The sequence below is a fragment of the Streptomyces sp. MUM 203J genome, from assembly GCF_022414595.1.
Classification (GTDB): Bacteria; Actinomycetota; Actinomycetes; order Streptomycetales; family Streptomycetaceae; genus Streptomyces.
Genome location: NZ_JADWYO010000002.1, coordinates 1 through 115343 on the forward strand (window position 1 = coordinate 1; position 115343 = coordinate 115343).

A 115343-nucleotide genomic window follows, 5' to 3' on the forward strand; every position below is an offset into this window, starting at 1 on the left:
CGCAGCCCCCGGCCCCAGGCCACCCGCAGGCCCCGGGCCAGCCGCCCGCCGCGCCCGCGCCCGGCTACGGCTACCCCGGCGCCCCCGCCCAGCAGCCCGGGCCCTACGGGCATCCGGGCGCCCAGCACGGACAGCCGGGGCAGCCCAACCCGTACGCCCAGCACGGGGAGCAGCCCAACCCGTACTCCCAGCAGCCCGGGCCCTACGGCGGGTACCCCACGCAGCCGCAGTACCCCGGGGCTCCCGTACCGCCCCCGCCCGGCCAGCCGGGCACCGGCTCCGGCGGCAAGAACGTCTTCAAGGGCAGGACCGGCATCGTCATCGCCGCGGCCACCGCGGGCCTGCTCGCGGTCGGCGGCGTCACCTACTGGGCCGTCAGCGGCGGCGACGACGAGGGCAAGCCCGTCGCCGAGCCCACCAGCTCCACGTCCGAGTCCACGCAGGACTCCGGCACCTCCGACGAGGTCGACAAGGGCGACGGCAGCGGCGGCGGCGACCGCGCCGGGAACGACGACATCAACGCGGGCGTCCAGCCGGGCGAGGCCAAGGTGCAGTGGCTGGTCAAGAACGACGTGGACCTGCCCCGCAACGGCTCCACGGTGCACGGCCCGTGGGTCGTGGGCGACACCGTCGTCAAGGCCATGTACCGGAGCGTCGAAGGCTTCTCCGTCGCCGACGGCAAGAAGAAGTGGAGCGTGGCCTTCGACACCGACATCTGCGACACCACTCCCGCCCCGAGCGCGAACGGCGACCTCGTCCTCACCGTCAAGGACGGCACCGGCGAGCGGGCGAAATGCGACGTCCTGCAGCACGTCGACGCCAAGACCGGCAAGAAGGGCTGGAAGCGGGAGATCCCGAAGGCCGGTCTCTTCGGCAACATCTGGGACGTGACGCTCGCGACGGCCGACAACACCGTCACGGTCACCAACGGAAACAGGATCTTCGGATTCTCGCTTGCCGACGGCAAGGAACTCTGGGGCGCGCCGGACGGGAACTGCAAGCCCAAGGCGTTCGCCGGTGCGGGCAAGCGGCTGCTGGCCGCGGCCAACTGCCGGGTCGAGGACCTCGACAACCCGCAGCACGAGCTGTGGGGCGTCGACCCGGCGACCGGCAAGGCCAAGTGGAAGTACCGGATCAAGCGCGGCTGGGAGGTGAGCAAGGTGTACTCGGTCGACCCCCTGGTCATCAACATCATCAACGAGAAGGAGAAGTCGCGGGCCATCCTCGCCCTGAAGGACGACGGCAGCCTTCGCTCCCAGCTCTCCAGCGACAAGGAGAAGGAGGGCTTCCAGACGAAATGCGGAGGCCGTCTCTTCTCCAGGGACAGCCTCCAGAACTGCACCGGCGTCGTCGCGGCCGGTGACACCTTCTACATGGCGACCGAGCCCGAGAGCACGAGCCTGGACGCCACCAACGAACTGGTGGCCTTCGACCTGAACTCCGGCAAGCCGAAGTGGCGCAGCCCGGCGGGTGACGGCAAGAGGCTGACCCCCGTGCAGATGGAGGGCGGCGACGTGCTCGTCTACATCGAGCCCGGGTACCAGCAGGGCGGCGCCGTCGCCAAGGTCTCCGCGAGCGGCGGCGCGCCGAAGGTGCTCCTCCAGCACCCGGCGTCGGTGGCGGCCGTCGAGAAGAGCTTCTTCACACCGAAGTTCGCCTACACCGGCGGCCGGTTCGTCATCGTCGACGGCAGTGTCCGCGGCATGAGGAACGACAAGGAGGAGCTGGAGACGAAGACGATGATCGCGTACGGCAAGTAGCGCCCCGCAGGCGCCGCACCGGCACGGGTGCGGCGCCTCACCGCGCCCGCCCCGCTCCGGCTCCTCCGCCCCTCCCGACTCCCGTCCCACGAGGTACGACGACACCATGACGCAACCGCCTCCGCCCCCGCCGAACGAGCCCCCGAACCAGCCCCCCGCGGGGCAGCCGCAGCAGCCCCCGCAGCCGCCGGCTCCGGCGGGCCCGCCCGTCGCACCGCCGCCGGCCGGTGGTTTCGGCGCGCCGACCCCGCCCCCCGCCGGTGGTTTCGGCGCCCCCACCCCGCCGCCCGAGGGCACCCCCGGCTACGGCTACCCGCAGGCCCCGGGCCAGCCTCCCGCTGCCCCGGCGGCCCAGCCCCAGCCCCCGGCCGCGCAGCCGCCCACCGCTCCCGGCTACGGCTATCCGCAGGCCCCCGGGGCCCCGGGCCAGCCGGGTGCCCCCGGCCCGTACGGCTACCCGACGGCGCCCATGCACCAGGCCGCGCCCGGCGGGCCCGGCGTCCCGGGCGCCGCGCCGTCCACCGGCGGGGGCAAGAAGCTCTCCACCAACCTGAAGATCATCATTGGCGCCGCCACCGCCTGCGCCGTCATCATCGGCGCCGGCGTCGTCTACTCCGCCACCAAGGGCGGAGGCGAGGGCAGGCCCGTCGCCCAGGACGGCACCAGCTCCACCGAGGGCGGCAAGGGCGGCGGCAACGGCCCGGCCGGCGGCGGGGGCAAGGAGAAGCCGGCCGCGAACGTCAACTCCCGGGTGGCCTTCCAGATCGTCGAGCCCGATGTCGAGGACCAGCAGATCGTCGGAGGCCACTGGGTCACCGACAAGCACTACGTCCAGCCGCACCTCAGCTCCGTCATCGGATACGACCTCGACAAGGGCGAGCAGCGCTGGAAGCTCGACCTGCCCGGCCAGGTCTGCGGAGCGTCCCAGAAGGCCAAGGACGGCAAGTCCGTGATCCTGTACGAGGCGGCCGAGCCGACCAAGGCGAAGAAGTACCTGCCCTGCACCGAGGTCGGTCTCTTCGACCTCGACACGGGCAAACTGCTCTGGTCCAGGTCCATCGAAGGCGGTGGCCCGCTCGGTGACGGCAAGTTCTCGTTCGACGAGGTCACGATCGGCGGTGACGCGGTCGCCGCGGGCGGTGTCCACGGCGGCGCGGCCTGGGACCTGGCCACCGGCAAGGAGCGCTGGCGGCACCACGACAACACCGAACGCTGCCGTGACCTCGGCTACGGCGGCGGCGAGGGGCTGGTGGCGGTCCGTGCCTGCGGCGACCTCGACAACCCCACCGTCATGATCCAGAACCTCAAGCCGGGCGACGGTACCCCGCTGTCGTCGTACAAGATGCCGTCCGGTGTCGACGACGCGACCGTCGTGTCCACCAAACCCCTGGTCGTCGCGGCCGATGTCGCCGATTCCGCGGGTGACGGCAGCCGCGTCTCGGACTACTTCTCCATCGACGAGACGAACGGCAAGCTCAAGGCGAAGATCACGGCGGAGGGCGACAAGTACGACGGCCGCTGCCGCGAGGTGGACGGCTGCGAGAAGGTGGTCGTGGGCAACGGCCGCCTGTACCTGGCGACGGAGGAGCGCAGGGACGGCGACGTGGGCCGGACGAACGAGATCGTCTCGTTCGACCTGGAGACCGGCAAGCAGACCGGTGACAAGGCGGAGGCGGGCGAGAACCGGGCCCTGTTCCCGGTGCGGATGGACGGCGGCAACCTCATCGCGTACCGGTCGGGCAAGTACAACACCGGCGGTGAGATCGTCAGCGTCGACGGCGGTTCCTTCGAGCAGACCGTCCTGATGAAGAACCCGGACGACCGGAGCATCACGGAGGTTGAGTTCTCGCTCTGGGACGCGGTGCCGCTGATCTACCAGGACGGGAAGCTGTTCCTCTCGGCCAAGTACATCTCCAAGCCCTTGAGTTCCGAGGTCGGCAAGGCCCGTTACATGGCGCTGGCCTTCACCACGAAGTAGCCCCCGGCGTCTCCACCGGCGGCCCGGTGCGTCCATCGCGACGCGCCGGGCCGTCATCCTGTGTTGACGTCCCGCGTCACCCTGTGTCCTCTCAAGTAGCCCTGATTGGCGAAGATTTCGACATTGTGGGGGGCTTCTCGCCAGTAGGGGGCGCAGAGCGTCGAACAAGCGTGTAGCTTGCCGGGGCATGGAGGGCCGGGGGGCCGTCTCCAGTGGGGAGGGGGTTCTCGATGGGCGTGCGGCTGATGGTCGTCGACGACCACCGTCTGCTCGCGGAGGCGCTCGCCTCGGCTCTGAAGCTGCGCGGGCACCGGGTGCTCGCCGCCGCCGCACCGGCCGCCGGTGCCGCCGAACTGGTGGTGAACCGCGCCCCCGAGGTCTGCCTGCTGGGCACCGCCACCCCGGCCGAGCCGGGCGCCTTCGACCCGGTCGTACGGATCAAACGGGACCGTCCACAGGTGGCCGTCGTGGTCCTCGGGCCCGTGCCGAGCCCGCACGGCATCGCCGCCGCCTTCGCCGCCGGGGCCTCCGGGTACGTACGCCACGACGAGCGCATCGAGGGCGTCGAACGGGCCATGCTGAAGGCCCGCGCGGGAGAGGCCGCGGTGGCCCCGCAGCTGCTCCAGGGCGCCTTCACCGAGCTGCTCAACCCGGTCGCCCCGCCGGACGACGAGGGCAAGCGGCTGCTGCGGATGCTGACACCGCGTGAGGTGGAGGTCCTGGTGCGGGTCGCGGAGGGCGAGGACACCCGGCTGATCGCCGCCGGGATGGGCATCGCCACCAGCACCGCCCGCACCCATGTGCAGCGCGTCCTCATGAAACTGGGCGTCGGTTCCCGCCTGGAGGCCGCCGCGCTGGCCGCCCGCACCGGCCTTCTCGACCGCGCGGCGGAGGGCCTCCCGGGCATCCCGCGCCGGTTCTGACCGCCGCGCCCCCGCTCCTGCCCGGTGCCGTCGCGGGTGTTCCGGGGCGCAGGCACCTCCCGCACCCGGCGCGGGGGGCCGTACGGGGTCCGCCCCGCCCCTGAGGTCCTCGGCAGGCGCCCGCACAGGGTTCCCACAGGTCCGTCCGGAAGTCTTGAGGCGGCCCGACCGGGTCTTCGGGAAGGACCAGCCGTCCGCGCCGCCCGGCGCTTTTCGCCATTCGCCGGACATCCGGCAAGCTGAAGCACCTCGCCGGCTCCGCGTCCGGCATGAGTGTGTTCATCAACGACGTGCCGCCGGCTGATCGCGGCCCGGCGACTGAGAGAGGTGGCGACGACGTCATGAAGTATCTGGTGACCGGCGGGGCGGGCTATGTCGGCAGCGTGGTCGCCGCGCATCTGCTGGAGGCCGGGCACGAGGTCACCGTGCTCGACGACCTGTCGACCGGCTTCCGCGCGGCCGTCCCGGACGGCGCCGCCTTCGTCGAGGGCCGGGTCCAGGACGCCGCCCGCCACCTGGACCCGTCCTTCGCCGGGGTGCTGCACTTCGCGGCGTACTCGCAGGTCGGGGAGTCCGTGGCGAAGCCGGAGAAGTACTGGGACAACAACGTCGGCGGCACGATGGCGCTGCTGGCCGCGATGCGGGAGCACGGGGTGCGGCGGCTCGTCTTCTCGTCCACGGCCGCCACGTACGGGGAGCCGGTGTCGACGCCGGTCACGGAGACCGACCCGACCGCCCCCACCAGTCCGTACGGCGCCTCCAAGCTCGCCGTGGACCACATGATCGGCGGCGAGGTCACCGCCCACGGGCTGGCCGCCGCCTCCCTGCGGTACTTCAACGTGGCGGGCGCGTACGGCGTGTACGGCGAGCGGCACGACCCCGAGTCGCACCTCATCCCGCTGGTGCTCCAGGTGGCGCTGGGCGAGCGGGAGGCGATCTCCGTGTACGGGGACGACTACCCGACCCCGGACGGCACCTGCGTCCGCGACTACATCCACGTGGCGGACCTGGCCGAGGCGCATCTGCTCGCCATGGACGCCGTCACCCCGGGGGAGCACCTGATCTGCAACCTCGGCAACGGCAGCGGCTTCTCCGTGCGGGAGGTCGTCGAGACCGTCCGCGAGGTGACCGGCCACCCGGTCCCCGAGGTCATGGCGGCCCGGCGGCCCGGTGATCCGGCCGTCCTCGTCGCCTCGGCCGCCGCCGCCCACGAGCGGCTCGGCTGGAAGCCCTCCCGCCCGGATCTCGCCGGGATCGTGGCCGACGCCTGGGCCTTCGCGAAGGCGAGGTGACGGTGCGTCGGATACGGCGATCTCCGGATCTTGTGCGGTCGGTTTCCGCCGTGGAACGACACAGAAAGACACACGCGTACCACGGGAAACACCCTGGTCGGTCAGTTCTGCAAATCGCCTTCCTGTGCGCGCGTACGGCCGTACGCTGAGGAGCGGCACCGGTGGGGGCCGGTGCTGATCAGGGGGCGAGACAGTCGGGTACGGCGCCCGGGGTGGGGTGGCAGTCACTGCACGGCGGCGGTCGTGCGCGCATGTGAACGCCTCACACCGGGCGCCGTATCCGCGGCTGCCGGTCGCTCCTCGACACTTTGGGGGTGTCAGTGGTCCGTATCCGGGTTCTCGTGGTCGACGATCACCGGATTTTCGCCGAGTCGCTCGCCGCCGCGCTGGCGGCCGAGCCCGATGTGGACGTCTCCGCGGCGGGCAGCGGCCCGGCCGCGCTGCGCTGTGCGGACCGTGCGGCCACCGAGGGCCGCAGGTTCGACGTGCTGCTCGTCGACGCCGACCTGGGCGCGGCATCCGCGGGTCCCGGGGGCGTCGCCGTGCCCGGTGTGCCGCAGCCGGTCCCCCGGGTCGTCCCGGACGGCGGCGGGGCGGACGGTGTCGTGGACGGGATCTCGCTGGTGGCGGCCGTGCGCAGGGCCCAGCCGCACACGAGGGTCGTGGTGCTGGCCGAGCGGGACGACCCGCGGCGCGCCGCGCTGGCGCTCCAGGCGGGGGCGTCGGGCTGGGTGGCCAAGGACTGTTCGCTGCAGCGCCTGCTGGGCGTGATCCGGGGCGTCCTGCGGGACGAGACGCATCTGGCGCCCGCGCTGCTGACGGGGGTGCTGCGCGAGCTGACGGCCGCGCGCAGGCACCGTACGGAGAGCGAGCGGCTGGTGGAGTCGCTGACGCCGCGCGAGCAGGAGGTGCTGCGCTGCATGGTCGCCGGGCTGGGCCGGAAGGCGGTCGCGGAGCGGCTGTTCCTGTCGCCGCACACGGTCCGTACGCACATGCAGAACGTGCTGGGGAAGCTGGGTGTGCACTCCACGCTGGCCGCGGTCGCGCTGGCCCGGCGGGCGGGGGTGGGCCCGGCCGAGTCAGCCGGGAGTGTTGTCGAACGGGGCAGTCAGCTGGCGTAGCAGGGCCGCGAGGTCGGCGCGCCGCTCACGGGACAGCCGGGCCAGGATCGCCCGCTCCTGGTCCAGCAGCCCGGCCAGGGCCTGGTCGGCGCGGTCGCGCCCCTCGGTGGTGAGGCGGACGAGGACGCCTCGCCGGTCGGTCGGGTCGGGCAGCCGCTCGACCAGGCCCTTCTTGGCGAGCCGGTCGATGCGGTTGGTCATGGTGCCGGACGTGACGAGCGTCTGGGTGAGCAGCTGGCCGGGGGAGAGCTGGTACGGGGCTCCGGCCCGGCGCAGCGATGTCAGGACATCGAACTCCCAGGGCTCCAGCTGGTGCTCGGAGAAGGCGATACGGCGGGCCCGGTCGAGGTGGCGGGCCAGGCGGGAGACGCGGCTGAGGACCTCAAGCGGTTCCACGTCGAGGTCCGGGCGCTCTCGGCGCCATGCAGCGACCAACCGGTCGACCTCGTCCTCCATGACTGATCAGTGTAGGCGATCTGTCGACATGAAGTCTCTCGTTGTCAACTATCTTCACATCAAGTCTCTTGACATGGAGAAATCGCATGCCGGACGATTGAGTGTGCCCCAAGTGGAGCAGCGTTCCGTCTGAGAGATGGAAGGCCCACGTTCCGGCAAGGGGGAAGCATGCACACCGCCCGATCCGTACCCGTCGCACCCGTCTGGGATCCCCAGCAGTACCTGCGGCACTCCGGCCACCGCACCCGCCCGTTCCACGACCTGCTCGCCCGCATCCCCGAACCGCCCGCCACCCGCGAGGGCCGGCCCGCCCGCATCGCGGACCTCGGCTGCGGCCCGGGCAATGTCACCGCGCTGCTCGCGGACCGCTGGCCCGAGGCCCACATCACCGGATTCGACCTGTCGCCGGAGATGCTGGAGCAGGCCGAGAAGGAGTACTCCGGCACCACCGCGCGCGGCGGCTGGCTCGACTTCCGGGAGGCCGACGTCGCGCACTGGGTGCCCGACGAGCCGTACGACCTGATCGTCTCCAACGCGGCGCTCCAGTGGGTCCCCAACCACCCCGAGTCGTTCCCCGTCTGGCTGGACGGCCTCGCGCCCGGCGGCACCCTCGCCTTCCAGGTGCCCGCCAACTTCACCTCACCCAGCCACGCCCTGCTCGGGGAGCTGTGCGAGACCCCCCGCTGGCGGGACCGGCTCGGGGACCGGGGCCGCCGCTTCGTGCACATCCTGGACGCCGCCGCCTATCTGGACCGGCTCACCGATCTGGGCTGTGCGGCGGACGTCTGGGAGACGGTGTACCACCAGCTCCTCGCCGGCGAGGACCCGGTCCTCGACTGGGTGAAGGGCACCGCCCTGCGGCCCGTCCTCACCGCTCTGGACGGCGACCCCGAGGCCACCGCCGAGTTCCTCGCCGAGTACCGCGACCTGCTGCGCCGGGCCTACCCTCCGGGTCCGCACGGCACGGCCTTCCCGTTCCGGCGGCTGTTCGCCGTCGCCCGGAAGACGGGGTCCGCCGGCTGACCCGGCCGCCTGGGCACGGGCCGCCGCGACGAACCGCCCGGGCATGAGCCCGGCCCCGTCGCCGTCCAGGGGTCAGTTCTTGCGGTGGCCTATCAGGCGGGGCTTCGGCTCCAGCCCGTCCAGGCCGTGCCAGGCCAGGTTGACCAGGTGCGCGGCCACCTCCGCCTTCTTCGGCTTGCGCACGTCCAGCCACCACTGCCCGGTCAGCGCGACCATCCCCACCAGCGCCTGCGCGTACAGCGGCGCCAGCTTCGGGTCGAAGCCCCGGGCCTTGAACTCCAGGCCCAGGATGTCCTCGACCTGCGTGGCGATGTCCGAGATCAGCGAGGCGAACGTACCCGTCGACTGGGCCACCGGGGAGTCCCGTACCAGGATCCGGAAGCCGTCCGTGTACGTCTCGATGTAGTCCAGCAGAGCGAACGCCGCCTGCTCCAGCAGCTCCCTCGGGTGCCCGGCCGTCAGCGCGCCCGTCACCATGTCCAGGAGCTGCCGCATCTCGCGGTCCACCACGACCGCGTACAGGCCCTCCTTGCCGCCGAAGTGCTCGTACACCACCGGCTTGGACACCCCGGCCTTCGCCGCGATCTCCTCCACCGACGTGCCCTCGAAGCCCTTCGCCGCGAAGAGCGTCCGGCCGATGTCGAGCAGTTGCTGGCGGCGTTCCGCGCCCGTCATCCGGACCCGGCGTCCCCGCCGGGGCTTGTCACTGCTGCTGATACTGCCACTGCCGTCGATCGCCACGCCGTCCATCATGCCGCGTTCGCGGACGACTCCCGCCGCCGGGCCGCGATCCGGGCCTCGGTCGGCCAGCGCACGTCGTACGCCCAGCCCAGCTTCTCGAACCAGCGGATCAGCCGGGCGCTGGAGTCCAGCTGTCCCCGCAGCACGCCGTGGCGGGCGCTCGTCTGGTCCGCGTGGTGCAGGTTGTGCCAGGACTCGCCGCAGGACAGGATCGCCAGCCACCACACGTTGCCCGACCGGTCACGCGACCGGAAGGGCTGCTTGCCGACCGCGTGGCAGATCGAGTTGATCGACCAGGTGACGTGGTGCAGCAGCGCCACCCGCACCAGGGAACCCCAGAAGAACGCCGTGAAGGCGCCCCACCACGACATCGTGACCAGCCCGCCGATCAGCGGCGGAAGCAGCAGCGACACCGCCGTCCACAGCACGAACTGGCGCGAGATCCGGCGGATCGCCGGGTCCTTGATCAGGTCCGGCGCGTACTTCTGCTGCGGCGTCTGTTCCTCGTCGAACATCCAGCCGACGTGTGCCCACCACAGGCCCTTCAGCAGGGCCGGCACGGTCTCGCCGTACCGCCAGGGCGAGTGCGGGTCGCCCTCCGCGTCGGAGAACTTGTGGTGCTTGCGGTGGTCCGCCACCCAGCGCACCAGCGGCCCCTCGACCGCGAGCGAGCCCATGATCGCCAATGCGATCCGCAGCGGGCGCTTCGCCTTGAAGGAGCCGTGCGTGAAGTAGCGGTGGAAGCCGATCGTGATGCCGTGGCAGCCGATGAAGTACATCGCCGTCATCAGGCCCAGATCCAGCCAGCTCACCCCCCAGCCCCAGGCCAGCGGCACCGCCGCCACCAGCGCGAGGAACGGGACCGCGATGAACAGCCCCAGGGTGATCTGCTCGACCGACCCCTTGCTGTCGCCGCCCAGCGTCGCGGACGGTGCCCCGGCGCGCGCCGGGGCGGTCTCGGTTTCGGTCTCGGTTTCGGTGGCGGAGTCCTGAGCGGTGCGCCGGAGCACCTCGGGGCTCGTGGTCATGAAAATCCCTGGGGGGTGAGGAAACGACGGGGAGAAGGGACTGAAGGAACGCGGCAAGGGCATGCGCGGAAAGGGCATGCGCGTGAACACACGCGTGAACACATGCGTACGGACACATGCGCGTGGAACACGGGGAGCGCATCCCTACGGTCCCGTAACCTACGGCATCGTAAGTATGGCAGCGCGCGGCCCGGCGGCAAGAGGGCTGTTGACGGCGTGGCCCGACCGGACACCTATCCTGGGTGTCGTCGGACAGCGCGGTCCGCAGGTCCCCGCAGGGAACTTCCCAGCGAAACCGGCCACGAGTTCGAAGGGGCATCCCCGGGGACACCACAGCAGTACCCCTCCAGACGTGCTCATCACTGCAAGGAGCCGCACCTGTGAGCAGTGCCGACCAGACCCCCACCGCCCGCACCGACGCCGCCCGCACCGAGCTGCGTGCCGACATCCGCCGACTGGGTGACCTGCTGGGCGAGACCCTCGTACGGCAGGAGGGGCCCGAGCTCCTCGAACTCGTCGAGAAGGTCCGCCGCCTCACCCGCGAGGACGGAGACGCCGCGGCCGAGCTGCTGCGCGGGACCGAGCTGGAGACCGCCGCCAAGCTCGTACGGGCGTTCTCGACGTACTTCCATCTCGCGAACGTCACCGAGCAGGTCCACCGCGGCCGGGAGCTGCGCGCCAAGCGCGCCGCCGAGGGCGGGCTGCTCGCCCGCACGGCGGACATGCTCAAGGACGGCGACCCCCAGCACGTACGGGACAGCGTCAGGCATCTGAACGTGCGGCCGGTGTTCACCGCCCACCCCACCGAGGCGGCCCGCCGCTCGGTCCTCAACAAGCTCCGCCGCATCGGCGCCCTCCTCGACGAGCCCGTCACGGCCGCCGACCGGCGCCGCCACGACCTGCGGCTCGCGGAGAACATCGACCTCATCTGGCAGACCGACGAACTGCGGGTCGTCCGCCCCGAGCCCGCCGACGAGGCCCGAAACGCCATCTACTACCTCGACGAACTGCACCTCGGGGCCGTCGGGGACGTCCTCGAGGACCTCGCCGCCGAGCTGGACCGGGTCGGCGTCGAGCTGCCGCCCGGCACCCGCCCCCTCACCTTCGGCACCTGGATCGGCGGCGACCGCGACGGCAACCCGAACGTCACCCCCGCCGTCACCTGGGAAGTGCTGATCCTCCAGCACGAGCACGGCCTCAACGACGCCCTCGCCATGATCGACGAGCTGCGCGGCCTGCTCTCCAACTCCATCCGCTACACCGGGGCCCGCCAGGAACTCCTCGACTCCCTCCAGCACGACCTCGACCGGCTCCCCGAGATCAGCCCCCGCTACAAGCGGCTGAACGCCGAGGAGCCGTACCGCCTCAAGGCCACCTGCATCCGGCAGAAGCTGGAGAACACCCGCGACCGCCTCGCCAAGGGCACGCCCCACCAGGAGGGGCGCGACTACCTCGGCACCGCCGAGCTGCTCCACGACCTCAGCCTGATCCAGAACTCCCTGCGGCAGCACCGCGGCGGGCTCTTCGCGGAGGGCGCGCTCGACCGCACCATCCGCACTCTCGCCGCCTTCGGCCTCCAGCTCGCCACCATGGACGTCCGCGAGCACGCCGACGCCCACCACCACGCCCTCGGCCAGCTCTTCGACCGGCTCGGCGAGGAGTCCTGGCGCTACGCCGACATGCCGCGCGACTACCGGCAGAAGCTCCTCGCCAAGGAGCTGCGCTCCCGCAGGCCCCTCGCCCCGACCCCCGCGCCCCTGGACGCCGCCGGGCAGAAGACCCTCGGCGTCTTCCACACGATCAAGGCAGCCTTCGAGCGCTTCGGTCCCGAGGTCATCGAGTCCTACATCATCTCGATGTGCCAGGGCGCGGACGACGTCTTCGCCGCCGCGGTCCTCGCCCGCGAGGCCGGTCTCGTGGACCTCCACGCCGGCTGGGCCAGGATCGGCATCGTGCCGCTCCTGGAGACCACCGACGAGCTGCGCGCCGCCGACGTCATCCTCAACGACATGCTGGCCGACCCCTCCTACCGCCGGCTCGTCTCGCTGCGCGGCGACGTCCAGGAGGTCATGCTCGGCTACTCCGACTCCTCGAAGTTCGGCGGCATCACCACCAGCCAGTGGGAGATCCACCGCGCCCAGCGCCGGCTGCGCGACGTCGCCCACCGCTACGGCGTACGGCTCCGCCTCTTCCACGGCCGCGGCGGCACCGTCGGCCGCGGCGGCGGCCCCTCCCACGACGCGATCCTCGCCCAGCCCTGGGGCACCCTGGAGGGCGAGATCAAGGTCACCGAGCAGGGCGAGGTCATCTCCGACAAGTACCTCATCCCGGCCCTGGCCCGGGAGAACCTGGAGCTGACGGTCGCCGCCACCCTGCAGGCCTCCGCCCTGCACACCGCGCCCCGCCAGACGCATGAGGCCCTGGCCCGCTGGGACGCCGCCATGGACACCGTCTCCGAGGCCGCCCACACCGCCTACCGGCAGCTCGTCGAGGACCCGGACCTCCCCGCGTACTTCTTCGCCTCCACCCCCGTGGACCAGCTCGCGGACCTCCACCTCGGCTCCCGTCCGTCGCGACGGCCCGACTCCGGCGCCGGACTCGACGGACTGCGCGCCATCCCGTGGGTGTTCGGCTGGACCCAGTCCCGCCAGATCGTCCCCGGCTGGTACGGGGTCGGTTCGGGCCTCAAGGCCCTGCGGGAGGCCGGGCTCGACGACGTGCTCACCGAGATGTACGAGAACTGGCACTTCTTCCGCAACTTCCTGTCGAACGTCGAGATGACGCTCGCCAAGACCGACCTGCGGATCGCCCGCCACTACGTCGAGACCCTCGTCCCGGACGACCTCCGGCACGTCTTCGACCGCATCGAGACCGAGCACGCCCTGACGGTCGAACAGGTCCTGCACATCACCGGCGAGCGTGAACTGCTGGACGCCCAGCCCGTCCTGAAGCAGACCTTCGCCATCCGCGACGCCTACCTGGACCCGATCTCCTACCTCCAGGTGGCCCTGCTGAAGCGCCAGCGCGACGCCGCCGCCGCCGAGGCCCCGGCCGACCCGCTGCTCGCCCGGGCCCTCCTCCTCACGGTCAACGGCGTCGCCGCGGGCCTGCGCAACACCGGCTGACGCCCGAGCGCGCAGCAGAAGAGGGCCCCCGCCCGAGCCGGACGCTCGGGCGGGGGCCCTCCCTCTGACAGCGGTACGTCAGTGCTGCTGGGCGCTCTTGCGGCGGCGCAGCACCAGGAACGCGCCACCCGCGACCAGCGCGGCGGCGACACCGGCGAGGGCGCCGACGGGGGTGCTGCTGCCGGTCTCGGCCAGGTCACCGGTCGAGGCGCCCTCCGACTCCGACGCGGACGGCGCGGCCGAAGGGGTCGTCCCGCCCGGCATCGTCTCCGACGGCGAGGAGGACGGCTCGGTGCTCGGGGTCTCCGAACTCGTGGGCTCCGAGGCCGACGGGGTCGGCTCCGTGCTGGGCGTCTCCGTGCTCGTGGGCTCCGAGGACGAGGGGCTCGGCTCGGTGCTCGGGCTCTCCTCGTCGTCCGGGACGTCGCTCGCCGGGCAGGTGTGCGACAGGTTGAACCAGTCGGTCTTCTTGCCCTTCTTGTTGAGGCCCTTGACCACGGCCTCGGCGGACACCAGCGTGTCACCCGCGGTCGACGCCGCGAAGGCGTGCTTGGCGTCCGGCGGGCCGAAGGACGTGATGACCTTCTCGCCGTCCTTCTCGAACACGACCGTCAGCTCGACGAACTCGTAGCTGCGGCCCTTGAGCACGAAGTGCCAGCCGTCCTGGTCCGCCGGAATGTCCGCGCAGGTCTGCTCCTTGTCACCGGTCCACGAGGTGGCGGTCAGCGGGAGGTCCTTCGCCTGGTGCAGCGGAATGGTGTAGGTGTCCGGGGTTTCCGTGGCGTGCGCGGCAGGGGCGAGCAGCAGCGAGCAGGCCGCAGCCGCCGCCAGCGCGCCGGTGGTCTTGGAAAGGGTGCGCATGGGCAGTCCAACGTGTCAGAAGGGTGGGCCGTGGAGGGTGGCGGCTCAGCTTCCTTACGTCCCGGCCACACCGTCAAGCGAAAAGAACCCCATGCGTCCCTAAAATGCCGGTCTGCCCGGATGATCCCGGATAACAGTTGAGTCAAACCTGAAATGGTTGTACGGAGTTCCGTAGAAGTTCCGTCACAACGCCAGGAACGACGCCACCAGAAGCACCCCGCCCGCGATCCCCGAGGCCCACGCCACCCGGGGCCACCGCAGCCCGCCGCCCACCACCAGCGAGGCCAGCAGCAACGCGCCCCCCAGGGGCAGCCACGCGTACAGGCCGCCCGCCCAGCCCGTGCGGACGACCTCCGTCGTGTCGGGCTTCACCACCACCGCGTACCGCTCGCCCTTCTCCACCGCCACCGATCGCGCGATCGTCATGTCCGTCCGCGACGGTCCCGCCCGGTCGTCCGGCGCGAACCGACCCGTGCACACGTCGGCACCGCACCCGGTGACCGTCATGATGCCGTGCGTCCGCCCCTTGGACAGCAGCACATGCTGTGCCGTGCCCCAGGACGCCCACACACCCGCGACCACCAGCAACAGCGCCACCAGCACCATCGCGGCGTCACGGGCGTACAGGAGGGCGGGGGTCCGCTTCTTGGGGCTCATGGACACGCGATCCTTGGCCATGGCACCGCGCTCCGTCAATTCCCATGGGAGCAGCCGGGCCGGACGCCAGGTGCCGGACCTCAGGAGTTGTAGGCGGACTGCGCCCGCTCCAGCCCCTCCGTCACCAGGCACTCGACCGCGTCCGCCGCCCGGTCCACGAAGTAGTCCAGCTCCTTGCGCTCCGCCGACGAGAAGTCCTTCAGCACGAAGTCCGCCACCGGCATCCGCCCGGGCGGGCGCCCGATGCCGAACCGCACCCGGTGGTACTCCGCGCCCATCGCCTTCGTCATCGACTTCAGCCCGTTGTGCCCGTTGTCCCCGCCGCCGAGCTTCAGCCGCAGCGTCCCGTAGTCGATGTCCAGCTCGTCGTGGACGGCCACGATCCGCGCCACCGGCACCTTGTAGAAGTCCCGCAACGCCACCACCGGCCCGCCGGACAGGTTCATGTACGACATCGGCTTCGCCAGGATCACCCGGCACCCCGCCGGACCCGGAGGACCCACCCGGCCCTCCACGACCTGCGCCTGCGCCTTGCCGTGCCGCTTGAACGAACCGCCCATCCGCTCGGCCAGGAGGTCGGCCACCATGAAGCCGACATTGTGCCGGTTCCCGGCGTAACCGGGGCCCGGGTTGCCGAGCCCCGCGATCAGCCAGGGAGCACCGGCGCCGTCCGTCGTCATCCGCGTAAGCCTCCAGAGGAAAGTGGGGGGTGCTCGGCAGCACCCCCCACATCAGATCAAGAGCAGCTCAGGAGCAGGCTCAGGCCTCGGCGCCCGCCTCGGACTCGCCCTCGGCGGCCGGCTCCTCGGCCTGCGCGGCCAGCACCTGGAGGACCACGGTGTCGCCGTCCACGGCCAGCGAGACGCCGGTCGGCAGCGCGATGTCCTTCGCCTGGACGGAGGCGCCGGCCTCCAGGCCCGCGACGGAGACCGTCAGGGACTCGGGGATGTGCGTGGCCTCGGCCTCGACCGGCAGCGCGTTCAGGACGTGGTCCAGCAGGTTGCCGCCCGGGGCCAGGTCGCCCTCGGTCTGGACCGGGATCTCGACGGCGACGGTCTCGCCGCGCTTCACCAGCAGCAGGTCGACGTGCTCCAGGAAGCCCTTCAGCGGGTCGCGCTGCACGGCCTTCGCGATCGCCAGCTCCTGGCCCTTGCCCGCGATGTCCAGCGTCAGCAGGACGTTCGAGGTCTTGAGGGCCATCATCAGGTCGTGACCCGGAAGGGCCAGGTGGACCGGCTCGGTGCCGTGGCCGTACAGCACACCCGGGACCTTGCCCTCGCGGCGGGTACGGCGGGCGGCACCCTTGCCGAACTCGGTACGGGCCTCGGCGGAGATCTTCACCTCGGACATAGCACACTCCTCGTAACGCGTCAGACGGACATCACACTCGTGGTCACTCGGCCACGACTGGACGGCACGGGCCTGCTACGAAGAGCGCGTCGATAACGGACCGCCGCCACCACCGGATCCCTCCGGCGGCACGGCCTCCCTCGCCGAGCAACCCGACCAGTCTACGCGGCGCCCCGAGCTCACCCAACTCGATCACCCGCACACGACGAGGGCCGCCCCCTCGGCAGGGGACGGCCCTCGCGAACGCCTCAGGTCAGGAACGTTACGCCTGCTCCTCGAAGAGGCTCGTCACCGAGCCGTCCTCGAACACCTCACGCACCGCACGCGCGATCGTCGGCGCGATCGACAGCACCGTGATCTTGTCCAGGTCCAGCTCGCCCGGCGTCGGCAGGGTGTTCGTCAGCACGAACTCGCTCACCTTCGAGTTCTTCAGCCGGTCGGCGGCCGGACCCGACAGGATGCCGTGCGTCGCCGTCACGATCACGTCCTCGGCGCCGTGCGCGAACAGCGCGTCGGCGGCGGCGCAGATCGTGCCGCCCGTGTCGATCATGTCGTCGACCAGGACGCACACCCGGCCCTCGACCTCGCCGACGACCTCGTGGACGGTCACCTGGTTCGCCACGTCCTTGTCGCGCCGCTTGTGCACGATCGCCAGCGGCGCGTCCAGCCGGTCGCACCAGCGGTCCGCGACCCGCACCCGGCCCGCGTCCGGGGACACGACGGTCAGCTTCGACCGGTCCACCTTCCGGCCCACGTAGTCCGTCAGCACCGGCAGCGCCGTCAGGTGGTCCACCGGACCGTCGAAGAAGCCCTGGATCTGGTCCGTGTGCAGATCCACGGTCAGGATCCGGTCCGCGCCGGCCGTCTTCAGCAGATCGGCCACGAGGCGGGCCGAGATCGGCTCACGGCCCTTGTGCTTCTTGTCCTGCCGGGCGTAGCCGTACGACGGGATGATCACGGTGATGCTCGCGGCCGAGGCACGCTTCAGCGCATCGATCATGATCAGCTGTTCCATGATCCACTTGTTGATCGGTGCCGTGTGGCTCTGGATCAGGAAGCAGTCCGCGCCGCGCGCCGACTCCTGGTACCGGACGTAGATCTCGCCGTTGGCGAAATCGAACACCTTCGTCGGCACCACACCGACACCCAGCTGCTGTGCGACCTCCTCCGCCAGCTCGGGGTGGGCGCGGCCGGAGAACAGCATCAACTTCTTCTCGCCGGACGTCTTGATCCCGGTCACAGCACTTGTCTCCTCAGACGTGTTCCCTGGCCGCGTGTCCCGATCCGCGAACCAGCCGAATTTGTGTGCACGTATCACGTTACGCCGAGTCCGGCGTACGCGTTTTCGGTCAGCCTTCGCCGCCCGCCTCCCCGGAGGCCGCTCCCGCGGCCCGCGCGGCGGCGCTCCCCGGGCGCTTGCGAGCCACCCAGCCCTCGATATTCCGCTGCTGACCACGGGCGACGGCCAGCGCACCGGCCGGCACGTCCTTGGTGATCACCGAGCCCGCAGCGGTGTAGGCCCCGTCCCCGACCGTGACAGGAGCCACAAACATGTTGTCCGACCCGGTCTTGCAGTGGGACCCGATCGTCGTGTGGTGCTTCTTCTCCCCGTCGTAGTTCACGAAGACCGAGGCGGCGCCGATGTTGGTGTGGTCACCGATGGTCGCGTCACCGACGTAGGACAGGTGGGGCACCTTCGTCCCCTCTCCGACGTTCGCGTTCTTCGTCTCGACGTACGTCCCGATCTTGGCCTTGGCCCCGAGCCGGGTCCCCGGCCGCAGGTAGGCGTACGGCCCCACGGAGGCGCCCGCGCCGACGACGGCGGAGTCGGCGACGGTGTTGTCCACCCGGGCACCCGCGTGCACATGGGTGTCCCTGAGCCGCGTGTTGGGCCCCACCTCGGCGTCCTCGCCGACATGCGTGTCCCCGAGAAGCTGCGTGCCGGGGTGGATCACCGCGTCGGGCTCGAAGGTGACCGTGACATCCACCTGCACGGACGCCGGATCGACGACGGTGACCCCCGCCGTCATGGCTGCCTCCAGGAGCCGCCGGTTGAGCAGCGCCCGGGCCTCGGCGAGCTGGACGCGATTGTTGATCCCGAGGATCTCCCGGTGGTCGGCCGCGACGGAGGCCCCCACCCGGTGCCCGGCCTCGCGCAGGATGGACAGCACGTCCGTGAGGTACTCCTCGCCCTGGCTGTTGTCCGTCCGCACCCGGGTCAGCGCGTCCGCCAGCAGCCGCCCGTCGAAGGCGAACACCCCGGAGTTGATCTCCCGGATGGCCCGCTGCGCGTCGGAGGCGTCCTTGTGCTCGACGATCGCGGTGACGGCGCCGGTCTGCGCGTCCCGCACGATCCGCCCGTATCCGGTGGAGTCCGGCACCTCGGCGGTCAGCACGGTGACGGCGTTCCCGTCGGCGGAGTGGGTGGCGGCGAGGGCGCTCAGGGTCTCGCCGGACAGCAGCGGGGTGTCCCCGCACACCACGACGACGGTCCCGTCGACGTCCCCCAGCTCCTCCAGCGCCATGCGCACGGCATGCCCGGTGCCGTTCTGCTCGTACTGCACGGCGGTCCGGGTCCCGGGGAACCGCTCCTCCAGATGTGCGGTGACCCGCTCGCGGGCGTGCCCCACGACCACGCACAGATGCGTGGGGTCCAGTTCCCGTGCGGCGGACACCACATGCCCGACGAGGGAACGCCCGCAGATCTCGTGCAGGACCTTCGGGGTCTTGGACTTCATGCGGGTGCCCTCACCCGCGGCGAGGACGACGACGGCAGCCGGGCGGATGGCGCTCACGGATGGGCCCTTCGGCAGTCAGGTGACGGACACCTGGAGGATACCGGGGGGATGCGCAGTGACCTGCGGGGCTTCGCCCACACGCGAACGGGCCCCGACCCTCGGGGTCAGGACCCGGACCTGAGGAGGTGCTCCCGGGGGAGGACTCGAACCCCCATGATCAGAACCAAAATCTGACGTCTTGCCCTTAGACGACCCGGGATAGCCGCTTATGTCCGATTTCTGTGATCGGCAGCGGGTGCAGCCCCTACTATGCCGCACCATCAGCCCTCGGTGCGACGGTACGGCCAGGCGCCCTGGCGGACTTTGCTCACAGGACAACCTCGGTGTGTCCCGCCGACGTTCTCGCGGACCGTTCCCGGGTCGTGCTTCGTGAGCGTCGTCTCGCCCGATCCGCCGGGACCGCACCGGCGAGGTCACCTCCCACAGGCCCCCTCGCCGCTCGCCCGTAGGCTGGGAGGCATGACCGCAACGGGGGCAGATCAGGACGCCACGGGCGCCCGCGGCGCGCCGGGCGCGCGGCGGGGGCCGTGGTGGTGGGAGCGGCGGCGGAGCGCCGTGCTGGACATCTCGCTCGGCTTCCTCTCGCTGCTGGAGTGCGCGGCGGAGGGCGTCGGGTTCGCGGACCAGGCTTCGGTGCCGGTGCCGCTGGGGGTGCTGTTCGGCGCCCTGGTGGGGGGCGTGCTGGTGCTGCGGCGGCGGTGGCCGGTGGTCGTGGTGCTGGTGTCGATCGCGGTGTCGCCGGCGGAGATGGGCTTCCTGCTCGGCGTGGTGGGGCTGTACACGCTGGCCGCCTCGGACGTGCCGCGGCGGATCACCGTCGTGCTGGCGGGGATGTCGGCGGTGGCGGCGGCGCTCGTGACGCTGGTGCAGGTACGCCAGGAGGCGGAGGCGGCGGAGCTGGGGCCGAACTCGTGGTTCGTGGTGGCGCTGGTGTCGTTCGTGGCGCTGGGCCTGACGGCTCCGCCGGTGCTGCTGGGACTGTACATAGGGGCGCGGCGGCGGCTGATGGAGAGCCTGCGGGAGCGGGCGGACAGCCTGGAGCAGGAGCTGTCGCTGCTCGCGGACCAGGCGGAGCAGCGGGCGCAGCTGGCGCGTACGGAGGAGCGGACCCGGATCGCTCGGGAGATGCACGACGTGGTGGCGCACCGGGTGAGCTTGATGGTGGTGCACGCGGCTGCGTTGCAGGCGGTCGTCGTGAAGGAACCGGACAAGGCGGTGAAGAACGCGGCGCTGGTGGGGGAGATGGGGCGCCAGGCGCTGACGGAGCTGCGGGAGATGCTGGGGGTGCTGCGGTCGGAGACGCCCGCGTCCGCGCCGAGAGCCGTCGCCGCGGCCCCCGCCGCGCCCGCTGCGGCTCCTGTGGACGAGGGGCCCGGACTGGACGGTGTGGCGGATCTGGTGGAGCAGTCGCGGGCCGCGGGGACCGCGGTCGAGCTGGCGGTGATGGGGGAGACGCGGTCGTACGCGCCGGACGTGGAGCAGACGGCGTACCGGGTGGTGCAGGAGGCGCTGACGAACGTCCACAAGCACGCGCCGGGTGCGGAGGTCGTCGTACGGCTGGCGCATCGGGAGGACGAGGTGGCGATGCAGGTGGAGAACGGGCCGTCGGACGCGGGCGCCGCGGACGCGGGGCTGCCGAGCGGGGGGAACGGCCTCGTCGGGATGCGGGAGCGGGTGGCCGGGCTGGGGGGTGTGTTCGTGGCGGGACCGACGGACGCGGGCGGGTTCCGGGTGTCGGCGGTGCTGCCGGCGGAGTAGCGCCGCCTACGGGTTGGTGAGGCGGACGGGGTGGGTGCCGGTGATGAGTGCGGTGAGGGCGTGGTCGATGTCGGGCCCGAGGTACCAGTCGCCGGTGTGGTCGAGGCTGTAGACACGGCCTTCGGCGTCGATGGCGAGGAGGGCCTGCTGGTCGGCCTCGGTGCCGAGCGGGGCCAGCCGGGTCTCCAGGGCACGGCCGAGGTCGCCCAGGCTCCGGGTGAGGTGGAGTCCGGAGAGCGGGTCGATGGCCAGCGGGGTGGGGGCGATGTGGCGGCCGGGCCCGGGGGTGGTGATGTGCAGGCCGCCGAACTCGGCCCAGGCCTCGACGGCCGCGGGGAAGACGCTGTGCCGGTGGCCGGTGGGGGAGGTGTGGGCGCGGAGGGCGTCGGCCCAGTGCTCGGCCTGCTTGATGTCCCAGCGGCCGGGCTGCCAGCCGGCTTCCCTGAGGGCGGCGTCGACGGAGACGGGGAAGCGGGTGGTGTTCAGGTCGGGCATGGTGGGGTGGTTCAGCCGTTCGGGTGTGCGAGGTCGACGGGGCGTACACCGAAGTGGGCGAGGAGCGCGGTGCACGTGCGGCAGGGCGGGGCGTAGCTGCCGTGGAGGGGGTCGCCGTCCTCACGGATGCGGCGAGCGGTGATCTTGGCGTGCTTGAGGGAGCGGCGGGCCTCGCCGGGGGTGAGGGGCTTGCGGCGGGCGCGCTTGGAGCGGTTGTCCTCGGCGGTGGTGAGGTGCCGGGAGAGCAGGATGGCCTCGGGGCAGCGCCCGGTGAAGCGTTCTCGCTGGTTGGTGGTGAGCGTGTCCAGGAAGTCCTGGACGAGCGGGTGCAGCGCGGGCGGGTGGTTGCCGCGGGCGGCGGTGCAGGTCAGGGTCTCGCCGCGGACGGAGAGGGCGGCGCCGACGGTGGGGAGTATGCCGTCGCGGCGGTGGCTGAGGGCGGGCGCCTGGTCGGGGGCCGTGGCGCTCCAGGTCAGCCGGGGGTCGTTCGTCGTGGTGACCTGCCGGGCGGGAGCCGGTGCGGGTACGGCGGATGCCGCGGCGGCGCCCGACGGCGCGGGTACGGGCGGTGTGCCGGAGGCAGGGTGCGCGGTGCCTGGGTGCGCGGTGTGCATGGTGCGTGGTGTTTCCCCTCTGTGCAATCCCCCGAGTTGCGTGAACAGCCTGCCAAATGCCATGTGGAGTTGGGAAACGTGGTGACGAATTCGTGGCAGGGGTGTGTCGGAGGATCGTCTGTGGGTCACCCGAGGGTGACGGTTGGTCACGGTCCCGGAGGCGGGGTTGGCTGTCACGGCGCACCGCATAGGCTGTGCGGAACCAGCCAGAGCAGCAGGGGGCTACCGCCATGACGACAGGTCGGCTCGGGAATCAGGCCGCGCCGCCGAACGCGGCCTATGCCGGGCAGGTCGTGCACTTCCCGGATCCGGTGCGGGCCGCTCGCCACCCGAGAGGGGTACGGGTGGACGCGAACGGCTACCCGGACTTCTCCTCGTACGCGCGCGCGGCGGCGGAGATCGCGGAGCCGCCGGAGGGCTTCGGCGTGGACGAGCTGCGGCTGACGGACTACGTGTCCGCGAACGCGGCGCTGCACGCCTCGGGCCACGAGCTGTGGGACACCGTCCCGGCGGTGGCGACGCCGCACGGCTGGACGTGGCATCACGTCGCGGGCACGCGGCGGATGGAGCTGGTCCCGGTCGAGGTGAAGGCTCTGCTGCGGCACCACGGCGGGCTGGCGACGGCCCGGGTGGACCACGCCAAGCGGGGCACGCGCCCGCTCGAGGAGACCCGGCCCGCGCACATCGCGCTGCCGAAGAGCGGACTCGCGGTGTCGGAGGCGCAGCTGCAGGGAGTCGAGGAGGACCTGGGCTACCGGCTGCCGGGCGCCTACCGCTCGTTCCTGAAGGCGGGCGGCGGCTGCGCCCCGGCGGGTGTGGCGCTGGACGCGGAGCTGGGGCTGCTGGTGGACCAGCCGTTCTTCACGGTCCGGGACGAGGCGGCGGTCAACGACCTGCTGTACGCGAACAAGTGCCTGCGCGACCATCTGACGAAGGACTACCTGGGGGTGGCGTTCGTGCAGGGAGGCCTGCTGGCCGTGAAGGTCCGGGGCGAGGGGGCGGGGTCGGTGTGGTTCTGTCCGTTCGACGACGCCCGGGACGGCGACGGTTCGGCGGTGCAGGAGCGGATGGAGCGGCTGCTGCTTCCGTGCGGTGCGGACTTCGACGCGTTCCTGGAGCGCTTGGCGGGAAGCCCGCCGGAGCTGGAGACGGTGGCGAACCTGATGGTGGACGGCGGTTTCGCGCGGATGGTGCCGATCGCGTCAGCCGCAGCGGGCTCCGCGGGTTCTGCGGGCGAGGGGTGACGGGCTGATGGTGACGTTCGCGCAGGCGCAGGAGCGCGCCGAGGAGTGGATCAACGGCGATGTGCCGGCGTACCAGCACCGCGAGGTGCGGGTGCGGGAGTTCGGCCTGGGCTTCGTGGTGTGGGCGGAGGACCGCCCGGAGGGCCCGGTGTCGGACGGCGGCCGTCAGCGGCTGGTCATCGCCCGGGACAGCGGCGAGGTGACGCTGTGGCCGGGGCTGCCGGTGGGCGAGGTGATCCGCCGGTACGAGGAGGAGTACGGCTCCGCCGTGACCGAGGACCCGGCGGACGCGGGGGCGGCACGGCCGCCGGAGCGGATCGACCTGAACCAGACGTCGTTCCTGCTGACCCCGCCGGAGTGGTTGCAGGACGCGGCGGACCAGATGGGCATCCCGGACCGGCGGAGCGGGGAGCCGGAGCCCGCGCGGCCGACGGCCTCCGGCGGGGCGGCCGCGGAGCCCATGGCTTCCGATGCCGCGGGTGCCGGGGCGTCGCCGGGGCCGGAGCAGGAGCTCGCGCCGGAGCCGCGGCCGGAGTTCACGCCGGCGCCGGGGCAGGTGGAGTCGGCTGCCGACGTGCCGGTCCCCGCGCCCGCGCCGGACGACGAGGACGGAGCCGTACGCGAGGAACCCCCGGCGGCACCCGCCGTCGCCGTCGCGGACACCGCGGGCCCGGGCGCGGACTCGGGTGCGGTGTCGCCGTGGAGTGACGCGAACGCGCAGGCCCCCGCCGACGTCGAGGACGACGGCTCGGTCCCCCTCCCCGCGACGGTGTTCGCGCCCGCTCTGGCGGGTTCGGACGAGGACGACACCCCGCCGCCCTCGGTACCGGCGGACGCGCCGACGGCGCTGATGAAGGGCGGCAGCCAGCTGCCGCCCACAGCGGTGACCCCGGCAATGGACGTGGAGGAGGCGGTACGGACCGCGAACGCGACGCCGCCGCCGGGGGCCACGCCCCCGCCCGCGTCGGGCCCGGGCGCTCCCGGTGCCCCGGCCGGGGGATACGTGCCCACGCAGTTGGTGGCGGCGCTGGGCCCGGACGGACCGAAGCCGCCGGGTACGCCCGCGCCTGGGACTCCCGCCGCTGGTAGCCGCGCGCCGGGAACTCCCGTGCCTGGAACTCCCGCGCCCCCTGGGCCTCCTGGCCCGCCTCCGCCGCCGGGGCCGACACCCCCGCCCGGGTCGACGCCCCCGCCGGGTGCGGGCGTGCACCAGGCGGCGACGATGCTGGCACAGCCTCCGGCCGGTGGCCCGCCCGCGCCTCCCGGCCCCGCGCCGGCCGCCCCCGGAGCCGTACCGCCGCCGGGGGCACCCGCGTACGGCTATCCGCAGCAGCCCGGCGGGCTGCCGACGGTCGGTCCGGGCTATCAGGTGGTGGTCCGCTACCGGGCCCCCGACGGTTCGGAGGCACAGATCATCCGCAGGTCGGCGCCGGGTGTGCCGCACCCGGAGTGGCAGATCCTGCATGAGCTGCGGGCGATGAACGTGCCGCCGCAGCAGGTGCTGGAGCTGCACACGGAGCTGGCGTCCTGCGAGCTGCCGGGCGGTTACTGCGCGCGCATGATCCGCGAGACGTGGCCGCAGGCCCGGATCACGTCGATCGCCCCGTACGGCAGGGACCACGCGAGCCGCCAGCAGGGCATGCAGCAACTGATCGCGCACCAGGGTGAGCTGCACCAGGTGGCGGACGGTCCCGCGCGCCCGGCGCCGGTACGCGCTCCGCTGCCCCCGGTGCAGCCCGCGCCTCCGCTGCCCCCCGAGGGCGTGGCGCAGGAGCTGGCCGTCGCGTTCGGACCGCACGCGATCTGCCGGTTCGACCAGCGGGCGGTGTCGCGCCAGGGCGTGCCGGACCTGGTGGCGCGCACGCTGGTGTGGTCGGGCCTGCCCGCGGACTTCGGCCCCTTCTTCTGGGCGCAGCCCGCACAGCCGGTCGTGCCGACGCTGGCCGAACTGGCGGCCCAGCGCCAGGTGCAGCCCGCCTCGGACGCGGGGTCGTACCTGGTGGTCGGCTCGGACTTCGGCCGCGCGATCTGCGTGCAGTACGGGACGGCGCACATCGTGGCGGTCCCGGTGGAGGCGGGCCCGGGCGGCCAGCCGGTGGCCCCGCAGTTCGTGAACACCGGCCTCCCGGAGTTCACCCGCTGCCTGGCCCTCCTGGGCCGCATGTGGCACTTCCGCTACGGCCTGACTCCCGAACAGGCCGGCCGCTGGACCGTCGACTTCCAGGCCCAGCTCGCGATGCTGGACCCGGCGGCGCTGTCCTCCCCGGAGAGCTGGTGGTCGGTGCTGCTGGAACAGATGTGGGACGGCCTGCTGTAGGACGCGGCCCGGGCCGGTCCGACGCATGTGCGTCGGACCGGCCCGGGAACCGGGTCACTCCACCCATGAGTTGCTGACGAGCCCCCGCGTGTGTGCGGGGAGCACACTTCCTGACCTGCGACTCCACCCACGCCAAGCTCTGTTTCTCATGACTCTCACCGAAACCGGCAGAGCACCTGGAAGGCGCGAATGGCCTGAACGGTGTCGCATGCTGTGTCGGTTCACAGACCTGCTGCGGTGCCGGCCGGGACGGTGGCCATGTCGTGGTGGGCCAGGAACGGAGTCCCTGCGTGATCTGATGGGCGGACAGGAGCCGCTGAGCGGCGTCGACAGTGCTGGCGCTCTGTCCGCTGCCGTATGTCTGAGCGCGGGGCTATGGTCGTGAGTTCTGGTTGGTTCGTGGTGAGGACACGGGGTGGCGTATGCGGGGGACGGTCGGCTGGTGGCGGCGCCGGAGGTGCGCGCCTATCTCGACGCGGTGTTCACGCCGGGCAGTCGGCTGGGGGTGCGGTCTGATGATCCGCTGACGTTCGTCGAGGTGGTCGAGGCGGCCCGGGTGGCGTCGGTCCGTGTGCCCAGCGGCCGACTCGTGGTGGACACCCCATGGCCGGGGGACGAAGGCGCGGAGCCGCGCGAGCTGATGGTTCGGATACCTGCTGGTTCGTACGGGGTGGACGCAGCGTGGACCGAGGCCCCGTACGAGTTCAGGGGCGAGCAGTTCTCCGGGCGCGAGGTGGCCGCGACGCGCCTTTGCGTGCGGGAGGGCGCGGTGGCCGTCTGGGAGATGGGCCTGGCCCGCGGCGATGATCCCGATCGGCTTCGTCAGGGCGACGAGCTCGGCTTCAACACGGACACCTCAACGGGCAGCTTCGGCGACGCGACAGCCTGGCCCGCGCTCACAGCGCCGTTCCGCAGGTTCTGGGAGCAGCGCAGGACGCTGCCGGGCACGCTTGTGTCCCGTGACACCGAGAGCGTGGGAGGCGGCGAGTTCGAGGTAGTCCGTGATGAGGCCCAGGGCGCAGACCTCATCAGTTTCCCCGCCACCGAAGGACTGTCCGTGGCCTGGCTCGGCCGTACACAAGACGGCGAGCTCAGCTCCATCGTCGTCATGGGCCACACCGGCATGGAAGCGCTGGCCTGAGGGGCATTCAGCGCGAAGTGGGGAACACCCCCGCCTGCGCGGGTACCGCCCCGGGCTCAGGCGCCCGGGGCGGCTCGTCCTGGGATTCAGGTTGCTCAGGCCGAGTCGGTGGCCGTCCGGACCGGGAACCTTCTCGGCGCCACCACCAGCAGCGCCACCAGCGCCAGCGCCGCCGCCCCCGCCGCGCCCAGGTACACGTGGTCCACCGCCGCGTCCACCGCCCGTCGGAGGTGGTCGGCCTCGGCCGCCGGGAGTGCGGCGGGGTCGTCCAGGGCCCGCGCCACCGTGTCCAGGTCGCCGCCCGACGGGCCGAGGCGGGAGGTGAGCGTCGTGTTGGCGACCGCGCCGAACAGCGCCGCACCCACGGACTGCCCGATCTGGCGGCAGAAGAGGACCGAGGCGGTCGTCGTGCCACGTTCGGGCCAGCCGACCGTCGACTGCACGCCCACGATCAGGGGCAGTTGGAACAGGCCCAGCGCCGCGCCCAGCGCCAGCATCAGCAGCGCCGGGTGCCACGCCGAGCCCGGGTACGGGAGCAGGGGGAACGCCAGCAGCACAAGCAGCGCCCCGCCCATGCCCAGCAGCGCCGACTGGCGGAAGCCCACTTTCCGGTACACGTGGTGCGACAGCGACGCGCTGATCGGCCAGCTCAGGGTCATGACCGACAGGACGAAGCCCGCCGCCACGGGCCCCAGGCCCAGTACCGCCTGCGCGTACGTGGGCAGGAACACCACCGGTGCCACCATCAGCAGGCCCAGCGCCCCCAGCGCCAGGTTCACCGCCGCGATGGTGCGGCGGCGCCACACCCAGCCCGGCACGATCGGGGCCGGCGCGCGGCGCTCCACCACGACGGTCAGCCCCACCAGCGCGAGACCGCCCGCCAGCAGGGCCAGCGACGGGGCCGACAGCCACGGCCACGCCACCCCGCCCTGCACCAGCACGGTCAGCAGCAGCGCCCCCGACGCGAAGACCAGCAGCGCGCCCCGCCAGTCCACCGGCGGGCGGTCGCCGCCCCTCGCCTGCGGTTCCCGCAGGTACCTGGCGGTCAGCCACAGTGCCAGACCACCGAGCGGCAGGTTCACCAGGAAGATCAGGCGCCAGTCCGCGTACGCCGTGATCAGCCCGCCCACCGCCGGGCCGGTCACCGCCGCCACCGCCCACACCGTCGACAGCCGTGCCTGGATCCTCGGGCGCTCCTCCAGCGGATACAGGTCGGCCGCGATCGTCTGCACCGTGCCCTGGAGGGCGCCGCCGCCCAGGCCCTGCAGCACCCGGAACGCGATCAGAGAGGCCATGCTCCAGGCCGCGCCGCAGAGCAGGGAGCCGAGGACGAAGAGGGCGATGCCGGTCAGGAGGACCGGTTTCCGGCCGTAGGTGTCGGACAGGCGGCCGTAGACCGGGATCGTGACCGTGACGGCGAGGAGATAGCCGGCGAACAGCCATGAGAAGACCGAGAAGCCGCCCAGGTCGCCCACGATCTGGGGCACGGCGGTCGCGATCACCGTGCCGTCCAGTGCGGCCAGGGCCATCGCCAGCATGAGCGCCGCGACGACGGGGCCCCGGCGGGAGCCGGTGCCCGGGGGCGTCGGGTGGACCGCCTCGTCCGGCGGGGACTGGCCTGTTCCCGCCGGTCGGGAACCGTCCTCGTCGGCCCCGCCCTGTATGCCTTCCCCTGCCGTCACGCGGCTCGCCCCTCCCGTGCCGTGGCCTGCTCGTCCGTGCCCGTGTCGCCTCGCACAGCCTCTCACCCGGCGTGTCGTGGCTGTGGGCCGTGCCGGCGGGTCCTCCGCCCGTCCCTTCCCGAGACCCGTGCACGGCCCCGGACCCCGTGATCGCGCCTGACCGGCGCCCGGCCCTGAACGCCGGACGGGCTGAAGCACCCGTCTCCCGGCGCACTCCGGGAACCACCACCCGCGTCGCCCCTCAGGGGCTGCCACCCGCCCCACCCCTAGGGGCTGTGCCCCGGGCCGAACCCGGGCGAGGTCGTTCCCCCGGAGGACGAGGCCGGGAATGGCCGGTCCTTATCTTGTCCATACGGAGCCGGGCCGCTCGCAGCGGTCCACGGCCCCGAGGGCTCACGTCCGACGCACGTTCCCCTTCCCTTTCTCGCCACCAGGAGGCGCACCGTGACCACGGCTGTCACCACTCCCCAGCACGGGGGTACCGGAGGGCGTACGGCCGTCGCCGCGCGGGCACGACAGGTCGTCAAGGCGTACGGGGCGGGAGAGACCCGGGTCGTCGCCCTCGACCACGTCGACGTGGACATAGCCCGCGGGCGGTTCACGGCGATCATGGGGCCGTCCGGTTCCGGCAAGTCCACGCTCATGCACTGCCTCGCCGGGCTCGACACCGTCACCGGTGGGGAGATCCGGCTCGGTGACGTCGACATCACCCGGCTCAACGACAGGAAGCTGACCCGACTGCGGCGGGACCGCATCGGTTTCGTCTTCCAGGCGTTCAATCTGCTCCCCACCCTCACCGCGGTCGAGAACATCACCCTGCCGATGGACATCGCGGGGCGGAAGCCCGACCAGGAGTGGCTGGAACGGGTCGTGGAGACCGTGGGGCTGGGCGAGCGGCTGCATCACCGGCCCGCCCAGTTGTCCGGTGGGCAGCAGCAGCGGGTCGCCGTCGCCCGGGCCCTCGCCGCCCAGCCGGAGATCATCTTCGGGGACGAGCCGACCGGCAACCTCGACTCGCGGGCCGGGGCCGAGGTGCTCGGTTTCCTGCGGACGTCCGTCGACGAGCTGGGGCAGACCATCGTCATGGTCACCCACGACCCCGTCGCCGCCTCCTACGCCGACCGGGTCCTGTACCTGGCGGACGGGCGGATCGTCGACGAGATGGCCGACCCGACCGCCGACGCCGTCCTCGACCGTATGAAGGCCTTCGACGGGCGGGGGCGGACGTCGTGACGGTGCTGAAGACCTCCCTGCGGAACTTCCTCGCGCACAAGGGGCGGATGGCGCTCTCGGCCGTCGCCGTCCTTCTGTCCGTCGCGTTCGTCAGCGGCACGCTGGTGTTCACCGACACCATGAACACCACGTTCGACAAGCTGTTCTCCGTCGCCGCGGCCGATGTCACCGTCAGTCCGGCGGACTCGGAGACCGACGACGCGATGCCGGCGACCGGGCGGCCCGAGACGCTGCCCGCCTCCCTCGTGGAGCGGGTCGCGGCGGCGGACGGGGCCGCGGACGCCGAAGGCGCCGTCGTCTCCACCGCCGTGACCGTCGTCGACGGCGAGAACAAGAACCTCGGTCCCACCAGCGGTGCTCCCACCATCGCCGCCAACTGGACCCGGAACGACCTCCGTTCCATGGAGATCAGCTCCGGTCACGAGCCGCGCGGGCCCACCGAGGTCATGGTGGACTCCGGTACCGCCGGCAAGCACGGGATCGAGCTCGGTGACCGGGTCCGGACGATCTCCGTCAACGGTGACTTCACCGGCACCGTGTCCGGGATCGCCACCTTCAGGATCACCAACCCGGGTGCCGCCGTCTTCTATTACGACACCGCCACCGTGCAGCGTGAACTCCTCGGCGGTGAAGGGCTGTTCACGAACATCAACGTGGCTGCCGGAGACGGGGTCAGCGATGAGCGGCTGAAGCGGAACGTCGCCGCCGAGCTGGGCGGAGACTCCGGGGCGTACCGGCTCCAGACGCAGGAGGAGGCGGCGGACTCCATGAGCGAGGACGTCGGCGGCTTCCTCGACGTCATGAAGTACGCCATGCTCGGGTTCGCCGGGATCGCCCTGCTGGTGGGGGTGTTCCTGATCGTCAACACCTTCTCCATGCTCGTCGCGCAGCGCACCCGCGAGATCGGGCTGATGCGGGCCATCGGGTCGAGCCGCGGGCAGGTCAACCGGTCCGTTCTCGTCGAGGCGCTGCTGCTCGGGCTGGTCGGCTCGGTGCTGGGGGTGGGCGCCGGGGTCGGGCTGGCCGTCGGGCTCATGGAGCTGATGGGCGCCATGGGCATGGAGCTGTCCACCGGCGACCTGACCGTGAGGTGGACGACGCCGGTGGTCGGTGTCGCGCTCGGGGTCCTCGTCACCCTTGTCGCCGCGTACGTCCCGGCGCGCCGCGCGGGGAAGGTGTCGCCCATGGCGGCGCTGCGTGACGCGGGCACGCCCGCCGACGGCAAGGCGGCCGGGCGGGTGCGTGCGGTCGCCGGGGTGCTGCTGACGGCGGTCGGCGCGGGTGCCCTGCTGCTGGCCACGCGGGCCGGCGAGGCGGCCGAGGGGTCGGTGTACCTCGGGCTGGGCGTGGTCCTGACCCTCGTCGGGTTCGTCGTGACCGGGCCGCTGCTGGTCGGCGGGGTCGTGCGGGCCCTGGGCGCGGTCGTCCTGCGGGTGTTCGGCCCGGTCGGGCGGATGGCCGAGCGCAATGCGCTGCGCAATCCGCGCCGTACGGGGGCGACCGGCGCCGCGCTGATGATCGGGCTTGCGCTGGTGGCGGGCATGTCGGTGGTGGGCTCGTCGATGGTGGCCTCGGCCACCGACGAGCTGGACCGGTCGGTCGGCGCGGACTTCCTGGTCCAGGCCGCGAACCCGGGTCAGCCCACGCCGATCGTGCCGCAGGCGCGCGCCGCCGTGGAGAAGGCGCCGGGCCTGACCCACGTCACCCGGTACCGTCTGACGGAGGGCACGGTGAAGGCGCCGGGCGGGGCGGAGGAGGACGCCCGGTTCGCGGTGACCGACCCCACGTACGTGGACGACATCCGGCGCGAGACCCTCGCGGGCGAGCTGTCGGCCGCGTACGGGAAGGACGCGGTGTCGGTCGGCAGCGAGTACGCCGAGAAGCACGGTGTCGAGGTCGGTGACCGGGTCGTCGTCGCCTTCGCCGGCGGCAGCGAGGCGACGCTCACCGTCCGGGCCGTGACCTCGGACGACACCGGCATCGACAAGGGCATGATGTACACGTCCCTCGCCACGCTGGAGCGGTACGTCCCCGCCGACCGGCTGCCGCAGCCCTGGCTGCTGCTCGCCCAGGCCGAGGAGGGCCGGGAGACGGCGGCGTACGCGGCGCTGAAGGAGGCGCTGGCGGAGTACCCGCAGTACGCGGTCCGGGACCAGACCGACTACAAGGAGCAGATCCAGAGCCAGGTCGGGCAGCTGCTCAACATCGTGTACGGGCTGCTCGCCCTGGCGATCATCGTGGCCGTCCTGGGGGTGGTGAACACTCTGGCGCTGTCCGTGGTCGAGCGGACCCGGGAGATCGGGCTGCTGCGGGCGGTCGGGCTGTCCCGCCGCCAGCTGCGTCGCATGATCCGCCTGGAGTCGGTGGTGATCGCCCTGTTCGGCGCCCTGCTGGGGCTCGGCCTCGGCATGGGCTGGGGTGCGGCGGCCCAGAAGCTGCTGGCCCTCGAGGGGCTCGGGGTGCTGGACATCCCGTGGCCCACGATCCTCACGGTGTTCGTCGGCTCGGCCTTCGTGGGTCTCTTCGCGGCGCTGGTCCCGGCGTTCCGCGCGGGGCGGATGAACGTGCTGAACGCGATCGCGGCGGAGTAGCCCGGCGGGGCGGGATCGTCGCGGGGCCCGGAGTGCGCATGTGCCGACGCAGTTGGCATGTGCCTTCCGGGCCCCGCTCGTTCGGCCCGGCCCGGCCCGGTCAGGCTCGCAGGACCTGGACGTCGTACTTCGGGATCCAGCTGTCGCGGGTGATGAGCGTCAGCCCTTCGAGCTGGGCCTGGGCGACGAGCATGCGGTCGAAGGGGTCGCGGTGATGCGGGGGCAGCCGCCCCGCCCGCATGGCGTGCTCAGCTGTGATCGGCAGAAGCTTCAACTGGCAGTCCGCCGTGCGCTCGGGCAGGTCGGCGGGGGCGTCCAGCTTGCCGAGCGCCTGCTTGACGCAGAGCTCCCACGGGGTGACGGCACTGACGTAGGCGTGCTGTTCCGTGTCGAGCAGCCCCTTGACCTCGTCGGAGAGTTCCGGAGAGTCGAGCAGCCACCAGACGACGATGTGGGTGTCGGCCAGGAGCTTCACGCGGGCTCCTCGTGCCGCAGCCCGAATGCTTCAGAGAAGCCTTCGTCGTCGGACAGGTCGTCGAAGTCGGCGTGGAAGACCACCGGCTCCTGCAGAGAACCCCGCGCCGTCCGCTGTGCCCGCAGCGGCACCACCTTCGCCACCGGTTCGCCCGCCCGGCTGATGATCACCTCTTCCCCGGTCTCCACGAGCTGCAGTATCCGGGAGAAATTGGTCTTGGCGTCGTGGACGTTGTACTGCCGCTGGGGGTGAGTCGTGCTCATGAGGCCCTCCCGGGCTGATGGAAGGAACGGACCAGGTGGACTAATGCCAGGGCTAGCCTCGATCCAGCCTAGCGCCCGATCGCCCTCCCGGCCCATCACGTTCACTCCGCCGGGTGGGACGGGCCCGGGCGTCGTACGCTGGGAGCCCCCGGCCCGTGAGACGTGTCGGGTCGTTTGCGTTGCCGACACCCGGGATGGACACCCCCCATGAGCCTGCACGGTCTGCTCGACGCCGTCGTCAAGGATCACGCCCTCGCTGAGGCCGTCAAGGCGGCGGCCGACGGCCGCCGGGCGCAGGTCGACCTGGTCGGGCCGCCCGCCGCCCGCCCCCTCGCGGTGGCCGCCCTGGCGCGGGACGCCGGGCGGCCGGTACTGGCCGTGACGGCGACCGGGCGGGAGGCGGAGGACCTGGCTGCCGCGCTGCGGTCGCTGCTGGACCCGGACACCGTGGCGGAGTACCCCGCGTGGGAGACGCTGCCGCACGAGCGGCTGTCGCCGCGCAGTGACACCGTCGGGCGGCGGCTCGCGGTGCTGCGGCGGCTGGCCCACCCGTCGGCGGACGACCCCGCCGCCGGGCCCGTCAAGGTGGTCGTCGCGCCCATCCGCTCCGTACTCCAGCCGCAGGTCAAGGGGCTGGGGGATCTTGAGCCGGTCAGTCTGCGGACCGGGCAGAGCGCTGATCTCGACGAGGTCGTCGCCGGGCTGGCGGCCGCCGCGTACCAGCGGGTCGAGCTGGTCGAGAAGCGGGGCGAGTTCGCCGTGCGCGGCGGGATTCTCGATGTGTTCCCGCCCACCGAGGAGCACCCTCTCCGGGTCGAGTTCTGGGGGGACGACGTCGAGGAGATCCGGTACTTCAAGGTCGCGGACCAGCGGTCCCTGGAGGTAGCCGAGCACGGACTGTGGGCGGCCCCCTGCCGGGAGCTGCTGCTGACCGACGAGGTACGGCGCCGGGCCGCCGGCCTCGCGGAGGCGCACCCCGAGCTGGGCGAGCTGCTGGGCAAGATCGCGGAGGGGATCGCCGTCGAGGGGATGGAGTCGCTCGCGCCCGTTCTCGTCGACGACATGGAGCTGCTGCTGGACGTGCTCCCCGAGGGCGCCATGGCCGTCGTCTGCGACCCCGAGCGGGTACGGACCCGGGCCGCCGACCTGGTCGCCACCAGCCAGGAGTTCCTCCAGGCGAGCTGGGCGGCCACCGCCGGGGGCGGCGAGGCCCCCATCGACGTGGGCGCGGCCTCCCTGTGGAGGATCGCGGACGTACGGGACCGGGCGCGGGAGCTGGGGATGCTCTGGTGGTCGGTGTCGCCCTTCGCCGCCGCGTCTTCATCAGCCGGCGAGCCGGCGGGCTCACTGGGCGAGGACACCCTGCAGCTGGGCATGCACGCCCCGGAGGCGTACCGCGGCGACACCGCCCGCGCGCTGGCCGACACCAAGGGCTGGCTCGCGGACGGCTGGCGCACCGTCTTCGTCACCGAGGCCTACGGCCCCGCGACCCGTACGGTCGAGGTGCTCGGCGGTGAGGGCGTGCCCGCCCGCCTGGAGGCGGACCTCGGCGCTGTCGCCCCGTCCGTCGTCCACGTGGCCTGCGGGTCCATCGAGTACGGGTTCGTCGACCCGGCGCTGAAGCTGGCGGTCCTGACGGAGACCGACCTGTCCGGGCAGAAGGCCGCAGGCAAGGACGGCCGCCGCATGCCCACCCGGCGCCGCAAGACCATCGACCCGCTCACCCTGGAGCCGGGCGACCACATCGTCCACGAGCAGCACGGCGTCGGCCGCTACATCGAGATGGTGCAGCGCACCGTCCAGGGCGCCACCCGTGAGTACCTGCTCGTCGAGTACGCCCCCGCCAAGCGCGGCCAGCCCGGTGACCGCCTCTACATCCCCACCGACCAGCTCGAACAGGTCACCAAGTACGTGGGCGGTGAGGCGCCCACCCTGCACCGGCTCGGCGGCGCCGACTGGACCAAGACCAAGCAGCGCGCCAAGAAGGCCGTCAAGGAGATCGCCGCCGACCTGATCAGGCTGTACTCCGCCCGCATGGCGGCGCCCGGCCACACCTTCGGCCCCGACACGCCCTGGCAGCGGGAGCTGGAGGACGCCTTTCCGTACGCGGAGACGCCCGACCAGCTCTCCACGATCGCGGAGGTCAAGGAGGACATGGAGAAGTCGGTTCCCATGGACCGGCTGATCTGCGGCGACGTCGGCTACGGCAAGACCGAGATCGCGGTGCGCGCCGCGTTCAAGGCCGTCCAGGACGGGAAGCAGGTCGCCGTCCTCGTCCCGACGACCCTGCTCGTGCAGCAGCACTTCGGCACGTTCAGCGAGCGGTACGCGCAGTTCCCGGTCGTGGTGAAGGCGCTCTCCCGGTTCCAGTCCGACGCGGAGGCGAAGGCCACGCTGGAGGGGCTGCGGGAGGGGTCCGTCGACGTCGTCATCGGTACGCACCGGCTGTTCTCGTCCGAGACGAAGTTCAAGGACCTCGGACTGGTCATCGTCGACGAGGAGCAGCGCTTCGGCGTCGAGCACAAGGAGCAGCTGAAGAAGCTGCGGGCGAACGTGGACGTGCTGACCATGTCGGCCACGCCCATCCCCCGTACGCTCGAAATGGCCGTCACCGGCATCCGCGAGATGTCGACGATCACCACCCCGCCGGAGGAGCGTCACCCGGTCCTCACCTTCGTCGGCCCGTACGAGGAGAAGCAGATCGGCGCCGCCGTCCGTCGTGAACTGCTGCGCGAGGGCCAGGTCTTCTACATCCACAACCGTGTCGAGTCCATCGACCGGGCGGCGGCGCGCCTGCGCGAGACCGTGCCCGAGGCGCGGATCGCCACCGCCCACGGCCAGATGTCGGAGCAGGCTCTGGAGCAGGTCGTGGTCGACTTCTGGGAGAAGAAGTTCGACGTGCTGGTGTCGACGACGATCGTCGAGTCCGGCATCGACATCTCCAACGCCAACACGCTCATCGTCGAGCGCGGCGACAACTTCGGCCTGTCGCAGCTCCACCAGCTGCGAGGCCGGGTCGGCCGGGGCCGCGAGCGCGGATACGCGTACTTCCTCTACCCGCCGGAGAAGCCGCTGACGGAGACGGCTCACGAACGGCTCGCGACCATCGCCCAGCACACCGAGATGGGCGCCGGGATGTACGTCGCCATGAAGGACCTGGAGATCCGCGGCGCGGGCAACCTGCTGGGCGGTGAGCAGTCCGGACACATCGCGGGGGTCGGCTTCGACCTGTACGTGCGGATGGTGGGCGAGGCCGTCGCGGACTACCGGGCCTCGCTGGAGGGCGGCGCGGAGGAGGAGCCGCCGCTGGAGGTCAAGATCGAGCTGCCGGTCGACGCGCACGTCCCGCACGACTACGCACCCGGCGAGCGGCTGCGCCTCCAGGCGTACCGCGCGATCGCCTCCGCGAACACGGAGGAGGACATCAGGGCCGTACGCGAGGAGCTGACCGACCGCTACGGCAAGCTGCCGGAGCCGGTCGAGAACCTCCTCCTCGTCGCGGGACTGCGGATGCTGGCGCGGGCCTGCGGGGTGGGCGAGATCGTCCTGCAGGGCAACAACATCCGCTTCGCTCCGGTGGAGTTGCGCGAGTCCCAGGAGCTGCGGCTGAAGCGGCTGTACCCGGGGACGGTCCTGAAGCCCGCCGTCCACCAGGTGCTCGTGCCGCGCCCCAAGACCGGCAGGATCGGCGGCAAGCCGCTGGTCGGGCGGGAACTGCTGGCGTGGACTGGGGAGTTCCTGACGACGATCCTGGGGTCGTAGGAGCCGGTCGCGGGAGCCGACCGGTACGGGGGCGGCGGCCGGGCCCGTGGCTCAGTCGTCGAACACGGGGCGCCGGCCCGCGCGGCGGCGTGTGAAGCCGCGCAGGCCGGCCAGCAGGGTGAGGGCGGTCCAGCCGGTGCCGCCCAGGAGGAGGCCGGTGAGCCGGCCGCCCGGGTCGACGTCGGTGGCCGCCTCCAGAGGGACGACGCCCTCCGGGTCGCGGACGATCTCGATCCGGTCCCCGACCCGCCAGTCGGGGAATGACCCGTTCCAGTCCAGGGTCTCGTCGAGTTCGCCCGCCTCCCCGACGAGGGTGAAGCGGTGGTTCCCGCCGCCGTGGTCCTCGGCACTGTCGGCCGTGATCCGGACGGTCTCCCGAACGCCCCGGCTGTCGAGTGCGGCCTCGGGGGCGTACTGCACCGAGCCGACGAGGACGAAGAGCGCGGGCGCGGCGGAGAGCACGGCGAGCCACCACGCGCAGTGGAGGAGCCGGAGCAGGGTCACGACGGCCAGGCATCCGATGAGACCCGTGACGATCGGGATCGCCACCAGGCCCAACGCCAGGTAGGAGATGCCGGTGTTGACCGCGGCGATGATCCAGCCGGCCGCCACGACGGCGAGCGTGTACAGCGCGTACGTCCTGCGGTCCGGGGTGTCGGCGCCCTGCGGCGCTCTGGTGCCTGTTTCCGCCATCGGGGCAGCATAGGCCCCGTGGAAAACCGGTTGGGCGGCCGGAGTGACGCTCGTTAGCCTGCGCTCATGGACGAGTCGCCCCGCCCCCAGCTGTCCCTGACCGTCACCAGCCTCGCCGAGCGCCCCGGGCTGGAGGAGGCGATGTGGCAGATGGCCGGACTCTGGCCGCAGTTCATGCTTCAGGACCCGGTCTCCGCTGTGACGTACGAGTGGATGGCCCGTGAACTGCCCGAGTTCGTGCTGGTCGCCACCGACGACGCCGACGGGCGGCTCGTGGCACGCGCCTTCAGCGTGCCGTTCCTGCTGCACTCGGAGCGGCGCGGGGGCCGGCTGCCCGCGCGGGGCTGGGACGAGGTCATGCTCTGGGCGTTCGCGGACAAGAGGGACGGGCGGGAGCCGGACACGGTCAGCGCCGTCGAGATCGCCGTCCTGCCGGAGCTGCGGGGGGCCGGCCTGTCGGGGCGGATGGTCGCGGCGCTGCGGGACAACGCCGGGAAGCTCGGCTTCGCCGAGGTCGTGGCGCCGGTGCGGCCGAACGCCAAGCACCTGGAGCCGCGTACGCCCATGGAGGAGTACGCCTTCCGGACCCGGCCCGAGGACGGGCTGCCGCACGACCCGTGGCTGCGGGTGCACGTCCGGGCGGGCGGGGTGGTCGACTCGGTCGCCCCGGTCTCGATGACGATCGCCGGGTCCCTGGAGGAGTGGCGCTCCTGGACGGGGCTGCCGTTCGACGAGGACGGTCCGGTGGAGGTGCCGGGCGCGCTGGCGCCGGTGCGGTGCGATGTGCCGGGCGGGCACGCGGTGTACGTCGAGCCGAACGTCTGGGTGCGGCACAGGCTCTGACGTCCGGCTGGTGAGGCGTGGGAACGGGCCTGGGCGGCCTCCCGAGATCGGGAGGCCGCCCAGGCCCGTTCCGTGTGCCGGTCGCCCCGGTCGCCCCGGTCGCGTCAGAGGTCCAGCTCCCACTGCTTGGAGCCGTGCTCGAAGTCCAGCATCGACACCTCCACCGTGAGCGTCTTCGCGTCCGCCGGGGCGTCGAAGGCGTACACCGCAGTGGCCTTCTTGCCGGGCAGGACCGTGCCGTCCAGCCCGTCCAGCCCCTCGTCGTAGATCTGCGGGGCCTCCACGCCGTTTGCCCCGGCGCGGCCCTCCAGGGTCACGCTGTCGGCCAGGAACTCCGCCGAGCCGCCGTTCTCGACGGTGACCGTGACCTTGTAGGCCTTGTTTCCCTCGGTGTGGTCGAGTGCGTCGGCGCCGGGCGTGTACGCCGTGGGCGCGGAGACGGTGACCTTCAGGCCGTCCGAGTAGGCGTGGGTGGCGCCGGGCTTCAGGGCGCCCGCGTCCTTCTCGGGCTCCGAGGGGGTGCCCTCGTCCGTGCCTTCGCCCTTGCCCTCGGGGGCCGTCGAGACCGTCGGCGCCGCGCTGTTCAGCGCCTTGTCGATCTCGTCCACCGCGTCGCTCACCGCCGTGAAGGTGATGTACGCGCCCCAGCAGGCCAGCACCAGGGACAGCAGGCCCAGTGCCGCGCCCACGGTGGTCGCGCCCTTGTTGGTCGCCTCCCCGCGCTTGACGCGGCCCCGCCCGGACAGGCCCAGGACCAGGGCGATGAGGCCGAGGACGCCGGCCAGCCAGAACAGCAGTGGGATGAGGCCGGAGACGGCGCCGATGATGCCGAGCACCAGGGCGGCGATCCCCAGGCCGTTGCGGGCGACCCGTGCCGACGGGGCGCCGTGCTGGTGCTGCTGGTGCGTGGAACGGGACATGAATGCCCTCCCGGACACAGAGAGATGACGGGTGGTCGGGGCTTGCCGCCGCCCCGGGTGACGATGCGTCAATCAGAGCATGAGGCTGTGAACCGAGTCAACCGCGTTCACATCTTTCGGGTTCGCTCACGCTGTGAAACGCTTCCGGTGGATGTCCCCGTAGGATCGACGACACGCTGGATGTGAACCGTGTGGAGGGAGTCGGGCCAGTGCCAGAGAAGCCGTCGGTGGAGGCCGCCGCCGAAGTGACCGCCGCCGGGATCGCGCGGCTCGCCGGGGTCGGCCGGGCCGCCGTCAGCAACTGGCGGCGCCGCCATGCCGACTTCCCCAAGCCGGTCGGCGGGACGGAGACCAGCCCCTCCTTCGCCCTCGCGGACGTCGAGCGCTGGCTGCGCGCCCAGGGCAAGCTCGCGGAGGTGCCCCTGCGGGAGCGCGTCTGGCAGTACGTCGCGGGGCACCCCGCGGGCCCCACGACCGCGCTCGTGCACGCCGGATGCGTGCTGCTCCTCGTACGGGACCGGTCGCCCCGCTGGCCGGAGCTGGCCGCCCGGCCGGACGCCCTGCTGGCCGAGGAGCTGCCCGGCGCGCTGGACGAGGTGCTCACCGCCCGGCTCGGCGCGCCCCGCCGCGTCACCGCGCCGTCGCCCGAGGCGCTCACGCCCTCCCTCCCGCTGCTGCGGGCCGCCGCCGCACTGGCCGCCGAGCCGGGGGGTGCCCGGCAGGCCTTCGAGTTCCTGCTCGGGCGGCATCTGGACGCCAACCCGCGCCAGTACACGCTCACCCCGGGCGGGCCCGCCGGGCTGATGGCCGAACTGGCCGTGCCGGCCGGGGCCGACGGGGCCTCCGCTCGGGCGTGTACCGTGCTCGACCCGGCGTCAGGAACCGGCGCCCTGCTGCGGGCCGTCCCCGGCGCGGCCGTCCTGTACGCCCAGGAGGCCGACCCGGACCTGGCCGCCCTCACCGCCCTGCGGCTCGCCCTGCACAGCGGCGCCGAGGTGCACGCCCAGGCCGGGGACTCCCTGCGCGCCGACGCGTACCCGGGGCTCACCGCCGACGCGGTGCTGTGCCACCCGCCGTTCAACGAGCGCAACTGGGGACACGAGGAACTGGCGTACGACCCGCGCTGGGAGTACGGGTTCCCCGCACGCACCGAGTCGGAGCTGGCCTGGGTGCAGCACGCGCTGGCGCGGCTGCGGCCCGGGGGCACCGCCGTGCTGCTCATGCCGCCTGCCGCCGCGTCCCGCCGGTCCGGCCGCCGGATCCGGGCCGACCTGCTGCGGCGGGGAGCGCTGCGCGCGGTCGTCGCGCTGCCCGCGGGCGCGGCGCCCCCGTACCACCTGGCGCTGCACCTGTGGGTGCTGCGGAAGCCCGCGCCGGGCGCCGCCGCCGCCTCGCCCGCGCTACTGGTCGTCGACACGTCCGGGTACGCCGCGGGCGGGCGCACCGGGCTGGACTGGCAGGCGGTGCGGGGGGCCGTGCTGGACGCCTGGGTGCCGTTCGGCCGGGACGGGACGGTGGCGGCGCGGCCCGGGGTCAGCCGTGCCGTGCCCGTCATCGAGCTGCTGGACGACGACGTGGACCTGGCGCCCGCCCGGCATCTGCCGCCGGTGGCGGCGGGCGGCGGGGCCGCAGAACTGGCCGATGTCCGCGACCGGCTGGCGGCGGAGCTTCGGCGGACGGGAGAACTGGCGCCGCCGGTGGCCGAGCCGGACGGGCCCGCGGGGCCCGCGGGGCGCCCGCCGGGTGTGACGGTCGGGGAGCTGGCGCGGGGCGGGGCGCTGACGCTGCACGCCGGTACGGCGACGCACACGGGCGATGCCGCGGGGCGGGTGCTCACCGAGCAGGACGTCCTGGCCGGGCAGGCACCCGGCGGCCGACTGCCGGACGGCGCCGCCGAGGAGCATGTGCTGGTCCGGGCGGGAGACGTCGTCGTGCCGGTCCTCGGCGGCGGGGCGGTCGCGCGCGTGGTCGACGCGACCGCCGAGGGTGCCGCGCTCGGCCGGAACCTGCATCTGCTGCGCCCCGACCCGGCGGCCCTCGACTCCTGGTTCCTCGCCGGTTTCCTGCGGGGCACGGCCAACCAGCGGCAGGCCAGCAGTTACGCCTCCACGGCCACCCGGCTCGACGTGCGCCGCCTCCAGCTGCCCAGACTGCCGCTGGCCGAACAGCAGCGGTACGGCGAACGCTTCCGCGCGCTCGCGGAGTTCGAGCAGGCCCTGCGGGAGGCCGGGCGGCTCGGTGAGCGGCTGGTGCAGGGCATGTACGACGGGCTCACCGACGGGACGCTGCGTGCCTGAGATCACAGGGCCTGAGATCACAGGTTGATATCTCAGGAGCTGTTGTCGGTATCGCTGTATACGCTCTGTCTTGAAACCAGCACATCATCGGGAGAGTTCGCATGTACGGCTATGGCCCCGGCGCCGGGCCCGGACCCGGTACAGGTCCTGGCCCGGGTGTTCCGCCGCCGAGGCGTACGCCCGCGCGCATCGTCGTGGTGCGGGTGCTGTTCGCCGTGCTGCCGCTGCTGAGCCTGGGTTTCCTGACCGGCGCGAGCATGCTGCGGCTGGCCGTGGTGACCCGGCGGACGCTCGACTGGTGGCTGTTCGGCGTGTCCGTGGCGGCCACCCTCGGCTTCCTGCTGCTCACGGGACCCGACCCGGAGGCCCTCCGCTCCAGCCTGGGGGCGGGCGGGGTGCTGCTGAACGCGGCGCTCTTCACGGGGTACTTCCTGTACGCGGACATCCGGCACCACGAGCGCGCCGCCCGGTCCGCGGTGCCGACGCCCGCTCCCTACCACCAGCCGCGGCCTCAAAGCGGGTACGGCTACCCGCAGCCCAACCCGTACCAGCAGCAGCCGCAGCAGGCCGCCCGCCAGCCCACGCCCCCACCGGCGTCCCCGCCCGCATCACCGTTCCCCGCCCCGCGCATCGACCAGGTCCGAGCCGAGCTGGACGAACTCAGCGACCTGCTGCGCAAGGACGAGGGCGGCACGAGGTGAACGGCAGAGTCATCGCGGACCGCTACGAGCTGTCGACCCTGATCGGCCAGGGCGGCATGGGCCAGGTCTGGACGGCGTACGACCGGCGGCTCGACCGCCGTGTGGCGGTGAAGCTGCTGCGCCTGGACCACATGGCGGAGGCGAGCGCCGTCGAGGAGATGCGCCGCCGGTTCGTCCGCGAGTGCCGGGTCACCGCGCAGGTGACCCACCCCGGCCTGGTCACGGTCCACGACGCGGGCAGCGACGGCGACGACCTCTACCTGGTCATGCAGTACGTCGAAGGTGCCGACCTGGCCGACCACCTGGCCGAGCACGAGCCCTACCCGTGGCGCTGGGCGGTGGCGGTGGCCGCGCAGGTGTGCGCGGTGCTGGCGGCCGTGCACGCCGTGCCGATCGTCCACCGGGACCTCAAGCCACGGAACCTGATGGTGAAGCCGGACGGCACGGTGACCGTGCTCGACCTGGGCGTCGCCTCCGTCCTGGACACCGACACGACGCGCCTCACCCACACCGGATCACCCATCGGCAGCCCCGCCTACATGGCGCCTGAACAGGCCATGGGCGGGGCGGTGGGACCGTACACGGACCTCTACGCGCTGGGGGTCCTGCTTCACGAACTGCTCAGCGGCGACGTGCCGTTCGCCGCCTCCACCGCGCTCGGCGTGCTGCACCGGCACCTGTACGAGGCGCCGCCGCCGGTCCGGCAGCTACGCCCCGAGGTGCCCGAGCCGCTGGAGGCGCTGGTGCTGCGGCTGCTGGCGAAGGACCCGCGGCACCGCCCGTCCGGGGCACACGAGGTGTACGAGGCGCTGGCCCCGCTCCTGCCGGGCCCGGGCACCGGCATGCCGCCGGGGCCCATGGACCCGACGCGCCCGCTGCTGCGCCCGCTGGCGCCGTGGCCGGACAGACCCGCCTCGCAGACCTCCGCGCAGCCGGTCACCACCACACCTCCGGCCGCCGTCCCGGCGCAGCGCCCCGATGTGGCCTCGGCGGTCGACGAGGTGAAGCGCCTGCTGGGGGAGGGGCGGATCACGCAGGCCGTGGACATGCTGGGCGCGATCCTCCCGGCCGCCGCCGCAGAGCACGGCGAACGCTCCACGGTGGTACGGATCCTGCGCCGGCAGTACGCCACGACCCTGATGGACGACGGCCAGTACCGGCGGGCCCTGCCCGAGCTGCGCCACCTGGCCGACGACCGCGCCGCCGAGGCGGGCCCGGGGGACCCGCAGGCCCTGCAGTACCGCCACGACGCGGCGCTGTGCCTGGAGCAGCTGGGCGAGGCGGCTGCGGCGCTCGCGGAGTACCGCGCGATCCTCCCGTACTACGAGAACGCCCCGCACCAGCCGGGCTCGGCCCCCACCCCGGCCTTCGACATCCGCCGCCGCATCGCCCACCTGCTTCTCACCACGGGCGACCACACCGCGGCCCATCAGCAGCTCCAGAACCTTCTGTACGACACGGAGCGCAGGTACGGCCCGTACCACCCGCTCGCGGCGGAACTGCGCCGCGCGCTGCAGCACCAACACAATCTCCGCTCAGTCTGAGTCAGCTGAGCACCTACACCACGAGACAGGAATCATGAGTCACCTTCAGACGCCCCCGCCCCCGCCTGCGCCCGAGCCGGTTCAGCCCAAGGGCAACGGCCTCGCTGTCGCCGGTCTGGTCCTGGGCATCCTCGCCCTGGTCTTCAGCTTCATACCGATCGTCAACGTGATCGTGTGGCCGCTGGCGATCCTGGGCGTGATCTTCGGCGCCATCGGCCTGGCCAAGTCCGGCAAGGCGGGCAAGGGCAAGGGCGCTTCGATCACGGCCCTGATCACCTCGGCCCTCGCGGTCGTGCTGTTCTTCGTCATGAACGCGCTGCTGTTCGCGGCGGTCGACGAGGCGGTCAAGGAGACCCAGAAGGAGCTGGACAAGTCCTACGACTCCGCCGAGATCGACAAGGACGGCAAGGCGAAGGGCTCCGGCGACAACGCGGTCCTGAAGGACTTCACCGTCGCCAAGTGCGAGGTCATGAAGGACGAGTTCGACCTCAAGGAACTCGCCCTGCACGTCGATTACACCAACAACGGCGACCGCCGGTACTCCTACCTCCTGGAGGGTGAGGTCCTGGTCGACGGCAAGAAGGTCAGCGACTTCCTGTCCACCGCCGAGAACCTGGAACCGAAGCAGAAGTACACCGACGAGGACGCCGGTGTCCTGGTGGACGCGGACAAGATCGCGGACGGCAAGACGCCGGAGTGCAAGGTCGTGAAGGCCAGCCGCAACGACTTCTGACCGGCTCCCTCATCTGAGGCCCCCCGCCCGCGCACCCCGCGGGCGGGGGCTTCCCCTTTCCCGCTCCGGCCCGGACCCCGCGCGCACGGCCGGCCGGACACCGCGGCACCCCCGGCAGCCTGCGCGAACGGCCTCGTACACCCGGTGATCGCGCGGCGGCGGGCTGCGCGATCGGGTGGACCGGCCGGACGCACCGAGTGACGAGGCCACGCCCCCGGGCTGGGACCTCGTCGCCTCGTGCGTGTCGCCGCTCCTAGCCGGCCTCGGCCCGCTTGTAGAGCGCGGACGGGTCCGCTGCCTCGTCGGCCTCCGAGGGCAGGAGGTTCTCCTGTGCCTCGGGGTTCCTGACGGCGGACTCCCAGCGGCTGACGACGCCGTCGCCGGCCGCCGCGGAGGCCTGTGCCCTGCCCCCGGTCCCCGGTATCTCGACCGGGGTGAAGTTCGACGGCGAGAGGTGCCACCCGTCGGAGGACACCCGGGTGGCCAGCACGTAGGTCTTGCCGGGTTCCAGCGGGGGAGCGTCCCCGACGACGGTCCTCTCCCGGGTGAGCGGGTCGTCCCCGCCCTCCTGCGCGACCCTGACGGTGCCGCTGACCTGGCCCTTGAGTGTGCTCTCGACCTCGACGTCGAAGGTGGTCCAGAGCAGCTCGTCCTCGGTGCGCTCGGTCGAGGACTGCTTCTTCACGGTGGCGACGAAGACGTCGTCCGCCCAGGCCGAAGCCTTCCCGGCCGTCTCCAGGGTGACGGCGTACGTCGGGTGGACGTGCGTCGTCCCGTACGGGACGGTGAACCAGGCCGCCGCACCGGCGAGCAGCGCCCCCGCTGCCGCGACGGCCACTGCGGCCCTACGGTTGATCACTGCCATGTCCGGCTCACCGCCAGATCTCCTTGTACTTCTTCTTGTCCTTCGACTGCGGCGTGTGGACGGTGCGGTTGTCGCTGCAGTGCATCAGCGCGCGGCGGTCGTCGAAGTGCCCCATCTTCAGGGCATGGCCGATCTCGTCCCGCGCCGCGCCGAACTGGGTCCCGCAGGACGTGCTGGAGTCGTAGACCAGCTCCCTGCCGTCCACTGAACCGGATGTCTTCTTCTCGTTCTTGCAGCCGTCGGCGGCCAAGGCGACGCCGGGCGCGCCCACCACGGAGCCGCCGAGCAGCGCCAGGATCACGACTGCGGAACGCATGGAGCCCCGTGGGGCTCCGATCACCTTGCCCGCGGAAGTGGTTCCCTCTCAACTGGATCGCGCACAGGGGGACTTGGTCGGACCTCCCCCCGGCGTGCGCCACACAGTGAACAAGGGAAGCGCAGGCACCACAGACACTTTCTCGAACATGTGCTTGATATCCGGAATGGCGCCCACCTCTTGTTCTCCTCCCGTCAGGGCGCACCTTTGACGTGGGGAGGCGCGGAGGGGTTCCCGGCGGCGGGGCGGATGACCGGTCCGGCTGGAACCGTCTGCCGCGGGAGCGGAGCGGTGGCCGGCCCGTGGCCGCCGGAGCGGCGGGCGAGGCCCAGCAGCCCCCAGGCCAGCAGCGCCACCGCCCCGGCCGCCAGCCCCGCCCGCAGGCCCGGCGGGCGGAACACGCAGGTCACCGTGGACCCACCGGACACCTCCGCCGCCACCAGGCCCAGGTAGTCCTCCGCCGGGGCGTCCCCGCAGCTCCAGCCCGGAACGCGGGGAGTGGACAGGACCGCCAGGCCCCGGGTGCCGGGCGGGAGCCCGGCCCGCACCTCCGTGCCGCTGACATGAACCTCCCTCGCGGCGGTGGCCCGCAGCGCTGCGACGGCCGCCGCCAGCCGCGTCCGGTCCAGGCAGCCCACGCTGCCCTGCGGGACCGGACCCCTGCCGGTCCAGGTCACCTTGGTGCCCGCCTCCCGCTGGGTGCCCAGGAGCGTCATGGCCGCGCGGCGTCTGGGCGCGCCGCCGCGCAGCTCGGCCTCGCGGCCCTCCGCGCCCAGGCGGGCCGTGCCCAGAAAGTCCGGCGCCCAGGCGTACACCTCGGTGCCGACGCGGCACGTGCCGTTCGCCGGGATGTCGTACACCCGTGCGCCCAGAAGGAGTTCCTGGTTGCGGAAGGCCGACCGGCCCCACTGCGGAGAGCGCTCCGGGCGCACCGTCACCAGGGGGAGCGCCTCCCGGTTCCGCACGATCCGGTCGTCACGCCAGCGTGCGCCGATGCCGAACAGCGCGTCCGTCACCGGGTTGTCCAGGCTCTGGAGGTTGCGGCCCCGGGAGGTCCAGCCGCCGCCGAGCGCGGTCAGGGTGCGCGTCCAGACCGCCGGAGTGTGACTGCTGTAGTACGAGGCGCCCTGGCCGCCCACCAGCAGCGGATCGTTGCCGGTCAGCTCCGGCCGCCCGGGGTCGGTCCGGTGGCGCGGCCACCCGTCGGCCGCCGCCACGGCCGCCGCGCGTGCCGAGTGCGCCGCACCCCACGCGGGGTAGTCGTCCAGCGCGCCCAGCCGCTTCCGGTCCGCGTACGCCGTCGTCCCCGCGGCCTGCACCACGAGGGCCCCCGCCAGCAGCGCCAGACCCAGCACCCGCGCCCGTCGCCCGCCCGCCGGTTCCGGGGGGCCCGTGCCCGCCGCCCCGGCCGGTGCGTCGGCCTCGGCCGCAGGGCCGCCCCCCGGGGCCCGTGCCGCCTCGCGTCCCGCGGTTCCCGCCCCGCGCTCGGGCCCCCCGCCCGTCCGGTCCGGGGCGCCTCCGCCCGCCGGTTCCGGGGCGCCCGCGCCTCCGCCGCGCCTCAGCAGCGTCAGCCCGCCCGCCGTGACAGCGGCCCCCGCCCCGTACAGAGCGAAGCTCGCCCCGGTCGGATAGCGGCTGAAGGCCGCGCCCAGGGCCAGGGCCGCCAGCAGTCCCGAGGCGCCGAGCAGGGCCCGACGTCCCGGCCAGCCGTATGCCACCGCACGCCAGGCCGCCAGCACCGCCAGGCCGGCCAGGACGAACGTCTGGCGGTACGGGCTGCCGTTCGGCGTCGCGAAGACGTGCCACACCAGGTGTGTCGGCTCCCACTGCAGCGACACGAGCACCGCCGCCACCAGGCCGCCCCACAGCCACCGTTCCCGCACCGGCACCGCCCGGTGGAACGGCAGCGCCGCCAGCAGCAGCAGCGCGCCCGCGCCCAGGAACAGAGCCGGGGTGTAGAAGCTGTACGTCGCCGGCATCACCCGCGCCGCGAGGTCCGTCCAGTCGGCCGCCGCGAACGGGCGCGCCCAGCCCGGGTGGGCGTGCCGCGACCCCAGGAACACCGGCACCAGCACCGGCGCGGCCAGCCCCACGCCCACCAGCACCGTCCCGGCGGCCCGGCCCCAGAGCCGTATCCGCAGACCGCCCCGCGCCAGCAGCACCAGCGCCGCGCCGAGCGTCGCCATGTAGGCCGTGTAGAAGTTGGCCGTCCACACCAGTGCCACCAGCAGTGGCCCCAGCGCCGGCCGCCGTCCCTCCCGTACCCACTCCACGACCAGGCACAGCAGCGGGAAACCGATCAGGCCGTCCAGCCACATCGGGTTGTACGTGGCCTCCATGGCCGACCAGCCGCACAGCCCGTACGACGCACCCAGCACCGCCGCCGCCCACCGGCCGCCCGGCGCCTTCCCGTCCGCGTGCCGCAGCAGGAGCAGTGTCATCAGCGCGGCGGCCGTTCCCGTCTTGAGCACGGTGATCACGTACACGGCCAGGTCGATCCGGTCTCTGGGGAAGAGCCCGACCAGCAGCGCGAACGGGCTCGTCAGGTACGTTCCCAGGTCCGGCAGCAGGCTCGTGCCGAACCCTGACCGCCAGTTCAGCAGCAGCCCGTCCCCGGCCCGGCCGTGCAGCAGGTCCCAGAGGTAGGCGTGGTACGGGACGAACTGGTTGCCCAGGTCGTTGACGGCCCGGTTGCGCGGGCCGAACGGGAACACCCGGGCGATCGCGTCACCGGCACACAACGCGAAGACGTTGAGAAGCCCGGCCAGGCCGCAGACCCGCCCACGAGTGGGAGAAGAGAACACGGGCCCGAATATGCCATTCGATCACCGCAAAACGGATATGAAGGAGGGGAGTTCATGTGGCGGTCACCCTTCCGTCATGCAAGGGGCCGGCGGGCGGTGTCATAAGTGCAGGTTTCTCTGGTCATAGGCCTGCCTTATGGTCGAGCAGGTTTTTCGCGCGCGTGAGATAGCCCGCCTGGAACCGGCTCTCCGCGCCGAGCAGTTCGAAGAGGTCCGCGATGTACTTGCGACAGGTGCGCAGGGATACGCCGAGCCGGCGGGCGATGGTCTCGTCCCGCATGCCCTCGCTGAGCATGGCCAGGATGGCCAGTTTGATGTCCTCGCGCACCTCGCCGTCGGGGAGTGCCGGGCTGTACGGGGTGCCCGACTGCCAGCTCCGGTCGAAGGCGGTGCAGAGGAAGGCCACGGTGGATGGGTCGCGGATCACCGCCGCACCGCCCTTGGCCTGTGTGTGCGGCAGAAAGACCAGGCGGCGGTCGAAGGCGATCATCCGGCCGAACAGCTCTGCCAGTGTGCGGACCTGGGCGCCCGCGGCGGTGGCCCGCTCGACATAGACCTGGGTGGGGGCGTGGTGGCGGGCCGTGTGCTGGTAGAGCGTGCGCATCTGGATGCCCCGCTCGATCATTGCCAGGTCCCGGACGATGGACTGCTCCAGCTCGGCGGCGGGGCGGCCGCCGCCGGGCTGGGAGGTCATCACCTCCAGTCGGCAGGCGTTGCTGGCCTCCTCCAGCATCCCGACCACGTCGTCCAGGGACTCGACGAGTTCCAGCGGCACTGTCCTGGCGTGGTCCTGGGCGGAGTCCCCGTACAGGGCGCTGAGTGTCTCCACGGTGTCCCAGATCGAGAAGATGCCGGACAGGCGTCTTCGGAGACGGGACTCGGCCGCCGCGACCTCGGCCCCGGCCGGCTGGGGGTCGAGCGGCTTCCAGGCCCCCGGCAGTCCGGCGTCCGTGGACCTGCCGGCGGGGCCGACGGGCTGGATCAGCGGAACGGCGGCCAGCAGCTCCACGGCGCGGTCGACCCGGGCCGGAGGGAGTCCGAGGCCCAGCGCGGCCTCCTCGGCCACGAGCGTGCCGTGAGTGACGGCCCACCCGTAAACCTGGATGTCATCGGCCTGAAGGTTTTCCAGCCGAGCCATGATGTCCATTTTGTGGATTTTGTACACCTTTGCCTTCCCTGCATCTTCCTGTAGAGCACCATCATGCGGGCTTGCGGGCTGGACCGCGACCCTTTCAATTCGCAATGCTTGAGGCGTGACCGAGCGGGGGAGGCGGACGTCACCCCCCGGGTCTCTTTAAGTAAGTTCATTGGATTTCGCAGAAATTCATGGAATCACGGGGGGAAACATGCGCGGTATGCGCAAGAGAATCGCGGCAATCGTCTCCGGGGCTGTGGCGGCGCTCGCCTTCACCATGGTCGCCGTCACTGTCGAGCAGAACCTGGACGCCACGGTGACCAGTGCCTCGGCCGACCTGGTGGTCAGAGACACCGGCTGGAGCTAGGCCTTCTCCATTCCTGCGGAGGGTATCCCGCGGTAGTCGCGACATACGCGCGACAAGAGGATTCACGGCGGCGTCCGCCGTCCGCACGCCGAGAATTCGCACGGCCCCGGTGGCCGCTTCACGCCGATGACATGCCTGTCGTCAGGACAGGCATGCCATCGGTGTGCCTTCATCACCTTCACCAAAACCCCAGGAGTTGATCAGGTGTCAGTGCTGGACGCATTCACGGAAAAGGTCGGTGTGGCTGAAATCCGCGCCCTGGTGTCGGAGGCCCTCGGCGCAGACGTCCCGGGCGACGGCTCGTTCCTCGGCCACGGAGGCGACTCCTTCCACGCGGTCCTGGTCGTCTCCCGCATCGAGGAGCGGTGGGGCGTCGAGGTCGACTTCCTCGACGTGCTCGAGTCCACGCCCGACACGCTCACCGAGACGGTGAACGCCGCACGCGCCGACCGGGAGCAGGGCTAGGCACCGGCTGCCCGCCGCCGACATCATGGACAGATCACTCTCGTACGGGCCGAGCACGCCCGTCCCGGACGATGCCACCGCCCATCACACCCTGCTGGCAGTGGCCGCGCGCACGCCGGACGCGCCCGCCCTGGGGGTCGGCGGCCGGACCGTCAGCTACCGCGAACTGGTTGCCCGAGCAAGGGCGGTGCAGGTACTGCTCCAGCGGCAGGGCGTGCGGCCCGGCACCTTCGTCCCGGTGCTGGCTCGGCCCGGCGCGGCGTTCACCGTGGCCGCACTGGGTGTGCTGCTGGCCGGTGCGGCGTACGCCGCCGTGGACCCCCGCTGGCCGGCCGAGCGGCTCGGCGGAGTGCTCGGGGACCTGCGCGCGGAACTGGTGCTCGACGCGGCCGGGGTGGGGGCGGCCTCGTACGCCGTGCCCGGCGGGGCGCGGGCCGGGGCGGGTCCGTCCGCTGTGCCGGTCGTTCGGCCGACCGACGGCGCGGTGGAACCCGACGCCCTCGGCGCGGCCACACCGCCGGGACCGGCCACGCCCTCGGGACCGGCCGGCGCGGACGAGGTCCCGGTCCCTGTCGAGGTCGGGGCCGACTCGCCTGCCTGCGTCTTCTTCACCTCTGGTTCGACCGGTCGCCCCAAGGGCGTGGCCATCCCGCACCGCGCGATGATCCGTACCTTCCTGGACTGCGGATACGCCGAGTTCGGCCCGGACACCGTGATGCCCATGGTGGCCGCGCCCTACTGGGACGCCGGGACGCTGGAGGTCTTCGGGCCGCTGCTCAACGGCGGCTGCGCCGTCGAGGTGCCGGACGGTCTGCTCACCCCCGCGGCGCTGCGCCGGCTCATCCGGGAGGACGGGGTGAACACCATGTTCCTGACCAGCTCGCTGGTCAACCTGTTCCTGGATGAGGAGCCCGAGGCCTTCACCGGCATCCGCCTGCTGATGACCGGCGGCGAGCGCGTCTCGCCCGCGCACGCGGCCAAGTTCCTGGCCGCGCACCCCGACGCTCGGCTCGTCAACGGCTACGGCCCGGTCGAGTCCATGGTCTTCGTCTCCTCTCACGAGGTGTCCGCGGTCGACCTCGACGCGGCCGACGGCATCCCGGTCGGCACCGCGATCCGCAACACCGTGCTGGCCGTGGCCGACCGCGAGGGCACCCTCGTTCCGGCCGGGGAGACCGGTGAACTGCTCGTCGGGGGAGACGGGCTGGCGCTCGGCTACGTCAACCGCCCCGAGGAGGACGCCAAGCGGTTCGGCACGCTGGAACTGCCGGGCCGAGGCCGCGTCCGGACGTACCGGACGGGCGACCTGGTCCGCATGACATCCGAGGGCCGTGTCTCGTACATCGGACGCGCCGACCGCCAGTTCAAGGTGCGGGGTTTCCGGATCGAGCCGGGCGAGGTCGAGCGTGTGCTGGGCCGCGTCGAGGGAGTCAAGGAGTGCTTCCTGATCCCGCTGCGCACGGAGGGCGGCACCGTGACCGGTACGGTCTGCGCCTACACCGCCGAGGCGGGGCACGCCCTTCCCGCCTGCGAGCTGCGACATGTCAGCGAGGGGCTGCTGCCCTCCCACCTGCGGCCCGACCGGTTCGTCCGCCTGGACGCGCTGCCGCTCGGGCCGACCGGCAAGGCCGATCTGCGGGCCGTCGAACGGCTCGTCCGCCCGGCCGCCGAGCGGAATCCGTCGGTCGGCGACGACGGAAGCCCGGTGCTGCGGGCGGTACGGGCGATCCTCGGCGTGCCCGCACTGAGCGAGGACGACGATCTGCTCGCCCACGGCGCCAACTCGCTCCAGGTGCTGCGGATCGCGGCCCGGCTCTCCGCCCTGCTGGACGTCGAGTTCTCGGCGCGTGACGTGTACCGGCACAGCAGTGTCCGGGGCCTGGAGCGTCTCGCCCGGACCCGTCCTGGGCGCACGGCCCCGGCGGCCCCGGCGGACAGCGGGCAGCTCTCCCCGGGCGAGCGCAGGTTCTGGATCGCTGAGCGGCTCGCTCCCGGCGCGCCCGGCCATGTGGCGATGAGCCGCGTCGAGATCTCCGGGAGGGTCGACCCGGAACGGCTTCACCGGGCGCTGTCGGCGGTCGTCGCCGCACACCCGGCGCTGCGCACGACCTTTCCCCTCCACCGGGGGCGACCGCGCCGCGCCGAGTCCGCCGACGCCACCCTGCCGCTCCTCGTCCGCCGCTCGGCCGCGGGCTGGAGCGGCTGCGCCGAACTGACGGACGAGCTGGCGGCGGTCGTACACGATCTGGAGGGCGGGCCACTGCTCGCGGCGGGTCTGCTCTCGGAGTCCGACGACCGGCACACCCTGCTGATCGCCGCCCACCACGCGGTGTACGACGCGCATTCGGAGCGGGTGCTGCTCACCGACCTGGCGGCGGCCTGGGCGGGTGAGGCGCTCGCGCCCGCCCCCGCACCACCGGCCGCCCCGCCCGCGAGCGCCGCGCGCGACCGGGCGTTCTGGCAGGCCGAACTCGCCGGCGTCGAACCGCTGGCGTTGCCCGCACCCGCCCCGTCCATGCGCGCGCTGTGGACCAGTCCCGTGGACGAGCGGCCGTTCCCGCTGCCCGCCGACACGGGTGTACGACTCCGAGCGGCGGCCCTGCACCATCGCACTCCCGCACTGACGCTGCTGGTCGCCGCCTGGTGGCGGGCGCTGTCCGCCTGGACCGGGCAACTCGACGTCACCATAGGCACGGTGGTCGCGGGCCGCGACCCCGCGTACGAACGGACGATCGGCTATCTGGCCAACGGTGTCCCGGTACGGGTCTCGGGACACCCCGGAGCCGAAGGCACCGAACTGGTCGGCCTGGTCGGGGAGCGGCTGCTGCGGGCCTTCGACCATGCCGCGCTGCCCACGGACGAGATCGCCGCCCTGGCGCCCCGCCCGAAGGACGGCCGGATGCCGCTCTACCAGACCGTGCTCGCCCTCCAGCGAGTCGGCGCGCCGGTACGTCTCGGGGAGGCCGTCCTGCGGCCCCGGCCCGCGCCGCCGCTCGGCCCGCAGGCGGAACTCGTCTGCGAGCTGTGGGAGGACGGCGACGAGCTGACAGGGGCCCTGCACACGCCCGCCGGGCTGCTGCCGCCCGGGACCGGCGCCCTGCTCACCGAACTCTTCACATCCGAGCTGCACACCCTGCTCACCAAGGACCAGACATGACCGAGACGTTCGTCGACGGCGCCACCGCCACAGGTGACGCTGAGACCTTCCCGCTCTCCTTCACCCAGGAGCGGATGTGGGTCGAGGAACAGCTGCGGCCGGGCGGCACGGCGTACCACATGCCGGTGATCTCCCGGGTCGCAGGACCACTCGACCCGGACGCCCTGCGGCGCGCGGTCGGCATCCTGGCCGGCCGGCACTCCGCTCTGCGCACGGTGTTCAGCGACGTGGACGGGGCGCCCGTGCAGCGGGTCCTGCCCGCCGTCGAGATCCCGGTGGCCACGCGGGACGTGCGGGCCCTGCCGGATGCCGAGGCGGCCGGGAGGGCCGCCGTACTGGAGGAGGCCCGGCGGCCGTTCGACCTGGGCCGGGGTCCGCTGCTGCGGCTGCTGGCCGTCCGCGTCGGCGACAACGAGCATCTCCTTGTCGTGACGGCCCACCATCTCGTCTTCGACGGGGCCTCCTTCGGGCTGTTCTTCGTCGAGCTGGCAGAGGTCTACGAGGCCGTTCTGTCCGGTGCCGACACCGAACCTGCCCCGGCAGCCAGGCAGTTTCCGGACGCGGTACGCGATGAGGAGGCGCAGCTCACCGACGAGGCGGTGGAGGGGCTGCTCGACTGGTGGCGTACCTACCTGGACGGGGCGCCCCGCACGCTCGACCTGCCGGCCGACCGTCCCCGGAGCACGGACGCCGGGAGCCGGACCGGCGCCCAGCGGCGCCGTCTGCTCGGTGCCGGGATCAGTGCCGGAGTGCGCGCGCTGGGGCGCGAGCACGAGGCCACCCTGTTCATGACCATGCTGACCGCCTTCGGTGTCGTGCTCTCGCGGCAGGCCGGGCAACGGGATCTGCTGATCGGTACGCCGGTCTCCAGCCGCCGGGCCGGGGAGCGGCGGGCCCTCGGCTGCTTCCTCAACTCCCTTCCTGTGCGCCTCGACCTCACGGAGGGGCCGTCCTTCGCGCAGCTCCTCGACCGCGTCAAGCGCAGCGCGCTGGAGGCCTTCGCACACCAGCGGGCGCCCCTCCAGCGGCTGGGCGCCGACCGTGCCCCGGGCTTGGGCGGTGGCGGCCTGGTCCAGGTCTTCTTCAACGTGCTGCCGCCGGTGGCCCCGCTCGACCTTCCGGGCTGCGCGGTCGAACAACTGCCGTTCCCCGAGATCGACAGCAAGTTCGATCTGACGCTGTACGTCTCCGTGGAGGGCGGACGGCTGGGGCTCGAAGCGGTGTACGACGCCGAGCTGTTCCTGCCGGAGCGGATCGACGACCTGCTGGAGCAGATCGAACTGGTGCTGGCCCAGGCGGTCGACGACCCCGGCCGGCCGGTCGGTGAGCTGGCGCTCGCCACCGGGCGGACCGCCGCGCTCATGCCCGGTCTCGGTACCGAACTGCCTGCCGGGTACCCCGGCTCGGTCCTTGAACGCCTGGCCGCGCACGCGCACCTCCGGCCCGAGCGGGCCGCGCTGGTCGGGGCGGGGCGCGTGTGGACGTACGGGGACCTTGTCGCCCGGGCCGAGCTGGTCGCGGAGCGTCTGGTCGCCGAGGGGGTGCGCCCCGGGGACGTGGTGGCGGTGCTGGCCGCACGGCATCCGGCGGCGGTGGTGGCGGTGCTGGCGGCGATGCGGGCGGGGGCGGCGTTCGCGTTGCTGGACGCGGAGTATCCGGCGCCGGAGCTCGCGCGGCGCGCGGCCGAACTGCGGCCCGCCGCGTGGATCGGCGCCGCGCCGGGGCGGGGCGTGGCCCCGTTCATGACAGGTCCGTTCGTCTCCGGCCTGGACGAGGCGGATCCGGCCCCTGGCCCGTCCCTTCCCGCCCGCACCGAAGTGCTCGGGACGCCGGACGGGCTCGGCGCGCGTCCCCGGCCCTCTGCCGACGACCTCGCCTACGTCGCCTTCACCTCCGGCACCACCGGCCGCCCCCAGCGCGTTCTGGGCGGCCACGGGCCGCTCGCCCACTTCCTGCACTGGTACACCGAGACGTTCGGCGTCACTGCCGAGGACCGGTTCTCGGTGCTGTCGGGGATCGGCCACGACCCCTTCCTGCGGGATGTGCTGGCGCCGCTGTGGGCCGGGGCCGCGGCGGTGTTCCCCGACGTGGACCCCCGCGACACCGAAGGGCTCGCGGAGGCGCTGCGGCGGGACGGGATCACCGTCACCCACCTGACCCCGGCTCTCGGCGCGGCGCTGGCCGCCGCCGACGGGGTGGGCTGGCCCTCCCTGCGCCTGGCCGGTTTCGGGGGAGACACGCTCACATACCGCACCGTCCGGGAGTGGGCCGCCCTCGCGCCAGGCGCGGACCTGCTCAACCTGTACGGCGCGACCGAGACGCCCCAGGCGGTCTCGGTCCACGTGGTCAGGCGGGGCGGCGACAGCGCCCCGGACGGCCAGGGGCGGGTGCCGCTCGGGGCCGGGATCGACCAGGTGCAGCTGCTGGTGGCGACCGGTGACCAGCCCGCCGCCATCGGGGAGCCGGGTGAACTCGTCGTCCGGACACCCCACCTCGCGCGCCGCGCCGAGGGGGCTGACCGCAGCGGTTTCGCCACGCTCGGCTTCGCGGCGGGACCCGTCTACCGAACCGGCGATCTCGCGCGGCTGCGCCCGGACGGGCTCTTCGACCTCCTCGGGCGGGCCGACGACCAGGTCAAGGTACGCGGCTTCCGGGTCGAGCCGGCCGAGATCGAGGCGCTGCTGGCTGCCCGGCCCGAGGTGCGCCAGGCCGTCGTGCTCGCCGTGCCAGATCGGCACGGCGGCGCCCGCCTGGTCGGCTACCTCGCCACCGGAGGCGTGCGCCCCGACCTGGCACTGCTGCGCGAGGAGCTGGCCGCGCGGCTGCCGGAGTACAAGGTGCCGTCCTCGTTCGTGGTGGTCGACGAGCTGCCGCTGACCGCGAACCGCAAGCCCGACCGGGCCGCCCTGCGCTCCCTCGGCAGGGAGGAGGAGTCGGCGGTCGGCGGGTACGTCGCCCCGTCCGGCCCGGTGGAGGAGCGGCTGGCCGCGATCTGGCGGGAGGTGCTCGGGCGGGAGCGGATCGGCGCGCTGGACGACTTCTTCGCCCTCGGCGGGCACTCGCTGCTGCTCGGCCAGGTGCTGGTACGCGTCCGCCGCTCCCTGGGCGCCGAACTGGCCCTGCGCGACCTCTTCCAGCACCCCACGGTCGCCGCGCTCGCCGCGCTGATCCAACGGTCGGGACCGGCCGCGGGAGCCGTTGAGGCCGAGGAGCCCGTACCACTGGGTGAGGAAGGAGCTCCGGCGCCGCTGTCCTGGACGCAGGAGCGGCTGTGGCTGGAGGAGCAGCTCCGGCCCGGCGACGCCGCGTACAACATGCCGATGGTGCTCCGGGTGCGCGGGCCTCTGGACCTCGCGGCCCTGCAGGGCGCGGTCGACGCCGTGGTGCAGCGGCATGCCGTCCTTCGTACGGGCTTCGCCCTGGCCGACGGCGGGCCCGTGCAGCGGGTCACCCCCGGAGCCCGGGTCACCGTGCGCGAGGCGGATCTTCGCCGTGCCCAGGACCCGGGTTCGGCCGCGCTGGCCGAGGCGATGGCGGAGACCAAGCGGCCCTTCGACCTCTCCGCCGGTCCGCTGATGCGGGTGCTGGTGGTGCGCGACGGGGAGGGTGAGTGCCTGCTCGTTCTGACGCTGCATCACATCGTTTTCGACGGGTGGTCCTTCGGTGTTCTCCTCGACGATCTCTCGCTGGCATACGCTGCCTGCCGCGCCGCCGCCGGCGACGGCCCCGCCCTGCCCGCCTCCAACCCCGGGCTGCAGTTCTCCGACGTCGCACGCTGGCAGCGGGCCCGGCTCGACGGGGAGCCGCTGGACGAGCTGGTCGCCTGGTGGGTCCGGCAGCTCGCCGGTGTGCCGACCGTGCTCGAACTCCCGACCGACCGGCCCCGCCCGGCCGTCCAGACCCACCGCGGCGCCCGTCACCGGATCGTGATCGAAGCGGACCTGGCGCAGCGGCTGCGCGCACTGTCCCGGCGGCGGGGCGGCACGCTGTACATGACCCTGCTGTCCGCCTTCGGCGTCGTACTCTCGCGCTACACCGGCCAGGAACGGCTGCTGGTCGGCACTCCGGTCGCCAATCGGGAGCGTGCCGAGTTCGAGGACCTGGTGGGCTGCTTCCTCAACACCGTGCCCATCGCCCTCGACCTGCGAGGGGAGCCGGCGTTCGGGGAACTCCTCCAGCGGGTGACCGACAGCTCCCTGGCCGCCTTCGCCCACCAGAACGTGCCGTTCGGCCGGCTGGTGGCCGAACTGGCCCCGGAGCGCGACCTGTCCCGCAGCCCACTCGTCCAGGTGTTGTTCGCCCTGCAGAACGTCCGGCTGGGCGCCTTCGAGGGGCAGGGCGTGTCCAGCGAGCTGGTCGAGGTCTCCGAGGCGAACAGTCAGTTCGACCTGAACCTGCGGATGATGGACACCGGCGACGAGATCCTCGGCTGGCTGGACTACGACACCGATCTCTTCGACGCCGCGACCGTCGCCCGGCTGGCCGGACACCTCACCCATGTGCTCGGCGCCGTGGCCGACGACCCGGCCACGCCGGTGAGCGGGGTCGACCTGCTCGGCCCGGCCGAGCGGCAGCAGGTGGTGCACGCGTGGAACAGCACCGCCGCGGGGTGGGGGCTGGAGCGCACGCTCACCGCTCTGCTGGAGGAGCAGGCCGCGCGCGCCCCGGGGCGGACCGCCGTGAACTGCGGCGGGCGGCAGCTGAGCTACGCCGGGCTGCACCGGCGGGCCAACCGGCTGGCCTGGCGGCTGCGCGAGCTGGGGGTGGGCCCCGACGTGGTCGTCGGCGTGCATCTTGAACGTTCGGTCGAGCTGATGGTGGCCCTGCTCGCCGTACTCAAGGCGGGCGGCGCCTATCTGCCGCTCGATCCCGGTTACCCAGCCGAGCGGCTGAAGTTCATGCTGGCCGACGCCCGGGTGCCGGTGCTGCTTGCCGGGGCGGGGGCGGAGGCATCCTCGCTCGCGAGCGACGGGATGACCGTCCTCGTGGTGGACGCCGACGAGCCCGCGGACGACGAGCGTGCCGCGCACCCGCCGACCCCTTCGGCCGGGCCCGCCCATCTCGCCTACGTGATCTACACCTCGGGCTCCACCGGCCGTCCCAAGGGCGTCCAGGTGCCGCACCGGGGCATCGTCAACCGGCTGCTGTGGATGCAGGACGCCTACCGGCTCGACCGCGGCGACACGGTACTCCAGAAGACGCCGATCAGCTTCGACGTGTCGGTCTGGGAGCTGTTCTGGCCGCTGCTGGCGGGGGCCCGCATGGTTCTCGCGGAGCCTGGCGGGCACCGCGACCCCGGCTACCTCGCAGAGCTGATCCGGGACGAAGGGGTGACCGTCTGCCACTTCGTACCGCCGATGCTGGACACCTTCCTGTCCGCCGCGCCCGCCGAGCGGTGTACGTCGCTGCGGCTGGTGGTGTGCAGCGGCGAGGCCCTGCCGGCCGACCTGGCCCGGCGCTTCCACCGGGTCCTCCCGGCAGCCTCACTGGAGAACCTGTACGGCCCCACCGAGGCGTCCGTCGACGTGACCCGCTGGTCCAGCCGTCCGGACTGGGACCGGCCGAGCGTGCCGATCGGCGGGCCGATCGCCAACACGCGGGTGTATGTGCTGGACCGCCGCATGGCACCCCTGCCCATCGGGGTTCCCGGCGAACTGTATCTGGGAGGCGTCCAGTTGGCCCGCGCCTACGGGGGCAGGGCCGATCTGACCGCCGACCGGTTCGTGCCGGACCCGTTCTCCGCGTCCGGCGCCCGCCTCTACCGCACCGGCGACCTCGCCCGCTGGCGGGCGGACGGCACGGTGGAGTACCTGGGCCGTATCGACCACCAGGTGAAGGTACGCGGCTTCCGCATCGAACTCGGGGAAATCGAGGCGGCGTTGGCGGAGCAGCCAGGCGTCGGTCAGGCCGTGGTGATCGTCCGGGAGGACGAGCCGGGCGAGCGCAGGATCGTCGCCTACCTCACGCCTGAGGGCGGTGCCGCGCCCGGGCCCGCGGCCGACTGCGCTTCCGGTGCCGTGGCCGGTACGGACCCCGCGTGCCGTCCCACCGCCGTACCCGGCCGTGCAGCCCTGCGCGCCGGTCTCGGGCGACTGCTGCCCGAGCACATGGTGCCGAGTGCCTTCGTCACCCTGGAGCGGCTGCCGCTGAGCCCCAACGGCAAGGTGGACCGCCGGGCCCTGCCCGCACCCGAGCGGGAACGCCCTTCGGACACCGACTGGACCCCACCCCGCACCGGAACCGAGCGGCGGCTGGCCGCCATCTGGCAGCGCGTGCTGCGCCTGGACCAGGTCGGCGCCACCGACAACTTCTTCGAGATCGGCGGCGATTCCATGCATGCCGTCCGGGTCGTCGGGCTCGCCCGCGAGGAGGGGCTCGACATCCCGCTGACCGAACTCTTCGCCCACCAGACGGTGGAAGCGGTGGCCGCCTGGCTGGCCTCCCGCACCGAAGCGGTGTGGGAGCGGCGCCGGGTCTCCGCCTTCGGGCTGCTGTCCCCGGAGGACCTGGCCAAGCTCCGCGCCAAGTAAGCACCCGCCCCACCGAACCGTCCCCGAGAGGACCACCATGACCCACGGCGACATCGTCGACGCCTATCCGCTGACCAGGCTCCAGTCCGGCATGCTGTTTCACAGCCTGCTCGACGGGGACACCCCGACGTACCACGACATCTCCACCATCCGGCTGTCCGGCCGCTTCGACGAGGCCCTGCTGCGCGAGGTGCTGGCAGGCGTCATCGCACGCTCCGACATGCTGCGCAGCAGCATCGACCTGACGGGCTTCAGCCGGCCGATGCAGCTGGTGCACGAGGCCGTGCCTACCCCGCTGACCGTCGAGGACCTGCGCGGACTGCCGGACGACGAGCAGCGGCGCCGGGCCACCCGGTGGACTGCAGCCGAGAAGGCCACTCCCTTCGACCTCGCCGTCGCCCCGCTGCTCAAGCTGCACGTCCAGGTCTTCGCGGACGACGACTTCCAGCTGAACCTGAGCTTCCACCACGCGATCCTGGACGGCTGGAGCCTGTCCCTGGTGACCTCGCAGCTTCTCACCGGCTACGACGCGCAGCTGGCCGGCCGTCCGGACCCGGCCGCCGCGCCCGTCACCCGCTTCCGCGACTACCTCGCACTGGAGCAGGAGGCCCTGGACTGCCCGGAGTCCAAGGACTTCTGGGCCCGTACCCTGGCCGGCACCGAGTTCACCGGTCTGCCGCGCTTCGAGGAACCCGGCCTCGCCCCCGAGCGCAGCGCCCGCGTGTACGAGGTGCCGCTGCCCGACGGTCTGACGGACGGGCTGCGCGCGGCAGCCGCCCAGGCGAAGGTGCCGGTCAAGGCGGTGATGTTCGCCGCGCACGCCCGGGTCCTCGCGCTGCTGTCCGGCTCCACGCGCGTGGTGACCGGCCGGGTCAGCAACGGCCGTCCGGAGACCGCCGACGGGGACCAGGTCGTCGGCCTGTTCCTCAACACCCTCCCGCTGACCGCGGATGTGGCCGGGGTGAGCTGGATCGAGCTGGCCCGGCAGATCCACCGCCAGGAGAGCGACGCGCTGGCGCACCGCCGCTACCCGATGGCCCAGCTCCTTCAGGACCTGGAGCGTCCCGAACTCTTCGAGACGGTGGTGGACCACCGCAGCTTCCGCAGCTACGACATGGCGCTCGACGGGATCGCCGTCAGCGGGGGCGAGTTCTTCGAGCAGACCAACTTCCCCTTCACCGCCAATTTCGCCACCGATCCGGCCACCGGAGAGGTGAAGCTTCGCTTCAACTACGACGCGGCGCAGTTCTCCGCCGGGCGGATCACCGAGATCGGCGGCCACTACACGGCCGCGCTGTCGGCCCTGGTGACCGACCCGGCCGCCCCGGCGCAGGCCGCCGGGCTGCTGGGCGAGGACCAGGTCGCCCGGCTGGAGGCCGCGTGGCGGGACAGCTTCGTGGAGCGCGCACCGGGCCGGACGCTGCCCCAACTGCTCGCCCGGCGCGCCGCCGAGACGCCCGAGGCCGTCGCGCTGCGCAGCGGAGACACTGCGCTGACCTTCGCGGAGCTGCACACTCGGTCGAACCGGCTGGCCTGGCACCTGCGCGACCTGGGCGTCGGGCCGGACACCCTCGTCGGGGTGCACCAGGCCCGCTCGTCCGAGCTGATCGTCAGCCTGCTCGCGGTACTCAAGGCCGGTGGCGCGTATGTGCCGCTGGACCCCGGTTACCCCGCCGAGCGGCTGGAGTTCATGCTGGCCGACGCCGAGGTGGCGGTGCTGCTGTGCGACTCGGGGCTCGCCGGGACGCTGGACGCGGCGGGAGCCGTCGTCCTGGCCGTGGACGCGGACACCGCGGCGGACCGCCCGGCGGAGGCGCCGCCGCTGGAGGTGACACCGGACCACCTGGCGTACGTGATCTACACCTCCGGCTCCACCGGCCGTCCAAAGGGCGTGCAGATCCCGCACGGCGCGTTGCTCAACCTGCTGGAGTCCTTCGCGCGCGACCTGGAGATCACCGACCGGGACCGGCTGCTCGCCGTCACCTCGCTGTCCTTCGACATCGCGGGCCTTGAGGTGTACCTGCCGCTGCTGGCCGGGGCCGAGCTGATCCTGGCGCCCGACATCGCCGTCGACGGACCGCGCCTGCGCGCGTACCTGGAGGGCAGCGGCGCCACCCTCATGCAGGCCACGCCGTCGAGCTGGCGGCTGCTCGTGGAGGCCGGACTGAAGGCCGACCCGGAGCTGCGGGTGATCTCCGGCGGCGAGGCGCTGCCGGGCGACCTCGCGGCGGAGCTGACCGCACGCTTCCCGGTGGTGTGGAACGCGTACGGCCCGACCGAGACCACCATCTGGTCCTGCCTCCAGCGCGTGCTGCCCGAAGCGCCCGTCACGCTGGGCGGCCCGATCGACAACACACGGGTGTACGTCCTCGATGAGGGCTACGGACTGGTGCCCGACGGCGTCCCCGGCGACCTCTACATCGCCGGCGACGGACTGGCGCGCGGCTACCTCGGCCGGGCCGACCTGACCGCCGACCGCTTCCTGCCGGACCCGTTCGCCGCCCCGTCCGGCGCGCGCATGTACCGCACCGGTGACGTGGTGCGCCGACTGCCGTCCGGCGAGCTGGAGTTCCTCGGCCGCTCCGACCACCAGGTCAAGGTCCGCGGCTTCCGGATCGAGCTGGGCGAGATCGAGTCCGTGCTGGCCCGGCACCCCGGCGTCGGCCGGGTCGTGGTCGTCGCCCGCGAGGACCGGCCCGGTGACAAGCGGCTGGCCGCCTATCTGACTCCCGAGGGCGAGGCCGCCCCGGACGCGGCCGACCTGCGCGCGGCGGTCGCCGCCGGGCTGCCGGACTACATGGTGCCGAGTGCGTTCGTGGTGCTGGACGCCTTCCCGCTCACGCCGAACGGCAAGGTCGACCGCAACAGGCTGCCCGCGCCGGGCCGTGAGGAGACGAGCGCGCGGGAGTACGTGGAGCCGCGCACCGCGACCGAGCGGGCGCTCGTGGAGATCTACCGGGACGTGCTCGGGGTGGAGCGGGTCGGCGTCACCGACGCGTTCCTGGAGCTCGGCGGTAACTCGATCTCCGCGCTGCGGGTGATCATGCGGCTGCCGGAGATCACCGACACCGAAGTGCCCGTGGCGGCCCTGTTCGAAGGCGGCACTGTCGAGCGGATCGCCCGGATCATCGACGGCGAGCAGCAGATGGACGGCGGTGTGGTGGTGCCGCTGCGCACCTCGGGCAGCAGGCCGCCGGTGTTCTTCGTCCACCCGCTCGGCGGCAGCGTGTTCAGCTATGCCGAGCTGGTCGAGGCGCTCGACCCGGAACAGCCCTTCTACGCGGTCCAGGCTCCCGAGTACGCGGGCCCGGACGTGCCGCGTCCGGGCAGCGTCGAGGAGATCGCCGCGCTGTACCTCGCCGAGATCCGGAAGATCCAGCCCGAGGGGCCGTACTACCTCGGCGGCTGGTGCATGGGCGGCATGGTCTCGTACGAGATGGCCCGCCAGCTCCAGGCCGCGGGCGAGCAGGTCGGGATGCTGACCATCGTCAGCGCGAGCATCGACGACCCGGTGCCGCCCCGGTACGTGACCTCCGAATCCGCCGCGATCCTCGGCGCGTTCGGTCACAAGCTGCCGACCACCGAGGAGGAGCTGGAGGCGCTCGACGAGGAGAGCCGCCTCCGGCACGTCATCCGGCTCACCCGGGGGACCGACGACGAGCGCGCCGACGCCGCAACCGTCGAGGACCTGCGGCGGCTCGTCAGGCTGTACCAGCGGCACGCCCGTGCGCTGATCACCTACCGGGACACTCCGCGCGAGCCGTTCCGCGGTGACGTCCTGCTGATCCGCGCGGAGACCGAGCTGTTCACCGGCTGGGACTTCGGCTGGAAGCAGCGGGTGGACGGCCGCCTGCTGATCGACGAGTCGCCCGGCAACCACTTCTCGATGCTGGAACAGCCGAACGTCCCCAAGGTCGCGTCCCGCATCGAGGCGGCCGCCGCGGGTCGCCCGAGCGGCGTCACCGCCGAGTAGCGGACCCGCCTGGGGCGCCGCCCCGCGGACCGCGGCCCATGCGGTGCGGGCCCGCGGCCCGTGCGAGCCGGACGCGGTGCCCGCACACGGAGTGCGCGCCCGTTCCCCCCCCGCATGTCGCGCCCCGCGTGCAGCGCCCGCGCCCCGGGTTCCGTACCCGTCGGCCGCCGACAGCTCGGTCGGCCGGGCCCGCCCTGTCCTCCCTCTTCCCTCCCAGGAGTTCCCCATGTCCACCGCCACCACCGAGACCCCGCCGGACGAGGCGCCTGCGTCGCGCCCCAGCGTGTGGCGCAACCCCGACTTCACCAAGCTCTGGATCGGTCAGACCGCCTCGCAGTTCGCGGCGCAGATCAGCGAGTTCGCGTTGCCGCTCGCGGCGGTGCTCGCGTTGTCGGCCAGCTCGGAGGAGGTCGGCCTGCTCTCGTCCGTGATCCGGCTGCCGTTCCTGCTGGTGTCGCTGTTCGCCGGTGTGCTCGTCGACCGGATGTGCCGACGCAATCTGATGTCCGCCGCCGACCTCGGGCGGGCGTTGCTGCTCGGTGCGGTTCCGCTGCTGTACTGGATGGACGCGCTCGGCATCAGCTGGCTGTATCTGCTCGGGTTCCTGGCCGGTTGCTGCACCGTGCTCTTCGACGTCGCCGCTCAGGCGTACCTGCCCCGGCTGCTCGACCGTGAGGACCTCGCGGCGGGCAACTCCGCACTCGGCAGCGCCCAGTCCGCCGCGACCATCGGCGGCCCAGCGCTCGGCGGTGTCCTCGTGCAGTGGCTGACGGCGCCGGTCGCCGTGCTGGCCGCCTCCGTCTCGTACCTGGTCTCGGCGGTGAACATCTGGCTGATCCGGCACCGCGAGACCGTCGAGCCCTCAGACGTAGCCGGGGCGCGGGAGACACTGCGTCAGGTCAAGGCCGGGCTCGTGCTGGTGTTCCGGAACGAGCAGCTCCGCACGATGACCGTCATGGCCTCGATCTTCAACGTCTCGTTCACCGCCTTCGAGGTCGCCTTCGTCCAGTACATGCCGCACACGCTGGGCCTGGCGCCCGGCCAGATCGGCCTGGTGATGGCCGCGCTCGGCCCCGGCTTCCTGATCGGCGCTCTGTTCGCCGGCCGACTGCCCAAGCTGTTCGGCTACGGCCGCACCATGATCCTCACCGCCTGCGTGGCCAACCTGGTCATGCCGCTCATCGCCCTCGTCCACGGCAACGGCGCGCTCGCCGTCGGCTCGCTGATGGTGATCAACTTCCTGTTCGCCTCCTTCGGTGTGGCCAACAACGTCACGATGCTGACAATTCGTCAGTCCATCACCCCCGACACCCTCCAGGGCCGCGTCGCCGCCACCAACCGCTTCGTGGCGATGGGCGTCGCCCCGCTGGGTGCCCTCGCGGGCGGTTTCCTCGGCTCCGCCGCCGGGCTGCGGGGCGCCGTGCTGATCACCACTCTCGGCTTCTGCCTCGCCCTGATCCCGCTGGTCACCTCCTCGATGGTGCGCATCAAGCGCACACTCCCCGACCCGATCGCGGAGTGAGCGCCGTACGCGCCCCCTTCGACCCGCGTCATCCCTTCTTCGCACCGCCGACCTGCTGAAAGGCATCACCGAACATGTCCGAGCCCGAGTACCAGCCCGTCCACACCGTCGTCGTCAATGCCGAGGAGCAGTATTCGGTCTGGCCCGCCGCCTCCGCCGTGCCCGCCGGGTGGCGCGAGACCGGGCATCGCGGCACCCGTGGTGAGTGCCTCGCCCACATCGAGAGCGTGTGGACCGACCTGCGTCCGCTCAGCGTCCGCTGACCACCCCGCGACCACGAGGCATTCCCATGGAATTCAGTCTGTTCTACTTCGCCGACGGTGCCGCCCCCGGCGGCCACCGCGGCCGGTACGACCTGCTGCTGGACGGCGCCCGGTTCGCGGACACCCACGGATTCTCCGCGGTGTGGACCCCGGAACGGCACTTTCACGAGTTCGGCGGGCTCTACCCCAACCCTTCGGTGACCGCGGCGGCCCTCGCCGCGGTCACCGAGCGGATCGGGATCCGCGCGGGAAGCGTCGTCGCCCCGCTGCACCACCCCGTACGGATCGCGGAGGAGTGGTCCGTCGTGGACAACCTCTCCCACGGCCGGGCCGGCATCGCGCTGGCCTCCGGCTGGAACGCGGTCGACTTCGCGCTGCGCCCCGAGGGCTACGCGGGCCGCAAGGACGCCGTCGTCGAGACGGTCGAGACTGTCCGCTCGCTGTGGCGCGGCGAGCCGCTCGCCGTCACCGACGGCGCGGGCAGGCCGGCCGAGGTGAAGGTCTTCCCGCCGCCCGTCCAGCCCGAACTGCCGATCTGGGTGACCAGCGCGGGCGGGCCGCAGACCTTCGAGGCGGCCGGCCGGGCCGGTGCGGGCGTCCTGACCCACCTGCTGGGCCAGGACTTCGACGAACTCGCTGAGAAGATCGCGCGCTACCGCAGGGCGCTCGCGGAGCGCCCCGGCCACGACGGCCGCCCGGGCCATGTCGCCCTGATGCTGCACACCTGTCTCGGTGACGACGCCGCCGAGGTGCGCGAGACGGTGCGGGAGCCGTTCACCGCCTACCTGAAGAGTTCGTTCCGGCTGATCGCCCGCTCCGCGACGAGCATTCTCCAGGGCTTCGACGTCGACAAGCTCCGCGAGTCGGACATCGACTTCCTGGTACGCCGCTCCTTCGACACCTACTACCACTCCAGCGGCCTGTTCGGCACAGTCGAGCAGGCGACCGCGGTGGTGGAGCGGGCCAGGGCCGCGGGTGTGGACGAGCTGGCCTGTCTGATCGACTTCGGCATCCCGGACGAACGGGTGCTCAGCGGACTGGAGACGCTGGACGAACTGCGGCAGTCGGTGCGATGACCGGCACCGACTCCGACGCCCGGCTCTTCAGGCGGGTGGCCGGGCGCTTCGCCACCGGCGTCACCGTCGTGACCACCCAGGCGGATGACGGCCCGTTCGGCATGACCGCCAACTCCTTCACCACTGTCTCCCTCGACCCCCGGCTCGTCCTGGTCTGCGTCGGCGAGCGGGCCCGCATCCGCGAGCACCTCGTCACGACCGGCGCCTTCGCCCTTACCGTCCTCGGCGCCGCCCAGCAGGCCACCGCCCGCCGGTTCGCGGACCCCGCCCGGCCCCCGGGTGCCGCAGGCTTCGCCGACGACGCATGGGCCCCGGGTCCTGCGACCGGCAACCCGGTGCTGCTGGACGGCACTGGATGGTTCGACTGCGCCGTCCGCGACATCCACCCCGCCGGCGACCACTCGATCGTCGTGGGCGAGGTCCAGGCCTTCAGCCTGCTCCCGGCCGAGCAGCCGCTCCTCTTCTCCGGCGGCCGGTTCCTCACCGCCGCCGCTCACACCCTGGAGGTATCCGCATGACCGCCCCGCCCGCCGACGACGTGATCGCCCTCGACCCGGCCGTCTCGCGCGGTCCGGCCCCGGCCCAGACCGGTGCCCGCCGGGGCGGCACCCTGCACATCCTGCGCGACGGCGCATACGACCACCTCGACCCCCAGCGCAGCTACACCCTGCAGGCGCTGGCCGTCGGCCACCTGCTGTTCCGCACCCTGACCATGTTCCGCGAGGACGGGAACGGTGGTCGGGTCCTGGTGGGCGACCTCGCGGAAACCCCGGGCCAGGATGTCGACGGCGACGGCCGCACCTGGGAGTTCACCCTCAAGCCGGGCATCCGCTTCGAGGACGGCCGCGAGGTCACCGCCGCCGACGTCGCCTACGGCATCGCCCGCTCCTTCGCCTCCGAGATCTCCGACGGTCCCACACACCTGCGCAACTGGCTGAGCGAGAACGGCGACTACCCCGGCCCGTACGGGAAGGGCGAGGGCGGCCAGGGCCACACACGCGGCCGGGACGACGGCCCGCTCGACGTCCCCGGTCTGGAGGTGCGGGACGCCCGCACCCTTGTCCTGCGCTTCCGCGACCCGCACCCCGATCTGCCGTTCGCGGTCTCCCAGCCGGTCACCGCCCCCGTGCCGAGGGACGCCGACACCCGGGCCGACTACGATCACGCGCCCGTGGCCACCGGGCCGTACCGGATCGAGCGGCACGTCCCCGGCGAGCGGCTCACGCTGGTGCGCAACCCGCACTGGGACGCCGTCACCGACCCCGTACGGCACGACCATCCGGACCGTGTGGAGATCGAGATGGGCGTGGAGGCCGCCGAGCAGGTGCGGCGGGTCAGGGCGGACCAGGGCCCGGACGCCTGCGCCGTGGCCGAGAACCAGCCGCCCGAGTCCCTCGCCGCCGAGCTGGTCGCCGACCCCTCACTGGCCGGTCGGCTGAGCCGGGACCCCACGCCGCTGGTCTGGTACCTGGCGATCAACACCGCCCGGGTCACCGACCTCGACGTCCGCCGGGCCATCGCCCACGCTCTGGACAAGACGGGCTTCCGGGACGCCATGAGCGCCGGCCAGGGCGTACCGGTCCACACCCTGCTGCCCGCCGCCACCATCGGCCACCGCGACTACCCCGACCCGTATCCGTCCGGCGGACACGGGGATCCCCGGGCCGCCGCCGCCCTGCTCGACGGCGCCACGCCCGAACTGCGGCTGGTCAGCCGGGAGGACGCGTACTTCCTCGCCCCGGCCAAGCTGCTGGCCGGAAGCCTGGAGCGGGCCGGTCTGCGCGTCGAACTGGTCGAGATCGACCGTCCCTCGCACAACGCGGTGCTCAAGACCCAGGGCCACCCCTACGACCTCTACCTGATGTGCATGGCCTCCGACTGGCCGGGCGCGTCGAGCCTCCTCGGCATGTTCGACGGCCGCACCATCGCCGCCACCGGGAACGACAACTTCGTCTACCTCGACGACCCCGGGATCAACGCCGAGATCGACCGCCTCAGGCGGCTGCCCGCCGCGGAGGCCGCGGACGGGTGGGCGGCGCTGGACGAGCGCCTGATGCGCGACCACGTGCCGATGGTGCCGCTCTTCTCGTACCTGCACGTCGCGCTCAACGGGTCCCGCGTCCGAGGGGTCTTCACCTCGTCGTTCCTCGGAACGCCGGTGTACTACAACGCCTACGTCGACACCGACGCCCAGGCCGAAGGCGGCGCGTGACATGGTCGACCAGCCCACTCTCTACGAACGCTTCGCCGCCTCCGCCGGACGCCACCCCACGCTGACCGCCCTGGAGATCGGCGGCGACCGGCTCAGCTATGCCGAACTCGCCACACAGGCCGCGCGGATGGCGGGCCGCCTGCTCACCGCGCTCGACGGCCGGCGCCCCCGCCGGGTCGGCGTCCTCGCCAACCGCTCCGTCGCCGCGTACGCCGGATACCTGGCCGCCAACCGCCTGGGCAGCGCCGCCGTCCCCCTGAACCCGGGCTTCTCCCCGGAACGTCTGGCCGCCACGGCCGCCCTGGCCGAACTCGACGTCGTCCTGGCCGACTCCCCGACCGCCGCACTGACCGTCCCGGTGGTACGCGCCGACAGCCCGCCGGCCCCCGCCTGGGCGGACGGCGGACCGGTCCGCCTCCCGGAGCCCGAGGACATCGCGTACATCGTCTTCACCTCCGGCTCCACCGGCACCCCCAAGGGCGTCCCCGTGCTGCACCGCAACGTGGCCGCCCTGCTGGACTACGTCGTGCCGCGCTACGAACTCGGCCCGGGCTGCCGCCTGTCCCAGACCTTCGACCTGACCTTCGACCCGACGGTCTGGGACATGTTCTCGGCCTGGTCCGCGGGCGCGACCCTTGTGGTCCCCACCCGCAGCGAGCTGGTCCGCCCGGCCCGTTTCATCGCGCGAAAGGCCATCACCCACTGGTTCTCGGTGCCCTCGGTCATCTCGTACGCCGACCGGCTGCGCGACCTGTCGGCCCGCTGCATGCCGAGCCTGCGCTGGAGCCTGTTCGGAGGGGAGCAGCTGACGCTGGAGCAGATCCGGCTCTGGCGGGCCGCCGCGCCGCAGAGCGTGCTGGAGAACCTGTACGGGCCCACCGAGGTCACCGTCGCCTGCACCCAGTACCGGCTGCCAACCCGGCCCGAGGACTGGCCGGTCTCCTCGAACGGCACCGTGCCGATCGGCACCCCGTACCCACACCTGGACTTCCTGGTCCTGGACGAGGACGGCCTGCCCGCTCGGGAGGGCGAGCTGTGCGTACGCGGGCCACAGCGCTTCCCCGGCTATCTCAGGCCCGCCGACAATGCCGGGCGTTTTGTCCGGTTCGACGGCGCCAGGGCGGTTCTCCACGACAGCGAGCGAGTGCCGGGCCCCGACCTCTACTACCGCACCGGCGACAGGGTCGCCCGGGACGGCGACACCCTGGTCCACCTCGGCCGACTGGACCAGCAGGTCAAGATCCGCGGCCACCGGATCGAGCTGGGCGAGGTCGAGGCCGCCGTACGCGCCCTTCCCGGCATCTCCGAGGCGGTGGTTCTCGCCCTGCCCGACGGCTTCGGTGAGGTTGGCCTGGAGACCTGTTACACCGGCGAGGACCAGGACCCGGTGGCGATGCGCACCGCGCTCGGCCGCCGCCTGCCCGGCTACATGGTGCCGCGCGGCTTCACCCGCCTGGACACCCTGCCGCTCAATGCCAACGGCAAGACCGACCGCCGGGCCCTCACCGCCCGGCTCACCGAACGGAGGGCACGATGAGCCGCAGCGTCGTACTGATCGGGGCCGCGCCCATGGCCGAGGGCTACCTCCAGGCCGCCGAGCGGCTCGGGCTGCGGGTCGGCCTGGTGGAGACCGCGGAGCGGGCCGGAACGCTCCGCGAGCGCTACGGCTGCGTCGTGGACACTGCCGAGGTCGAGTCGGCCGCCGCCGGGCGGGACGACGGCTGGATCCGCCCGACCGAGGAGCTGGTGCGGCGGATGCAGCCGGACGGCGTGCTCGCCTCCTCGGAGATTCACGTACTCGCCGGGGCCATGGCCCAGGAGAAGCACCGCCTGCCCGGGCCGGGCCTCGACGCCGCGGCGGTCTCCCGGGACAAGGGCCAGCAGCGCTTCCGCTTCGCCGCCGCCGGACTGGCCCAGCCGCAGTACCTGAAGACGTCCCGGTTGTCCGGCGCGGCCGACTGGGCGGCGGCCCGGCTGCCCGTCGTGGTCAAGCCCCTGAACCGCGCGGGCAGCGACGGAGTGGAGCGGATCGGCGGCCCGGCCGAGTGGGCCGACGCGGTACGCCGCCGGGGTGCCGAGGGCCCGTTGCTGGTGGAGGAGTACGTCGAGGGCCAGGAGTTCTCCTGGGAGGGCCTGGTGACCGACGGCAGGGTCTGCTTCGGCAGCCTGACCCGGAAGCTCACCACCGGGGCACCGGACTTCGTCGAACTCGCGCACTTCAGCGGACACGAGCGGATCGACCCCGTGCTCGGCGCGGCAGCCGACACCCTGGGCCAGGCCGTCGCGGACGCGGTCCGGATGCGCACCGGGGTCATGTTCGTGGAGTTCCGCACCCGCGGCGACGAGCTTGTGATCATGGAGATGGCGGTCCGCGCCCCCGGTGACCGCTGCATGGACGCGATGTCGCTCGCGTATGGCCGGGACCTGTTCGCCGAGGTGCTCGAACTCGGGATGGGCAGCGCCTTCCGGGAGGGCGAGGAGCGCGAGCCCCGGTACACGGGGAGCTGCTTCCTGGTCGCGGACCGGGCCGGGGTGCTCAGGTCTGCGGGCGAGGACACGTGGTCGGCCTGGCCCGGCGTGGCCCGGTACGGCGTGGACGCGGCGCCCGGCGCGACGGTCGGTCCGCCGCGCTCGTCGGCGGACCGGCTGGCCTGGGCGCTGCTCGACTGCCCCGGCCCGGAGGACCTGGCGGACCTGGTCGACCGGCTGAGAGCGGTGCGGCCCGTGCTGGCCCCCTGAGCCCGGAGGCACGCGCTCGCCCGGAGGCCTGAATGGTGCCGCCGGGCGGTATCGGCGAGTATGTGGGCCGGATCCACGACCGGGGTCCATGATCAACGGGGAGTTGCACACACATGCGCAGCGGTGGCGGCGTCGGCGGCCAGATCGTCAGATTCGCCCTGGTGGGCGCGGTGAACACCGGCACCTACTACGGCCTGTACCTGCTGTTCCTGACCCTCGGGCTGCCGTACGTCGCCGCGCACGTGGTCGCGTTCCTGCTGTCGATGGTGGGCTCGTTCTTCATGAACAGCTACTTCACCTACCGCACCCGGCCCACGTGGCGGAAGTTCCTGCTGTTCCCGCTCACCAACGCCGCCAACTTCGTGATCACGACCGTCGGTGTGTACGTGCTTGTCGACCTGGCCGGGATGTCCCGCACGTACGCCCCGCTGCTGGCCGCCGCCGCGGCCATCCCGGTGACCTTCCTCGTATCGCGGACGATCATGCTGCGGCCCGAGACCCGGCGGGACCGTGAATCGTTGCCAGAGGAGACGCCAGAAGTGGCGGAAGTGCCGGAAGTCGCTCCGAAGTAGTGGCCTGGGCCACAGCCACTGCTTACCATCGATCACCGCAAGGTCGTTACCGCGTTTCCCCCGGGGGCCCGCCCCCGGACACCCAGCCGACGTACGACCCACGCCGGGAGGCCCCTTTGCACCGCCTGCACCGTCGCCGCCGCACCGCGCTCCTGACCGTGTCCGCCGCGCTCGTCGCCGCCCCCCTCCTCACCGCCTGCGGCGGCGAAGCCCATCCGGGGGCGGCGGCCCTGGTGGGCGGTCAGCGGATCGAGACCACCGCGCTCCAGGCGCAGGTGCGGGACGTCCGCGCCGCCCAGGAGGCCTCGCCGCAGGCAGCGGAGCTGATCAGCGCGACCGGTGACCTCAGCCGGGTGAAGCTCAACGGCATGATCATCGACCGGGTCGTGGAGAAGGCCGCCGCGGACGCCGGGGTCGACGCCACCCGCAAGGAGGTCCAGGAGGCCCGCGCCGCCGCCGCCCAGGCGTACGGGGGAGAGCAGGCATACGCCGCGATGCTGCTCCAGCAGCGGGGCGTCGCGCCCGACGAGATCGACGGGGCCGTCCGGCGGGACATCCTGGTGAACAAGGTGGCGGAGAAGCACGGCTTCCCCAACACCCCCGAGGGCCAGCAGCAGTTCATGGAGCTGCTCTCGGCCGCGTCCGAGGCGCTCGACATCGACGTGAACCCGCGCTACGGGGAGTGGGACGACGAACGGATCCAGCTCGGAACCTACGAGGCCCCCTGGATCCGCCAGCTCAGCCTGGACCCGGTGAACGGGCCGGAGGGCCTGTAGCGGACGGGGAGCGGTAGGTTCGGTGGGGTGAACGCTGAAGCTCCCCAAGCCCCCGGAACCGGCCGCATCGTCCTGCTCACCGCCAGCCACCGCGTGGCGCCCGGGCTGCTGTCCTGGCCCGCGTGGCAGACACTTCGCGCCGCCGACCGGGTGCTCTGCGCCGACCCCGGCCACCCGCAGCTCCCGTACGTGCGGGATGCGGGCGTGGCCGTCGAGACGGCGGCCCCGGCGGCGTCGGAGCTGGTCGACTGGTGCGCCGACGGAGCCCGGACGGCGGTCGTCCTGGCGTCCGGCGAAGGCGACCCGGCCCTGACGGACGGGCTCGCCCGGCTGGCCGGGTCCGGCCGGGTCGCCATGCCCGACCTGGAGCTGCTCCCCGGCTCGTACGACCTGCCGGGGGCAAGGCTGCTGGACCTCGTCGAGGTCATGGACCGGATCCGCCGCGACTGTCCGTGGTCGTCCCGCCAGACGCACGCGGGACTCGCCAAGTACGCCATCGAGGAGGCGTACGAGCTGGTCGAGGCGATCGAGGACGGCGACCGCGAGGAGCTGCGGGAGGAGCTGGGTGACGTCCTCCTCCAGGTGGTCTTCCACGCCCGCATCGCCCAGGAGGACGAGAACGAGCCGTTCTCGGTCGACGACGTGGCGGGCGGCCTCGTCGACAAGCTCATCCACCGCCACCCGCACGTCTTCGGGGACGAGCGGGCGGAGACCCCCGAGGACGTCAAGGAGCACTGGCTCCGCACCAAGGCCGTCGAGAAGCAGCGCGCCTCCGTCACGGACGGCATTCCGGTGGGCCAGCCCGGTCTCGCCCTCGCGGCGAAACTCGCCAGCCGTGTGCGTCACGCGGACCTGGAGGTGCCCCTGCCGACCGGGCAGGGCGTCGGCTACGAGCTGCTGGCGACGGCCGTCGGGGCGGAGGCGGAGGGCGTCGACCCGGAGGCGGCGCTGCGGGCGGCGGCTCGCGCGTACCGCGCGGCGATCCGTGAGGCCGAGGGCTGACCCCGGCCCCCCCCGGGGCTCGGGGAGTCTCCGGCGGACCGCTCCGGCCCGGCGGCCGGATACGGTCGGACGGTGAACGTCCCGCACCACGACTCCGCCACCCCGCCCCCGCTCTTCACCTGGGAGTTCGCCGCCGACCCGTACCCCGCGTACGCCTGGCTCCGCGAGCACGCCCCCGTGCACCGCACGCGCCTCCCCAGCGGCGTCGAGGCCTGGCTCGTCACCCGGTACGCCGACGCCCGCCAGGCCCTGGCCGACGCGCGGCTCAGCAAGAACCCCGCACACCACGCCGAGCCCGCGCATGCGAAGGGCAAGACGGGCATCCCGGGTGAGCGCAAGGCCGAGCTGATGACGCATCTGCTCAACATCGACCCTCCGGACCACACCCGCCTGCGCCGGCTGGTGTCCAAGGCGTTCACCCCTCGCCGGGTCGCCCGCTTCGAGCCCCGTGTGCAGGAACTCACCGACCGGCTGATCGACAACTTCGCAACAAAAGGCGAGGCCGACCTCATCCACGAGTTCGCCTTCCCGCTCCCTATTTACGCCATTTGCGACATGCTCGGCGTGCCCGCCGAGGACCAGGACGACTTCCGGGACTGGGCGGGGCAGATGATCCGGCACGGCAACGCGCCGCGCGGCGGCGTCGCCCGGGCCGTCAAGCGGATGAGGGCGTACCTGGTGGAACTGATCCACCGGAAGCGGAGCGACCTCGGAGACGACCTCATCTCCGGCCTGATCCGCGCCTCCGACCACGGCGAGCACCTCACCGAGAACGAGGCCGCCGCCATGGCCTTCATCCTCCTGTTCGCCGGCTTCGAGACCACGGTCAACCTCATCGGGAACGGGATGTACGCGCTGCTCCGCAACCCCGGGCAGCGCGAGCGTCTCCAGCGGTCGATCGCCGCGGGAGAGACCGGTCTCCTCGCGACCGGAGTCGAGGAACTGCTGCGGTACGACGGGCCGGTCGAACTCGCCACCTGGCGGTTCGCGACCGAGCCGCTCACCCTCGGCGGGCAGCGGATCGCCCCCGGCGACCCCGTGCTCGTCGTGCTCGCCGCCGCTGACCGCGACCCGGAGCGGTTCGCCGACCCCGACACCCTGGATCTCGGACGCCGCGACAACCAGCATCTCGGCTACGGGCACGGCATCCACTACTGTCTCGGCGCGCCCCTCGCCCGGCTGGAAGGGCAGGCCGCCCTGGCGACCCTGCTCACCCGGCTCCCGGACCTCGGCCTCGCCGTCGAGCCCGACGAACTCCGGTGGCGCGGAGGGCTCATCATGCGCGGGCTGCGTACGCTCCCGGTGCGTTTCACACCCGAGCCGCACCCAGTGGAACATGACGCTCCGTCAGGACTGTGATCTTCGCGTGATCTGCTCTGCATCGACTTGTGACGGACGTTCGAATGGCCTACGTTCACCGTCACCCCAGCAGTCACGCGAAAGGCCCAACGCATGCGCTCCGGGAACGGACGTCACCGTCGCCCCCGTCAGGCCCCTGCCCTCGTCGTCGCGGCGGGGGTGACCGGATCCGCGATCGCCCTGCCACTCATGGCCGCGGGCTCCGCGTCGGCGGCGGACGCCGCCACCTGGGACCGGGTCGCGGAATGCGAGACCGGCGGCATGTGGAGCGCGGATCTCGGCAACGGCTACTACGGCGGGCTCCAGTTCTCCCAGGAGACCTGGCAGGCCTACGGCGGGACCGACTTCGCCCCGCGCGCCGACCTCGCGAGCCGTACGGAGCAGATCGCCGTCGCGGAGCGGGCCTTCGCGGCGCAGGGCGCCAAGGCGTGGGAGACCTGTGCGCCGATCGCCGGCCTGACGCCCGGCGGCGGCAACGGGACGACCGGCTCCGGCCCCTCCACCGCCTCGCCCGAGACTCCCGACACCCCCGACGCCCCCTCCGCCGACGCGGGCGACCCGTCCGCCGACGCCTCCGGCTCGAGCCCGGAGAAGGGCGGCAAGGGGAAGGGGAAGAACAAGGACGCCGCGACGGACGGCGCCACCGAGGGCGGTGAGACCCCGACCGTCACCGCCGACACCACCGGTGACGGCCTGGCGGGCGCCGACGGCGCTGCCGACTCCGGTTCCGCCGCCGACGGGACGGACCTTCCGGACGCCTCCTCCTCCCCGGAGGCCGCCGGTGTCCCCGAGTCCCCCGACGCCTCCGCCCTGCCCGGCGGGAGCGGTGTCCCCGTGGACGGAGCCGTCCCCGACTCCGCCCCGGGCACCGGAAAGCACCGAGGCGAGCCGGCCAAGGAGGAGGTGCCGGCCGGCCCGACCGCCCCCGCTGCCGACGGGGTGCATCCGGATGAATCGGGTGATTCGCTCATCGGGCGCGAAATGGGTCGTCACATCTCACGTGGTGACGGAACGGCACGTGAGCTGGGGGGAGCCGACGGCACGTACACCGTCCGCCCCGGCGACAATCTCTGGACCATCGCGGACGCGCACGACGTGCCCGGGGGGTGGGCGGGACTCTATGACGCGAATCGCGAGGTCGTGGGCGAGGACCCGGACCTGATCCTGCCCGGCCAGAGCATCGATCTGGGCCAGCAGTAGGGGCAGTTCGCCACCTAATGTCCGTTTTCGCGGAAGTGAGACATGGATCTCTTCGTCCCGACTGGCGCGGAACCGCCGACGAGACGGCGCAATCCATGTCTCACCTGCGTAAACAGTCCTGAAAAGGGGCCAAGTGAGGGCGGGTTGGCCCCTTTGCGCCCCTTTGAACTCCAGGCCGGTCTGTGTCTACCGTCGTGACCGCTCGCCACCGCGGGCCCCGCCGACCGGTACGCCGAATCCTGCCGACGGCCGACGGGAACAGTCGACGCTTCGCGCGCCGCAGGCAGGAGCGGGGGACCCAAGTTCCGCGCCGGATCCGGCCGTCGGGAGACGGCAGGTGAAGGCTTGGGGTGAAGCCGCGCGCCCGAACAGGGCGCATGAGCGGCCGGGCAGCTCACAGCCCGAACCCGACAGCTCACCTCGCAGGCGTCGGTGAGGAGATTCGCCATGCTGCTTTCCGGTAAGGGCAAGCACCGTCGTCCGTCCAAGGCCGTCCGGTTCGCCGCGTTCGCCGGTATCACCGGCGCCGCCGTGGCCGCGCCGCTGATGGCCGCCACCAACGCCAGTGCCGCGACCGCGGCCGAGTGGGACCGCGTCGCCCAGTGCGAGTCCGGCGGCAACTGGTCCATCAACACCGGCAACGGCTACTTCGGCGGCCTGCAGTTCTCCGCCTCCACCTGGGCCGCGTACGGCGGCACCGCCTACGCCCCGACCGCCAACCTGGCCACCAAGTCCCAGCAGATCGCCGTCGCCGAGAAGGTCCTCAAGGGCCAGGGCAAGGGCGCCTGGCCGCACTGCGGCGTCGGCCTGACCAACACCGCCTACAGCGGCTCCGCCGCCAAGCCGGCCGCCCCGGCGAAGCCGAAGGCCCAGCCGAAGCCGGCCGCGCCCAAGCAGTCGGACGACCGCGCCTCCCGCACGGAGACCCGCAAGGCCGCCCCCGCCGCTCCCAAGGCGGCCCCCAGGGTGAGCGCCGAGCCGAAGCGCGTCACGCCGAAGACCATCAAGAAGGGCGACGGCGAGTACACGGTGGTCGCGGGTGACACCCTCGGCACCATCGCCGCCGAGCAGGGCGTCAAGGGCGGCTGGAAGAAGCTGTTCGACCTGAACAAGGACATAGTCGAGGACGCCGACCTCATCTACCCGGGCCAGAAGCTCCACCTGAGCTGACCCCTCGTCCTCTTCAGGCGCCGGAGGGGCTGACGTCCAGCCCGTCCGGCGCCTGGCTGTGTGCGCGAACCCGCACAAAGCGGCCCGCGCCGGATGAGAAACGCCCCGCTCATCCCGATTACCCGCTGGTAGGCTGCGCTTCCGTTCGCCCCGTATCGCGCGGCTTCGCGCGCTTTTTCGTCCCAGGACGCGGGCGGGTCGCCAGGCGGGGCCGCCCCGCCGGTTAGGCTCTTGCCGCAAGGCCAAACACCCTGCACTCCCAGCGTCACACCCAGAAGGAGATGCTCGTGCCGTCCATCGACGTCGTCGTAGCCCGGGAAATCCTGGACTCCCGAGGCAACCCCACGGTCGAGGTCGAGGTCGGCCTCGACGACGGCAGCACCGGCCGTGCTGCCGTTCCGTCCGGTGCCTCCACCGGTGCGTTCGAGGCCCTTGAGCTGCGTGACGGTGACAAGGGCCGTTACCTCGGCAAGGGCGTCGAGAAGGCCGTGCTCGCCGTCATCGAGCAGATCGGCCCGGAGCTGGTCGGCTACGACGCCACCGAGCAGCGGCTGATCGACCAGGCGATGTTCGACCTGGACGCCACCCCGGACAAGTCCTCGCTCGGCGCCAACGCCATCCTCGGTGTCTCCCTCGCCGTCGCGCACGCCGCCGCCGAGGCGTCCGACCTTCCGCTCTTCCGCTACCTGGGCGGCCCGAACGCGCACCTGCTGCCGGTGCCGATGATGAACATCCTGAACGGCGGCTCGCACGCCGACTCCAACGTGGACATCCAGGAGTTCATGATCGCCCCGATCGGCGCGGAGTCCTTCTCCGAGGCGCTGCGCTGGGGCGCCGAGGTCTACCACACCCTCAAGAAGGTCCTGAAGGACAAGGGCCTGTCCACCGGCCTCGGTGACGAGGGCGGCTTCGCCCCGAACCTGGACTCCAACCGCGCCGCGCTGGACCTCATCCTGGAGGCGATCAAGCAGGCCGGTTACACCCCGGGCCGCGACATCGCGCTCGCCCTGGACGTCGCCGCGTCCGAGTTCTACAAGGACGGCGCCTACCAGTTCGAGGGCAAGTCCCGCTCGGCCGCCGAGATGACCGACTACTACGCCGAGCTGGTCGAGGCGTACCCGCTGGTCTCCATCGAGGACCCGCTGTTCGAGGACGACTGGGACGGCTGGAAGACCATCACCGACAAGCTCGGCACCAAGGTCCAGCTCGTCGGTGACGACCTGTTCGTCACCAACCCGGAGCGTCTGGCCCGCGGCATCGAGGACGGCGCCGCGAACGCCCTCCTGGTGAAGGTCAACCAGATCGGCTCGCTCACCGAGACCCTGGACGCCGTCGAGCTGGCCCAGCGCAACGGCTTCAAGTGCATGATGTCCCACCGCTCCGGCGAGACCGAGGACGTCACCATCGCCGACCTGGCCGTCGCCACCAACTGCGGCCAGATCAAGACCGGCGCCCCGGCCCGCTCCGAGCGCGTGGCCAAGTACAACCAGCTGCTGCGCATCGAGGAGATCCTCGACGACGCCGCGGTCTACGCCGGCCGCAGCGCCTTCCCGCGCTTCCGCTCCGCGAACCAGTAAGCGCGGCAAGGGCTGACGCTTCGGTTACGTACGTCCCCGGCCACGGTCCCGTACCGTGTCCGGGGACGTCGTACGTACGAAGGGCAGGGGGCGAGCCGATGGCGACGCAGAACCGGGACCGGTTCTCGACCGCGACCAGGCTGCGGCTGCTCGGGGAGCAGACCGCCGCGCGCGTCTACCGTTCCCAGAGCCGCCGACAGGCACGCCGTTCCCGGCTCACCGGCCGGGCCGCGTTCCTCGCCCTCGTCGTCTGCTCGATGATCGTCGCGCTCGCCTATCCGATGCGGCAGTACGTCTCCCAGCGCGGCGAGATCGCGGACCAGGAGCGCCGTGCGGAGGAGGCCGCCGCCCGGGTCGAGCGGCTGCGCGACGAGAAGGCCCGCCTCCAGGACGACGCCTACATCAGGCGGCTCGCCCGTGAGCACCTGCACTATGTGATGCCCGGTGAGACCGCCTTCACCATGAACGACCCCGAGACGGCGCGCGAGCGCCGCCGCGACCAGGGCGGCGCCGACCAGCCCTGGTACTCCAACGTCTGGGACGGCGTGGACCGCGCCGACCAGGAGAACCGCTAGTCACACCCCGTACAGGATCAAGGCAGGCACAAGGCAGGCATGGAAACGCCCCCTCCGCAGACCGAACGCACCGAGCCGACCGAGGCCGATGTCGCGGCCTTCAAGGAACAGCTCGGCCGCCCGCCGCGCGGCCTGCGGGCCATCGCGCACCGCTGCCCGTGCGGCGAGCCCGACGTGGTGGAGACCGCGCCCCGGCTCCCCGACGGCACCCCCTTCCCGACGACGTACTACCTGACGTGCCCCCGCGCGAACTCCGCGATCGGCACGCTGGAGGCGAACGGCGTCATGAAGGAGATGACCGAGCGCCTCCAGAGCGACCCGGAGCTGGCCGCCGCCTACCGCGCCGCGCACGAGGACTACATCGCGCGCCGCGACGCCATCGAGGTCCTGGAGGGCTTCCCCAGCGCGGGCGGCATGCCCGACCGGGTGAAGTGCCTGCACGTCCTGGTGGCCCACTCGCTGGTGGCCGGACCGGGCGTCAACCCGCTGGGCGACGAGGCGCTGGCGATGCTGCCGGAGTGGTGGGCGAAGGGCCCGTGCGTCCAGGTGGACCGTACGGAGAAGGAGACGGAGAAGTGACCCGGGTCGCCGCGATCGACTGCGGGACGAACTCCATCCGCCTCCTCGTCGCGGACATCGACCCGGCCACCGGCTCGGTGACCGACCTGGACCGGCGGATGACCATCGTCCGCCTCGGGCAGGGCGTGGACCGCACGGGCCGCCTGGCCCCCGAGGCGCTGGAGCGCACCTTCGCGGCCTGCCGCGAGTACGCCGCCGCCATCAAGGAGCTGGGCGCGGAGCGGCTCCGCTTCGTGGCGACCTCGGCCTCCCGCGACGCCGAGAACCGCGACGACTTCGTACGCGGGGTGCTGGACATCCTCGGTGTGGAGCCGGAGGTCATCACCGGCGACCAGGAGGCCGAGTTCTCGTTCACGGGCGCCACGAGGGAACTCGCGGGCAGAGAAGAGGACGACGCGCAGCGCCGTCCCCGGAAGGGCGAGTACCTGGTCGTGGACATCGGCGGCGGCTCGACGGAGTTCGTCGTCGGCACCGAGCACGTGCTCGCCGCCCGGTCGGTCGACATCGGTTGCGTACGCCTGACGGAGCGCCATGTCCGCCATGATCCGCCCACCGGGGACGAGGTCGCCGCCGTGCGCGCGGACATCCACGCCGCCCTCGACCTGGCCGAGCGGACCGTTCCGATCCGGGAGGGCCGCACGCTCGTCGGGCTGGCGGGTTCGGTCACCACGGTCGCGGCCGTCGCGCTGGGCCTGGAGGCGTACGACTCCGCGGCGATCCACCGTTCCCGCATCGCCTACGAGCAGGTCGTGGAGGTCACCGAACGGCTCATGGCCATGACCCATGACGAGCGCGCGGCGATTCCGGTGATGCACGAGGGCCGGGTGGACGTGATCATCGCCGGGGCGCTGGTCCTGCGGGAGCTGATGGAGCGGATCGGGGCCCGCGAGGTGGTGGTCTCGGAGCACGACATCCTGGACGGAATCGCCTGGTCACTGGTGGCGTGAACCCTCCGCCCGCCGGCCGGTCGACGGTCCGTCGGGAAAAGTTCGTGAAGTTCTTCACAAGGAAAAGGGCCCTGAAGGGGGTCGTCGGGGTCGTTCAGGCCCTTGCGATCACCTGCCAGGGCTCTTTCGTACCCCTGTTCCGTAAGCGGAAGAAGGTTTCCGCCGTGTGAACCAAGGTGGTGCCCCGCGGTTACGCACAGCTCTCCGGGCCAGTTCACAGGGGGTGAGGCGCGGGTGAACAACGTCTTCCGTTACACCGTGGTTCCCGCCCGGCACCATGACATCAGTCACGTGGGCGGCGGAGTGTAGCAGAGGTCTCCCAGAACCTTGTGAAGGGGCGCACGAGCGACCCCCCGGACGGAGGTGGATACTCGATGGCATGAGCACCACGGAGCGTCCCAGGATCCTCGTAGTAGGCGGTGGGTACGTAGGCCTGTACGCAGCTCGACGCATCCTGAAGAAGATGCGCTACGGCGAGGCGACCGTCACGGTCGTCGACCCGCGCTCGTACATGACGTACCAGCCCTTCCTCCCCGAAGCCGCCGCAGGCAGCATCTCGCCCCGGCACGTCGTCGTCCCGCTGCGACGCGTGCTGCCCAAGGCCGAGGTTCTCACCGGCCGGGTCACCACCATCGACCAGGACCGCAAGGTCGCGACGATCTCGCCGCTCGTCGGTGAGGCGTACGAGCTGCCGTTCGACTACCTGGTCATCGCGATGGGCGCGGTCTCCCGCACCTTCCCGATCCCCGGCCTCGCCGAGCAGGGCATCGGCATGAAGGGCATCGAGGAGGCCATCGGCCTGCGCAACCACGTGCTCGAGCAGCTCGACAAGGCCGACTCGACGACTGACGACGAGGTCCGCCGCCGTGCGCTGACCTTCGTCTTCGTCGGCGGGGGCTTCGCCGGTGCGGAGACCATCGGCGAGGTCGAGGACATGGCCCGCGACGCCGCGAAGTACTACAAGAACGTGTCCCGCGAGGACATGCGCTTCGTCCTCGTCGACGCCGCGGACAAGATCCTCCCCGAGGTCGGTCCGAAGCTCGGCAAGTACGGCAAGGAGCACCTCGAGGGCCGCGGCGTCGAGGTCTACCTGTCCACCTCCATGGACTCCTGCGTCGACGGCCACGTGGTGCTGAAGAACGGCCTGGAGGTCGACTCCAACACCATCGTGTGGACCGCCGGTGTGAAGCCGAACCCGGCGCTGTCCCGCTTCGGCCTCCCGCTGGGGCCGCGCGGTCACGTCGACTGCGAGACCACGCTCCAGGTCAAGGGCACCGACTACATCTGGGCCGCGGGCGACAACGCCCAGGTCCCGGACCTGGTCGGCCGCAAGGCGGGCAACGAGAACGCCTGGTGCCCGCCGAACGCGCAGCACGCGCTGCGGCAGGCCCGCGTCCTCGGTGACAACGTCGTGTCCGGCATGCGGGGCTTCCCGCAGAAGAACTACGAGCACGCCAACAAGGGCGCGGTCGCCGGTCTCGGCCTGCACAAGGGCGTGGCCATGATCGTCATGGGCAAGATGAAGATCAAGCTCAAGGGGCGCCTGGCCTGGTACATGCACCGTGGCTACCACGGTCTGGCCATGCCGACCTGGAACCGCAAGATCCGGGTCTTCGCGGACTGGACGCTCGCCATGTTCCTGAAGCGCGAGGTCGTGTCGCTCGGGGCGATCGAGTCCCCGCGCGAGGAGTTCTACGAGGCCGCGAAGCCGGCGCCGGTGGCCGCCGCCCCGAAGCAGGAGAAGGCCAAGGCATCCTGACGCCGTAGCACCCCCTTCGAGGGGCCGCCCGCCATCCGTGGTGCGGGCGGCCCCTCGGGCGTTTCCGGGGGCGGCGCCGGTCCCGCCGCGGGCCGTTGTGCCCTGCTCCGCGGCGGGCGGCCGGTCCCGCGGGGGCGACGGGTTCCCGTGGCCGCGGAACCCGCTCCGGCCCGCCCCCGAGTGCGCGCTCCCCGGCGGACGCACCCGCCCCGTGCTACGGATGCGTAAAGTCGCCCGACACGTCGCGTGGCTTCGGGACTACCGCACGTGCTCGTGGTGTTTACGTGGTGCTGAGCATTTCTGGGATGACGTCACGGAGGTGTGCACCATGTCCGACGCCGCTTCGCGGCTGGCCGCGCTCGCCGAGGACCTGCTGGGCGTTCCGCTCCCTCTGCGGGTCCGCGCCTGGGACGGCAGCGAGGCCGGGCCGCCCGGCGAAGGCCCCGTACTGATCGTCCGTCACCGCCGGGCCCTGCGCCGCATGGTGTGGAAGCCGGGCGAACTGGGCCTCGCCAGGGCCTGGGTCGCCGGAGACCTGGACGTGGAGGGCGACCTGTTCCGGGCGCTCGGCCTGATGGCCGGCCTCGTCTGGGAGCGTGACGCCGACCAGGGCGGGGCCCTGGACGCCGTACGGGATCCTCGCGTCCGCGCCGCCGCACGCGAGCTGCTGCGGCTGGCCGGACCCTGGCTGCCGCCCAGGCCCCCCGCGGAGGAGGTGCGGCGCCGCCGCGGCCCGCTGCACACCAAGGGCCGCGACAGGCAGGCCATCAGCCACCACTACGACGTCGGCAACGACTTCTACGAGCTGGTGCTCGGCCCGTCGATGGTCTACTCGTGTGCGTACTGGACCGACGGCGGCACCCTGGAGGACGCCCAGCACGACAAGCTGGAGCTGATCTGCCGCAAGCTCGGCCTCAGGGAGGGCGACCGGCTGCTCGACGTCGGCTGCGGCTGGGGCTCCATGGCACTGCACGCCGCCCGCCACCACGGCGCAGGCGTCGTCGGCATCACGCTCAGCGCCGAACAGGCCGCCTACGCCCGCAAGCGCGTCGCGGACGAGGGCCTGACCGACCGGGTCGAGATCCGCGTCCAGGACTACCGGGACGTCCGCGACGGGCCGTACGACGCGATCTCCTCCATCGGCATGGCCGAGCACGTCGGCGCCGTGCAGTACCGGCAGTACGCGGACGACCTGTACGCGCTGCTGAAGCCCGGCGGGCGGCTGCTCAACCACCAGATCGCGCGCCGGCCGGAGCGGGACGAGGAGGCGTACCGGGTCGACCCGTTCATCGACGCGTACGTCTTCCCGGACGGGGAGCTGGCGCCGGTCGGCCGGACCGCCGCGATCCTGGAGGAGGCGGGCTTCGAGGTACGGGACGTCGAAGCGCTGCGCGAACACTACGCCCTGACGCTGCGTCGCTGGGTCGCCAACCTGGAGGACCACTGGGACGAGGCCGTGCGCCTCACCTCCGCGGCCCGCGCCCGTGTCTGGCGGCTGTACATGGCGGCGTCGGCGGTGTCGTTCGAGCGCAACAGGATCGGCGTGAACCAGATCCTCGCCGTACGGACCCCGGAGAGCGGCACCGCGGGCGTACCGCTGCGCACCCGCGTCTGGGGCTGACGCGCAGGGGCCGGGCTCCCGTACGGGAACCCGGCCCCTGCTCACCCGCGGGCCGCTACTCGGCCTTGATCGCGTTCAGCATGTTCAGCCTCGCCGCGCTGCGCGCCGGCCACATCGCGGCCAGGACGCCGACCAGACCGGCCAGCAGCAGGAAGATCCCGATCCGGTCCCACGGCAGGACCAGCGAGTAGTCCGGCAGACCGGCCTTGATGGTCTCCCCGATCGCCCAGCCGAGGAACACGCCGAGCACGATGCCGACGATCGCGCCGAACAGCGAGATGACCACGGCCTCCAGACGGATCATCCGCTTCACCCGGCGCCGGTCCAGACCGATCGCCCGCAGCATGCCGATCTCCTGCTGGCGCTCGAACACCGACATGGCCAGGGTGTTGATGACACCGAGGACGGCGATCAGCAGGGCCATGCCGAGCAGGCCGTACATGATGTTCAGCATGATGTTGATCGCGCCGCCGAACTGGTCCTTGATGGCCTGCTTGTCCATCACGACCAGGGCGGGGTTCTCACCGAGGGCGTCGATCAGCGCCTTCTCGTTGGCGGCGCTCTCACCGCCGTCGGTGTTGACGTACACCGCGGTGATGCGCGGGCGCGGGTCGTGCTGCTCCACGACCTTCGTGTCGATCAGCGCGTCACCGAAGAGCATGTCGCTCTCCTTGACTACGGCGCCGACACTCAGCTCGGCCTTCTTCTCGTCCTGGAAGGTGACCGGGAGGGAGTCCCCGACCTTCCAGCCCTTCTTCGCGGCGGTCTTCTCGGTGATCGCGATCTTCCCCTGGGCGAGGGAGCCCAGGTCGCCCTCGACGGTCTCGACCTTCACGAGCTGGTCGATGTCGGCGCCGTTGACCCCCGCGACAGGGACGAAGTCGTCCTTCACCTGGAAGTACGAGTCCTGCTGCGGCGACACGGCCGTGACCCCGGGCACCTTCGCCAGCGCGTCGACGGTGGACCCGTCCAGGGGCCGGCCGCTGGCCGTGACCACCATGTAGTCGGCCCTGATCTGCTCCGTCGTCATCTTCTCCAGGGAGGCGCCCACGGTGACGCCCAGCACCGACAGGCCGGTGACCAGCGTCAGACCGATGGCCAGAGCGGAGGCGGTGGCTCCGGTACGGCGCGGGTTGCGGACCGCGTTGAGTCCGGCGAGCTTCCCGGAGACGCCGAACACGCTCACGAACAGCGGGCGCAGCAGGGCGATGACGGGGCGGGACAGCAGCGGGATGAGCAGGATCACGCCGATGAGGGTGAGGAAGGCGCCGAAGGCGATGAGCGCGCGGCCGAGCGCCTCGCCCTGCACCGCGCCCAGCACGATCACGGCGGCGCCGACACCGGCGAAGACCCCGCCGATGATGTTCCGCACGATCAGCGACTTCTGGGTCGGCGCGGCATGGGCGCTGTTCATCGCGGCGACCGGCGCGATACGGGAGGCACGCAGGCCCGGCAGGAACGCGGCCACCATGGTGATCAGGATGCCGACGGTCAGCGCGGCGATGACCGGGGTGGCGGTGACGACCAGCGGGCCGCCCGGCACCTTCAGCTCGAACGCGTTCATCAGGCTGCGCAGACCGACCGCGAGACCGATCCCCAGCGCCAGGCCCGCGGCGGACGCGATCAGACCGACGAGGAACGCCTCGGCCAGCACCGAGCGCGTGATCTGCCCGCGGGACGCACCTACGGCCCGCATCAGCGCGACCTCCTTGGTGCGCTGCGCGACCAGCATGGTGAAGGTGTTGGCGATGAGGAACACGCCGACGAAGAGCGCGATGCCCGCGAAGCCCAGCAGGATCTGGTTGAAGGCGCCGAGGCCCTTCTCGATGTCCTCGGCCTGCCGGTCGGCCAGCTCCTGGCCGGTCTTCGCCTCGGTGTTGTCCGGCAGCAGCGGCTCGACCGCGTCCAGGATCTTCTTGTCGTCCGCACCGGAGGCGGCGATGACCGTGGCCTCCTGGAAGAAGCCCGGCCGGGTGAACTGCTTCTGGGCGGTGGCGGTGTCGAACAGCACCAGGCTGCCGCCCGCGTTGACGGCGCCGTCGTCCGTGGTGAAGACACCCTGGAGGGTGTACTCCTTCACAGGGCCCTCGGTGGCGACGCGGACGGTGTCACCGACCTTGTACTGCCCCTTGTCGGCGGTGTCCTTGTCGAGCGCGATCTGCCCGGCGGCCGTCGGGCCCTCGCCCTGGACGAAGTCGTACTGCGGGTCCTTGCCGTCCTTCGCCGGGGCGAAGTTGGAACCCTTGTTGGACCAGCCGGCGCCGATCAGCTTGCCGTCCTTGTCGGGCACACCGGCGAACCCGCTGACCCGGCCGGTCACGGAGGCGACGCCGTCGACCGCGGAGATCTTGTCGAGGGTCTTCTCGTCGAGGCCCGACTTCTGCGACGGGTCGCTCGTGTCGACGTACGAGGTGATGCCGACGGCCACGTCGTCGTAGCTCTTGGCCGTCTGGTTGCGGAAGGCCTGGTTGAGGGTGTCGGTGAAGACCAGGGTGCCGCTGACGAAGGCCACGCCGAGCATCACGGCGAGCACGGTCATCAGCAGCCTGGCCTTGTGCGCGAGCACATTGCGCAGGGCGGAACGGAGCATGGGTGTGAGTCCTGGGGTGCGGTGAGGGAGGGAGAACGGGCGCCGACGGCGCTACCCCGACGGGCCGGACCGCGTCGGCGGGTACGGCCGCGTGGGCGGGTACGGCCGCGTCAGCTGGTGCGGCCCTTCGCGTCGAACTCCTTCATGCGGTCGAGCACGCCGTCCGCCGTGGGCTGGAGCATCTGGTCCACGATCCGGCCGTCCGCCAGGAAGATCACCCGGTCCGCGTACGAGGCGGCCACCGGGTCGTGCGTCACCATCACGACCGTCTGCCCCAGCTCCCGCACCGAGTTGCGCAGGAAGCCCAGCACCTCGGCGCCGGACCGCGAGTCGAGGTTTCCGGTCGGCTCGTCACCGAAGATGATCTCGGGCTTGGAGGCCAGCGCCCGCGCCACGGCGACCCGCTGCTGCTGACCGCCGGACAGCTGGGCCGGCCGGTGGCTGAGCCGCCCGGACAGGCCGACCATCTCGATCACCCGGTTCATCCACTCCTGGTCCGGCTTACGGCCCGCGATGTCCATGGGCAGGGTGATGTTCTCCAGCGCGGTGAGCGTCGGCAGCAGGTTGAAGGCCTGGAAGATGAAGCCGATCTTGTCGCGGCGCAGCTGGGTGAGCTGCTTGTCCTTGAGGGTGCCGAGTTCGGTGTCGCCTATCTGCACCGACCCGGCGGTGAAGCTGTCGAGGCCGGCGACGCAGTGCATCAGCGTCGACTTGCCGGAGCCGGACGGGCCCATGATCGCGGTGAACTCGCCCTGCGGGAACTCCACGCTGACCCGGTCGAGGGCGACCACCCGGGTCTCGCCCTCTCCGTAGACCTTGGACAGATCCTGGGCGCGGGCGGCCACCGCGGTGGCGGCGCGGGGGGCGGTCTTGGTGGGGATCACGGGGAAGCTCCTGTCACGCATGGCGTCGTTCTTCGAGGACCGTTCCATCCTCCGTGCCGGAGCGCCCCGGAACGTCCGCCCCCGTGCCCGTTCCCGAGGCCGCCTGGAGTCGGACCGCGCGCCCGCTCCCTCCTCCTGAGGTATGACGGCCACCCTGAGGCCGGCGCCGGGCGGGCAGGTGGTGAGGAGGCGGCGACTTTCCGTCATTCCCCGGGGCCCCGATGTGCGCCCGCGAACCCCCTGCCGCTGCTGCGCAACGCCGCGTACGTCGGCTGATGCACCCTCAGGCCTCAATAAAATAAGACAACATCGAGCTGGAAGTCCGCTGTTCGGGGGATCGTGCACGGATAGGCTCATGTGCTGACGCGGAACGGCGCGTAGCCCGGGTGGTGGAATGCAGACACGGCGAGCTTAAACCTCGCTGGCTTAAGGCCGTGCCGGTTCGAGTCCGGCTCCGGGCACGTCCCGCCGCAATGCGCCTGACCTGCGGGGATGGCGCATTGCGGCTCATCTCTTTGGCTGTTGCGAGAGCAGAACGAGAGCACATCCGCCCTACGGTCCTGCGCATGGCGTACATCACGACGCGCAAGGGCACGAACGGAAACATCACGAGCTACCTGGTGCGGTGGCGGGCCGGCGGCACGAGCAAGGGCAAGCAGGAGACCGAGTCCTTCGAGGAGAAGGGCCCTGCCGAGGTCTTCAAGCAGGCCGTCGAGGCAGCCGGGCAGAACTGGCCGCTGGGCTGGGTGAAGGGGAGGGGCTACATCACCGAGGCCGTGAGGCCGGGAGACCAGCAGTACCGCTTCCGGGAGTTCGCTCTGAAGTCGATCGGCAACCGCACCGGCACTGAGGACCGGTACCGCGACGACTGCCTGCGGGACCTGGAGACGTACATCTTCCCGACCTTCGCGAACTGCGACGTGAGGTCCGCTGAGCACTTCAACCACGACACTGTGCAGGCCTGGGTCAACCTCATGAAGGGGACCACGGTCCGGCGTGGCTCCCAGGACAAGACCATGGCGGCCAAGTCCATCAGGAACCTGCACGGGCTTCTGTCGTCGATCCTGAGGGAGGCCATGCTCGCAGAGCCGCCTCTGCGCGAGCGCAACCCATGTGACCTCTCCAGCCTCCCCCGGAACAACAACGGCGCGGACGACGAGGGCGACGTCGAGGACATCGAGTTCCTTGAGCCCCACGAGGTGGAGGGCATTGTCCAGTGCCTGAGCTCGCCTGAGGACCAGAGGCTGGCCCGCTTCCTGTACGGCACGGGACACCGGTGGGGCGAGGCCACGGCCCTCGCGTTCCGACACGTCAAGGCCAGCGACCCGACCAGGATCAAGGTCAGCGTCGTACGGGCCTGGAAGCGCAACAAGAAGAAGGGCCCCTTCATCGGCACCCCGAAGTCCAAGGCGAGCCGACGAACGATCCGCATCTCGCAGAGCGTCTACCAGGACGTGAAGGACCAGGGCATGCGGCAGCGGGGCGGCAGCGCCCTGATCTTCCACAACGGCAAGGGGGAGCGACTGCCGTACAGCACGTACTACGACCACTGGATCAAGGCCGTGAACAAGGCCAAGGAGTTGGGACTCCTGCCTGAGTACAAGTACCCGACGATCCACGACCTCCGGCACTCGCACGCGGCCCTGCTGATCTCCAAGGGGCACCCGCTGACCTATGTGCAGCGTCGCCTGGGGCACGAGTCCATCAAGACCACGAGCGACGTCTACGGCCATCTCCTTCCCGAGGCCGACGACGACGCCATGGCCACGATCGAGGCAGGCCTCGGCACGGGGGCGGCACCGGCCGCCGAGCGGCAGTCCGGAGGTACCGAGCCGCAGCCCGAGGCGGTCGCGCAGGAAGCCACGGATCAGCGCCGGGTGTTCGTCATCCGTCTCGGCGCCCACCTTGAGGGCTTCTGGAAGATGGCGGATGCCGAGTTCGTCGCTGACTGCTGGGGTGAGGACCATGGCCAGGCCGCGCGGGTGGAGGTCTGGCCGACGGCTTGGTGGACGCGTAGCGTCCCCGGCGGTCTGGACCGCGTCCGTTCCGGGGTGCCGGACAGGGTCCGCGTGTGGGTCCTCGGGCCGGCGGTGTACGCCGGGGACGGCACGGAGCGCGTCACCTCGTCGGACGTACACGAGCCGCGCGGATGCTGGGTGTGGGAGTGGGACGAGTTCTACACGGAGGAGCCCAGCGTCTCGCGTGCGGAGTGGGTGCGCGGTGAGTCCGCCGAGACGGAGGCCATGGCGTGGGGCCTGAGCAAGATAGCGGCGCAGGTCGCCTACGACCAGGCGCGGGCTGACGCGCTGAGGATCTGCGGCCTCAACCCCGCTGCCCGCCAGCAGGTGGGCGAAGCTGAGCCGCAGACCTGAGGCGAAGAGTTACTGGTTGCAGCGGCTTCCCGGCGTACGGCGTGCTGGGAAGCCTGGCCTGCGGAGTGCGGCCAGGTCGGGCTGGGGTTCGGCTGGCCCCTCCGTGGCGGGGCTGGGCGAGGGCTTGTCGAGGACACCTTCGATGCGGGCGATGGCGATCTCCGCGCGCAAGGCTTCGATCTGCGTACGGATGCCGCGCCCTACGAGGCAGAGCGCGATCAGGCCCGCAGCCGTTGTGCCCCACAAGATGACCTGGACGAGATTCGACATGTTCCCTCCCGCTGGTGCTGGGCGCCGCCTGTCCGGGCTGGAGCCGTGTGCGGCCCCGGCGCTGTCCGGCGCGGGTGGGCAGGGTGTTGTCGCCTGCCCGTGGGGGAGAGCGTTCTGCGGGGACGCGTGCTATGAAAGCTAACTCTGTGTCTGAAAGCATGCAAGGGTTGAGGGCGGATTCTCGTCGTCCATGTCACATTGTGTGGGATCTGTGCTCATATGGCGGCTCGATCTGCTCTGTTTTCTAGCCATGATGCACTGGTCTTGCTGGGTGGATGTATGGAAGTGGGGCATGATGTGGCCATGGACTGGAAGCGACTAGGGCAGCTGCTCGCTGAGGAGCGGCAGGCGCTCGGTATGACTCAGCAGCAGATGGCGGCCCGCCTGGGCGTCAGTCGCCAGCCCGTCTACGCCATCGAGCACGGCGGCCCGTTCAAGCGGATCACCAGCACGATGCGCACCTACGCCCAGCTTGTCGGCTGGGAGGACGGTTCCATCGAAGCCGTCCTCGCAGGAGGTCAACCAGTCCGGCGTCAGAGAATCGGGCCAGCGGCTGTGGGGGAGCCGATCGCGGCAGAGGAACGAGCGAAGTCGCGAGCCGTAGCGGAGGACGGCATCAACCTGCCCCCGCGGATCAGGGCAGAGTCGACCGGCGGCGAAGTCCTCGACCACGGGGTCTTCGACCTCACCCCGGAGGACGCTGGCGAAGGCGTGCAACTGCTCGTCGTGGTGAAGAAGGGTGCGTCCCCTCAGGGGATTCTCCGGTATCTGGGGGAGGTGAAGCGCAAGGAGCGGGCGGGTAGCTTGATCGCCTTCCTGCGCGCCCGCCTCGACGACACAGCCGCGCAGGCGGCGAAGTGGCACGATCTTGAGTGCGAGATCCATGTGCGCCCGGACGAGGGGCTCCATGCGGCGATCGCGGCGTCCCGGATGCTGGAAGAGGTGCCCGGCGCCGTCTGTGACTGCGGCGGCCCGGCCCGCATCCTCGCTGAGGCCGACGCCAAGCGGCAGCTCATGGACGCCTACGCCGAGGTGGTGGACATGGATGCGGAGGGCGTCGAGCCCGAGTACGCGCACGGCCGCGCAGCCGGCCTTGGTCTCGCCGTTCGGCTTCTGGCCCTGCCGTACGCCGACCACCCCGACTACCGCGGCGAATGGCGCCCCTAGGCTGGGCCCAGCGAGGCCGGTCCACCCTCGTACGGACCTCCCTCGCTTTTGGGCTCCCCATTCAACTACCGCTGTGGTTGGATGGCGCCACGCCAACGAGGGGGACCAACGCACTCATTGGTATGTGGGGGGACGATGCGCGTCCTTGTCATGTGTGACAGCAGTGTGCCCGCCGGTCGCGTCCGTGTCACGGACGAGTATGACGGCCAGAAGCTCATTCGGATTTTCATCCTGTTCAGCCCGGCCGACGTCGACGAGTCAGCCCTCGACGAGGTGTCCGACGCCTTCACGATCCAGGCGCAGAAGTGGCTGGAACGGGGTGGACGGCCCAACTCGGGAGGACCGTACCGGGTCCTGGTGGAGCGGCGTAGCGATCTGCCAGACGCCCAGATTGTGGTCGACGAGACAGAGGTCGGCCGGACGCTCTACCTCATCGACGAGGACGTCATGACGGAGGCCGGGGCGCGGGCGCTTGAGCGCATGCTGCGAGGGCGCGCTCTCACCTGGGGGCACCTCGACTGAGTGATGGTGCCGCCCCTCCCTTCGCCGGGAGGGGCAGCACCGCGTCGGCGCAGCCAATTGGGGGACCAACCTCGATGGGTGCGCCGACGTGCTTGAGGGCCCGCGAGAGGCCGTTCACCTGAACCTATGAGGTGGATGTATCCCGCACCAGATCCGGAGGATCTCGTTCCGCTTATGGTGCCGCCCTCAGGTTTACCCTCCTCGCCCGCAAGATCGCAAAAATTAGGGTCAACCCTAATCACAACTGATCATGCGGTCGGGAGCGTGGACGGGTGCCGCGCCCCACCCCTCCGACCGACAGGGTCCTCGCCCGCCGTCGAGCGGTCGGGGAGCAGATCCGCCGAGTCCGCGAGCACCACAACCTCACCCAGCACGACGTATGCGGCCGGAGCGGCATCGACATCGCCACCTACAGCCGGATCGAACAGGGCCACGCCTCACCGAAGCTGGACACGCTCATCCGCATCGCGGAGGCCATCGGTGTGGACCTCGCGGAACTCGTGCGATAGCGCCCCGCCCAGCCTCAGGGAAGTCGGCCGGGACGCATCGGGCAAGCTCAGCCGGGCCTGCGGAAGATCTGGGTAGGCCGCCACGGCTCAGGCGCGGGCGGCAGATTGCTGAAGCACGGGAGCGGTACGCGTGCAGCGTCCCCGGCCGTTCCCTGCCCTGTGGTTTCGAGTGCGCTCTCCCGGTCCTCTGTCACGCCGGCCGGTACCCACTGGTGCCCGTCCCACTCGGTCACGCCGCGCGGTGCCTGCGGATTCACGTGCCCGCCGCGGGTCTCGCTGTCGCCCAGCGGGACAGCTCGGCGTTCGCCGGTCCGAGGCCGCCCTGCCTCCCGCCGGGCGGCCCACTCCTCCAGCGGCTCCTCGTCCATCGGACACATCCTTCCTGAGGTGTCGGTCCTGCGTCGTCTGAGGTGCCCGTCTAGGGCCTCACAGGGTGAGTGTCCACCCACCGCGTGACAGCGTCGTCCCACCATCCGGACTGATGGACACGCTGGCCCCGTACACGGGGAGTTCGCCGTGCTCCAGCCACCTCCAGCGGATCTCCTCCAGGGCGTTCCACAGGCGGCGCGGCCCGCCCTGGTGCACAGTGGCGCCCTGCTCGCCGGGCGCGGTGCAGGCGCGGGCCCAGGAGCCGTCGGGGTGGAGCATCCAGGCCGTGCGGCTGCCGTCGTCGTACTGCATGCGGTGTTCGATTCCGGGGACGGTCAGGGACAGCATCGACCACACTTCCCAGGCCTGCATGACGTTGATGACGGGGAAGGGGCTCGTCGTCACCTCGTCGCCGTCGCAGTGTCGTACTGAGGCGAACAGGTCGTCGAGCATTGGCGGGTAGTCGTCGCCGGACCGGGTGGTCATGAACGCGGCCCGGTCCCACTCGATCCGTCCCTCGGCGCCGCCGTCGTCGGTCTTGTCGGCGGTCAGAATCAGCCCCGTGCCCCTGATCGTGGTCACGAGCCGTCCGCCAGCCCGCAGGGCCCGCAGCCAGGAAGCGGGGATGCGGGGCACCGAGACCATGGACATGATCCGGTCGAAGTCGCCGGGCAGGTCCCCGTCGGCGTCAGCGGTGACCACCTGGGGATGGAGGCCGACGCGGTCGAGGCGGGTTGCCGCGGCTTCGCTGAGGTACGGGTCGACGTCCAGGGTTGTGACGTGGTCGTCGCCGAGGCGGCGGCTGGCCAGGGCCGCGCTGTATCCCGATCCGGTCGCGATGTCGAGTACCTCGTCCGTCTCGCTGATCTTGGCGTGCTGGAGCATGGCCACGACCAGGCTCGGCAGAGTGGCCGACGAGGTCGGCGCGCCCGTGACCGGCTTCCCTTCGGTGGCGTGGTCCGCGTGCAGCGGCCCGACCCGGGTCACCACGGTGTGGTCCGAGTACGCGACGCGCGCCCATTCCTCCTTGTCCGACGGGCCGTCGGTGACGGTCCACCCGTCCGGGCCGGGTGTGTACCAGCGGGGTACGAACACGTGGCGGGGGACGGACAGGACCGCTTCCCACCAGCGTGACGTGGGGTGCAGGGCGGTGCGGGCGAGCTGTGCGGCGTGTGGTTTCCAGTCCATCAGGCGGCCCCTCCTTGCAGTTCGTCAGCGATGGCCTGGGCGATAGGCTGTCCAGTCGCGCCCTGGATCCAGTCCCACTGCCCGCACGGGTTGACCTCCAGGAACCACCAGTTGCCGGACGGGTCCACGACGAAGTCCGCTGCTCCGTACCGCAGATTCAGGCGGTCCATCAGCCTGCGCACGGCGGCCGTCACGTCCTCGGGCACGCTGATGTCGGAGTAGGAGAGCGACCCGTAGTCGCTGCGCCAGTCGATGTGCGCCGCGTCGCTTCCGGCGTCGATACGCGCGGCGAACATGCGCTCGCCTACGATCGTCAGCCGCACCTCATGGTCCTTGGCGACCCAGGCCTGGAACAGGTGCGCGGTCACCTTGACGCCGCGCAGATCGTCCAGGTCCTCGGCGGTCAGCAGCCGGGTGTAGACACTCTTGAGCCGGCCGTCCTCGACGAGGGCCGGGGACGATACGGGCTTGAATACGACCGGCCCCGGCGTCTGCCGGACGAACTCGGTCACGGACTCCGGCTGATTGGTGACCAGGGTGGCCGGGATGCGCAGGCCGCTCTCGCGGGCGGCGGCGAGCTGCACGGGCTTGTACTCGGCGCGGGCCATGGCCGTGGGGTGGTTGACCCACCGGCACTCCAGGGAGGACAAGATGCCACCGAGTCCGGCGCGGGCCTGGGCGGCGGCGAACCGCTCTTCTGGCCCGGACATGCCGTGCGGGAACTGGAACGCCCCGGGGGCGCGGTAGTACACCGCGCCGACCCGGGACAGGTCCACCGCGCGGTGCGCGGTGGCCAGTCCGCCCGCCCATCCGTGCCGCTGGTCGATGCGTCCGGTCAGGGTCAGCCGCTGGGGGAAGTCCGCGGTGTCCATGCGGAACACTTCCACTCCACGGCTGGTCAACTCGGTCACGACCCTGTCTGTCGGCCAGTCGTCCGGGGCTGCGACGATCAGGACGGGCGGCGTCATCAGTCCTTCGGCCCCTCGTCCAGGGGCGGCGGGTTCGACGTGGAGCCGTCCGGGACGGTCGGGGAGTGCGTGTTGGCCATGCACGTCAGCAGACCGCCGTCGTACGACACGTTCACCTGGCGGTCCTCGTCATAGAACGACGCGGGCACCTTCACGGCACCGGTGGAGTCCGGGGTCCGCGCGAAGCGCAGCGCCCAGGGCCGCGTGTCCGGCCCGGACGGAACCTCGAAACTCTGCGGCACACGGCCTCCGGCCTGTGCCATGGGGAAAGCCTCCCGCGAGAGGGCTGTGGTGGTCACTCCTGCTCCCTTGTGTGCTGGGTGGTGGAATTGAATGGGTGGTGCCTTCCTCCGGCGCTGGCCCGCATGAGGTCCCTCGGCCGCAGGAATCTGTTTCCTGTCCCCTGCATTCGGCGGCAGCGGACAGAAGATCGGGGGGTATCGCGAGGCCGCTACGGCGGCAGGGCGAGTACAGCGGTGCGCTTGCTCACCGGCCGACGACCGCCTGCGCGGTCAGGCTCTCGTAGTGCCAGCACAGCGTCCGCGCTGCCCTGGCCAGCTCCCGCATCTGCCGACGGTGTGCACGCTCGGTGAACGCACGTCCGATGTTGATCCAGAAGTCGGCCTCGCTCGTACAGCGCCGGACATCGTCCGCAGCTACGCCGCCAACGGTCAGGGCGTCGGCCAGAGCCGCGACCTCGGGCATCAGCACCCGCACGTGGCCACGCAGCCTCTCGGCCAGCTCATCCGCCTCGGCAGGCGAGACGGCGTCGCGACAGAGGATTCTGTCTGCCGTCTCGCGGATCGTGGTGACGTCAACGGGACCGGCGGTGTGGCTCATGGAACTCCCTGGTGAACCAGTGGGCGGCCTGCCCGGGAGCCGACGGTGTGCGTCGGCTCCCGGACAGGTGATTGAGCGGTGCGACCCATGACCCGATGCGGTCGCCATGGGGGTGTGTGGATCAGTACCGGCCAGACGGCACGGTGGCGGCGGCGGTCACGACGCCGAGGACGAGCAGCAGGTACAGGGCGAGCCCGAGCTTCGTCACTGCTCGGCCGCCAGGTGGTCCAGGTGCCGGATCAGGCACAGCACCGCCCGGGCCAGGCGCTGAGCGTGCGCGATCTGCGCGGGCAGAGCGGAGCTGGGCGCGTAGTCGAGCCGGGCCCGCGCCTCACCGACTCCGGCGAGTGCGCGCACCCCCGACGCTGCGCCCTTGGGCAGCCGGACGACGGCCCGCTGAACGGCGGGGATCAGCACCATCAGGTCACCCCGGTACGCCAGGCTCAGCCGCTGCACTTCCTCGGGTGAGGGCACGTCCGTGTCCTCGGAGAGCAGCCCTTTCGCGGCGGACGCCATCCGGGCGAGGTCGAGTACGGGCTCGGCGGAACCTCGCGGCCCCTGACCCGGCCTCGTGCCCACCGTCCGCGACCGGGCGTTGTCGCGCGCCACGCAGAGCCGGAGCCTCTCCTCCTGCGACAGCAGCCGCAGCCTGTCGGGCCTGGCGTCCCATTCCCGGCCACCGCCGAGGGGGCGCAGCTGTACGTACGGGCCGCAGTGCCCCATGACCTCCCCGACCCTGCGCGTCTTCTGGTCCTCGACCAGGTCGCCCACCCTGACCACGCCCGGCGCCCTCACCTGGACCCCCAGCCCAAGGCGCGGCAGCGCTCCGCCGGGGTGAGCATGTAGGGGCGTACGAGGGCGGCAGTCTGGAGCACGAAGGACGTCGAACCCAGGACAGGTCGGCACCGGGCCACCGTGTGCACAACGCGATGGCGACGCTGAGGCGCGCACTCGGGACAGATGACCGTCGCTCTCCGCGCCCGGCTGCGGGCGTGCCGCCCCAGCATGCGGGATCCGGAGAGCAGCACTCCCAACATGCAGAGTGTTCGTGATAGGCAATGCACCGTCGACTCCTTCTCAGTCGGCCGTGCCCCGGGCCGTGACAGCGGCGCCGGGGTCTCGTGCTTGTGGTCGCACGGACAGCATCGACTGGAGCGCTGCAATTGCGGGATGACCAGCGGGGGTTACCGAGGCGGTAATACACTCGTTGAGGCTTCTGTACGCCGCATGAGCGCGCGTAGGATCACTCCCGGAAGTTGGCCCATGGACGCCACCACCCCTGGCCTGCTCGCCCCTGACGTTCTTGACCGAGACGACCTTCAGCGAGCTCTTGGTGAACACGACTTCGCAGCTGTCTTCTCTCTGATCAAGAAGTGGGGCGGTCTCTCCCAGAACCGAATCGCAGCGGCCTGTCAGCTCACGCCTGGCAAGGTTTCCACGATCACGAGCGGTAGCCAGCGAGTCACATCCTTTGACGTGATCTGCCGCATCGCGGACGGCTTACGCATCCCTGGGCAGTTGCTCGGCCTCGCCCCACGCCCGTGGGAGTGCCAGCAGCAGCCACAGCAGGATCCGCCCGAGGCCTCGGAGGAAAAGCCGTCCGACGAGATTCCGTGGCGGCCTGGTGCCACCGTGGACCTTGCCGGGCGCCTTACCAGGAGTGATCTTGTGATGGACCGACGCGCGGCCACCCGCGCTTTGACTGGAACTGCGATATCCGGCGCGGCATTTCTGGACTCTCTGGAAGGCTGGCTCCAGCCCGTTGCGCAGACGCCGAGCGCACGTCGTCGAGGACGCCTCGGGATGCGGGAAGTCGACGAGCTGGAAACCACCGCACGCGCCTTCCGACGGTGGGATCACCGATACGGCGGAGGGCTGCGGCGTAAGGCCGTCCTCGGACAGCTCAATGAAGTAGCTGTCGCACTCGATGATCACCAGGACGCACAGGTCGAACAGCGGCTCTATCGTGTCATGGCCCAGCTCGCAGGAACCGCAGCAACCATGTCCTGGGACTCTGGCCTCCAACGCCATGCACAGGACTACTACCGCTTGGCTCTCAGGGCAGCACACGCAGGTAAGGACCAGGCATTCGGGGCCAACGTCCTTGCCGGCATGGCACGACAGATGCTGTACAACAGCCGCCCGGACGACGCCCTCCAGCTCATCAGCCTCGCCCAGGAAGGCGCTCGCGGCATCGTCGGACCTCGGATGCGGGCGATGCTCCACACCCGGGAAGCATGGGCCTACGCTGCTCAGGGGCGCGCGGCCGGATTCCAGCGGGCAACCGCCCGCGCGGCCGAAGCGCTTGACGAGACCCGGCCGGACGAGGAAGAGCCCTACTGGATCACCTACTTCGACGAGGCGGAGCTGGCTGGCGTCACAGGCGGACGCCTCCTCGACCTGGCCCGCAAGGATCCGAAGCAGCACGCAGAGCAGGCCGCAGCCCAGATCCAGGCAGCGTTGTCTGCTCGTGGCACCGAGGTCAGCCGCTCCCACGCCCTAGACCGGATCGGGCTGGCCGAGTGCTACTTCCTTGTCGGAGACGTCTCGGGCGCCGTGGGCGAAACCCAGCGAGCCGTTGAGGCGGCACGCCTCACCCAGTCGGACCGCGTCCGTACGCAGCTGGGCCAGCTGTACCCCTACACGGTGGGACACAGCGCGTCGCGACCGGTGCGGGAAGCACGAGATAGTATCCGCGACCTGCTGTCGAGCTGAGGAGACACACATGGCGACGCTAGCGGTTACCGGGCACATGGACCTGACGGAGGCAAGTGTCCCACTGGTGCGCACCGCCTTGCGGGAACTCCTTCAGAACCACCTTGACCAACTCGTGGGAGTGTCGTGCATTGCGGCCGGCTCGGACTCGCTGTTCGCGGAGGAGGTCATCGAGGCGGGCGGTCGCCTGGTCGTGGTGCTCCCGTCCCAGGACTACCGAGCGGCCAAGGTGAAGCCCGACCACGCGGCCCTCTTCGACCGGCTCGTTGCCGCAGCCGCCGAGGTCCTGGTCATGCCCCACGAGACGGCGAACCGCCAGGCGTATGAGTCAGCAAATGCCGTACTGCTTGAGCGCGCGGACCGACTGGTTGCGGTATGGAACGGCGAGCCGCCGTCGGGGAAGGGGGGCGGCACTGCGGACGTCGTTCTCGCAGCCCGTGAGAAGGGCCTTCCAGTGGACGTGGTGTGGCCACGGAGCGCTGCGCGTTGTGGGTGACTGCTGAACGAGTCGATGATGCCCGCTGTTCTCGCTCGCGCATGCGGGAAACAGCGGGCGCCGTCGTGAGCGGTGATGAGGTCGCGTCGTGCGGGGTATCCGCCTCGGCCGGTCGTACGACCCGGTCGTGGCAGTAGAGCTCACGGACGAGCTGATCGAGCTCGAATCCGCCGCCTGGGCGGAGATCCAGGCCGGCGCCCTCACTGTAGAGACGGCCGAGGCAGTCCAGGCAGCCATCCGCGCGCACGCGGAGGCCACGGGCCAGTCCCGGCTCGACGTGGAGACAGAACTCAAACGGCGCGTACGGCACCCGGAGATCGATGAAGGGTGAGCGGCCCATGACCGTGCAGCCCTTGTGTCGTGCCGAGGCCGACACGACGGTGCCCTGCCACGTTGTTCCGGCAGGGCACCGTTCCATCCGGGCGGGTGCTCAGCCCCGGCCCTGCGGGCGCGGGCCGGTATGCGGAAGAAGCTGCTGGGCCTTTCGTTGGGCACGGAGACCCAGCCGTGTGCAGCCACGGCCACCCCTTGCCTCGGTCATCCCGGTCGTGGACAGGGCGTCGAGCTTCTTGTCGAGGTTCGCGACTGCCTTCTGTGTCGCGCGGATCCGGGTCGTGTTGTCCTGGATGTGCGTCCTCCACATCCAGGACTTTTTCGTGGCGTGGTCGGCGGCGTCCTTCGGGGAGTCGATGACACCGTCTTTCTGGTCCAGGAGCGCGCGCCGCCGGTCACCGGGCGCGGTTCCACCAGGGGACGGTGTCCAGGGACAGCACCGCTCTCTCCAGGGTCCGTGCGGCTGGACGGTCGTCAGTGACGGACCAGCAGACGTACAGGCCGGCCCGTTCCAGTGCCGTCCTGCCCCAGTCGGTCGCGCGCATCGGGCGGCCTTGTTCCGCTTCCGTGAGGCGGGCACGGAGCCAGTCCGGGTCCGCCAGGGCGCGGTCGAGGACCGTCTCTCCGAGCCCGGAGGCCAGAGCCTTGCCGCTGGTGTAGCGGCGCAGGCGGCCGCGCAGGCCGTCTCCGCTTCGCTCTCCCGCCATCCCTGCCTAGACCAGGGGGCCGCTCGGCCCCCGGCGGACGAGGTACACGCCCGGCGACGTCGGTGGCTCGGCGGTCGTCAGCCGTTCCCGGTCCGACCATGCGGCCAGAGCCGTGTTCCTCGGATCGAGCACGGTCTTCCTCCCTCTGCCGCGCGGTCCGGCGCGGCCGGACTCGAAGCGGTAACGGTGCGGAAAGATCCTCCCCGAGCACTAGGGTGTTTGCTTTGCTTCCCTATTACTCTTGTCCGGAGTGCCGCGCCCGGCGGCCCATGGAGGAGTGAGATGAGGAGCAGCAACCCGGTCTTCTCGCGACGGGGATTCAGCCGCGACAACGGCTACGCGGGCTTCAACGCGCAGCAGCAGGCCGGGGGCCCCGCCGCTGGAACGAACCCGTACGCGACGAACCCGTACGCCACCAACCCCTACGCCCAGCAGGGAACCGTCCTCGGTGACCCGGGGCAGGCTCCGGCGCGGTCCGGCGCCATGACCATCGACGACGTGGTGTCGCGTACCGCCATCACGCTCGGCACGGTCGTCGCCACCGCGGCCCTGGCCTGGTTCCTGCTGCCGGTCGACCCGGCGAACCTGACCAAGTCGTACGGCATCGGCATCGGCGCCGCGCTCATCGCGTTCGTGTTCGCGATGATCCAGTCGTTCAAGAGCAAGCCGAGCCCGGCGATCATCCTGGCGTACGCCGCGTTCGAGGGCGTCTTCCTGGGCGTCATCTCCAGCACCGTCACCACGTACGTGGGTGCCGGCGTGGTGCCGCAGGCGGTGCTGGGCACGATGGCGGTCTTCGCCGGTGTCCTCATCGCGTACAAGATGCGCTGGATCCGCGTGAACCGCCGCTTCGCCGGCTTCGTGACGGCCGCCGCGATCGGCTTCGTGCTGCTGATGGCCGTCAACATGCTGTTCGCCGTCTTCGGCGGCGGTGACGGGCTCGGCTTCCGCAGCGGCCCGCTGGGCATCGTGTTCGGCATCATCGGGATCATCCTCGGTGCCTGCTTCCTGGCGCTGGACTTCAAGCAGGTCGAGGACGGCCTCACCTACGGCGCGCCGCGCGAGGAGTCGTGGCTGGCCGCGTTCGGTCTGACGATGACCCTGGTGTGGATCTACCTGGAGTTCCTGCGGCTGATCCAGATCTTCATGGGCGAGGACTGACCGTCCGGTCCTCATGGCGGAAGGGCCCGTCCGGCACTGTGCCGGACGGGCCCTTCCCGTTGGTCCGTCGTCCCTTCGCTAGAGCAGCTTGCGCGCCGCGCGTCGCAGGTCGTACTCGTGGATGATCGCCTTGGCGTGGCCGTACGCCAGGTCGTGTTCGCTCCGGAGCCAGCTCACCTTCTCCTCGAAGCGGAGGAGGGAAGGGCCTTCCTCGACGGTGCGAAGCCAGTCGGCCACTTCGCGGCCGGTGCAGTGGGGAATGCGGGAGAGCAGATTTCGGTGGGTCTCTTCGGAGAAGACGTGGGACATCGGCGCCTCCGGACGCTGTGCGCATGTGCTCCTTCACGTCACGGTGCCTGAGTGTTCGCCCGTTGGCAACAGTGCCTTTCCGGCGCGTAGGGTCGCGGCGTGCGAGAGACCACGGAACTGACCGAGGCGGCGGGACGGTTCGCGGACCGGCTGCGGGCCGCGCCGCAGAGCCGCCTGCTGCGCGGGGCGGCGGCGGAAGGGCTGTCGCTGGCCCGGGAGCTGGCGCTGCGGGCGCAGCGGCTGGAGGCGCCGGGCGCGGCGCCCCGGACCATGCCGGACGCGGGGCCCTTCGCGGTGGGCGACCAGGTGACGGTCGCCGTGAACGATTTCGCCGAGGCCTGGCGGGCGGCCCTGGCGGGCGCGGGTCCGGAGGCCGGGCGTGCGGCTCTGCAGGCCGAACTGGCCGGGGCGGTGTCGCTGGTGCGGGAGGCAGAGGCGCGGGCGGGTCTGTAGGGCCTGCACGGGGGCTCGGGCCCGTACGGAGACGCTCGGGTGAGGTGCTCGGATCGTACGGGGGGCGACGCTGCCTCAGAGGGACGCGATGACGCGGTCCGCGAGGATGTAGACGTTGTCGTCCGCGCCGGTCGCCGGGCCGCCGCAGGAGAACGTCAGGGCGTACGCTCCGGAGACGCCCGAGCCGCCCAGCAGGACGGGTGTGGCCCCGGAGTCCAGGGCCGCCGCGAGGCGTTCGGCGGTCTCCTTGTGACCGGGCGTCATGCACAGCGTCGTACCGTCCGCGAAGACGTACACGTCGAGTGTGCCGAGCGGTCCGGGGCGTACGTCGGTGAGGGCCGTACGGGCGGAGGCCAGCTCCTCCAGCCGGGCGACCGTGCGCTCGTGATCGGTGACGACCGGCGTCTGGACCGGTACGAAGTCGGGGTGCGAGGGGTGCCGGCGGCGGGCCGCGGCCAGCTCCGGGGAGTCCTCCGGGTGGTCCGTGGTCTCGCCCGCCGCGGCAAGCTCCGGTTCCGGCAGGTCGTCGGCGAGGTCCGGCAGCTCGGCCAGGTCCGCGAGCTCCGCCAGCGGGTCGGTCTCGCTCGCGTAGGGGTCGTCCAGGTCCAGCGCCTCCAGGCCCGCGAAGTCGGCCTGGCGGGGCACGAAGTAGGGGCCCTCGTCCGGGGCGGCGGACGGGCCGCCCAGCAGGGACGCCGGGGAGTCGGCGGCGTCCCGCGCCTCCTGCGCCGCCCAGAACGCCCGGGCCTCGGCCAGCTCCCGCTCCCGCTCCTCGGCCAGTGCCTCCGCGACGGCGGTCCGTATGTCCTCCGCCGTGGCGGCGGGCGCGCCGTCGGCGTCGCCGGGGGTGGCGCGGGCGTGCGGGACGGACGCCACCGGAGCGTCGGCGGCGGCGGTCCGGGCTGCCGCCAGATCGCGGCGCAGGGCGGCCATCTCCCGCCGTAGTCCGCGGGCCGTGTACAGGGCGGCGGCGCCCACAGCCGTGGCGGTGGCCGTCGTCAGCAGCAGGGCGAGAGGCATGGTGCTCACTGACTTACTCCCGGTTTCAATCGATCCCCCGCACTTCCTACATCAGCTTGTCGTGAACGTGGCCCGGCTGTCAGTGCCTTGCGTCACGAATTGTGCAGGTTTCTCCTATCGCCGTTGACCGCTCCCACGGCTGTGACCTGCATAAACGAATCTCCCCCGGGATGTAGGTCACATCCTGGGGGAGATTCGGTCACGGCTGGGACGCGGAGCGGTTGGCGCCGCTTCGAGCCGGGCCCGGCTCAGCCGCTGGTTCCGCTGGTCGCGCCGGGCTTCGCGTCCGCCACGGGCTCAGCTCAGCCGCTCGATGACCATCGCCATGCCCTGGCCGCCGCCCACGCACATCGTCTCCAGGCCGAACTGCTTGTCGTGGAACTGCAGGCTGTTGATCAGCGTGGTCGTGATCCGCGCGCCGGTCATGCCGAACGGGTGGCCCACCGCGATGGCGCCGCCGTTGACGTTCAGCTTGTCGAGGTCGATGCCCAGGTCGCGGTACGAGGGGATGACCTGTGCGGCGAACGCCTCGTTGATCTCGACCAGGTCGATGTCACCGACCGTCAGGCCTGCCCGCTGCAGCGCCTGCTTGGACGCCTCGACCGGGCCGAGGCCCATGATCTCGGGGGACAGCGCGGAGACGCCGGTGGACACGATCCGGGCCAGCGGGGTCAGGCCCAGCTCCCGCGCCTTGGTGTCGGACATGATGACCAGCGCGGCGGCGCCGTCGTTGAGCGGGCAGCAGTTGCCCGCCGTCACCCGGCCGTCGGGGCGGAACACCGGCTTCAGGCCCTGGACGCCCTCCATGGTGACGCCTGCGCGCGGACCGTCGTCCTTGCTGACGACCGTGCCGTCCGGGAGGGTCACCGGGGTGATCTCCCGCTCCCAGAAGCCGTTCTTGACGGCCTGCTCGGCGAGGTTCTGGGACCGTACGCCGAACTCGTCCATGTCCTGGCGCGTCACGCCCTTCAGGCGGGCCAGGTTCTCCGCGGTCTGGCCCATCGCGATGTACGCGTCCGGGGCAAGCCCGTCCTCACGCGGGTCCTGCCAGTCCTCGCCGCCCTGCTCGGCGCGCGCGGCGGTGCGGGCCTCGGCGTCCGCGAACAGCGGGTTGTGGGTGTCGGGCAGGGTGTCGGAGTTTCCCTTGGTGAAGCGGGACACCGTCTCGACGCCCGCGGAGATGAAGACGTCGCCCTCGCCCGCCTTGATGGCGTGCATCGCCATCCGGGACGTCTGGAGGGAGGAGGAGCAGTAGCGGGTGATCGTGCAGCCGGGCAGGTGGTCCATGCCCATCTGCACGGCCACGATGCGGCCCAGGTTGTTGCCCTGTTCGCCGCCGGGCAGGCCGCAGCCGAGCATCAGGTCGTCGATGTCGCGCGGGTCCAGCTCGGGGACCTTGGCGAGGGCCGCCTGGATGATCGTGGCGGTCAGGTCGTCCGGACGCAGGTCCTTGAGCGAGCCCTTGAAGGCGCGGCCGATGGGGGAACGGGCGGCGGAAACGATCACGGCTTCGGGCATCACGGCGCTCCAGGGATACGGGTGCGGGGGTGCGGACTCAGGGGGAAGTTACCCCTGCGTAGGGCTTTGGTCACGGGACTGGGGGTGTGACCCCCACCGCATTTCTAAGCGTACGCTCAGTTGGTCGGCGGGCCCCTGGCGGCGAGCTTCCCGTCGACCGGTGCCGCGGCACCGGTCACCCCTCAGGCGCCGCTGCCACGTCCGGCCCGGGCGCCGGAGTCGTCAGGCGCCGGCGCCTCCGGTGCCTCAGCAGCGCCCAGGGCGCCCGCGCCCCCGTCACCTCGGTCCCCGCTTCCGCCGCCGCCTCCGCCGCCGCGACGGCCACCGGCAGCACGCCCTCCCGCCGGTCCGCCTCCAGCCGCTCCGGCTCGGGCCACACGTCCAGTACCGCGCCCACCGTCGGCAGCATCGCCATCGCCGCCGTCGCGTACCCCTCCGCCGACGGGTGGTAGTTGTCCGCACCGAACATCTCCCGCGGGTTCGCCGCGAACTCCGGACCCAGCAGGTCCCCCAGCGACACCGTCCGGCCCCCCTGTTCCACCACCACGATCGTCTGCGCCGCCGCCAGCTGCCGCGACAGCCTCCGGGCCAGCCACCGCAGCGGCTGGTACACCGGCTCGATCGTGCCCAGGTCCGGACACGTCCCCACCACCACCTCCGTGCCCGCGTCCCGCAGCCGCCGCACCGCCTCGGAGAGGTACCGGCACGACGCCGTGAGCGGCACCCGGTGCGTCACGTCGTTCGCGCCGATCATCAGCACGCACACGTCCGGCACCCGCCCCGGATGCGCCAGCAGCAGCGTCACCTGCCGCTCCAGGTCGTCGGACCGCGCCCCCGGCAGCGCCACGTTCCGCAGCTCCACCGACCGCTCCGCCACCTGGGCGAGCCCCGAGGCCAGCAGCGCGCCCGGCGTCTGTCCCGCCCGTCGCACCCCCTGCCCGGCCGCCGTCGAATCACCCAGAAGGGCGAGCCGCAGCGGTACGCCGTCGAACGCGCGCCCGTACAGGCCGTCCGCGGCCGGGGGCAGCGGGGCCACCCCGCCGCCCACCGACCGCTTCGCCAGTTGCACCTCCGCGAGGACCACCCCGACCGCCGCCACGCCGAGCAGGCCCAGGCCGCCACCCCCGTAGGCCGCGCCCGCGGCGATCCGCCGTGCCACTCTCGCCCTCGACATGGGCGGCCTCCTCCCTGCGCACCGGAGTGCCGACGGTCCGCCTGACGGTGGCCCCGCCGGCATCACGGGCTGTCCGCGTCCGGCTCCGTACTGTCCCTGAACATCGTCTGTGAGCTTCCTGCCCCGGATTCACGTCCGCCTACGCATCCGCTCGGCTTACGCTGGCTTGACCATTACGGAGACCCCGGAGACTTACGGTGCGATACCACGACTCGATGATCAGCCTCGTCGGCAACACCCCGCTGGTGAAGCTCAACAGTGTGACCGAGGGCCTTCAGGCCACGGTCCTGGCCAAGGTCGAGTACTTCAACCCGGGCGGTTCGGTGAAGGACCGCATCGCCCTGCGCATGATCGAGGCGGCCGAGCGGAGCGGCGAGCTCAAGCCGGGCGGCACGATCGTTGAGCCCACTTCCGGCAACACCGGGGTGGGCCTCGCGATCGTGGCCCAGCAGAAGGGCTACAAGTGCGTCTTCGTGTGCCCGGACAAGGTGTCCACGGACAAGATCAACGTACTGCGGGCGTACGGCGCCGAGGTCGTCGTCTGCCCGACGGCCGTCGCACCGGAACACCCCGACTCGTACTACAACGTCTCCGACCGCCTCGTCCGTGAGATCCCGGGCGCCTGGAAGCCGGACCAGTACTCGAACCCGAACAACCCGCGTTCGCACTACGAGACGACCGGTCCCGAGCTGTGGGAGCAGACGGAGGGGAAGATCACCCACTTCGTCGCGGGCGTCGGCACGGGTGGCACGATCTCCGGCACCGGGCGCTATCTCAAGGAGATCAGCGACGGCAAGGTGAAGATCATCGGCGCGGACCCGGAGGGCTCGGTCTACTCGGGCGGCTCGGGCCGCCCGTACCTGGTGGAGGGCGTGGGCGAGGACTTCTGGCCGACGGCGTACGACCGGAACGTCACCGACGAGATCATCGCGGTCTCCGACAAGGACTCCTTCCAGATGACCCGCCGTCTCGCGAAGGAGGAGGGCCTGCTGGTCGGCGGCTCCTGCGGCATGGCGGTCGTCGCCGCGCTGGAGGCCGCGAAGGAGCTGGGTCCGGACGACGTGGTCGTCGTGCTGCTCCCCGACAGCGGCCGCGGCTACCTCTCCAAGATCTTCAACGACGAGTGGATGGCGGACTACGGCTTCCTGGAGGAGTCCGGCCCGTCCGCGAGCGTCGGTGACGTGCTCCGCGACAAGGAGGGCGGCGCGATCCCGACGCTGGTGCACATGCACCCGGAGGAGACCGTCGGCCAGGCCATCGAGGTGCTCCGCGAGTACGGCGTCTCGCAGATGCCGGTCGTCAAGCCGGGCGCCGGCCACCCGGACGTCATGGCCGCCGAGATCGTCGGCTCGGTCGTCGAACGGGAGCTGCTGGAGGGGCTGTTCGCCCAGCGGGCGTCGCTGAACGACCCGCTGGAGAAGCACATGAGCGCGCCGCTGCCGCAGGTCGGCTCCGGTGAGCCGGTCGAGGACCTGATGGCGGTGCTGGGCCGGGCCGACGCGGCGATCGTCCTGGTGGAGGGCAAGCCGACCGGCGTGGTGAGCCGCCAGGACCTGCTGGCGTTCCTGGCGAAGGACGTGAAGGAAGGCAAGTAGGCACGGGGGCGGGCGCGGGGCAGGGCTTCGCGCAATCGGTACGCGCACGTCACGTACCGGCAGCACCCGCTTAACACGCCTCCGGCACCTTTGAGTTGTCGGCGTCACGGACACCCCGGAGCGGCTCCCGGACCTCCGCGACACGCCGCCGGACGCGGAGACCGGCCCTGAACCCGGGCCCGTGTCCCCCGCGGGGACCGCCGTCGTCCCGCCCCCGGGTCACCCGGGGTGCGGCGGTCCCCGCGGCAGCTTCACGTGCTCGACGCCCCCTCTGCCGTAGCGGCCCGCCGGGGCCGCGCCGCCCGCGCGACGGCCTGTCAGCCCCCGTACGCCGGGGGGCCACCTGCGGTCGAGGCTCCGCTCACAGGTCCCGCCCCGGGCCGCGGCCGTGCCGCGCGCACGCCGAAAGGCGGCGGCCCTGACGACGAGCGCCCGGCCACCGGACACCGCGCAGGATCCCGGGCCGTCTGCCGGACCGGAGCTTCGCGATCAGCTGGGCGAGGAGCGACCTGCCGGCCCGGTCAGGGCTCCCCCTGGGGCCGGCGCCGGGCGGACGGCCGGTGCCGGGGACCGGGCCGGGGCGGAGCCGGCCGCTGCGTGGAGATCCCTGCCGAAGCGCGCACCGACGGCGCCCCCGCGGGTGAGGACCCGCCGGTCGGCACCGGCGAAGAGCACGGCCGGTGCGATATCGGCCGGGAGTGCGCGGCCGCGCACGGTCACGGACAGCCGACGGCCCCCGGGCCGGACGGTTTCACGGTGACGACGACGCCCGGATCCTCGCTGTCCGGCTCGTGCGTGAGCCGGTGGCTCCTGCCGTCGACGGCGGTGAGCCGGTAGCCGTCGCCGAGGTACTGCGTGCGCAGCGAGCGTCCGCGCTCGGTGAACCCCCGGAAGCCGCCGGGTCCCCCCTCGCGATCCTCGCCCGTGTGCAGGGCGAACGGGGCGACCGAGGTGTGCATGTTCTGTCCTCACCAGCCGCGCGGGGCGGCGCAACCGAACACGAAGAGCGTTCGGCTCCGGTTTCCGCGCTGCCCGCGGTCCCGGCGGTACGGAGGCCGACGAGCCGACGACGGCTCCGGTGCGCTTTCGCCGGAACAGGAGACTTGCATATGGTCTATTCAGGCAGGGCGGCGGCTGAATAGCGCGAGGCGGGAGACGGGTGTGGGCGGCATGGGCGAGGGCGCGGGGGCGCGGCTCCAGGCGCTGTTCGAGGGGCACCGGCTGACGCCGACCCAGCGGCGGATCGCGCACTGGATGGTGCGGCGCGCCGCTGACGTGCCGTTTCTGTCCAGTGTCGAGCTGGCCGAGCTGGCCGGGGTGAGCCAGCCGTCCGTCACGCGGTTCGCGGTGGCGCTCGGCTTCGACGGCTATCCGGCGCTGCGCAAGTACCTGCGCGAGGAGGTCGCGCCCGCCGAGAACGGGGGCGGGGCGGCCGTCCCGAGCGAGGGCGGGGGCGAGGTCAACGAATACCAGAAGGCCGTCCTCGCCGAGGTCGAGAACCTGCGTCACCTGGCCGAGCTGCTCGCCGACCCCGAGCCGGTCGAGCGCGCCGGGCGGCTGCTCGCCTCCTCCCGCCCGCTGCCCGTCCTGGGCCTGCGTGCCTCCTCACCGCAGGCCCGCGGCTTCGCGTACTTCGCCGCCAAGGTCCACCCGGACGTGCGGCTGCTCGACGAGGGCGGCTCGATGCTCACCGACCGTATCGACGCCGCCGTACGCGCCGGGGCGAGCGTCCTGCTCTGCTTCGCCCTGCCCCGGCACCCCCGCGAGGTGGTCGAGGCCCTCGCGTACGCCCGGTCCGCCGGGCTGACCGTCGTCACCGTCACCGATTCGGCCTTCGCACCGGTCGCCGGGCACAGCGACCTGCTGCTCCCCGCCGCCGTCGGTACCGCCCTCGCCTTCGACACCGCCTGTGCCCCGATGCTGCTCGGCCGCGTCCTGCTGGAGGCGATGTGCGACGGCCTGCCGGACGCCCAGGCGCGGCTGGAGGAGTTCGACGCCCGTGCGGCGGCCCGTGGGCTGTTCGCGGAGTGACCGGGGCCGTCGTCGGTTTTTCTCACGCGGCTCTCAGGCGGGGCCGGTAGCCTGCCGCCGCGCATACGGCCGTACGGAGCAGAGGGAGGCACAGACGTGGCGCGGGAACGGCAGGTGCTGGCCGGGGTGGCCGTGATCGTACGGGCCGGGGCGGCGCCCCTCGTCTGGGCGGGGCTGCTCGGCGCGGGCATCGGGGCGCTGCTGCCCGGGATGACCGGGCGGCGGATCGGGCTGTCGGCGGGAGCTGTCCTCTTCCTGGCCGGTGCCGCCGTGGTCCTTCTCGTACGGCGCCGGAGGTACGTCCGGCTCGCTGACGATGCCGTACGGGCCGCCCGCACCGACCTTCTCCAGGACCGGGACGTGACCCTGCGTGCCTGGCGGCGGGCGCGGCGCTGGTGGGTGGCCGGGGCGTTCCTGGCCGCCGTCGGGACGTCGTTCGTGCTGCCGGGCGCGGGCGGGCTGCTCCTCGCGGGGATCGGCGCAGGGCTGTGGGCCAAGGCGCTCTGGCTCGGCCACCGGGAGGTCGCAGGGGACCGGCTGCTGTGGGTGCCGGTGAGCGGCCTGTCCCGGGGCGGGGCGCCCGTCGGCAAGGGCGTCGACGGCTTCCGGGCGACCGGGATCGCCGCCGGGGACGCCGTGCCGGGTGGGGCACGGCGCCGCCGCTGACCGTGTGGCCGGTGTGATCCGCGTGGCCCGTACGGTCCGGGTACGGGCCACGCGCGTCACACCTCCAGCTCGGCCTCGATCCGCTTCATCTGGTGGCGTGCCATCGCCAGGTTGGCCCGCCCCTTGTCCAGCGCCAGGTACATGAACAGCCCGTTGCTGCCGCGCCCCTTGAGCAGCCGGATCAGGTGGTACTGGGTGCCCAGCGTGATGAGGATGTCCTCGATCTCCTCCTTGAGCCCGAGCATCTCCATCGCCCGGAGCTTGGCACGGACGACATCCGTGTTGCCCGCCGCGGCGACCGTCAGGTCCAGGTCCTTGCCGCCGCCGATCGTGCCGAGGGCCATGCCGGTCGTGTAGTCGACGAGCGCGGCTCCCAGGGCGCCGTCGATCGAGGTGGTCGCTTCCTTGAGGGCCGTCTCCGTGTTGACCATGGTGCTGGGTGTCCTTTCGGTTCTCGTTCGTTGTGTTGCTCAGTTGTCGGTCTGGGGTTCGGGGCGGGCCAGCGCGCCGTCCACCAGCTCCCCGATCAGGGCGCCCGAACGGCGGCCTTCCAGGTGCAGGCGCCCCACGTTCACCTGTGGCTCTGCCAGCAGGGTCAGGACGGCGGAGCCGCCCGCCGCGTATGCGGCGACGTACCCGTGCTCGCCCCTCACCAGCAGTTCCTGGAAGTCGCCGAGTGCCGAGGCGGCGGTCAGCCGACGGGCCGTGCCCACGGCCGCGGCGGTCAGTATGGCGACCGCCTCCGGCTCGACACCCGGAGCGTCCCGGGCCAGTACCAGGCCGTCGGCGACGGTGGCCAGCACCCCGGTGAGGCGGGGCACGCGTGCCCGCAGTCGCTGCAGCTCCGCGAGCACGTACGGCTCGGCGGTCAGCAGCTGTCGTCTGTCGGCGCGCTGCCGCAGCGCGCGCATCATGAGCGGATGGTCATAGGCGGGCCTCCAGAAGGTCACGGACCCGGCGGAGCAGGTCGATGTCGGGGTCGGCGCCGGGTGGGGGCAACGCCTGTGGGGGAATGACGGGGGTAATGGGGGCATTGGATGGTGCTGCGGGGGGTCGCGGGGTCTCCACCAGGCCCGCGGCGGCGAGCCGGCGGACCTCCAGGAGGGTGTGGAACGCCGGGCGGCCCAGCGCCCAGGCGAGCTGGGTGGGGGTGCGGACACCGTCCGCGTGTTCCAGCAGCGCCCGCGCACGTGGCCCGGGTCTCCGGCGGGGCTGGTCGGGGGCGGCGGCCGGTAAGACGGGCGCGGTGTCCACCGCCGGGTGCGGCCACACGCGGTCCAGCAGGGCCCGTCGCCGCAGTGTCTCCTGCTCGACGTCGACGGCGGAGACCGGCCGCCCGGGTCCTGCGGATCCGGGCGCGCCGTACCGGAACCTGGCCGGGCCGCAGCCGGGCGCCAGAGCGAAGAAGGCCGCGTCGTACAGCGCGCTCAGGCGGCAGATGTCCCGCTCGCCCGCCCCGACCGCCGGGGCACCGGCCGACGGGGCGCCGTGCCCGGCGGTGCCGAGCAGCACCTCGGGCCCCGGCGCGAAGGGGCTCTCCGCGTGCGCGACCCGGCCGTCGACGAGGTACAGCCTGCCCTGGTCCCGTACGAGCGTGCCGGTCGCCCGGTCGACCGCCAGCCTGCGCAGCATCGGGGACAGCACCCGCCCGCCCGCCATCACAGCACCAGCCGTTCGGCCACGTCCCGGAGGCGTAAACGGGCCAGCGCCAGATTGCCGGCCGCCAGGTCCAGCCACAGATAGAGCACCAGGCTGCTGTCGGCGCGGGTCGCGACGAACCGCATCACGTGGAAGCCGTTTCCGGACGTGACGATGACGTCCTCCAAGCCGGGGGCCGGGTCGGTGCCGGGGTCCCGCTCCAGCGGCGCCGCGGTCCCGAACGTGTCGAACTCGGCTGCCGCCCTGGCCAGTTCGGCCGCCTCGGCCGCGCCTCGCGAGTGGTCCCCGACCGGGGAGTCGCCCACGGCGCCGAGCGCGAGGCCGCTGGTCCAGTCGACGAGCGCCGCCCCGAGCACGCCCGGCAGGGTCATCGCCTCCAGCAGGCACTCGTCGATTCCGGGCATGCGCGATTCCCTCCCCAGGTCCCCGACCTCATGGTTTGCCGACTCCGCAGACTGGGCGGGCCGGTGACGGAGAGGTTACGCAACGCTTTTACAGAAGAGGGGACTTCTGGGGAATCCCAGTGAAACGTGCCCTGCGCACGGTAAGGTCCGCCGCCCCGCCGCTCACTCCCGCAGCAGCGAGCCCCGTGGCTCACTCCGGCAGCAGCGCGTCCCGGTGCTCTCCGCCCGCCTCGGCGACGATCTCGTCGGCCCGCTGCGGAGCCCGCACGGTGGCGAAGCGGACCGTGCCGTCCGGTCGTACGGCGAAGCCGTACACCCCGGGACGGGGAAGCGCGTTGTACGCGTAATGGTGGGCGAAGTAGTACGCGCCGGTGTCCAGTGCCGCCACCACGTCCCCCGGCGAGAGCGGCGGCAGCGGGCGCGCGGCGGCCAGCAGGTCCCCCGCGAAGCAGGCGGGCCCGGCCACGTCCTGCACGGTCGGCGGCCCGGGTTTCGGGGTGCCCCCGGAGTCGTACGCGGTGATGCGCAGCGGCCAGGAGGCGGGGTCGTACACGGTCCTGGCCGCCACCTGGACGCCCGCGTGGGTGACGGCGATCGGGCGGGACCCGGCGGTCTTGGTGTACTCGACGCGGGCCAGCACCGTGCCGTGCCTGGCCAGCAGCGACCGGCCGAACTCCGTGACCAGCGCGTACCGTCCGTCGAACAGTCCCGGCGCCTCGGCGGTGAGCAGCCGCGCGTACTCCGCGTACGTCGGTGCCGTGTCGTCCGAGGCGAAGTTCACCGGCAGTCCGCCGCCGATGTCGAGTGTGCCGACACGGCGGCGCCCGGCCGCCGCGTTGATCTCCTCGGCCAGCTCGTAGACCACTCGTACGCCCTCGGCCATGAGGCGCAGCGGCAGACCCTGGGAGCCGGAGTGGGTGTGGAGGCGGGTGAGCCAGGGGCGGTCCAGGAATGCGCGCACGATCCACTCGCGCGCCCCCTCGTCACGCAGCGGGACCCCGAACTTGGAGGTGGGCGTGGCCGTGGACAGCGCGCCGATGGTGCCGCCGCCGACCTGGGCGTTGACGCGCAGGCCGAGCGGGGCGCGGGGCGGGGTCTCGCGGGTGAGGGCGTCGAGACGGGCCAGTTCCTGCGGGTTGTCGGCGTTGACGGGGACGCCCAGAGCGAGCGCCTCGCGCAGGTCGGCTCCGGTCTTGGCGGGGGAGTCCAGGACCGTGTGGTGCGGGGGGACGCCCGCCGCGCGGGCCAGGGCCAGCTCGCCGGGGCTCGCCGCTTCGGCGCCGAGCCCCTCCTCGTGCAGCAGGCGGAGCACCGGCACGAGCGGGCAGGCCTTGACGGCGAAGGCGTGCAGGACGCGGGTGCCGGGTGCCGCCGCAGCGGCGAAGGCGGCCCGCAGTCCGGCGGCGGAGTCGCGGATCCCGGCCACGTCCAGCAGGGCGGCGACCGGTTCCGCCTCGGACAGCAGTCCTTGCCCGACAGCCGCGTGTACGGCCTGGTCGCGACGCCGGGCGATGCGCGCAGCCTCGGAACCCATGCCCTCAGCGAAGCACCGGGGCCCGTTGTCCGCCACACCGCCGCCCGCACTGTTGACTACATCTATTCAGTGCATCAGGATGTGAATATCCGACTCACACTCCCCACAAGGAGGCACGCCATGTCAGGACCTCGCCCGGTACGGTCCCCGCGCGGCACGGAGCTGAGCGCCCTGGGATGGCAGCAGGAGGCGGCCCTGCGGATGCTCCAGAACAACCTCGACCCCGAGGTGGCCGAGCATCCCGACAAACTCGTCGTCTACGGCGGCACCGGCAAGGCGGCCCGCGACTGGCGCTCCTTCGACGCCATGGTGCGCACGCTCAGGACGCTCAAGCAGGACGAGACGATGCTCGTCCAGTCCGGGCGCCCGGTCGGCGTCATGCAGACCCACGAGTGGGCCCCGCGCGTCCTGATCGCCAACTCCAACCTGGTGGGCGACTGGGCGAACTGGGAGGAGTTCCGCCGCCTGGAGGCCCTCGGCCTCACCATGTACGGCCAGATGACGGCCGGGTCCTGGATCTACATCGGCACCCAGGGCATCCTCCAGGGCACCTACGAGACGTTCGCCGCCGTCGCGGCGAAGAAGTTCGGCGGCAGCCTCGCCGGAACCATCACCCTCACCGCCGGCCTCGGCGGCATGGGAGGCGCCCAGCCGCTCGCCGTCACCATGAACGACGGAGTCGCGATCTGCATCGACTGCGACCCGCGCGCCATCGAGCGCCGTATCGAGCACCGCTACCTGGACGTCAGGGCCGACAGCCTGGACCACGCCCTCCAGCTGGCCGTCGAGGCGCGCGACGCCCGCCGCCCGCTGTCCATCGGCGTCCTCGGCAACGCCGCCGATCTGCTCCCGCAGCTCCTCGCGATGGGCGCGCCCATCGACATCGTGACGGACCAGACCTCCGCCCAC

General features: G+C 72.1%; 97 protein-coding genes, 2 tRNA genes and 1 riboswitch (1 of these 100 running past the window's edge). Of the genes, 57 read left to right on the top strand and 42 right to left on the bottom strand.

All coding sequences use genetic code 11. From position 1 onward, the window contains the following. From I3F58_RS01725 to I3F58_RS01745, 5 genes are all read left to right on the top strand, one after another. Nucleotides 1-1760 (top strand): PQQ-binding-like beta-propeller repeat protein (locus tag I3F58_RS01725; RefSeq protein WP_240106342.1); only part of this gene is annotated, 1760 nt, incomplete at its 5' end. Nucleotides 1761-1866: 106 nt separating this feature from the next. Beyond that, entirely contained in the window at nt 1867-3738 is a 1872-nt protein-coding gene (locus tag I3F58_RS01730; protein ID WP_240106343.1) for a collagen-like protein, read from the top strand. 230 nt (nt 3739-3968) lie between these two features. Continuing rightward, a complete protein-coding gene (locus I3F58_RS01735; protein WP_240106344.1) occupies nt 3969-4661 on the top strand; it encodes a LuxR C-terminal-related transcriptional regulator in 693 nt (230 codons plus the stop codon). Nucleotides 4662-5002: 341 nt separating this feature from the next. Further along, on the top strand, nt 5003-5953 hold the full coding sequence (galE, locus tag I3F58_RS01740; RefSeq protein WP_240106345.1) for a UDP-glucose 4-epimerase GalE: 951 nt from the start codon (nt 5003-5005) through the stop codon (nt 5951-5953). Nucleotides 5954-6273: 320 nt separating this feature from the next. Further along, entirely contained in the window at nt 6274-7074 is an 801-nt protein-coding gene (locus I3F58_RS01745) for a response regulator transcription factor (protein ID WP_240106509.1), read from the top strand. Here the strand turns inward: I3F58_RS01745 and I3F58_RS01750 are convergent. After that, nucleotides 7033-7530 carry a MarR family winged helix-turn-helix transcriptional regulator gene (locus I3F58_RS01750; RefSeq protein WP_240106346.1) on the bottom strand — a complete coding sequence of 166 codons (498 nt, stop codon included), beginning with the start codon at nt 7528-7530 and terminating at the stop codon, nt 7033-7035. The two genes, I3F58_RS01745 and I3F58_RS01750, sit on opposite strands and share 42 nt — an antisense overlap. Nucleotides 7531-7698: 168 nt before the next feature. Between I3F58_RS01750 and I3F58_RS01755 the strand changes: the two genes are divergently transcribed. Further along, nucleotides 7699-8553, top strand: coding sequence for a trans-aconitate 2-methyltransferase (locus I3F58_RS01755; RefSeq protein ID WP_240106347.1), 855 nt, complete (start codon nt 7699-7701; stop codon nt 8551-8553). Between the two features lie 72 nt (nt 8554-8625). Here the strand turns inward: I3F58_RS01755 and I3F58_RS01760 are convergent, their stop codons facing one another. Further along, nucleotides 8626-9303: a TetR/AcrR family transcriptional regulator gene (locus I3F58_RS01760; RefSeq protein WP_240106510.1), complete on the bottom strand. Its 678-nt coding sequence runs from the start codon at nt 9301-9303 to the stop codon at nt 8626-8628. Next, entirely contained in the window at nt 9303-10322 is a 1020-nt protein-coding gene (locus I3F58_RS01765; RefSeq protein WP_240106348.1) for a fatty acid desaturase, read from the bottom strand. Before I3F58_RS01765 ends, I3F58_RS01760 begins: the two co-directional genes overlap by 1 nt. A 380-nt stretch (nt 10323-10702) precedes the next feature. Between I3F58_RS01765 and ppc the strand changes: the two genes are divergently transcribed. Further along, on the top strand, nt 10703-13447 hold the full coding sequence (ppc, locus tag I3F58_RS01770; RefSeq protein ID WP_240106349.1) for a phosphoenolpyruvate carboxylase: 2745 nt from the start codon (nt 10703-10705) through the stop codon (nt 13445-13447). A gap of 78 nt (nt 13448-13525) precedes the next feature. Here ppc and I3F58_RS01775 read toward each other — a convergent pair whose 3' ends face one another. From I3F58_RS01775 to I3F58_RS01805, 7 genes are all read right to left on the bottom strand, one after another. After that, nucleotides 13526-14308 (bottom strand): LPXTG cell wall anchor domain-containing protein, encoded by a 783-nt coding sequence (locus I3F58_RS01775; protein WP_240106350.1) that lies wholly within the window; start codon nt 14306-14308, stop codon nt 13526-13528. A 183-nt stretch (nt 14309-14491) separates the two neighbouring features. Continuing rightward, nucleotides 14492-14965 (bottom strand): hypothetical protein, encoded by a 474-nt coding sequence (locus I3F58_RS01780; RefSeq protein WP_240106511.1) that lies wholly within the window; start codon nt 14963-14965, stop codon nt 14492-14494. 80 nt (nt 14966-15045) lie between these two features. Next, on the bottom strand, nt 15046-15645 hold the full coding sequence (pth, locus tag I3F58_RS01785; protein ID WP_240106351.1) for an aminoacyl-tRNA hydrolase: 600 nt from the start codon (nt 15643-15645) through the stop codon (nt 15046-15048). A 79-nt stretch (nt 15646-15724) separates the two neighbouring features. Next, nucleotides 15725-16315 carry a 50S ribosomal protein L25/general stress protein Ctc gene (locus tag I3F58_RS01790; protein ID WP_240106352.1) on the bottom strand — a complete coding sequence of 197 codons (591 nt, stop codon included), beginning with the start codon at nt 16313-16315 and terminating at the stop codon, nt 15725-15727. 262 nt (nt 16316-16577) lie between these two features. Next, a complete protein-coding gene (locus tag I3F58_RS01795; protein WP_240106353.1) occupies nt 16578-17555 on the bottom strand; it encodes a ribose-phosphate diphosphokinase in 978 nt (325 codons plus the stop codon). 109 nt (nt 17556-17664) lie between these two features. Then, nucleotides 17665-19110, bottom strand: a complete 1446-nt coding sequence (gene glmU / locus I3F58_RS01800) for a bifunctional UDP-N-acetylglucosamine diphosphorylase/glucosamine-1-phosphate N-acetyltransferase GlmU (protein ID WP_240106354.1) — start codon at nt 19108-19110, stop codon at nt 17665-17667. 131 nt (nt 19111-19241) lie between these two features. After that, nucleotides 19242-19312: transfer RNA gene (locus I3F58_RS01805), tRNA-Gln, on the bottom strand. A 260-nt stretch (nt 19313-19572) separates the two neighbouring features. Between I3F58_RS01805 and I3F58_RS01810 the strand changes: the two genes are divergently transcribed. Further along, nucleotides 19573-20871 (top strand): sensor histidine kinase, encoded by a 1299-nt coding sequence (locus I3F58_RS01810; protein WP_240106355.1) that lies wholly within the window; start codon nt 19573-19575, stop codon nt 20869-20871. A 6-nt stretch (nt 20872-20877) separates the two neighbouring features. Here I3F58_RS01810 and I3F58_RS01815 read toward each other — a convergent pair whose 3' ends face one another. After that, nucleotides 20878-21366, bottom strand: coding sequence for an SUKH-3 domain-containing protein (locus I3F58_RS01815; protein WP_240106356.1), 489 nt, complete (start codon nt 21364-21366; stop codon nt 20878-20880). An 11-nt stretch (nt 21367-21377) separates the two neighbouring features. Beyond that, nucleotides 21378-21980, bottom strand: a complete 603-nt coding sequence (locus I3F58_RS01820; RefSeq protein ID WP_240106357.1) for a YwqJ-related putative deaminase — start codon at nt 21978-21980, stop codon at nt 21378-21380. Between the two features lie 230 nt (nt 21981-22210). Here I3F58_RS01820 and I3F58_RS01825 point away from each other — a divergent pair, with 230 nt between their 5' ends. From I3F58_RS01825 to I3F58_RS01835, 3 genes are all read left to right on the top strand, one after another. Beyond that, nucleotides 22211-23224 carry an SMI1/KNR4 family protein gene (locus tag I3F58_RS01825; RefSeq protein ID WP_240106358.1) on the top strand — a complete coding sequence of 338 codons (1014 nt, stop codon included), beginning with the start codon at nt 22211-22213 and terminating at the stop codon, nt 23222-23224. A gap of 7 nt (nt 23225-23231) precedes the next feature. After that, the gene (locus I3F58_RS01830) at nt 23232-25541 is read left to right on the top strand and encodes an SUKH-4 family immunity protein (protein WP_240106359.1); all 2310 of its coding nucleotides are present in this window, start codon (nt 23232-23234) and stop codon (nt 25539-25541) included. 415 nt (nt 25542-25956) lie between these two features. Next, a complete protein-coding gene (locus I3F58_RS01835; protein WP_240106360.1) occupies nt 25957-26682 on the top strand; it encodes a DUF4241 domain-containing protein in 726 nt (241 codons plus the stop codon). Between the two features lie 95 nt (nt 26683-26777). Here I3F58_RS01835 and I3F58_RS01840 read toward each other — a convergent pair whose 3' ends face one another. Next, entirely contained in the window at nt 26778-28364 is a 1587-nt protein-coding gene (locus I3F58_RS01840) for an MFS transporter (RefSeq protein WP_240106361.1), read from the bottom strand. Nucleotides 28365-28808: 444 nt separating this feature from the next. On the opposite strand from I3F58_RS01840, the gene I3F58_RS01845 reads away from it, so the two are divergent. Continuing rightward, nucleotides 28809-29597 (top strand): ABC transporter ATP-binding protein, encoded by a 789-nt coding sequence (locus I3F58_RS01845; protein ID WP_240106362.1) that lies wholly within the window; start codon nt 28809-28811, stop codon nt 29595-29597. Next, nucleotides 29594-32188 carry an ABC transporter permease gene (locus I3F58_RS01850; protein WP_240106363.1) on the top strand — a complete coding sequence of 865 codons (2595 nt, stop codon included), beginning with the start codon at nt 29594-29596 and terminating at the stop codon, nt 32186-32188. The genes I3F58_RS01845 and I3F58_RS01850 overlap by 4 nt, the downstream gene beginning before the upstream one ends. A gap of 100 nt (nt 32189-32288) precedes the next feature. Here the strand turns inward: I3F58_RS01850 and I3F58_RS01855 are convergent, their stop codons facing one another. After that, on the bottom strand, nt 32289-32663 hold the full coding sequence (locus tag I3F58_RS01855) for a type II toxin-antitoxin system VapC family toxin (protein WP_240106364.1): 375 nt from the start codon (nt 32661-32663) through the stop codon (nt 32289-32291). Further along, nucleotides 32660-32926 (bottom strand): type II toxin-antitoxin system prevent-host-death family antitoxin, encoded by a 267-nt coding sequence (locus tag I3F58_RS01860; RefSeq protein ID WP_240106365.1) that lies wholly within the window; start codon nt 32924-32926, stop codon nt 32660-32662. Before I3F58_RS01860 ends, I3F58_RS01855 begins: the two co-directional genes overlap by 4 nt. 207 nt (nt 32927-33133) lie before the next feature. Here I3F58_RS01860 and mfd point away from each other — a divergent pair, with 207 nt between their 5' ends. Beyond that, on the top strand, nt 33134-36688 hold the full coding sequence (mfd, locus tag I3F58_RS01865; protein ID WP_240106366.1) for a transcription-repair coupling factor: 3555 nt from the start codon (nt 33134-33136) through the stop codon (nt 36686-36688). 51 nt (nt 36689-36739) lie between these two features. On the opposite strand, the gene I3F58_RS01870 is transcribed toward mfd, so the two are convergent. Continuing rightward, entirely contained in the window at nt 36740-37381 is a 642-nt protein-coding gene (locus I3F58_RS01870; RefSeq protein ID WP_240106367.1) for a hypothetical protein, read from the bottom strand. 90 nt (nt 37382-37471) lie between these two features. Here I3F58_RS01870 and I3F58_RS01875 point away from each other — a divergent pair, with 90 nt between their 5' ends. Then, complete coding sequence (locus I3F58_RS01875; RefSeq protein WP_275678021.1) at nt 37472-38224, top strand: N-acetyltransferase; 753 nt, start codon at nt 37472-37474, stop codon at nt 38222-38224. Nucleotides 38225-38328: 104 nt separating this feature from the next. On the opposite strand, the gene I3F58_RS01880 is transcribed toward I3F58_RS01875, so the two are convergent. Beyond that, entirely contained in the window at nt 38329-39144 is an 816-nt protein-coding gene (locus I3F58_RS01880; RefSeq protein ID WP_240106369.1) for a DUF4190 domain-containing protein, read from the bottom strand. A gap of 245 nt (nt 39145-39389) precedes the next feature. On the opposite strand from I3F58_RS01880, the gene I3F58_RS01885 reads away from it, so the two are divergent. From I3F58_RS01885 to I3F58_RS01900, 4 genes are all read left to right on the top strand, one after another. Further along, nucleotides 39390-41441 carry an N-6 DNA methylase gene (locus I3F58_RS01885; protein WP_240106512.1) on the top strand — a complete coding sequence of 684 codons (2052 nt, stop codon included), beginning with the start codon at nt 39390-39392 and terminating at the stop codon, nt 41439-41441. 101 nt (nt 41442-41542) lie between these two features. Further along, nucleotides 41543-42142, top strand: coding sequence for a hypothetical protein (locus tag I3F58_RS01890; RefSeq protein ID WP_240106370.1), 600 nt, complete (start codon nt 41543-41545; stop codon nt 42140-42142). Then, complete coding sequence (locus tag I3F58_RS01895; RefSeq protein ID WP_308354939.1) at nt 42139-43686, top strand: serine/threonine-protein kinase; 1548 nt, start codon at nt 42139-42141, stop codon at nt 43684-43686. The genes I3F58_RS01890 and I3F58_RS01895 overlap by 4 nt, the downstream gene beginning before the upstream one ends. Before the next feature lie 34 nt (nt 43687-43720). Further along, nucleotides 43721-44419: a DUF4190 domain-containing protein gene (locus I3F58_RS01900; RefSeq protein ID WP_240106371.1), complete on the top strand. Its 699-nt coding sequence runs from the start codon at nt 43721-43723 to the stop codon at nt 44417-44419. A gap of 253 nt (nt 44420-44672) precedes the next feature. Here the strand turns inward: I3F58_RS01900 and I3F58_RS01905 are convergent, their stop codons facing one another. The 4 genes from I3F58_RS01905 to I3F58_RS01920 form a co-directional block, all read right to left on the bottom strand. Beyond that, a complete protein-coding gene (locus I3F58_RS01905; RefSeq protein ID WP_240106372.1) occupies nt 44673-45284 on the bottom strand; it encodes a hypothetical protein in 612 nt (203 codons plus the stop codon). Between the two features lie 7 nt (nt 45285-45291). Further along, a complete protein-coding gene (locus I3F58_RS01910; RefSeq protein WP_240106373.1) occupies nt 45292-45600 on the bottom strand; it encodes a hypothetical protein in 309 nt (102 codons plus the stop codon). A gap of 194 nt (nt 45601-45794) precedes the next feature. Continuing rightward, the gene (locus tag I3F58_RS01915; RefSeq protein WP_240106374.1) at nt 45795-48404 is read right to left on the bottom strand and encodes a YfhO family protein; all 2610 of its coding nucleotides are present in this window, start codon (nt 48402-48404) and stop codon (nt 45795-45797) included. A 121-nt stretch (nt 48405-48525) separates the two neighbouring features. After that, a complete protein-coding gene (locus I3F58_RS01920) occupies nt 48526-49542 on the bottom strand; it encodes a helix-turn-helix transcriptional regulator (protein WP_240106375.1) in 1017 nt (338 codons plus the stop codon). A 217-nt stretch (nt 49543-49759) separates the two neighbouring features. Between I3F58_RS01920 and I3F58_RS01925 the strand changes: the two genes are divergently transcribed. From I3F58_RS01925 to I3F58_RS02040, 24 genes are all read left to right on the top strand, one after another. Further along, the gene (locus I3F58_RS01925) at nt 49760-49906 is read left to right on the top strand and encodes a hypothetical protein (protein ID WP_240106376.1); all 147 of its coding nucleotides are present in this window, start codon (nt 49760-49762) and stop codon (nt 49904-49906) included. A gap of 204 nt (nt 49907-50110) precedes the next feature. Beyond that, the gene (locus tag I3F58_RS01930) at nt 50111-50371 is read left to right on the top strand and encodes an acyl carrier protein (protein WP_240106377.1); all 261 of its coding nucleotides are present in this window, start codon (nt 50111-50113) and stop codon (nt 50369-50371) included. Nucleotides 50372-50396: 25 nt separating this feature from the next. After that, nucleotides 50397-53528: an amino acid adenylation domain-containing protein gene (locus I3F58_RS01935; RefSeq protein WP_240106378.1), complete on the top strand. Its 3132-nt coding sequence runs from the start codon at nt 50397-50399 to the stop codon at nt 53526-53528. Further along, nucleotides 53525-60058: a non-ribosomal peptide synthetase gene (locus I3F58_RS01940; RefSeq protein ID WP_240106379.1), complete on the top strand. Its 6534-nt coding sequence runs from the start codon at nt 53525-53527 to the stop codon at nt 60056-60058. Before I3F58_RS01935 ends, I3F58_RS01940 begins: the two co-directional genes overlap by 4 nt. Nucleotides 60059-60095: 37 nt before the next feature. Continuing rightward, nucleotides 60096-64031, top strand: coding sequence for an amino acid adenylation domain-containing protein (locus I3F58_RS01945; protein ID WP_240106380.1), 3936 nt, complete (start codon nt 60096-60098; stop codon nt 64029-64031). Nucleotides 64032-64257: 226 nt separating this feature from the next. Then, nucleotides 64258-65553: an MFS transporter gene (locus I3F58_RS01950; protein ID WP_240106381.1), complete on the top strand. Its 1296-nt coding sequence runs from the start codon at nt 64258-64260 to the stop codon at nt 65551-65553. A gap of 74 nt (nt 65554-65627) precedes the next feature. Beyond that, nucleotides 65628-65816: an MbtH family NRPS accessory protein gene (locus tag I3F58_RS01955; protein WP_240106382.1), complete on the top strand. Its 189-nt coding sequence runs from the start codon at nt 65628-65630 to the stop codon at nt 65814-65816. A 26-nt stretch (nt 65817-65842) separates the two neighbouring features. Further along, entirely contained in the window at nt 65843-66892 is a 1050-nt protein-coding gene (locus I3F58_RS01960; RefSeq protein ID WP_240106383.1) for a MupA/Atu3671 family FMN-dependent luciferase-like monooxygenase, read from the top strand. Continuing rightward, complete coding sequence (locus I3F58_RS01965; protein ID WP_240106384.1) at nt 66889-67410, top strand: flavin reductase family protein; 522 nt, start codon at nt 66889-66891, stop codon at nt 67408-67410. The genes I3F58_RS01960 and I3F58_RS01965 overlap by 4 nt, the downstream gene beginning before the upstream one ends. Beyond that, nucleotides 67407-69104, top strand: coding sequence for an ABC transporter substrate-binding protein (locus tag I3F58_RS01970; RefSeq protein WP_240106385.1), 1698 nt, complete (start codon nt 67407-67409; stop codon nt 69102-69104). The genes I3F58_RS01965 and I3F58_RS01970 overlap by 4 nt, the downstream gene beginning before the upstream one ends. 1 nt (nt 69105) lies before the next feature. Further along, nucleotides 69106-70641 (top strand): amino acid adenylation domain-containing protein, encoded by a 1536-nt coding sequence (locus I3F58_RS01975; protein ID WP_240106386.1) that lies wholly within the window; start codon nt 69106-69108, stop codon nt 70639-70641. Then, complete coding sequence (locus I3F58_RS01980) at nt 70638-71843, top strand: ATP-grasp domain-containing protein (RefSeq protein ID WP_240106387.1); 1206 nt, start codon at nt 70638-70640, stop codon at nt 71841-71843. The genes I3F58_RS01975 and I3F58_RS01980 overlap by 4 nt, the downstream gene beginning before the upstream one ends. 113 nt (nt 71844-71956) lie before the next feature. Beyond that, the gene (locus tag I3F58_RS01985) at nt 71957-72415 is read left to right on the top strand and encodes a GtrA family protein (RefSeq protein WP_240106388.1); all 459 of its coding nucleotides are present in this window, start codon (nt 71957-71959) and stop codon (nt 72413-72415) included. Between the two features lie 125 nt (nt 72416-72540). Beyond that, nucleotides 72541-73191, top strand: a complete 651-nt coding sequence (locus tag I3F58_RS01990; RefSeq protein ID WP_240106514.1) for a SurA N-terminal domain-containing protein — start codon at nt 72541-72543, stop codon at nt 73189-73191. Between the two features lie 27 nt (nt 73192-73218). After that, nucleotides 73219-74193, top strand: a complete 975-nt coding sequence (locus I3F58_RS01995; protein ID WP_240106389.1) for a nucleoside triphosphate pyrophosphohydrolase — start codon at nt 73219-73221, stop codon at nt 74191-74193. A gap of 72 nt (nt 74194-74265) precedes the next feature. Further along, the gene (locus I3F58_RS02000) at nt 74266-75552 is read left to right on the top strand and encodes a cytochrome P450 (RefSeq protein ID WP_240106390.1); all 1287 of its coding nucleotides are present in this window, start codon (nt 74266-74268) and stop codon (nt 75550-75552) included. A gap of 93 nt (nt 75553-75645) precedes the next feature. Then, on the top strand, nt 75646-76752 hold the full coding sequence (locus I3F58_RS02005; protein ID WP_240106391.1) for a transglycosylase family protein: 1107 nt from the start codon (nt 75646-75648) through the stop codon (nt 76750-76752). Between the two features lie 265 nt (nt 76753-77017). After that, nucleotides 77018-77196, top strand: a riboswitch (cyclic di-AMP (ydaO/yuaA leader). 3 nt (nt 77197-77199) lie between these two features. Then, entirely contained in the window at nt 77200-77922 is a 723-nt protein-coding gene (locus I3F58_RS02010) for a transglycosylase family protein (RefSeq protein WP_240106392.1), read from the top strand. 287 nt (nt 77923-78209) lie between these two features. After that, on the top strand, nt 78210-79499 hold the full coding sequence (gene eno, locus I3F58_RS02015) for a phosphopyruvate hydratase (protein WP_240106393.1): 1290 nt from the start codon (nt 78210-78212) through the stop codon (nt 79497-79499). Between the two features lie 98 nt (nt 79500-79597). Beyond that, a complete protein-coding gene (locus I3F58_RS02020) occupies nt 79598-80074 on the top strand; it encodes a septum formation initiator family protein (RefSeq protein ID WP_240106394.1) in 477 nt (158 codons plus the stop codon). 39 nt (nt 80075-80113) lie between these two features. After that, on the top strand, nt 80114-80653 hold the full coding sequence (locus tag I3F58_RS02025) for a DUF501 domain-containing protein (protein ID WP_240106395.1): 540 nt from the start codon (nt 80114-80116) through the stop codon (nt 80651-80653). Continuing rightward, nucleotides 80650-81600, top strand: a complete 951-nt coding sequence (locus I3F58_RS02030; RefSeq protein WP_240106396.1) for a Ppx/GppA phosphatase family protein — start codon at nt 80650-80652, stop codon at nt 81598-81600. Before I3F58_RS02025 ends, I3F58_RS02030 begins: the two co-directional genes overlap by 4 nt. Before the next feature lie 379 nt (nt 81601-81979). Next, nucleotides 81980-83359, top strand: coding sequence for an NAD(P)/FAD-dependent oxidoreductase (locus tag I3F58_RS02035; protein WP_240106397.1), 1380 nt, complete (start codon nt 81980-81982; stop codon nt 83357-83359). Nucleotides 83360-83687: 328 nt separating this feature from the next. Continuing rightward, nucleotides 83688-84980 carry a cyclopropane-fatty-acyl-phospholipid synthase family protein gene (locus tag I3F58_RS02040; protein ID WP_240106398.1) on the top strand — a complete coding sequence of 431 codons (1293 nt, stop codon included), beginning with the start codon at nt 83688-83690 and terminating at the stop codon, nt 84978-84980. Between the two features lie 55 nt (nt 84981-85035). Here I3F58_RS02040 and I3F58_RS02045 read toward each other — a convergent pair whose 3' ends face one another. Beyond that, nucleotides 85036-87570, bottom strand: a complete 2535-nt coding sequence (locus I3F58_RS02045; RefSeq protein WP_240106399.1) for an ABC transporter permease — start codon at nt 87568-87570, stop codon at nt 85036-85038. A 110-nt stretch (nt 87571-87680) separates the two neighbouring features. Beyond that, nucleotides 87681-88475, bottom strand: a complete 795-nt coding sequence (locus I3F58_RS02050; protein WP_240106400.1) for an ABC transporter ATP-binding protein — start codon at nt 88473-88475, stop codon at nt 87681-87683. Between the two features lie 359 nt (nt 88476-88834). On the opposite strand from I3F58_RS02050, the gene I3F58_RS02055 reads away from it, so the two are divergent. Further along, nucleotides 88835-88915: transfer RNA gene (locus I3F58_RS02055), tRNA-Leu, on the top strand. A gap of 105 nt (nt 88916-89020) precedes the next feature. Continuing rightward, entirely contained in the window at nt 89021-90826 is a 1806-nt protein-coding gene (locus I3F58_RS02060) for a site-specific integrase (protein WP_240106401.1), read from the top strand. Between the two features lie 9 nt (nt 90827-90835). Here the strand turns inward: I3F58_RS02060 and I3F58_RS02065 are convergent, their stop codons facing one another. Further along, complete coding sequence (locus tag I3F58_RS02065; protein WP_240106402.1) at nt 90836-91096, bottom strand: hypothetical protein; 261 nt, start codon at nt 91094-91096, stop codon at nt 90836-90838. Nucleotides 91097-91399: 303 nt separating this feature from the next. Here I3F58_RS02065 and I3F58_RS02070 point away from each other — a divergent pair, with 303 nt between their 5' ends. The 3 genes from I3F58_RS02070 to I3F58_RS02080 all read left to right on the top strand — a co-directional run bounded on the left by I3F58_RS02070 (nt 91400) and on the right by I3F58_RS02080 (nt 93294). Next, nucleotides 91400-92263, top strand: a complete 864-nt coding sequence (locus I3F58_RS02070; protein ID WP_240106403.1) for a DUF6221 family protein — start codon at nt 91400-91402, stop codon at nt 92261-92263. A 150-nt stretch (nt 92264-92413) separates the two neighbouring features. Next, nucleotides 92414-92785: a hypothetical protein gene (locus tag I3F58_RS02075; RefSeq protein WP_240106404.1), complete on the top strand. Its 372-nt coding sequence runs from the start codon at nt 92414-92416 to the stop codon at nt 92783-92785. 272 nt (nt 92786-93057) lie between these two features. Next, the gene (locus I3F58_RS02080; protein WP_240106405.1) at nt 93058-93294 is read left to right on the top strand and encodes a helix-turn-helix domain-containing protein; all 237 of its coding nucleotides are present in this window, start codon (nt 93058-93060) and stop codon (nt 93292-93294) included. Nucleotides 93295-93341: 47 nt separating this feature from the next. Here the strand turns inward: I3F58_RS02080 and I3F58_RS29720 are convergent, their stop codons facing one another. The 6 genes from I3F58_RS29720 to I3F58_RS29725 all read right to left on the bottom strand — a co-directional run bounded on the left by I3F58_RS29720 (nt 93342) and on the right by I3F58_RS29725 (nt 97175). After that, nucleotides 93342-93767, bottom strand: coding sequence for a DUF6087 family protein (locus I3F58_RS29720; RefSeq protein WP_374207888.1), 426 nt, complete (start codon nt 93765-93767; stop codon nt 93342-93344). Then, entirely contained in the window at nt 93721-94851 is a 1131-nt protein-coding gene (locus tag I3F58_RS02085) for a methyltransferase domain-containing protein (protein WP_240106406.1), read from the bottom strand. Before I3F58_RS02085 ends, I3F58_RS29720 begins: the two co-directional genes overlap by 47 nt. Beyond that, entirely contained in the window at nt 94851-95819 is a 969-nt protein-coding gene (gene tgmB / locus I3F58_RS02090) for an ATP-grasp ribosomal peptide maturase (RefSeq protein WP_240106407.1), read from the bottom strand. The genes I3F58_RS02085 and tgmB overlap by 1 nt, the downstream gene beginning before the upstream one ends. Next, nucleotides 95819-96118, bottom strand: a complete 300-nt coding sequence (gene tgmA, locus I3F58_RS02095; protein ID WP_240106408.1) for a putative ATP-grasp-modified RiPP — start codon at nt 96116-96118, stop codon at nt 95819-95821. Before tgmA ends, tgmB begins: the two co-directional genes overlap by 1 nt. Nucleotides 96119-96305: 187 nt before the next feature. Then, entirely contained in the window at nt 96306-96659 is a 354-nt protein-coding gene (locus I3F58_RS02100) for a DUF6415 family natural product biosynthesis protein (protein WP_240106409.1), read from the bottom strand. A 204-nt stretch (nt 96660-96863) separates the two neighbouring features. Continuing rightward, nucleotides 96864-97175, bottom strand: coding sequence for a DUF6415 family natural product biosynthesis protein (locus I3F58_RS29725; RefSeq protein ID WP_240106515.1), 312 nt, complete (start codon nt 97173-97175; stop codon nt 96864-96866). Between the two features lie 747 nt (nt 97176-97922). Between I3F58_RS29725 and I3F58_RS02110 the strand changes: the two genes are divergently transcribed. The 3 genes from I3F58_RS02110 (at nt 97923) to I3F58_RS02120 (ending at nt 100201) form a co-directional block, all read left to right on the top strand. After that, entirely contained in the window at nt 97923-99374 is a 1452-nt protein-coding gene (locus I3F58_RS02110; protein WP_240106410.1) for a hypothetical protein, read from the top strand. A gap of 10 nt (nt 99375-99384) precedes the next feature. After that, nucleotides 99385-99870 carry a hypothetical protein gene (locus I3F58_RS02115; RefSeq protein WP_240106411.1) on the top strand — a complete coding sequence of 162 codons (486 nt, stop codon included), beginning with the start codon at nt 99385-99387 and terminating at the stop codon, nt 99868-99870. A gap of 127 nt (nt 99871-99997) precedes the next feature. After that, entirely contained in the window at nt 99998-100201 is a 204-nt protein-coding gene (locus I3F58_RS02120) for a hypothetical protein (RefSeq protein WP_240106412.1), read from the top strand. Nucleotides 100202-100598: 397 nt separating this feature from the next. Here the strand turns inward: I3F58_RS02120 and I3F58_RS02125 are convergent, their stop codons facing one another. Both I3F58_RS02125 and I3F58_RS29245 read right to left on the bottom strand, forming a co-directional pair. Beyond that, entirely contained in the window at nt 100599-100910 is a 312-nt protein-coding gene (locus I3F58_RS02125; RefSeq protein WP_240106413.1) for a hypothetical protein, read from the bottom strand. 6 nt (nt 100911-100916) lie between these two features. After that, nucleotides 100917-101042 carry a hypothetical protein gene (locus I3F58_RS29245; RefSeq protein WP_275678012.1) on the bottom strand — a complete coding sequence of 42 codons (126 nt, stop codon included), beginning with the start codon at nt 101040-101042 and terminating at the stop codon, nt 100917-100919. Nucleotides 101043-101192: 150 nt separating this feature from the next. Between I3F58_RS29245 and I3F58_RS02130 the strand changes: the two genes are divergently transcribed. After that, complete coding sequence (locus tag I3F58_RS02130) at nt 101193-102071, top strand: Bax inhibitor-1/YccA family protein (protein WP_240106414.1); 879 nt, start codon at nt 101193-101195, stop codon at nt 102069-102071. A 78-nt stretch (nt 102072-102149) separates the two neighbouring features. Here the strand turns inward: I3F58_RS02130 and I3F58_RS02135 are convergent, their stop codons facing one another. Then, nucleotides 102150-102380 carry a DUF4287 domain-containing protein gene (locus I3F58_RS02135; protein ID WP_240106415.1) on the bottom strand — a complete coding sequence of 77 codons (231 nt, stop codon included), beginning with the start codon at nt 102378-102380 and terminating at the stop codon, nt 102150-102152. Between the two features lie 99 nt (nt 102381-102479). Between I3F58_RS02135 and I3F58_RS02140 the strand changes: the two genes are divergently transcribed. Then, on the top strand, nt 102480-102833 hold the full coding sequence (locus I3F58_RS02140) for a hypothetical protein (protein ID WP_240106416.1): 354 nt from the start codon (nt 102480-102482) through the stop codon (nt 102831-102833). A gap of 75 nt (nt 102834-102908) precedes the next feature. Here I3F58_RS02140 and I3F58_RS02145 read toward each other — a convergent pair whose 3' ends face one another. From I3F58_RS02145 to I3F58_RS02155, 3 genes are all read right to left on the bottom strand, one after another. After that, nucleotides 102909-103853, bottom strand: a complete 945-nt coding sequence (locus tag I3F58_RS02145; RefSeq protein ID WP_240106516.1) for a hypothetical protein — start codon at nt 103851-103853, stop codon at nt 102909-102911. A gap of 297 nt (nt 103854-104150) precedes the next feature. Continuing rightward, nucleotides 104151-105371 carry an acetyl-CoA C-acetyltransferase gene (locus I3F58_RS02150; protein WP_240106417.1) on the bottom strand — a complete coding sequence of 407 codons (1221 nt, stop codon included), beginning with the start codon at nt 105369-105371 and terminating at the stop codon, nt 104151-104153. A 175-nt stretch (nt 105372-105546) separates the two neighbouring features. Continuing rightward, entirely contained in the window at nt 105547-106545 is a 999-nt protein-coding gene (locus I3F58_RS02155; RefSeq protein WP_240106418.1) for an SGNH/GDSL hydrolase family protein, read from the bottom strand. A 197-nt stretch (nt 106546-106742) separates the two neighbouring features. On the opposite strand from I3F58_RS02155, the gene I3F58_RS02160 reads away from it, so the two are divergent. Beyond that, complete coding sequence (locus I3F58_RS02160) at nt 106743-108140, top strand: cystathionine beta-synthase (RefSeq protein WP_240106419.1); 1398 nt, start codon at nt 106743-106745, stop codon at nt 108138-108140. Nucleotides 108141-108856: 716 nt separating this feature from the next. Here the strand turns inward: I3F58_RS02160 and I3F58_RS02165 are convergent. After that, a complete protein-coding gene (locus I3F58_RS02165) occupies nt 108857-109099 on the bottom strand; it encodes a hypothetical protein (protein WP_240106420.1) in 243 nt (80 codons plus the stop codon). 211 nt (nt 109100-109310) lie between these two features. Between I3F58_RS02165 and I3F58_RS02170 the strand changes: the two genes are divergently transcribed. Next, on the top strand, nt 109311-110171 hold the full coding sequence (locus tag I3F58_RS02170) for a MurR/RpiR family transcriptional regulator (protein WP_240106517.1): 861 nt from the start codon (nt 109311-109313) through the stop codon (nt 110169-110171). A gap of 96 nt (nt 110172-110267) precedes the next feature. Continuing rightward, nucleotides 110268-110837, top strand: coding sequence for a hypothetical protein (locus tag I3F58_RS02175; RefSeq protein ID WP_240106421.1), 570 nt, complete (start codon nt 110268-110270; stop codon nt 110835-110837). Nucleotides 110838-110893: 56 nt separating this feature from the next. On the opposite strand, the gene I3F58_RS02180 is transcribed toward I3F58_RS02175, so the two are convergent. From I3F58_RS02180 to I3F58_RS02200, 5 genes are all read right to left on the bottom strand, one after another. Then, nucleotides 110894-111268, bottom strand: coding sequence for a hypothetical protein (locus I3F58_RS02180; protein ID WP_240106422.1), 375 nt, complete (start codon nt 111266-111268; stop codon nt 110894-110896). A 39-nt stretch (nt 111269-111307) separates the two neighbouring features. Beyond that, entirely contained in the window at nt 111308-111751 is a 444-nt protein-coding gene (locus tag I3F58_RS02185; RefSeq protein WP_240106423.1) for a roadblock/LC7 domain-containing protein, read from the bottom strand. Nucleotides 111752-111761: 10 nt separating this feature from the next. Next, nucleotides 111762-112496 carry a transcriptional regulator gene (locus I3F58_RS02190; protein WP_240106424.1) on the bottom strand — a complete coding sequence of 245 codons (735 nt, stop codon included), beginning with the start codon at nt 112494-112496 and terminating at the stop codon, nt 111762-111764. Next, nucleotides 112496-112900 (bottom strand): hypothetical protein, encoded by a 405-nt coding sequence (locus I3F58_RS02195; RefSeq protein ID WP_240106425.1) that lies wholly within the window; start codon nt 112898-112900, stop codon nt 112496-112498. The genes I3F58_RS02190 and I3F58_RS02195 overlap by 1 nt, the downstream gene beginning before the upstream one ends. 190 nt (nt 112901-113090) lie before the next feature. Continuing rightward, nucleotides 113091-114434 (bottom strand): diaminopimelate decarboxylase, encoded by a 1344-nt coding sequence (locus I3F58_RS02200; protein ID WP_240106426.1) that lies wholly within the window; start codon nt 114432-114434, stop codon nt 113091-113093. Between the two features lie 120 nt (nt 114435-114554). Here I3F58_RS02200 and hutU point away from each other — a divergent pair, with 120 nt between their 5' ends. Beyond that, a protein-coding gene (gene hutU / locus I3F58_RS02205) for a urocanate hydratase (protein ID WP_240106427.1) crosses the window boundary here: on the top strand, nt 114555-115343 show its 5' end (the start). Its footprint extends 873 nt past the window's final position; 789 of the gene's 1662 nt are visible here — the first part of the coding sequence; the start codon lies at nt 114555-114557; its stop codon lies beyond the right edge, outside the window.

Bases quoted from the DNA above. Each gene is read 5' to 3' on its own strand.
- I3F58_RS01730 (WP_240106343.1), top strand. From the start codon at position 1,867: ATGACGCAACCGCCTCCGCCCCCGCCGAACGAGCCCCCGAACCAGCCC.
- I3F58_RS01945 (WP_240106380.1), top strand. From the start codon at position 60,096: ATGACCCACGGCGACATCGTCGACGCCTATCCGCTGACCAGGCTCCAG.
- I3F58_RS29720 (WP_374207888.1), bottom strand. From the start codon at position 93,767: ATGGTGGGACGACGCTGTCACGCGGTGGGTGGACACTCACCCTGTGAG.
- I3F58_RS02170 (WP_240106517.1), top strand. From the start codon at position 109,311: ATGGGCGAGGGCGCGGGGGCGCGGCTCCAGGCGCTGTTCGAGGGGCAC.
- I3F58_RS01950 (WP_240106381.1), top strand. From the start codon at position 64,258: ATGTCCACCGCCACCACCGAGACCCCGCCGGACGAGGCGCCTGCGTCG.
- I3F58_RS02200 (WP_240106426.1), bottom strand. From the start codon at position 114,434: ATGGGTTCCGAGGCTGCGCGCATCGCCCGGCGTCGCGACCAGGCCGTA.
- tgmB (WP_240106407.1), bottom strand. From the start codon at position 95,819: ATGACGCCGCCCGTCCTGATCGTCGCAGCCCCGGACGACTGGCCGACA.
- galE (WP_240106345.1), top strand. From the start codon at position 5,003: ATGAAGTATCTGGTGACCGGCGGGGCGGGCTATGTCGGCAGCGTGGTC.
- I3F58_RS01755 (WP_240106347.1), top strand. From the start codon at position 7,699: ATGCACACCGCCCGATCCGTACCCGTCGCACCCGTCTGGGATCCCCAG.
- I3F58_RS02185 (WP_240106423.1), bottom strand. From the start codon at position 111,751: ATGATGCGCGCGCTGCGGCAGCGCGCCGACAGACGACAGCTGCTGACC.
- I3F58_RS02070 (WP_240106403.1), top strand. From the start codon at position 91,400: ATGGACTGGAAGCGACTAGGGCAGCTGCTCGCTGAGGAGCGGCAGGCG.
- I3F58_RS01820 (WP_240106357.1), bottom strand. From the start codon at position 21,980: ATGCACACCGCGCACCCAGGCACCGCGCACCCTGCCTCCGGCACACCG.
- I3F58_RS01890 (WP_240106370.1), top strand. From the start codon at position 41,543: ATGTACGGCTATGGCCCCGGCGCCGGGCCCGGACCCGGTACAGGTCCT.
- I3F58_RS02165 (WP_240106420.1), bottom strand. From the start codon at position 109,099: ATGCACACCTCGGTCGCCCCGTTCGCCCTGCACACGGGCGAGGATCGC.
- I3F58_RS01960 (WP_240106383.1), top strand. From the start codon at position 65,843: ATGGAATTCAGTCTGTTCTACTTCGCCGACGGTGCCGCCCCCGGCGGC.
- I3F58_RS02145 (WP_240106516.1), bottom strand. From the start codon at position 103,853: ATGCCTCTCGCCCTGCTGCTGACGACGGCCACCGCCACGGCTGTGGGC.
- I3F58_RS01975 (WP_240106386.1), top strand. From the start codon at position 69,106: ATGGTCGACCAGCCCACTCTCTACGAACGCTTCGCCGCCTCCGCCGGA.
- I3F58_RS02085 (WP_240106406.1), bottom strand. From the start codon at position 94,851: ATGGACTGGAAACCACACGCCGCACAGCTCGCCCGCACCGCCCTGCAC.
- I3F58_RS01905 (WP_240106372.1), bottom strand. From the start codon at position 45,284: ATGGCAGTGATCAACCGTAGGGCCGCAGTGGCCGTCGCGGCAGCGGGG.
- I3F58_RS02075 (WP_240106404.1), top strand. From the start codon at position 92,414: ATGTGTGACAGCAGTGTGCCCGCCGGTCGCGTCCGTGTCACGGACGAG.
- I3F58_RS01775 (WP_240106350.1), bottom strand. From the start codon at position 14,308: ATGCGCACCCTTTCCAAGACCACCGGCGCGCTGGCGGCGGCTGCGGCC.
- I3F58_RS01830 (WP_240106359.1), top strand. From the start codon at position 23,232: ATGGTGACGTTCGCGCAGGCGCAGGAGCGCGCCGAGGAGTGGATCAAC.
- I3F58_RS01935 (WP_240106378.1), top strand. From the start codon at position 50,397: ATGGACAGATCACTCTCGTACGGGCCGAGCACGCCCGTCCCGGACGAT.
- I3F58_RS02010 (WP_240106392.1), top strand. From the start codon at position 77,200: ATGCTGCTTTCCGGTAAGGGCAAGCACCGTCGTCCGTCCAAGGCCGTC.
- I3F58_RS01955 (WP_240106382.1), top strand. From the start codon at position 65,628: ATGTCCGAGCCCGAGTACCAGCCCGTCCACACCGTCGTCGTCAATGCC.
- I3F58_RS01765 (WP_240106348.1), bottom strand. From the start codon at position 10,322: ATGACCACGAGCCCCGAGGTGCTCCGGCGCACCGCTCAGGACTCCGCC.
- I3F58_RS02190 (WP_240106424.1), bottom strand. From the start codon at position 112,496: ATGGCGGGCGGGCGGGTGCTGTCCCCGATGCTGCGCAGGCTGGCGGTC.
- I3F58_RS01870 (WP_240106367.1), bottom strand. From the start codon at position 37,381: ATGGCGGAAACAGGCACCAGAGCGCCGCAGGGCGCCGACACCCCGGAC.
- I3F58_RS02195 (WP_240106425.1), bottom strand. From the start codon at position 112,900: ATGCCCGGAATCGACGAGTGCCTGCTGGAGGCGATGACCCTGCCGGGC.
- I3F58_RS02005 (WP_240106391.1), top strand. From the start codon at position 75,646: ATGCGCTCCGGGAACGGACGTCACCGTCGCCCCCGTCAGGCCCCTGCC.
- I3F58_RS01920 (WP_240106375.1), bottom strand. From the start codon at position 49,542: ATGGCTCGGCTGGAAAACCTTCAGGCCGATGACATCCAGGTTTACGGG.
- I3F58_RS02100 (WP_240106409.1), bottom strand. From the start codon at position 96,659: ATGAGCCACACCGCCGGTCCCGTTGACGTCACCACGATCCGCGAGACG.
- pth (WP_240106351.1), bottom strand. From the start codon at position 15,645: ATGACGACGGACGGCGCCGGTGCTCCCTGGCTGATCGCGGGGCTCGGC.
- I3F58_RS02130 (WP_240106414.1), top strand. From the start codon at position 101,193: ATGAGGAGCAGCAACCCGGTCTTCTCGCGACGGGGATTCAGCCGCGAC.
- I3F58_RS02110 (WP_240106410.1), top strand. From the start codon at position 97,923: ATGGACGCCACCACCCCTGGCCTGCTCGCCCCTGACGTTCTTGACCGA.
- I3F58_RS01810 (WP_240106355.1), top strand. From the start codon at position 19,573: ATGACCGCAACGGGGGCAGATCAGGACGCCACGGGCGCCCGCGGCGCG.
- I3F58_RS02025 (WP_240106395.1), top strand. From the start codon at position 80,114: ATGGAAACGCCCCCTCCGCAGACCGAACGCACCGAGCCGACCGAGGCC.
- I3F58_RS01825 (WP_240106358.1), top strand. From the start codon at position 22,211: ATGACGACAGGTCGGCTCGGGAATCAGGCCGCGCCGCCGAACGCGGCC.
- I3F58_RS02150 (WP_240106417.1), bottom strand. From the start codon at position 105,371: ATGCCCGAAGCCGTGATCGTTTCCGCCGCCCGTTCCCCCATCGGCCGC.
- I3F58_RS01910 (WP_240106373.1), bottom strand. From the start codon at position 45,600: ATGCGTTCCGCAGTCGTGATCCTGGCGCTGCTCGGCGGCTCCGTGGTG.
- I3F58_RS01985 (WP_240106388.1), top strand. From the start codon at position 71,957: ATGCGCAGCGGTGGCGGCGTCGGCGGCCAGATCGTCAGATTCGCCCTG.
- I3F58_RS01980 (WP_240106387.1), top strand. From the start codon at position 70,638: ATGAGCCGCAGCGTCGTACTGATCGGGGCCGCGCCCATGGCCGAGGGC.
- I3F58_RS02035 (WP_240106397.1), top strand. From the start codon at position 81,980: ATGAGCACCACGGAGCGTCCCAGGATCCTCGTAGTAGGCGGTGGGTAC.
- I3F58_RS01790 (WP_240106352.1), bottom strand. From the start codon at position 16,315: ATGTCCGAGGTGAAGATCTCCGCCGAGGCCCGTACCGAGTTCGGCAAG.
- I3F58_RS01780 (WP_240106511.1), bottom strand. From the start codon at position 14,965: ATGAGCCCCAAGAAGCGGACCCCCGCCCTCCTGTACGCCCGTGACGCC.
- I3F58_RS02155 (WP_240106418.1), bottom strand. From the start codon at position 106,545: ATGTCGAGGGCGAGAGTGGCACGGCGGATCGCCGCGGGCGCGGCCTAC.
- I3F58_RS02135 (WP_240106415.1), bottom strand. From the start codon at position 102,380: ATGTCCCACGTCTTCTCCGAAGAGACCCACCGAAATCTGCTCTCCCGC.
- I3F58_RS02050 (WP_240106400.1), bottom strand. From the start codon at position 88,475: ATGCGTGACAGGAGCTTCCCCGTGATCCCCACCAAGACCGCCCCCCGC.
- I3F58_RS01880 (WP_240106369.1), bottom strand. From the start codon at position 39,144: ATGTCCCGTTCCACGCACCAGCAGCACCAGCACGGCGCCCCGTCGGCA.
- I3F58_RS01815 (WP_240106356.1), bottom strand. From the start codon at position 21,366: ATGCCCGACCTGAACACCACCCGCTTCCCCGTCTCCGTCGACGCCGCC.
- I3F58_RS02045 (WP_240106399.1), bottom strand. From the start codon at position 87,570: ATGCTCCGTTCCGCCCTGCGCAATGTGCTCGCGCACAAGGCCAGGCTG.
- I3F58_RS01735 (WP_240106344.1), top strand. From the start codon at position 3,969: ATGGGCGTGCGGCTGATGGTCGTCGACGACCACCGTCTGCTCGCGGAG.
- I3F58_RS01940 (WP_240106379.1), top strand. From the start codon at position 53,525: ATGACCGAGACGTTCGTCGACGGCGCCACCGCCACAGGTGACGCTGAG.
- I3F58_RS02125 (WP_240106413.1), bottom strand. From the start codon at position 100,910: ATGGCGGGAGAGCGAAGCGGAGACGGCCTGCGCGGCCGCCTGCGCCGC.
- mfd (WP_240106366.1), top strand. From the start codon at position 33,134: ATGAGCCTGCACGGTCTGCTCGACGCCGTCGTCAAGGATCACGCCCTC.
- I3F58_RS02180 (WP_240106422.1), bottom strand. From the start codon at position 111,268: ATGGTCAACACGGAGACGGCCCTCAAGGAAGCGACCACCTCGATCGAC.
- I3F58_RS01965 (WP_240106384.1), top strand. From the start codon at position 66,889: ATGACCGGCACCGACTCCGACGCCCGGCTCTTCAGGCGGGTGGCCGGG.
- I3F58_RS01860 (WP_240106365.1), bottom strand. From the start codon at position 32,926: ATGAGCACGACTCACCCCCAGCGGCAGTACAACGTCCACGACGCCAAG.
- I3F58_RS02020 (WP_240106394.1), top strand. From the start codon at position 79,598: ATGGCGACGCAGAACCGGGACCGGTTCTCGACCGCGACCAGGCTGCGG.
- I3F58_RS29725 (WP_240106515.1), bottom strand. From the start codon at position 97,175: ATGGCGTCCGCCGCGAAAGGGCTGCTCTCCGAGGACACGGACGTGCCC.
- I3F58_RS02115 (WP_240106411.1), top strand. From the start codon at position 99,385: ATGGCGACGCTAGCGGTTACCGGGCACATGGACCTGACGGAGGCAAGT.
- I3F58_RS01970 (WP_240106385.1), top strand. From the start codon at position 67,407: ATGACCGCCCCGCCCGCCGACGACGTGATCGCCCTCGACCCGGCCGTC.
- I3F58_RS02040 (WP_240106398.1), top strand. From the start codon at position 83,688: ATGTCCGACGCCGCTTCGCGGCTGGCCGCGCTCGCCGAGGACCTGCTG.
- I3F58_RS01760 (WP_240106510.1), bottom strand. From the start codon at position 9,303: ATGGACGGCGTGGCGATCGACGGCAGTGGCAGTATCAGCAGCAGTGAC.
- I3F58_RS02065 (WP_240106402.1), bottom strand. From the start codon at position 91,096: ATGTCGAATCTCGTCCAGGTCATCTTGTGGGGCACAACGGCTGCGGGC.
- I3F58_RS01925 (WP_240106376.1), top strand. From the start codon at position 49,760: ATGCGCAAGAGAATCGCGGCAATCGTCTCCGGGGCTGTGGCGGCGCTC.
- I3F58_RS01900 (WP_240106371.1), top strand. From the start codon at position 43,721: ATGAGTCACCTTCAGACGCCCCCGCCCCCGCCTGCGCCCGAGCCGGTT.
- I3F58_RS02060 (WP_240106401.1), top strand. From the start codon at position 89,021: ATGGCGTACATCACGACGCGCAAGGGCACGAACGGAAACATCACGAGC.
- I3F58_RS01750 (WP_240106346.1), bottom strand. From the start codon at position 7,530: ATGGAGGACGAGGTCGACCGGTTGGTCGCTGCATGGCGCCGAGAGCGC.